100 protein-coding genes (1 of these 100 running past the window's edge) are annotated in these 115,343 nt (G+C 54.9%); 25 read left to right on the forward strand and 75 right to left on the reverse strand.

All coding sequences use genetic code 11. The features are described 5' to 3' along the window. Window positions 1–452: ATP-dependent Clp protease proteolytic subunit (locus tag AB8B75_RS07095; protein WP_405360979.1), on the reverse strand; the 452-nt coding region annotated here is incomplete at its 3' end. A 151-nt stretch (window positions 453–603) separates the two neighbouring features. On the opposite strand from AB8B75_RS07095, the gene AB8B75_RS07100 reads away from it, so the two are divergent. Both AB8B75_RS07100 and AB8B75_RS07105 read left to right on the forward strand, forming a co-directional pair. Next, window positions 604–1,806 carry an FAD-binding domain-containing protein gene (locus AB8B75_RS07100; protein ID WP_405360981.1) on the forward strand — a complete coding sequence of 401 codons (1,203 nt, stop codon included), beginning with the start codon at window positions 604–606 and terminating at the stop codon, window positions 1,804–1,806. Window positions 1,807–1,963: 157 nt separating this feature from the next. Beyond that, window positions 1,964–3,991 carry a PhoX family protein gene (locus tag AB8B75_RS07105; RefSeq protein ID WP_405360983.1) on the forward strand — a complete coding sequence of 676 codons (2,028 nt, stop codon included), beginning with the start codon at window positions 1,964–1,966 and terminating at the stop codon, window positions 3,989–3,991. Window positions 3,992–4,306: 315 nt separating this feature from the next. On the opposite strand, the gene AB8B75_RS07110 is transcribed toward AB8B75_RS07105, so the two are convergent. Together AB8B75_RS07110 and AB8B75_RS07115 are read right to left on the reverse strand one after the other, a co-directional pair. Further along, window positions 4,307–5,365, reverse strand: a complete 1,059-nt coding sequence (locus tag AB8B75_RS07110) for an ABC transporter ATP-binding protein (protein ID WP_405360985.1) — start codon at window positions 5,363–5,365, stop codon at window positions 4,307–4,309. A gap of 4 nt (window positions 5,366–5,369) precedes the next feature. Continuing rightward, on the reverse strand, window positions 5,370–6,176 hold the full coding sequence (locus AB8B75_RS07115) for an IclR family transcriptional regulator (RefSeq protein WP_405360987.1): 807 nt from the start codon (window positions 6,174–6,176) through the stop codon (window positions 5,370–5,372). 236 nt (window positions 6,177–6,412) lie between these two features. Between AB8B75_RS07115 and AB8B75_RS07120 the strand changes: the two genes are divergently transcribed. The 10 genes from AB8B75_RS07120 to AB8B75_RS07165 all read left to right on the forward strand — a co-directional run bounded on the left by AB8B75_RS07120 (window position 6,413) and on the right by AB8B75_RS07165 (window position 17,132). Next, complete coding sequence (locus AB8B75_RS07120) at window positions 6,413–7,669, forward strand: ABC transporter substrate-binding protein (protein ID WP_405360989.1); 1,257 nt, start codon at window positions 6,413–6,415, stop codon at window positions 7,667–7,669. A gap of 126 nt (window positions 7,670–7,795) precedes the next feature. Continuing rightward, window positions 7,796–8,722 (forward strand): carbohydrate ABC transporter permease, encoded by a 927-nt coding sequence (locus AB8B75_RS07125; RefSeq protein ID WP_405360990.1) that lies wholly within the window; start codon window positions 7,796–7,798, stop codon window positions 8,720–8,722. Next, window positions 8,719–9,072: an MmcQ/YjbR family DNA-binding protein gene (locus AB8B75_RS07130; RefSeq protein ID WP_405360991.1), complete on the forward strand. Its 354-nt coding sequence runs from the start codon at window positions 8,719–8,721 to the stop codon at window positions 9,070–9,072. Before AB8B75_RS07125 ends, AB8B75_RS07130 begins: the two co-directional genes overlap by 4 nt. A 1-nt stretch (window position 9,073) precedes the next feature. After that, the gene (locus tag AB8B75_RS07135; protein WP_405360993.1) at window positions 9,074–9,922 is read left to right on the forward strand and encodes a carbohydrate ABC transporter permease; all 849 of its coding nucleotides are present in this window, start codon (window positions 9,074–9,076) and stop codon (window positions 9,920–9,922) included. After that, on the forward strand, window positions 9,919–12,003 hold the full coding sequence (locus AB8B75_RS07140) for an alpha-galactosidase (RefSeq protein WP_405360995.1): 2,085 nt from the start codon (window positions 9,919–9,921) through the stop codon (window positions 12,001–12,003). Before AB8B75_RS07135 ends, AB8B75_RS07140 begins: the two co-directional genes overlap by 4 nt. A gap of 94 nt (window positions 12,004–12,097) precedes the next feature. Continuing rightward, on the forward strand, window positions 12,098–12,868 hold the full coding sequence (locus AB8B75_RS07145) for an SDR family NAD(P)-dependent oxidoreductase (RefSeq protein WP_405360997.1): 771 nt from the start codon (window positions 12,098–12,100) through the stop codon (window positions 12,866–12,868). Between the two features lie 4 nt (window positions 12,869–12,872). Next, window positions 12,873–13,778, forward strand: coding sequence for a 2-dehydro-3-deoxygalactonokinase (locus tag AB8B75_RS07150; RefSeq protein WP_405360999.1), 906 nt, complete (start codon window positions 12,873–12,875; stop codon window positions 13,776–13,778). Then, window positions 13,775–14,380, forward strand: a complete 606-nt coding sequence (locus tag AB8B75_RS07155) for a 2-dehydro-3-deoxy-6-phosphogalactonate aldolase (protein WP_405361001.1) — start codon at window positions 13,775–13,777, stop codon at window positions 14,378–14,380. Before AB8B75_RS07150 ends, AB8B75_RS07155 begins: the two co-directional genes overlap by 4 nt. Continuing rightward, window positions 14,377–15,237, forward strand: coding sequence for an SMP-30/gluconolactonase/LRE family protein (locus AB8B75_RS07160; protein WP_405361003.1), 861 nt, complete (start codon window positions 14,377–14,379; stop codon window positions 15,235–15,237). The genes AB8B75_RS07155 and AB8B75_RS07160 overlap by 4 nt, the downstream gene beginning before the upstream one ends. Continuing rightward, a complete protein-coding gene (locus tag AB8B75_RS07165) occupies window positions 15,234–17,132 on the forward strand; it encodes a beta-galactosidase (RefSeq protein WP_405361005.1) in 1,899 nt (632 codons plus the stop codon). Before AB8B75_RS07160 ends, AB8B75_RS07165 begins: the two co-directional genes overlap by 4 nt. Here the strand turns inward: AB8B75_RS07165 and AB8B75_RS07170 are convergent. The 6 genes from AB8B75_RS07170 to AB8B75_RS07195 form a co-directional block, all read right to left on the reverse strand. Further along, window positions 17,129–18,064 carry a glucokinase gene (locus AB8B75_RS07170; RefSeq protein WP_405361006.1) on the reverse strand — a complete coding sequence of 312 codons (936 nt, stop codon included), beginning with the start codon at window positions 18,062–18,064 and terminating at the stop codon, window positions 17,129–17,131. The genes AB8B75_RS07165 and AB8B75_RS07170 overlap by 4 nt on opposite strands. A gap of 12 nt (window positions 18,065–18,076) precedes the next feature. Then, on the reverse strand, window positions 18,077–19,381 hold the full coding sequence (gene xylA / locus AB8B75_RS07175) for a xylose isomerase (RefSeq protein ID WP_405361008.1): 1,305 nt from the start codon (window positions 19,379–19,381) through the stop codon (window positions 18,077–18,079). Beyond that, the gene (xylB, locus tag AB8B75_RS07180) at window positions 19,378–20,817 is read right to left on the reverse strand and encodes a xylulokinase (RefSeq protein ID WP_405361009.1); all 1,440 of its coding nucleotides are present in this window, start codon (window positions 20,815–20,817) and stop codon (window positions 19,378–19,380) included. Before xylB ends, xylA begins: the two co-directional genes overlap by 4 nt. A gap of 3 nt (window positions 20,818–20,820) precedes the next feature. Beyond that, on the reverse strand, window positions 20,821–21,585 hold the full coding sequence (locus AB8B75_RS07185) for an ATP-binding cassette domain-containing protein (RefSeq protein WP_405361011.1): 765 nt from the start codon (window positions 21,583–21,585) through the stop codon (window positions 20,821–20,823). A gap of 11 nt (window positions 21,586–21,596) precedes the next feature. Next, window positions 21,597–22,919 (reverse strand): sugar ABC transporter permease, encoded by a 1,323-nt coding sequence (locus tag AB8B75_RS07190; RefSeq protein ID WP_405361012.1) that lies wholly within the window; start codon window positions 22,917–22,919, stop codon window positions 21,597–21,599. Between the two features lie 127 nt (window positions 22,920–23,046). Next, window positions 23,047–24,069: a substrate-binding domain-containing protein gene (locus AB8B75_RS07195; protein ID WP_405361014.1), complete on the reverse strand. Its 1,023-nt coding sequence runs from the start codon at window positions 24,067–24,069 to the stop codon at window positions 23,047–23,049. Between the two features lie 202 nt (window positions 24,070–24,271). Between AB8B75_RS07195 and AB8B75_RS07200 the strand changes: the two genes are divergently transcribed. Next, window positions 24,272–25,531 carry an ROK family protein gene (locus tag AB8B75_RS07200; protein WP_405361016.1) on the forward strand — a complete coding sequence of 420 codons (1,260 nt, stop codon included), beginning with the start codon at window positions 24,272–24,274 and terminating at the stop codon, window positions 25,529–25,531. Continuing rightward, complete coding sequence (locus AB8B75_RS07205) at window positions 25,528–27,000, forward strand: CRTAC1 family protein (RefSeq protein WP_405361017.1); 1,473 nt, start codon at window positions 25,528–25,530, stop codon at window positions 26,998–27,000. Before AB8B75_RS07200 ends, AB8B75_RS07205 begins: the two co-directional genes overlap by 4 nt. On the opposite strand, the gene AB8B75_RS07210 is transcribed toward AB8B75_RS07205, so the two are convergent. From AB8B75_RS07210 to AB8B75_RS07325, 24 genes are all read right to left on the reverse strand, one after another. Next, window positions 26,997–28,304, reverse strand: coding sequence for a cytochrome-c peroxidase (locus AB8B75_RS07210; protein ID WP_405361019.1), 1,308 nt, complete (start codon window positions 28,302–28,304; stop codon window positions 26,997–26,999). The two genes, AB8B75_RS07205 and AB8B75_RS07210, sit on opposite strands and share 4 nt — an antisense overlap. Before the next feature lie 489 nt (window positions 28,305–28,793). Beyond that, the gene (locus AB8B75_RS07215; protein WP_405361020.1) at window positions 28,794–30,425 is read right to left on the reverse strand and encodes an alpha-D-glucose phosphate-specific phosphoglucomutase; all 1,632 of its coding nucleotides are present in this window, start codon (window positions 30,423–30,425) and stop codon (window positions 28,794–28,796) included. 11 nt (window positions 30,426–30,436) lie between these two features. Next, window positions 30,437–32,446, reverse strand: a complete 2,010-nt coding sequence (malQ, locus tag AB8B75_RS07220) for a 4-alpha-glucanotransferase (RefSeq protein ID WP_405361021.1) — start codon at window positions 32,444–32,446, stop codon at window positions 30,437–30,439. Beyond that, the gene (gene glgX, locus AB8B75_RS07225; RefSeq protein ID WP_405361023.1) at window positions 32,443–34,536 is read right to left on the reverse strand and encodes a glycogen debranching protein GlgX; all 2,094 of its coding nucleotides are present in this window, start codon (window positions 34,534–34,536) and stop codon (window positions 32,443–32,445) included. The genes malQ and glgX overlap by 4 nt, the downstream gene beginning before the upstream one ends. An 11-nt stretch (window positions 34,537–34,547) precedes the next feature. Beyond that, the gene (gene glgA, locus AB8B75_RS07230; protein WP_405361024.1) at window positions 34,548–35,996 is read right to left on the reverse strand and encodes a glycogen synthase GlgA; all 1,449 of its coding nucleotides are present in this window, start codon (window positions 35,994–35,996) and stop codon (window positions 34,548–34,550) included. A 1-nt stretch (window position 35,997) separates the two neighbouring features. Next, a complete protein-coding gene (gene glgC / locus AB8B75_RS07235; RefSeq protein WP_405361026.1) occupies window positions 35,998–37,257 on the reverse strand; it encodes a glucose-1-phosphate adenylyltransferase in 1,260 nt (419 codons plus the stop codon). Between the two features lie 44 nt (window positions 37,258–37,301). Beyond that, window positions 37,302–39,497, reverse strand: coding sequence for a 1,4-alpha-glucan branching protein GlgB (glgB, locus tag AB8B75_RS07240; protein ID WP_405361027.1), 2,196 nt, complete (start codon window positions 39,495–39,497; stop codon window positions 37,302–37,304). Between the two features lie 14 nt (window positions 39,498–39,511). Then, window positions 39,512–41,935 (reverse strand): glycogen/starch/alpha-glucan phosphorylase, encoded by a 2,424-nt coding sequence (locus AB8B75_RS07245; protein WP_405361028.1) that lies wholly within the window; start codon window positions 41,933–41,935, stop codon window positions 39,512–39,514. Window positions 41,936–42,027: 92 nt separating this feature from the next. Further along, window positions 42,028–42,957 (reverse strand): carbohydrate kinase, encoded by a 930-nt coding sequence (locus tag AB8B75_RS07250; RefSeq protein ID WP_405361030.1) that lies wholly within the window; start codon window positions 42,955–42,957, stop codon window positions 42,028–42,030. Window positions 42,958–43,064: 107 nt separating this feature from the next. Further along, on the reverse strand, window positions 43,065–44,585 hold the full coding sequence (locus tag AB8B75_RS07255) for a mannitol dehydrogenase family protein (RefSeq protein ID WP_405361031.1): 1,521 nt from the start codon (window positions 44,583–44,585) through the stop codon (window positions 43,065–43,067). A 1-nt stretch (window position 44,586) separates the two neighbouring features. Next, window positions 44,587–45,360 (reverse strand): L-iditol 2-dehydrogenase, encoded by a 774-nt coding sequence (locus AB8B75_RS07260; RefSeq protein ID WP_405361033.1) that lies wholly within the window; start codon window positions 45,358–45,360, stop codon window positions 44,587–44,589. Then, window positions 45,357–46,355: an ABC transporter ATP-binding protein gene (locus AB8B75_RS07265; protein ID WP_405361034.1), complete on the reverse strand. Its 999-nt coding sequence runs from the start codon at window positions 46,353–46,355 to the stop codon at window positions 45,357–45,359. Before AB8B75_RS07265 ends, AB8B75_RS07260 begins: the two co-directional genes overlap by 4 nt. A gap of 12 nt (window positions 46,356–46,367) precedes the next feature. Further along, complete coding sequence (locus AB8B75_RS07270) at window positions 46,368–47,198, reverse strand: carbohydrate ABC transporter permease (RefSeq protein WP_405361035.1); 831 nt, start codon at window positions 47,196–47,198, stop codon at window positions 46,368–46,370. Between the two features lie 13 nt (window positions 47,199–47,211). After that, a complete protein-coding gene (locus AB8B75_RS07275) occupies window positions 47,212–48,078 on the reverse strand; it encodes a carbohydrate ABC transporter permease (RefSeq protein ID WP_405361037.1) in 867 nt (288 codons plus the stop codon). A 120-nt stretch (window positions 48,079–48,198) separates the two neighbouring features. Then, complete coding sequence (locus AB8B75_RS07280) at window positions 48,199–49,503, reverse strand: ABC transporter substrate-binding protein (RefSeq protein WP_405361039.1); 1,305 nt, start codon at window positions 49,501–49,503, stop codon at window positions 48,199–48,201. A 107-nt stretch (window positions 49,504–49,610) separates the two neighbouring features. After that, entirely contained in the window at window positions 49,611–50,567 is a 957-nt protein-coding gene (locus AB8B75_RS07285; RefSeq protein WP_405361041.1) for a sugar-binding transcriptional regulator, read from the reverse strand. Next, on the reverse strand, window positions 50,557–51,300 hold the full coding sequence (locus AB8B75_RS07290) for an HAD family hydrolase (RefSeq protein WP_405361043.1): 744 nt from the start codon (window positions 51,298–51,300) through the stop codon (window positions 50,557–50,559). The genes AB8B75_RS07285 and AB8B75_RS07290 overlap by 11 nt, the downstream gene beginning before the upstream one ends. Window positions 51,301–51,376: 76 nt before the next feature. Next, complete coding sequence (gene eda / locus AB8B75_RS07295) at window positions 51,377–52,018, reverse strand: bifunctional 4-hydroxy-2-oxoglutarate aldolase/2-dehydro-3-deoxy-phosphogluconate aldolase (protein ID WP_405361045.1); 642 nt, start codon at window positions 52,016–52,018, stop codon at window positions 51,377–51,379. 12 nt (window positions 52,019–52,030) lie between these two features. Then, a complete protein-coding gene (gene edd / locus AB8B75_RS07300) occupies window positions 52,031–53,836 on the reverse strand; it encodes a phosphogluconate dehydratase (RefSeq protein ID WP_405361046.1) in 1,806 nt (601 codons plus the stop codon). A gap of 52 nt (window positions 53,837–53,888) precedes the next feature. After that, window positions 53,889–54,896: a type I glyceraldehyde-3-phosphate dehydrogenase gene (gene gap, locus AB8B75_RS07305; protein WP_405361048.1), complete on the reverse strand. Its 1,008-nt coding sequence runs from the start codon at window positions 54,894–54,896 to the stop codon at window positions 53,889–53,891. A gap of 225 nt (window positions 54,897–55,121) precedes the next feature. Beyond that, complete coding sequence (locus AB8B75_RS07310) at window positions 55,122–55,766, reverse strand: nucleoside/nucleotide kinase family protein (RefSeq protein WP_405361050.1); 645 nt, start codon at window positions 55,764–55,766, stop codon at window positions 55,122–55,124. After that, window positions 55,763–56,539 carry an ATP-binding cassette domain-containing protein gene (locus AB8B75_RS07315; RefSeq protein WP_405361395.1) on the reverse strand — a complete coding sequence of 259 codons (777 nt, stop codon included), beginning with the start codon at window positions 56,537–56,539 and terminating at the stop codon, window positions 55,763–55,765. Before AB8B75_RS07315 ends, AB8B75_RS07310 begins: the two co-directional genes overlap by 4 nt. Then, the gene (locus AB8B75_RS07320; RefSeq protein ID WP_405361052.1) at window positions 56,539–57,612 is read right to left on the reverse strand and encodes an ABC transporter permease; all 1,074 of its coding nucleotides are present in this window, start codon (window positions 57,610–57,612) and stop codon (window positions 56,539–56,541) included. The genes AB8B75_RS07315 and AB8B75_RS07320 overlap by 1 nt, the downstream gene beginning before the upstream one ends. A gap of 123 nt (window positions 57,613–57,735) precedes the next feature. Continuing rightward, window positions 57,736–58,764, reverse strand: a complete 1,029-nt coding sequence (locus tag AB8B75_RS07325; protein ID WP_405361054.1) for a sugar ABC transporter substrate-binding protein — start codon at window positions 58,762–58,764, stop codon at window positions 57,736–57,738. Window positions 58,765–58,953: 189 nt separating this feature from the next. Here AB8B75_RS07325 and AB8B75_RS07330 point away from each other — a divergent pair, with 189 nt between their 5' ends. Beyond that, window positions 58,954–60,153 carry an ROK family protein gene (locus AB8B75_RS07330; RefSeq protein ID WP_405361396.1) on the forward strand — a complete coding sequence of 400 codons (1,200 nt, stop codon included), beginning with the start codon at window positions 58,954–58,956 and terminating at the stop codon, window positions 60,151–60,153. A 4-nt stretch (window positions 60,154–60,157) separates the two neighbouring features. On the opposite strand, the gene AB8B75_RS07335 is transcribed toward AB8B75_RS07330, so the two are convergent. From AB8B75_RS07335 to glpD, 10 genes are all read right to left on the reverse strand, one after another. Then, complete coding sequence (locus tag AB8B75_RS07335) at window positions 60,158–61,309, reverse strand: iron-containing alcohol dehydrogenase (protein WP_405361055.1); 1,152 nt, start codon at window positions 61,307–61,309, stop codon at window positions 60,158–60,160. Further along, window positions 61,306–62,793: a glycerol kinase GlpK gene (gene glpK, locus AB8B75_RS07340; protein WP_405361056.1), complete on the reverse strand. Its 1,488-nt coding sequence runs from the start codon at window positions 62,791–62,793 to the stop codon at window positions 61,306–61,308. The genes AB8B75_RS07335 and glpK overlap by 4 nt, the downstream gene beginning before the upstream one ends. 92 nt (window positions 62,794–62,885) lie before the next feature. After that, window positions 62,886–64,607 (reverse strand): ABC transporter substrate-binding protein, encoded by a 1,722-nt coding sequence (locus AB8B75_RS07345; RefSeq protein ID WP_405361058.1) that lies wholly within the window; start codon window positions 64,605–64,607, stop codon window positions 62,886–62,888. A 75-nt stretch (window positions 64,608–64,682) separates the two neighbouring features. Continuing rightward, window positions 64,683–64,955, reverse strand: a complete 273-nt coding sequence (locus tag AB8B75_RS07350) for a DUF2160 domain-containing protein (protein ID WP_405361059.1) — start codon at window positions 64,953–64,955, stop codon at window positions 64,683–64,685. Window positions 64,956–64,959: 4 nt separating this feature from the next. After that, complete coding sequence (locus AB8B75_RS07355) at window positions 64,960–65,214, reverse strand: hypothetical protein (protein ID WP_405361060.1); 255 nt, start codon at window positions 65,212–65,214, stop codon at window positions 64,960–64,962. After that, window positions 65,214–66,056, reverse strand: coding sequence for a carbohydrate ABC transporter permease (locus tag AB8B75_RS07360; protein WP_405361397.1), 843 nt, complete (start codon window positions 66,054–66,056; stop codon window positions 65,214–65,216). The genes AB8B75_RS07355 and AB8B75_RS07360 overlap by 1 nt, the downstream gene beginning before the upstream one ends. 38 nt (window positions 66,057–66,094) lie before the next feature. Then, window positions 66,095–66,967, reverse strand: a complete 873-nt coding sequence (locus AB8B75_RS07365; RefSeq protein ID WP_405361062.1) for a carbohydrate ABC transporter permease — start codon at window positions 66,965–66,967, stop codon at window positions 66,095–66,097. Next, window positions 66,967–68,052, reverse strand: a complete 1,086-nt coding sequence (locus AB8B75_RS07370) for an ABC transporter ATP-binding protein (RefSeq protein WP_405361064.1) — start codon at window positions 68,050–68,052, stop codon at window positions 66,967–66,969. Before AB8B75_RS07370 ends, AB8B75_RS07365 begins: the two co-directional genes overlap by 1 nt. Next, a complete protein-coding gene (locus AB8B75_RS07375) occupies window positions 68,052–69,140 on the reverse strand; it encodes an ABC transporter ATP-binding protein (RefSeq protein WP_405361066.1) in 1,089 nt (362 codons plus the stop codon). Before AB8B75_RS07375 ends, AB8B75_RS07370 begins: the two co-directional genes overlap by 1 nt. 15 nt (window positions 69,141–69,155) lie before the next feature. Next, window positions 69,156–70,760: a glycerol-3-phosphate dehydrogenase gene (gene glpD, locus AB8B75_RS07380; RefSeq protein ID WP_405361067.1), complete on the reverse strand. Its 1,605-nt coding sequence runs from the start codon at window positions 70,758–70,760 to the stop codon at window positions 69,156–69,158. A 297-nt stretch (window positions 70,761–71,057) separates the two neighbouring features. Between glpD and AB8B75_RS07385 the strand changes: the two genes are divergently transcribed. Then, complete coding sequence (locus tag AB8B75_RS07385; RefSeq protein WP_405361068.1) at window positions 71,058–71,819, forward strand: DeoR/GlpR family DNA-binding transcription regulator; 762 nt, start codon at window positions 71,058–71,060, stop codon at window positions 71,817–71,819. Window positions 71,820–71,831: 12 nt separating this feature from the next. Here AB8B75_RS07385 and AB8B75_RS07390 read toward each other — a convergent pair whose 3' ends face one another. The 19 genes from AB8B75_RS07390 to bhcA form a co-directional block, all read right to left on the reverse strand. Next, the gene (locus AB8B75_RS07390; RefSeq protein WP_405361069.1) at window positions 71,832–72,605 is read right to left on the reverse strand and encodes a creatininase family protein; all 774 of its coding nucleotides are present in this window, start codon (window positions 72,603–72,605) and stop codon (window positions 71,832–71,834) included. Between the two features lie 85 nt (window positions 72,606–72,690). Continuing rightward, window positions 72,691–73,320, reverse strand: coding sequence for an NAD(P)H-dependent oxidoreductase (locus AB8B75_RS07395; protein ID WP_405361071.1), 630 nt, complete (start codon window positions 73,318–73,320; stop codon window positions 72,691–72,693). Continuing rightward, window positions 73,321–73,902 (reverse strand): NAD(P)H-dependent oxidoreductase, encoded by a 582-nt coding sequence (locus tag AB8B75_RS07400; RefSeq protein WP_405361072.1) that lies wholly within the window; start codon window positions 73,900–73,902, stop codon window positions 73,321–73,323. After that, on the reverse strand, window positions 73,902–75,302 hold the full coding sequence (locus tag AB8B75_RS07405; RefSeq protein WP_405361073.1) for an FAD-binding oxidoreductase: 1,401 nt from the start codon (window positions 75,300–75,302) through the stop codon (window positions 73,902–73,904). Before AB8B75_RS07405 ends, AB8B75_RS07400 begins: the two co-directional genes overlap by 1 nt. Further along, on the reverse strand, window positions 75,299–76,564 hold the full coding sequence (locus tag AB8B75_RS07410) for a cytosine deaminase (protein ID WP_405361075.1): 1,266 nt from the start codon (window positions 76,562–76,564) through the stop codon (window positions 75,299–75,301). Before AB8B75_RS07410 ends, AB8B75_RS07405 begins: the two co-directional genes overlap by 4 nt. Further along, window positions 76,561–77,418 (reverse strand): ABC transporter permease, encoded by an 858-nt coding sequence (locus AB8B75_RS07415; protein WP_405361077.1) that lies wholly within the window; start codon window positions 77,416–77,418, stop codon window positions 76,561–76,563. The genes AB8B75_RS07410 and AB8B75_RS07415 overlap by 4 nt, the downstream gene beginning before the upstream one ends. Further along, on the reverse strand, window positions 77,415–78,200 hold the full coding sequence (locus AB8B75_RS07420; protein WP_405361079.1) for an ABC transporter ATP-binding protein: 786 nt from the start codon (window positions 78,198–78,200) through the stop codon (window positions 77,415–77,417). The genes AB8B75_RS07415 and AB8B75_RS07420 overlap by 4 nt, the downstream gene beginning before the upstream one ends. Window positions 78,201–78,253: 53 nt before the next feature. Then, window positions 78,254–79,255, reverse strand: coding sequence for an ABC transporter substrate-binding protein (locus AB8B75_RS07425; RefSeq protein WP_405361080.1), 1,002 nt, complete (start codon window positions 79,253–79,255; stop codon window positions 78,254–78,256). A gap of 198 nt (window positions 79,256–79,453) precedes the next feature. Continuing rightward, window positions 79,454–80,230 carry a hypothetical protein gene (locus tag AB8B75_RS07430; RefSeq protein ID WP_405361082.1) on the reverse strand — a complete coding sequence of 259 codons (777 nt, stop codon included), beginning with the start codon at window positions 80,228–80,230 and terminating at the stop codon, window positions 79,454–79,456. A gap of 478 nt (window positions 80,231–80,708) precedes the next feature. Next, on the reverse strand, window positions 80,709–81,641 hold the full coding sequence (locus tag AB8B75_RS07435; RefSeq protein WP_405361083.1) for a dynamin family protein: 933 nt from the start codon (window positions 81,639–81,641) through the stop codon (window positions 80,709–80,711). Next, on the reverse strand, window positions 81,638–83,710 hold the full coding sequence (locus tag AB8B75_RS07440) for a dynamin family protein (RefSeq protein ID WP_405361084.1): 2,073 nt from the start codon (window positions 83,708–83,710) through the stop codon (window positions 81,638–81,640). Before AB8B75_RS07440 ends, AB8B75_RS07435 begins: the two co-directional genes overlap by 4 nt. Window positions 83,711–83,886: 176 nt before the next feature. After that, window positions 83,887–85,002 carry a GTPase domain-containing protein gene (locus AB8B75_RS07445; RefSeq protein ID WP_405361085.1) on the reverse strand — a complete coding sequence of 372 codons (1,116 nt, stop codon included), beginning with the start codon at window positions 85,000–85,002 and terminating at the stop codon, window positions 83,887–83,889. Beyond that, window positions 84,992–85,825: a PP2C family protein-serine/threonine phosphatase gene (locus AB8B75_RS07450; RefSeq protein ID WP_405361086.1), complete on the reverse strand. Its 834-nt coding sequence runs from the start codon at window positions 85,823–85,825 to the stop codon at window positions 84,992–84,994. The genes AB8B75_RS07445 and AB8B75_RS07450 overlap by 11 nt, the downstream gene beginning before the upstream one ends. Next, window positions 85,809–87,005, reverse strand: a complete 1,197-nt coding sequence (locus tag AB8B75_RS07455; RefSeq protein WP_405361087.1) for an FHA domain-containing protein — start codon at window positions 87,003–87,005, stop codon at window positions 85,809–85,811. Before AB8B75_RS07455 ends, AB8B75_RS07450 begins: the two co-directional genes overlap by 17 nt. A gap of 88 nt (window positions 87,006–87,093) precedes the next feature. Continuing rightward, a complete protein-coding gene (locus AB8B75_RS07460) occupies window positions 87,094–88,758 on the reverse strand; it encodes a serine/threonine protein kinase (protein WP_405361088.1) in 1,665 nt (554 codons plus the stop codon). A gap of 247 nt (window positions 88,759–89,005) precedes the next feature. Continuing rightward, the gene (gene bhcD / locus AB8B75_RS07465; protein WP_405361089.1) at window positions 89,006–89,983 is read right to left on the reverse strand and encodes an iminosuccinate reductase BhcD; all 978 of its coding nucleotides are present in this window, start codon (window positions 89,981–89,983) and stop codon (window positions 89,006–89,008) included. An 81-nt stretch (window positions 89,984–90,064) separates the two neighbouring features. Continuing rightward, window positions 90,065–91,228, reverse strand: a complete 1,164-nt coding sequence (gene bhcC / locus AB8B75_RS07470; RefSeq protein ID WP_405361091.1) for a 3-hydroxy-D-aspartate aldolase BhcC — start codon at window positions 91,226–91,228, stop codon at window positions 90,065–90,067. Window positions 91,229–91,241: 13 nt separating this feature from the next. Then, the gene (gene bhcB / locus AB8B75_RS07475; protein WP_405361093.1) at window positions 91,242–92,213 is read right to left on the reverse strand and encodes a beta-hydroxyaspartate dehydratase BhcB; all 972 of its coding nucleotides are present in this window, start codon (window positions 92,211–92,213) and stop codon (window positions 91,242–91,244) included. Window positions 92,214–92,225: 12 nt separating this feature from the next. Then, window positions 92,226–93,416 carry an L-aspartate--glyoxylate aminotransferase BhcA gene (gene bhcA, locus AB8B75_RS07480; RefSeq protein WP_405361095.1) on the reverse strand — a complete coding sequence of 397 codons (1,191 nt, stop codon included), beginning with the start codon at window positions 93,414–93,416 and terminating at the stop codon, window positions 92,226–92,228. Window positions 93,417–93,616: 200 nt separating this feature from the next. Between bhcA and AB8B75_RS07485 the strand changes: the two genes are divergently transcribed. From AB8B75_RS07485 to AB8B75_RS07515, 7 genes are all read left to right on the forward strand, one after another. Then, window positions 93,617–94,495: an IclR family transcriptional regulator gene (locus tag AB8B75_RS07485; RefSeq protein WP_405361096.1), complete on the forward strand. Its 879-nt coding sequence runs from the start codon at window positions 93,617–93,619 to the stop codon at window positions 94,493–94,495. Window positions 94,496–94,795: 300 nt separating this feature from the next. Continuing rightward, the gene (locus AB8B75_RS07490) at window positions 94,796–95,890 is read left to right on the forward strand and encodes a TRAP transporter substrate-binding protein (RefSeq protein ID WP_405361097.1); all 1,095 of its coding nucleotides are present in this window, start codon (window positions 94,796–94,798) and stop codon (window positions 95,888–95,890) included. Between the two features lie 114 nt (window positions 95,891–96,004). Next, complete coding sequence (locus AB8B75_RS07495) at window positions 96,005–96,595, forward strand: TRAP transporter small permease subunit (RefSeq protein WP_405361098.1); 591 nt, start codon at window positions 96,005–96,007, stop codon at window positions 96,593–96,595. 30 nt (window positions 96,596–96,625) lie between these two features. Then, a complete protein-coding gene (locus AB8B75_RS07500; protein ID WP_405361100.1) occupies window positions 96,626–97,993 on the forward strand; it encodes a TRAP transporter large permease subunit in 1,368 nt (455 codons plus the stop codon). Next, window positions 97,990–99,330 carry an amidase gene (locus AB8B75_RS07505; RefSeq protein WP_405361102.1) on the forward strand — a complete coding sequence of 447 codons (1,341 nt, stop codon included), beginning with the start codon at window positions 97,990–97,992 and terminating at the stop codon, window positions 99,328–99,330. The genes AB8B75_RS07500 and AB8B75_RS07505 overlap by 4 nt, the downstream gene beginning before the upstream one ends. 16 nt (window positions 99,331–99,346) lie before the next feature. Next, complete coding sequence (locus tag AB8B75_RS07510; RefSeq protein ID WP_405361104.1) at window positions 99,347–99,541, forward strand: hypothetical protein; 195 nt, start codon at window positions 99,347–99,349, stop codon at window positions 99,539–99,541. A gap of 3 nt (window positions 99,542–99,544) precedes the next feature. Next, entirely contained in the window at window positions 99,545–100,504 is a 960-nt protein-coding gene (locus tag AB8B75_RS07515; protein ID WP_405361105.1) for a 2-hydroxyacid dehydrogenase, read from the forward strand. Between the two features lie 3 nt (window positions 100,505–100,507). Here the strand turns inward: AB8B75_RS07515 and AB8B75_RS07520 are convergent, their stop codons facing one another. The 4 genes from AB8B75_RS07520 to dctP form a co-directional block, all read right to left on the reverse strand. Beyond that, complete coding sequence (locus tag AB8B75_RS07520; RefSeq protein ID WP_405361107.1) at window positions 100,508–102,022, reverse strand: malonate--CoA ligase; 1,515 nt, start codon at window positions 102,020–102,022, stop codon at window positions 100,508–100,510. A gap of 214 nt (window positions 102,023–102,236) precedes the next feature. Next, window positions 102,237–103,553 (reverse strand): TRAP transporter large permease, encoded by a 1,317-nt coding sequence (locus tag AB8B75_RS07525; protein WP_405361109.1) that lies wholly within the window; start codon window positions 103,551–103,553, stop codon window positions 102,237–102,239. After that, window positions 103,553–104,101, reverse strand: a complete 549-nt coding sequence (locus tag AB8B75_RS07530) for a TRAP transporter small permease (RefSeq protein WP_405361111.1) — start codon at window positions 104,099–104,101, stop codon at window positions 103,553–103,555. The genes AB8B75_RS07525 and AB8B75_RS07530 overlap by 1 nt, the downstream gene beginning before the upstream one ends. Before the next feature lie 64 nt (window positions 104,102–104,165). Further along, window positions 104,166–105,152, reverse strand: a complete 987-nt coding sequence (gene dctP / locus AB8B75_RS07535) for a TRAP transporter substrate-binding protein DctP (RefSeq protein WP_405361113.1) — start codon at window positions 105,150–105,152, stop codon at window positions 104,166–104,168. 132 nt (window positions 105,153–105,284) lie between these two features. Between dctP and AB8B75_RS07540 the strand changes: the two genes are divergently transcribed. Beyond that, the gene (locus AB8B75_RS07540; RefSeq protein ID WP_405361115.1) at window positions 105,285–105,941 is read left to right on the forward strand and encodes a GntR family transcriptional regulator; all 657 of its coding nucleotides are present in this window, start codon (window positions 105,285–105,287) and stop codon (window positions 105,939–105,941) included. A 2-nt stretch (window positions 105,942–105,943) separates the two neighbouring features. Here the strand turns inward: AB8B75_RS07540 and AB8B75_RS07545 are convergent, their stop codons facing one another. From AB8B75_RS07545 to AB8B75_RS07580, 8 genes are all read right to left on the reverse strand, one after another. Then, complete coding sequence (locus AB8B75_RS07545; RefSeq protein ID WP_405361117.1) at window positions 105,944–106,069, reverse strand: hypothetical protein; 126 nt, start codon at window positions 106,067–106,069, stop codon at window positions 105,944–105,946. Then, complete coding sequence (locus AB8B75_RS07550; protein ID WP_405361119.1) at window positions 106,066–107,250, reverse strand: formate dehydrogenase subunit gamma; 1,185 nt, start codon at window positions 107,248–107,250, stop codon at window positions 106,066–106,068. Before AB8B75_RS07550 ends, AB8B75_RS07545 begins: the two co-directional genes overlap by 4 nt. A gap of 82 nt (window positions 107,251–107,332) precedes the next feature. Continuing rightward, window positions 107,333–107,929: a formate dehydrogenase FDH3 subunit beta gene (gene fdh3B, locus AB8B75_RS07555; protein ID WP_405361121.1), complete on the reverse strand. Its 597-nt coding sequence runs from the start codon at window positions 107,927–107,929 to the stop codon at window positions 107,333–107,335. 14 nt (window positions 107,930–107,943) lie between these two features. Next, window positions 107,944–110,841 carry a formate dehydrogenase subunit alpha gene (locus tag AB8B75_RS07560; protein WP_405361123.1) on the reverse strand — a complete coding sequence of 966 codons (2,898 nt, stop codon included), beginning with the start codon at window positions 110,839–110,841 and terminating at the stop codon, window positions 107,944–107,946. A 79-nt stretch (window positions 110,842–110,920) separates the two neighbouring features. Continuing rightward, window positions 110,921–111,112 (reverse strand): ubiquinol-cytochrome c reductase iron-sulfur subunit N-terminal domain-containing protein, encoded by a 192-nt coding sequence (locus AB8B75_RS07565; protein WP_405361125.1) that lies wholly within the window; start codon window positions 111,110–111,112, stop codon window positions 110,921–110,923. A gap of 53 nt (window positions 111,113–111,165) precedes the next feature. After that, window positions 111,166–111,774 carry a molecular chaperone gene (locus AB8B75_RS07570; RefSeq protein WP_405361127.1) on the reverse strand — a complete coding sequence of 203 codons (609 nt, stop codon included), beginning with the start codon at window positions 111,772–111,774 and terminating at the stop codon, window positions 111,166–111,168. After that, the gene (locus tag AB8B75_RS07575) at window positions 111,771–112,373 is read right to left on the reverse strand and encodes a DUF3306 domain-containing protein (protein WP_405361129.1); all 603 of its coding nucleotides are present in this window, start codon (window positions 112,371–112,373) and stop codon (window positions 111,771–111,773) included. Before AB8B75_RS07575 ends, AB8B75_RS07570 begins: the two co-directional genes overlap by 4 nt. Then, window positions 112,370–112,945 carry a DUF3305 domain-containing protein gene (locus AB8B75_RS07580; protein ID WP_405361131.1) on the reverse strand — a complete coding sequence of 192 codons (576 nt, stop codon included), beginning with the start codon at window positions 112,943–112,945 and terminating at the stop codon, window positions 112,370–112,372. The genes AB8B75_RS07575 and AB8B75_RS07580 overlap by 4 nt, the downstream gene beginning before the upstream one ends. 326 nt (window positions 112,946–113,271) lie before the next feature. On the opposite strand from AB8B75_RS07580, the gene AB8B75_RS07585 reads away from it, so the two are divergent. After that, entirely contained in the window at window positions 113,272–115,227 is a 1,956-nt protein-coding gene (locus AB8B75_RS07585; RefSeq protein WP_405361132.1) for a 4Fe-4S binding protein, read from the forward strand. Here AB8B75_RS07585 and AB8B75_RS07590 read toward each other — a convergent pair. Then, window positions 115,221–115,343: the final stretch of a c-type cytochrome gene (locus AB8B75_RS07590; RefSeq protein ID WP_405361133.1), read on the reverse strand. It continues 615 nt past the right edge of the window; only the last 123 of its 738 coding nucleotides appear in the window; the start codon falls outside the window, past its right edge — the gene reads right to left on this strand; the stop codon is at window positions 115,221–115,223. The genes AB8B75_RS07585 and AB8B75_RS07590 overlap by 7 nt on opposite strands.

Consider the following 115,343-nt stretch of genomic DNA (forward strand, 5'->3'; position numbering starts at 1 on the left):
GTTTCCTGCGCGTGGATCATGATGTCAGTGGCCTGACCCTGATACCCACCCGAAGGCTGGTGCACCATGACGCGCGAATTGGGCAGCGAAAACCGCATGCCTGCTTCTCCAGCAGCCAAAAGCAGAGATCCCATGGAAGCCGCCTGCCCGATGACCAATGTGGACACCTTGGGCTTGATGTACTGCATCGTATCGTAGATCGACAGGCCGGAGGTCACAACACCACCAGGCGAGTTGATGTACATCGAAATTTCCTTGGATGGGTTCTCCGCTTCAAGGTGCAGAAGCTGCGCCACGATCAGCTGTGACATGCCATCATGGACCGGCCCGGAGAGAAAGATGATCCGCTCTTTCAACAGCCGCGAAAAGATGTCGTATGCACGCTCGCCCCGGCTGGTTTGTTCCACAACCATGGGGACAAGATTCATATAGGTGTCGATGGGATCGTTCATGAGGGGTGCCTGTTCTTTAGTGTTCGCACAGACCATACTCTGCGAACCGTTACCTAAATCTTAGTATTGGCAAACGGGGGCTGCAAGGGGCACCGGTTCAATCTTAGGTAATCGTGTTGAACAAACAGCACTGCGCCTTAGGTGCCCTTGCATGAACGCATTGAAAACATTCCCACCCACCCGTACGGCGGCGCTGGAAAACCTGTCAAAATTCGTGCCAAAAGCCGGTCGTGACTACGCCAGCCGCCGCAATTACGATCTGGGTGCGCAGCGCCACACAGGTGTCTCCAACCTCTCACCCTATCTACGCTGCCGTTTGATCACGGAACAAGATGTGCTGCAGGCCGTCCTGGCCCGCCATTCACCGGCTGCATCTGAGAAATTTGTGCAGGAGGTTTTCTGGCGCACCTACTGGAAAGGCTGGCTCGAATTGCGCCCCACCGTCTGGGATCAATACTGCGCGGCGCTGCAAAGGGATTACGACGGTTTGCAAACGCAATCAGGGCTCCGCAAACAATGGGAAACCGCCTGCCGTGGAGACACAGGCATCGAATGCTTTGACCACTGGGCTCGGGAATTGACCGATACCGGGTATCTGCACAACCACGCCCGAATGTGGTTTGCCTCGATCTGGGTCTTCACATTGCACCTGCCCTGGACCTTGGGTGCAGACTTCTTCTTGCGCCATTTGCTGGATGGAGATCCGGCTTCCAACACTTTGAGCTGGCGGTGGGTAACCGGCCAGCAGACCATTGGCAAAACCTATCTGGCTCGCGCCAGCAACATCGCAAAATACACCGAAGGGCGGTTTGCGCCAGTGGGGCTGGCATCCCATGCAGCACCCCTGCCCGCAGAGCCTCTGCCCCAGCCCCGTGCCCTGCCCAACATGGCGGCGCCGAAAAGTGGGTCGAAGACAGGCCTGCTATTGCATACAGAGGACCTCAGCCCCGGTTTCCTTCTCAACCAGATCGCGCCCGCCCATACCGCGACCCTTGTGGTCCATAACGGGTTCAGCCCCCTCATACCGGCACCGCACCTGAACGCGTTTAGAGAAGCGGCCATGGCCGATACAACAACCCGGTGGCGCGACAGGCTGGGAGGGGAACCAACGCCAGTGTCCACCGTCGATGAGATCATCGCCTGGACCAAACAGCAAGACCTGCAACAGATCGTGACAGCCCATGCACCTGTGGGACCAATTGCCGCAATCTTGGAAAATCTAGATCGGGATCCGCGTGCGCCGACTTTGGTGCGGCTGAAACGCGCTTATGACAACCGGGCTTGGCCTTTGGCAACAAAGGGTTTTTTTCCGTTTCGGAAAAACATTCCCAAACTTGTTGCAGAGCTGGTTTGATTTCTCCTTGTCGTTGAAGTTACACTCGTCACGGGAAACCCAAAAAACAAGCCTGACCCGTCACGCAGCCGTTACACGGCGCGGGCATATGAGGCACAAAAAGGCGGCGCTTCATTGTGACCGCTCGTTTTAACCTAGCCACCAACAGAGGACGCAAATGGACCGCAAGGAAATAATCAACGACCCCAGCATCGGAAACAAAGCAGAGGCCTACGAGGCTTTTGACGATATTCCGACAAATTCCAACCTGAGCCGCACCATCGGTGATGTGATCAACCGGCGCTATGGCCGTCGCGACATGCTCAAGGGCTTCCTGGGTGTGACCGCAACAACCGCACTTTTCGGAACCTCTGCGATGATTGCGCCGAAACAGGCCGCCGCAAGTGCTGCGGGTCGCTACAACTTCAAAGAACTGACATGGGGCAATGACGAAGAGCACCACATTGCGGAAGGTTACAACGCCGATATCCTGCTGCGGTGGGGCGACCCGATCACGGCTGATGCGCCGGAGTTCGATGTGCAGAACCAGACCGCCGAAGCGCAGCTCAAGCAGTTTGGCTACAACAACGACTATGTGGGCTTCACGGCGCTGAACGACGCGGGCACCCGCGGTCTGCTGTGTGTGAACCACGAATACACCAACGAAGAGGTCATGTTCCCCGGTCTGGGCCGCCAAGACCGCGACGGCTTCAAGGGCATGACCAAGGAATTGGTCGACATCGAAATGGCCGCACATGGTGGAAGTGTGGTGGAAATCGCACAAGGCGACGACGGCAAATGGGCGTTGGTGCGCGACAGCCAATACAACCGTCGCATTACGCCGCATAGCACGGAAATGACCATTGACGGCCCCGCCGCCGGTCACGACCGGATGAAAACCAATGCGGATCCCGAGGGCATGACCGTGATCGGAACCGTCAACAACTGTGCTGGCGGCATGACGCCCTGGGGCACCTACCTGATGGCCGAAGAAAACTTCCACGGCTATTTCTGGACCGATGTGGTCGATGGAGAGGACAAGCCGGACGTTTCTGCCCAGTCCGAAGCCGCCAATATGAAGCGCTACGGCGTGCCGGGACGTTGGTACGCCTGGGGTCAGCATCACGATCGCTGGAACATCGACAAGGAACCCAACGAGCCGAACCGTTGGGGCTGGATCGTCGAGGTAGACCCGCGCAACCCTGACGCCGCACCGATCAAGCACACCGCTCTGGGCCGGTTCCGCCACGAGGGGGCGGAAACAACCGTCTCCTCCAGCGGTAAACTGGTGGTCTATTCCGGCGACGACAACCGCTTTGACTATCAGTACAAATACGTCTCCGGCGGCACGGTGACTGATGAAACCGGTGTGTTCGGCAGTTCGCTCTTCTCAGATGGCACGCTTTATGTGGCGCGCTTTGACGAGGATGGCACCGTCGCATGGATGCCGTTGGTGCACGGAGAAGGCCCGCTCACCGCAGAGAATGGTTTCAACAGCCAGGCGGACGTGATGATCGATACGCGCATTGCGGCGGACCTGCTGGGCGCTACGCCGATGGACCGTCCGGAAGACGCGCAGCCCGGGCCCAACGGCACCGCCTACATCATGCTGACCAACAACACCCGTCGGACAGCGGATCAGGTGAATGCGGCCAACCCGCGCCCCGAAAGCTCCTTTGGTCATATCATCGAGATCAAGGAAGACGGTGGGGACCACGCGGCTGACAAGGGCACCTGGTCCATTCTGGTCAAATGTGGCGACCCGACCATCGAAGAGGTCGGCGCTCAGTGGAACCCCGAAACTTCCGAAAACGGCTGGTTCGGCTCGCCCGACAACTGCGCGTTTGACGCGGATGGGCGGCTGTGGATTTCCACCGATCAGGGTTCGAGCTGGGGTAAAACTGGCAAATCGGACGGGCTCTATGGCTTGGAGACCGATGGCGATCTGCGCGGTACGTCCAAGCTCTTCTTCCGCTGCCCAGTTGGCGGAGAGTTATGCGGTCCTTACTTCCACGATAACGGCGAAACGCTGTTCCTCGCGGTTCAGCACCCCGGCACGGATGGCACAAAGGACTTCAAGGGCTTCGAGCGCGACTCGACCTTCGAGGATCCGGCGACCCGTTGGCCGGACTTTGATGACGCTATGCCGCCGCGCCCCTCTGTGGTCGTGGTCACGAAACAAGGTGGTGGAAAAATCGCCATCTAGCGCCTTTTCTTAAAGTCATTGAAAAACGTCGGGCCCCGTTTCCCCAGCGGGGCCCTGTTTTTTGCCATTTACAGATCGCGTGCATCAAGTTCGCTCAAAACGCGGGGACGCGCCTCTCAGCCCTGACAAAAAGTCAAATTCTTCCGGCCAGACAAGCGTTGAACAGCTAAACTTCGAAGGCCGCTTCGTGTCTTCATGGCGGTAGAAAACATAGACGGATCGCATCACAATCCGCCACCTGTTTGCCGCAACAGAATCGCATCCGTTGCGACGCGCCTGGGGGTGTTTTCCAATCCTCCTTGGCACGTCACCCCATCAGCGAATGCGCAATCCGCTGTCGTGGGCGAAAACCATCGCGCGTCTAGGTTCAAAGCTTATGTCTACGGTGTCTCCCGCCACCGCACGCTCATCACCACGCTCTTCGGCAATGATGCGCTCGCCCGTTCTGGCAACGAGATGCAGATAGGAAACCCCACCAAGCGCCTCCGAAAGATCGGCGTTTAAATCTCCCTTGTTGATGTGAACCTCGATGTGCTCGGGGCGCACACCCAGAGTGATCTTTGTCCCAACGGCAGGCAAATCGGCGTCCAACGCCACACTGCGCCCCAACGCCGGCACATCCACGCCACCGTCGCTGACCACGCCATCGAGAAAATTCATCGCCGGCGACCCGATAAATCCCGCAACAAATTTGTTGTCCGGGTTACGATAAAGCTCCAGAGGTGCGCCCACCTGCTCAATCCGCCCAGCCCGCAAAACAACGATTTTGTCCGCCAGCGTCATCGCTTCGACCTGATCATGGGTCACATAGACCATGGTTGCGCCGATATCCTTGTGCAGACGGGCAATCTCCACCCGCATCTCCACCCGCAATTCCGCGTCCAGATTGGACAGCGGTTCGTCAAACAGGAACACCTCCGGCCCGCGCACAATGGCCCGCCCAATGGCCACCCGCTGGCGCTGCCCACCCGAAAGCGCTTTGGGCTTGCGCTCCAAATATTCGTCAAGCTTCAGAATATCCGACGCGCCTTTGACCTTCTGCTGAATCTCCGCCTTGGGCACGCCGTTCATCTTGAGGCCAAAGCCCATGTTTTCCTCAACCGTCATATGCGGATAAAGCGCATAAGTTTGGAACACCATCGCAACCCCGCGCTCTGACGGGTCCATCTTTGTGACATCGCGCGAGCCAATGTGGATTTGACCGTCACTGGTCTCCTCCAATCCCGCGATCATGCGCAACAGCGTGGATTTGCCGCAGCCCGAGGGCCCCACAAAGACACAAAACTCACCGTCCTCAACCTGAAGATCTACCCCATGGATCACTTGCACATCACCATAGCGTTTGATGGCATTGTTCAGCGTTACACCTGTCATTGTTTTAAGTCCCTGTGTTTTGAAGGTCTGTGTTTTGTTGATTGCTATCCGGAAAGCGCCAGGCCTGGGCCTCGACGGCAATGGCGTCGGCGGTCCGAGCCAGTCGCGGGGCCCAGGTTTCCAGTTGCTCCAGGCTGGCGGTCTTGAGCGAACCGGTGATCGACATCGCGCCCAGAACACGTCCTCGGTCCGTCAAAATAGGCTGCGCGACACAAATGATGTCTGGTTCATGTTCTTCGCGGTCAAAGGCATACCCGCGGTGACGGATCGCCTCCAGTTCTGCACGAAGCGCTTCCGGCGTCGTGTAAGTATGTTCCGTAAACTGATGAAACGACTGCTGCGCGATCACGCGCGCCAGTTCTTCCGGCCGCAAAAACGCCAGCATGGCCTTGCCGACGCCGGTGCAATAGGCTGGTCCAACCTTTCCGGCATCGCTATACATTTCAATCGGTTGTGCTGCGTTCCTCTTGTCAACATAGAGCACCTGCGCGTTGTCGAGTTGCGCCAGATGCACGGTATGACCGGTTTCAGAACTCAGCTGATCGAGAAAGGGCCGCGCAATCGGTGCCAACGAACTCTGGGTCCAGGCCGCATGGGCCAAACGCACCAGACGGACACCCAAACTATAGGTCTGACGCTCCGGCTCATAGGCCAACATGCCCTGATTCGTCAGCGTCTGCAGAAACCGATAAAGCGTCGCCTTTGGGAACTCACTGGCTTCAAGCAGGGTGCCAAAGCGCACAGGACGGCCGTAGGCCGCGACCTGATCCAGGACATCCAAGGCTTTCCCAACGGTTCCGTCACCGGACATTTTTCTTGACCTCCCGTTTTACGTACGACCCTCACCCTTCGGATAAATTCTTAAACATCAGTTATTTAAGATCTTACCCGGCTCCCCGAGCGGCGCCTGTGTTCTGCAGTTTCCCGAAGAACACTGTTGACAGAGTAAGCAGATTGCAGTGTAGTTTTCAATATATAAAACTCGGTTTCAAATAATGGAACCAAATGACAGTCGAATATCTGGACACGCACCTTAGGGAGGACACCATGCGTTTCACCACCACCTCAATGCTCATGGCATTGGCAGGATCAACCATGCTTGCCGGCGCTGCTGCGGCGGATTTGTCAGGCGATCTGAAGATTTTCCTCGATACATCTAACCCCGCACCCCGCGCGACCATGGAAAAGATGATCGGCGATTTTGCAGCGCTGCATCCAGATCTGAATGTCGAAACAACGGTGATCGACCGCGAAGCCTATAAAACGCAGATCCGCAACTTCCTGACTGCGGACTCGCCTGATGTTGCCACATGGTACGCCGCCAACCGGATGACACCCTACGTATCCGCAGGGTTGTTCGAAGACGTGTCCGACCTCTGGGCGGAGCCTGAAATTGCCGAAAACCTCGCCTCCACCAAAGGCGCGATGACGATTGATGGCAAACAGTGGGGCGTTCCCTACACCTACTACCAATGGGGCATCTACTACCGCAAGGACATCTACGAAGAACTGGGCCTGAACGAACCGGCAAACTTTGAAGAGATGAAATCCAACTGTCAGGTGATCATCGATTCGGGACGCAAATGCTACACCATCGGCACCAAGAACTATTGGACTGCGGGCGGCTGGTTCGACTATCTGAACATGCGGACCCACGGGTTTGATTTCCACATGGAACTGGCCAGCGGTACCGTGAAATGGACAGACGACCGGGTGCGCGAAACTTTTGCCAACTGGCGTGCCTTGCTCGACATGGGTGCCTTTGTCGACAACCACCAGTCCTACAGCTGGCAGGAATCGCTGCCCGCCATTGTTTCGGGAGAAGCGGCGGCCATTCTAAAGGGCAACTTTGCAGTGGCACCACTGCGCGAAGCCGGTCTGGATGACAGCAAGCTGGACTTTTACCAGTTTCCAGCGATCACCGAAGGCGTGGCCATGGCCGAAGATGCGCCGACAGACACCTTCCACATTCCTGCCAATGCCTCCAACAAGGACAATGCCCGCGAATTCCTGCGGTTTGTTGTCTCGGCCAATGTTCAGACCGAAATCAACAATGGTTCGAACCTGGGGCAGCTTCCCGTTAACGCGGGTTCCGCAGTGGACGATGATAAATTCCTGAACGAAGGCTTCACCATGCTGTCTGAAAACAGCCCCGGCGGTGTGGCGCAGTTCTTTGACCGCGACTTCCCCGCTGAAATGGCCGCAGAAGCCATGCAGGGCCTGCAGGAATTCATGGTCTTCCCGGACAACCTGGACGACATTCTGAACCGCCTCGATAAGGTTCAGGAACGCGTCTACAAATAACCAAGTATCGGCCGGGCGGCTCCCAAACGCCCGGCCCTTTTCCGGCTCATTCGCGCGCGCGACCCGGTCTCGCGTTCGCATGCGCCGCCGCACTCAGGCCCCTGCACCGACCGAGGAGAAGCTTCGATGACAGCTATGGACCCCGACACCACAACCGAGCGCCCCGCGCGCAGTTGGTACAAACGCAACGAAATCGCCGTCACGCCCTGGCTTTTTCTTGCGCCAGCGATCCTCTTCTTTCTCTTTTACGTGCTCTGGCCAATCTATCAGAGCTTCGTGGTCTCGTTCTACGCTTGGGACGGTCTGGGCGAAGCCACTTACGTCGGTATGTCCAATTACGTAGAACTGATGGACGACAGCGCTTTTGAAGTATCGCTGTGGAACAATCTGAAATGGCTGCTTTTTTACCTGCTGGCGATCCCCGGTGGGCTCTTCATTGCCCTTTTCCTCAACCAGACCGTAACCGGCATTCGTATTTACAAATCCCTGTTCTTCTTCCCTTTCGTGCTCAGCCAGGTGGTGGTTGGTCTGGTGTTTTCCTGGTTCTATCTGCCCAACGAGGGGCTCTTGAACAACATCCTGGGCTTTTTCGGTGTCGACGCGATCAACGTGCTGGGAGATCCGACATTGGCGACCTACGGCATCATCGCTGCCGGTCTCTGGCCACAGACTGCCTATTGCATGATCCTCTACCTCACCGGCCTCAACGCGGTGGACCCCGAACAGATCGAAGCCGGGCGTCTCGATAACGCCAAAGGCTGGAAGATGCTCTGGTACATCATCATCCCGCAACTCAAACCCGCCACTTTCATCGCCTTCGTGGTGACCATCATCGGCGCTTTGCGGTCCTTTGACCTGATCTCGATTATGACCAACGGTGGCCCATTTGGGCAAACCCGCGTGCTGTCATTCTACATGTTCGAAAAGGCGCTGTCGGAATATGGGTTCCGCATGGGGTATGGCGCGGCCATCGCCGTGGTGCTTTTCCTGATCATGCTGGTCTTCATCACCTACTTCCTGTGGTCCATGTGGTCCGAGGAGCGCAGACGATGAGCCTTCGCAAACGGGTTGAAGCGGTATGCGCAACGTTGCCGGGGTCGGAAAAATCCGACCCTTGGGGGGGTGGGCATGACGCCTGGAAAGTCGGTGGCAAAATGTATGCCTGCATTGGTGCCAAACTGCCCGGTGTCTCTGTGAAAACCGCTGACATCGAAACCGCTGCCCTGTTGATCGACGCCGGTGTGGGCATTAAAGCCCCCTATTTTCACCGAAGTTGGATCAACCTACCCGAACAAACCGATGACAGTGAACTACGCCACCGGCTTGTCACATCCTATGACATCGTTCGCGCCGGTCTGACGAAAAAGGCACAAGCCGCATTGCCCGCCCGAGAGGAGGCCTGAAATGTTCCCTACTCCGATTGAAAAAACCCCGCGCTCCTGGCAGTTGACCTACCAGTCTCTGCTGCCACTGGCGCTGGTCATGTGGCTCTTGCCGCTGATCGCCGTGGCCGTGTTCTCGATCAAACCGGCGGTGGACTTTACTCAGGGCAACTACTGGGGCATGCCGTCCTCGTTTGAGCTCTTCAACAATTACGGGCAGGTGTTTTTCAACTCCGATATGCCACGTTACATGATGAATTCGGTGTTGATCACGGTGCCCACCGTGATCGGGGCCGTGACCCTCTCCTGCCTCGCGGGCTTCGCGCTGGGCATCTATAAATTCAAAGCCAACATCTGGGTTTTCTTTATGTTCGTGGCGGGTAACTTCGTGCCCTTCCAGATCCTGATGGTGCCTGTGCGCGACCTTACGCTCGACATGGGGCTCTATAATACCAAAACCGGATTGGTCCTCTTTCACGTGGCCTTCCAGACAGGGTTTTGCACGCTTTTCATGCGCAACTTCATCCGCGCATTGCCCTACGAACTGATCGAAGCCGCCCGCGTCGAAGGCATCGCCGAGTGGAAGATCTTCTGGTACGTGGTCATCCCCCTGATGAAACCAGCAATCGCTGCGCTGTCGGTGCTGATCTTCACTTTCATCTGGAACGATTACTTCTGGGCGGTGGTGCTGACGCAGGGCCCTGAAAGCCAACCCGTGACCGCCGGTATCACCAGCTTCAACGCGCAGTTCCGCGCCGCGTATCACCTGATGAGTGCAGGCAGCATCGTCGCCGCCCTGCCCCCGGTATTGATGTTCTTCCTGATGCAGAAACACTTCATCGCAGGGCTGACCCTCGGGGCCGTAAAGTGATCCAATGCTGGCGGCTGGACGACGCACGCCAGACACTGGCGCTCGCCTCACAAGGCGGGCGCTGCCCACAAGTAATCTACTGGGGCCCGCCCCTGCCCGAGTACGAGGACCTCGCGCAGGTCGCAGACACCGCTGCACTGGATGTCACCGGTGGCATGCTGGATCAAAACCCGGATCTGTCACTCTGTCCTGAAGCCGCGCGCAGTTTTCCCGGCCAACCGGGCATGGTCGTGCGGGATCAGGACGGCACCCCACTCTTGCCCAAATTCAAACTGCAATCGGTCGACACCCACGACTGTGGTCTCGCCGTCACCTGTTATGACAAAGACAACCGGCTGACGTATGTCGCTCGGTTCGAGCTGGACCCAGAAACCCATGTGATCGCGATGACATCGCAGCTCAACGCCGACCGCCCCTTACACTTGCATTGGCTGGCGGCACCCGTGCTGCCCGCGCCGCAACACTCGGACGAAATGATCGATCTGGCTGGACGTTGGTGCGGAGAATTCCAGCTCAATCGCACCGCGTGGTCTCCTGGCATCCGGTACCGTGAAAACCGCACCGGCCGCACCGGGCACGAGCATTTTCCGGGCCTGTTGGTCCCTTGCCATGGCGCCACCAATGCCAGCGGCGAAGCCTTCGCCTTTCACTACGGCTGGTCCGGCGGGCACCGGATGATTGCCGAAGAGCTGCCTGATGGCCGTCGTCAGATCCAGTTCGGCCACGCCGCCCGCATGGAAACCGCCCCGGCCACCGAGTTCCGCACCGCCCCGCTCTATGCGGTCTATTCCTCGGATGGGTTGAACGGCTGTGCAGTGTCTTTCCAACGGCATCTGCGCGACCGGATCGTCACCTGGACCAAACCCGGACGCCCGCGCCCGGTGCACTACAACTGCTGGGAAGCGGTTTATTTCCAGCACGACATGCCGGTTCTGCAGGACATTGCCGCCCGCGCCGCCAAGCTGGGAGCGGAGCGCTTTGTGCTGGATGACGGCTGGTTCGGCCAGCGCGACGATGACACCTCTTCCCTGAGCGACTGGGAGGTCGATCCCCGCAAGTACCCGGATGGGCTGGCCCCGCTGATTGACTATGTGCATGGGCAAGGCATGAGTTTTGGCATCTGGTTTGAACCGGAAATGATCAACCCCAATTCCAACATTCATCGCGCCCATCCCGACTGGGCGCTGGGGGCCGAAGACCAGATCCTGGGGCGTCAGCAAAAAGCGTTGAATATGGCGCTGCCGGAGGTGCGCGCATTTCTCTATGAGCGGATCGCAGCCCTCTTGGCCACGCACCCCATCGACTACATCAAATGGGACCACAACCGGGTCTTGCCGATGCCCGATGCCGCCCAGACACGCGGGTCATATGCGCTGATTGACCAGTTGCGCGCCGATTTTCCGGACGTGGAGATCGAAAGCTGCGCCTCAGGTGGCGGACGCATCGATTTCGGCATTCTCAGCCGCACGCAACGGGTGTGGCTCTCTGACAGCAACGACGCGCTGGAACGGTTGAAGATGCAGCACAACGCAGCGCTCTTCATCCCCTCCGCCGTGACCGGCAGCCACGTCGGCCCGCGGCATTGTCATACTTCCGGGCGCCATCTCGACATCGAGTTTCGGGCCTGGGTTGCTGCGCAACGCCATATGGGGTTTGAGATGGACCCGCGCGAATTGACCGGTGATGAAGCCGCCGTGCTCGCCGATGTCACAGCCTGGTGGAAGGCTAACCGCGACTGGATGTATGCCGCTGACATCCTGCGGCTCGATGCCTCCGACCCTTCGGTAATTGCCGAACAACAGCAGGCCCGCGACGGCAGCCAGTTCGTGGTTTTTGTCGGCAAGTCCGGCACATCGCCGCAAATCGCGCCCCGCCCGTTGCGGCTGACCCGATTGGAACCCACTGCACGTTACGAAATTAGCCTGCGCAACCGCGCGTCTGCCATGGGGCTGTCGCGCGGGAAACTCGCGCTTAAAGACGGCACCGTGACCCTGACCGGTGCCACACTTATGAGCAACGGCCTGACCTTGCCATGGAGTTTCCCTGAAAGTATGTGGGTGCTGGAAGGAAGGCGGCTGTGAGCCGTTGCAGTCCCGCCCGCGACGCGCAGAAAAAGTCATACGTTTTGTGCACAGTTTGTGCACGGAAATCACATCCTATCTCAGAGGTACTCTGATGACCCAGAACGCAATTTTCCACGACCTCAAAGGGGCCTCCATTTACATAACAGGGGGCGGTTCCGGCATTGGCGCGGACCTCACCGACGGGTTTCTGGCCCAAGGTGCAAATGTGGCGTTCATCGGACGCTCGGATGCCAGCGCCTTTGTCGATGAGATGGCGGAAAAGCACGGTCGCGCGCCGGTGTTTTTCCAAGGTGACATCACCGATACCGAAGGTCTGCGCAAAACCATCACAGCCGCCGAAGAAGTGCATGGCCCGATCGATGCTCTGGTGTCAAATGCCGCCAATGACCGGCGCCACAACTGGTTGGAACTCACGCCCGAAGACTGGGATTTTCTGTTATCTGTCAATCTCAAAGCCTATTTCTTTGCCGCCCAAGCTGTGGCGCCCGGGATGATCAAAAGGGGCTCGGGAGCGATCATTAATTTCAGCTCCATCAGCTACATGATGGGCAATGCAGGCTACCCGGCCTATACTGCGGCTAATGGCGGCATCACTGCCATGACCCGCTCTTTGGCGCGCGAGCTTGGCCCTGACGGCATCCGCGTAAATGCTCTGGCGCCCGGCTGGGTTTTGACACCCAAACAACTGGACAAATGGGCGACACCAGAAGCTTTGGCAGCACATCTGGAGCGCCAATGTCTGAAAACCCACCTTGAACCGCAAGACGTTGTGGATGCGGTTTTGTTCCTTGCCTCAAAGACAAGCCGAATGATGACTGGACAATGCATGGTTGTTGATGGCGGAGTGGTAACAACGGGATGAAGGCATGAGCAAGGACAGCGCACCGGACTGGATCGCCGTGGATTGGGGTACAACCAATCTGCGTGTCTTTGCAATGCAAGGCGCAACCGTTTGCAAACGCGCGCAGTCAGAAGACGGTATGGGGCGGCTGGCCGCAGCGGAGTTCGAGCCCGCGCTGCGGTCGCTGGTCGGCGATTGGCTGAAGGACGGCAACCTCCCCGTTATCGCCTGCGGTATGGTCGGATCTCGCCAGGGCTGGGTCGAAGCCCCCTACCGTTCCGTGCCCTGCACACCGCTTGCCGAAGCCCTCACTGCCGCGCCCACAACCAATGGGTTAGATGTACGCGTCGTTTCTGGTCTGTCCCAATCCTCACCGGCCGATGTGATGCGCGGCGAGGAAACCCAGATCGCAGGGTTCTTGCAACTTAATCCCGGTTGGGACGGCGTCTTGTGCCTGCCAGGCACCCATACCAAATGGGTTTTGCTAAGTGCCGGCGAAGTGATCAGTTTCCAAACTTTCATGTCTGGCGAACTCTTTGCCCTGATCAGCGAAAAATCCGTTTTACGTCATAGTGTTGCGGAGGACGGTTGGGACAGCGCTGCTTTTGAGACTGCGATCAACGATGCGATGTCCCACCCGGAACGGCTGGCCGCGCGATTGTTTGGTCTGCGGGCAAATAACCTGTTGCATCAAACCACGGCACCCATCACCCGTGCGACGCTCTCCGGCCTTTTGATCGGGTCTGAGCTTGCCGCCGCCCGCGCCTACTGGCTGGGCCAGAAAATTGCGATATTGGGCACCGGAAAACAGGCCCGCGCCTATCAATCCGCTCTGCGCCCGCAAGGTGTCGAGGCCATGCTGGTGGATACGGAACGCGCAACCCTCGCGGGTTTGACCGCTGCTTACAGAAACACAAAGGCTCTCACATGACATTGCCCCTGATCGCCATTTTGCGCGGCATCACGCCTCCTGAAGCCACCGCAGTGGCCCAGACCCTTCTGGACGCGGGCATCACTCGGATCGAAGTTCCGATGAATTCCCCAGACCCTTTGACGAGCATTGCCAACCTGGTGCAGGCGTTTGGCGATCGCGCACTCATTGGCGCAGGCACGGTTTTGAGCGTCGCCGAAGTTGATGCGGTCGCGAAAGCGGGGGGCCAACTGATTGTGTCGCCCAATTGCGATGTGGAAGTCATCAAGGCAACCAAACTTCATGGCATGCAAAGCTGGCCCGGGATCTTCACGCCGACGGAAGCGTTTGCCGCTTTAAAGGCTGGCGCAGATGGGCTGAAACTTTTTCCAGGTGCCATGGCGGGCACAGCCGGATTGGCGGCGATGCGCCCTATCTTGCCCAAAGGCACGCTTGTGTTTGCGGTCGGCGGCGCGGGACCTGAAAACTTCGACGATTGGATCGCGGCAAGTGCGGACGGGTTTGGTTTGGGTTCCGCCATTTACAAACCGAACATGACGCCCGCAGATGTCGCAACCCGCGCGCAGAGGATTGTCGAGGCCTACAAACAGGCCACCGCGTGACACCTTCGGTCTATGACGCCCGGCGATGCCAGCTCGGCGAAGGGCCACTTTGGCATCCATTGCGCAAACAACTGTTCTGGTTTGATATTTTGGGCAAAAAACTACTGAGCCAAACGAAGAAGGGGGCTGTGGAATGGGAGTTTGACGCACCTGTCTCTGCAGCCGGCTGGTTGGATTTTGAGACATTGCTCATCGCCTCATCAACGGGTCTGTGGCAGTTCGACCTAGCGGATGGCAGCAAGTCACTGTTGGCATCTCTCGAACAAACAAATGCAATGACACGCTCCAACGATGGTCGCGCTGATCCCTGGGGCGGGTTCTGGATCGGAACCATGGGGATTGACGCACAGCCCGGCGCCGGCGCTGTTTACCGATACCATCAAGGGCAATTGCGAAAGCTCTTTGGCCAGATCACAATCTCCAACGCCATCTGCTTTGCGCCCAACCGGCAGTTTGCTTATTTCACGGATACCGCCGAGGCAAAACTGATGCAGGTGCCGTTGGATCGGGCGGGTTGGCCCGCCGGAAATACCACGGTTTTAATCGACTTCCGTCCTGACAACATGAACCCCGACGGTGCAATTGTTGATGCCCAAAGCGCACTGTGGATCGCGCTTTGGGGAGCTGGTCGGGTCGCCTCATACTCAGCTGACGGCGTTTTCCAGCACAGCATTGAAGTGCCCGCAGCCCATACCACCTGCCCAGCTTTTGGAGGCGAAGAGATGACAACTCTTTTTGTGACCAGTGCGATGCAAGGCATCGATTCCAAAGAAATTCAAGAAAACACCAGTCATGGTCAGACTTTTGCGATCGCCAACGCAGGTGAAGGGCGCGCCGAGCCAAAGGTGATCTTGTGAAACGCGCATTAGGTGTTTGCTACTACCCCGAACACTGGCCTGAAGACATGTGGGCGCGCGATGCTGCCCGTATGGTCGAGAACGGCCTCTCCTGGGTCCGGATTGGCGAGTTCGCTTGGAGCCGGATGGAACCCACACCCGGCAATTTCACCTTTGAATGGCTCGACCGCGCGATCGAAACACTCAGCAAAGCGGGCCTCAAGATCATCCTAGGGACACCAACCTGCACGCCCCCTCGATGGATGCTGGACAGGTTTCCAGATATGCTGTCACTGGACGCTCAAGGGCATCCGCGCAAATTTGGATCGCGGCGGCACTATTGCTTTAGCCATGCGGGCTACCGCGCAGCCAGCGGCGACATCGCACAGATTCTGGGTGACCGCTACGGGCATGATCCACGTATCCTCGCTTGGCAAATCGACAATGAATACGGGTGTCACGACACGATAATCTCCTACTCGGAAGCGGCGCGGGATGCATTTCGCCTTTGGCTGGCCGAGCGGTATCAAACCATAGATGCGCTCAACATTGCCTGGGGCAACGTGTTCTGGTCCATGGAGTATCGAAGTTTCGACGAAATCGACCTGCCCAACCTGACTGTCACGCAATCCAATCCGAGCCACGAAATGGCCTTTCGGCGTTTCAGCTCAGATCAAGTGGTGCGCTACCACGAGGTACAGGTCGCAGCCCTACGCGCCCGTACTGATGCGCCTTTGATCCACAACTATATGGGTCGGGTACTGGATTTTGATCACTTCGACGTCGGGGCCTCCATAGATATCGCAAGTTGGGACAGCTATCCCATTGGCTTTCTGTCTGATCGGCTGGAAAGCAGCGAAACCTACAAAACCCGCTATCTCCAGCAGGGAGATCCGGACATGCAGGCCTTCCACCACGATCTATACCGTGCGGTAGGCAAAGAAGGACGATGGTGGGTGATGGAGCAGCAACCCGGCCCGGTGAATTGGGCGCCACACAATCCCGCGCCGCTGCCGGGGATGATACGCCTGTGGAGTTGGGAAGCCTTTGCCCATGGAGCAGAAGTGGTGAGCTACTTTCGCTGGCGTCAGGCCCCGTTTGCACAAGAACAAATGCACGCCGGATTGCGCCGACCCGATGATAGCGCAGCCCCCGGTCTGGCGGAGGCCGCACAGGTGGCGCGCGAGATCGCTGAAATGCCCGAAATTGCCGCCAAGAAATCCGATGTGGCCTTGATATTCGATTACCCTTCCGAATGGGCTTGGGCCACCTTGCCTCAAGGAAAAGGCTTCAGCTATTTTCGTTTGATGCTGGATGCTTACCGGGCCTTGCGAAAGCGCGGTTTGTCGATCGACATTGTGCCCTCGACAGTGTCGGATCTGTCGGAATACAAACTGGTGTTGGCGCCGGGATTGGCTCATTTCCCGGACGGACTTATGCGTGCTCTGGGAAACACCGTTTCGTTGATCGGCCCGCGTGCCAATGCAGTTTCAGCGGAGCTGTCTATCCCCATGCCTATGGGCCCGAATATTCCCGGTATTGATGTCACCGTCGTGTCTGTTGAAAGCCTTCCCGCTTCGGTGGTTCGCCCCGTCAAAGGCGGTGGCGCGGTCCAGCACTGGGTTGAAACACTCGAAGGACAGGCGGACACACTATTTGAAAGCGAAGCCGGGGCTCCCATTTTAAAAACCACGGGCAATCAGCACTATTTGGGCGCTTGGCCCGACGCAGATTTATGGGACCGCATTATCGTCAATCTAAGCAAAAGAGCGCAGTTTCCCACGCGAAAATTACCCGAAGGTTTGCGCTTGCGACACACAGAAACACATCTTTTCGCGTTCAATTACAGCACAGAAACCGTGGACCTTGACGGGAAATCCATACCGCCTACTGGCGTCACGTGGTGGCCAAACTAAGATGGCGACCTGGCATAGGCCAAGCAACCCAAAAGGGCGGCTTCATCTTGAGTAATCACGGATATGGCCACCGGCGGCAGGGTTGATTTAACAGTTGGCTGTGCGCTGACGGTTTCTATGAAAATCGCGCGCGCGGGGCTGTCCAACAGTGCTCGAACAACAGAACCGGCCAAAAAGATACCGCCCGACGGCATGTAAAGCAGTCGCAAATCCTGCACGTATTCCCCTAACATGCGCGCAAATATCGCGCGGCTGGCAATGGCATTTACATCACCAGAACAGGCTTCTTCCAGAACGACGCGCGCATCGACAGCGGCACAGCCGGTTGCTTCGCTGTGGAGGCGGGACAATCCGGGCCCGGACAGCACATCTTCTACGCATCTGACCCAATCGGCAGACCGGCCGAGGAACTTCTCCAGAGGGTCTTTCATACGACTGGGCAAGCTGACCAAACCTGCCTCAGCCAACAGACATGACACACCTGCTGCATGAGACAAGACCGGGCTTACATTAAAGCCAGTGCCTATGCCTATGACCAGACGCTGCATCTGCGCCGCTGACCCTGTTTCGGCTTGGACGACAGGTCGTAGACCGCCTTCGTCCAGACTATCAAGAGCGTAGCCCAAAGCCGCAAGATCATTCATGAGGTTGACGCCTTGCAGTCCATGGTCCGACGCCAGCCGCCGCGCGTCAAATTGCCAGTCCCGGTTTGTCAGCCGCGCCGTCACGCCATCACCGGGTCCAGCAACCGCAACGGTCAGCGCTTCGATCTTGGCAACCTTGACATCCGCCAAGTAAGCAATGAGAGCGGCATCAAAACTGGCATAACCATCGTTTTGAAACCGACGTGTCAGGGATGCGTCTATGGTGCCGCGTCTGGCGCAAGCAAACCGAACGTTTGTTCCACCAACATCTGCCAGAATTTGTGCCATCGTTGCATGCCCTTAAACAAATCGGCTTACGTAGTTTTCCAAGATTTCCTGTTGGCCCGACCGGGGTTGTGGATCTATTCCGCCCGACGCAACACGCGCCTCAATGACTTCAAGCGTATCAGAGGTTAGCAAGCTTTTCGCGGCAACCTCATCCCAGCCTGCATAACGTGCCGCCCTGGCTTCTTCCAAACCGCCATCTTCCATCATTGTCGCCGCCGCTTTGAGACCACGCGCGCAGATGTCCATGGCGCCCACATGCGCTGCGATCAGATCTAACGGATCAAGACTTTGCCTGCGCAGCTTCGCATCGAAATTAGTACCACCCGTGGTGAAACCGCCGGCCTTGAGCACCTCATAATAGGCCAGTGCAGCCTCGGGAACATTGTTTGGGAACTGATCTGTATCCCACCCGGATTGGTAATCATTTCGGTTCATGTCGATGGAGCCAAAAATGCCCAATGCCGAGGCTGTTGCCAACTCGTGTTCAAAGCTATGCCCCGCTAGGATAGCATGTCCTTGCTCAATGTTCATCTGCACTTCGCCTTCAAGACCAAACTCCTTGAGGAACCCGTAAACAGTGCAAACATCATAGTCGTACTGATGTTTTGTTGGTTCCTGTGGTTTGGGCTCGATCAGAATGGCTCCCTTGAAGCCAATTTTGTGCTTATAGTCGACGACCATCTGCAAAAACCGACCGGCCTGTACGCGTTCGCGCGCAAGGTCAGTATTCAACAGAGTCTCATAGCCTTCGCGCCCCCCCCAAAGCACGTAGTTTTCCCCGCCCAGCTTATGGGTGGCATCGATACAGTTTTTAACCGTCGCGGCCGACCAGGCGAAAACTTCAGGATCGGGATTGGTGGCGGCACCTGACATAAAGCGCCGGTGCGAAAAGAGATTGGCCGTGCCCCAAAGCAGCGCAGGCCCACCAGCCTCCATTTTACCGCCCAGATAGTCGATGATCTCTTCAAAGTTGCGCTTACTGGCGGCAAAACTATCACCTTCAGGTCGGATATCCGCGTCGTGCCAGCAATAGAAGGGCTGTCCGAGAATTTCGAACATCTCGAACGCAACATCCGCTTTGAGCCGCGCCAGATCCATAGTATCGCCGAACCAAGGACGCTCGAAGGTTTGTCCGCCGAAAGGATCCATGCCCGGCCATGCAAAACTGTGCCACCAGGCAACAGCAAACCGCAAATGGTCTTCCATCCGTTTACCGGCGACAATTTCATCCGCGTTGTAGTGACGATAGGCCAACTGATCCGCAGGCGCGTTCGGGTTATAGGTAACGGGTGAAATACCCGCGAAAAAGTCGGTCATAGAGTCTCCTTGAGGGCGCGATAGGCAGCACGGTACTGCGCGTGACCGGCGCGGAACGCCTCACTCAGTACTGGATTTGGGAATATCGTGTGATCTGTATCAGGGGCTACGGCCAATTCTGGCCCTGCATCGTTTGCGGCCATTTGGGCCAGGCGCGCGGCCCCGAATGCGCCGCCAAAATCGCCAGCTTTAGGCACATCAATTGGCATGTCCAAAAGGGTAGCCAGAATGTTCAACCAGTAGTCCGACAGGCTACCGCCACCGACCGCAACCAGGCTATTGATCTGTGTCCCTGTGCCGCGCAGCGCATCGTAACAGTCCTTAAAAGCGAAACTGACCCCTTCGAGAACCGCGCGCGTACCTGCTGTCTGATCGGTTGCATGACCCAGGCCCAAGAACGCACCGCGCGCTGCGGCGTCATTGTGCGGCGTGCGTTCGCCACCCAAATATGGCAGAAACAGCGTTTCGGATGGGGCTGCCAGTGCACCAAGATTTTGTGTGAGCGATTTTGCATCAGAGCCCACCAGGTTTGCAAACCAGTTGAGCGCATCTGTGCATGCCAGAATGACGCCCATCTGATGCCAGGTGTTTGGCAACGCATGACAGAAGGTGTGCACGGCACTTGGCGCGTCAGGTTGATAGGCGGGCGAGGCTGCAAACAGTACGCCGGAGGTGCCTAGTGATATAAACGCCTGCCCCGGTTTGACCACGCCCATACCCACGGCAGCGGCGGCATTGTCTCCCGCACCGCCCGCCACGATCACCCCCTTCGGCAACCCCCACCGCGCGGCCAGGGTGTCACGCAATACACCAGATACCTGTGAGCCTTCCACGAGCCTGGGCATATGTTCCCGGGTTAGGGCAGACGCCTCCAAAAGCGCGTCAGACCAATCGCGTCTGCCGGTATCAAGCCAACTGGTGCCAGCCGCATCGGACATCTCCGAGACAGCTTCGCCGATCAGCCATAGGCGCAGGTAGTCTTTGGGTAACAAGACCTTGCGCATTTTTTGCCAGACTTCGGGTTCGTTTTCACGCACCCAGGCTACTTTGGGCGCGGTAAAGCCTGGAAACACGATGTTACCTGATATGTCGCGCCATTTCGGATCGTCATCCAAGCTGGCCGCCTGCCGGTGACTGCGGGTGTCATTCCAAAGCATACAAGGGCGCAGAACATCTCCTGCTGCATCCAGTAGCGTCGCCCCATGCATCTGGCCGCTCAGGCCAATAGCACGCAAGCCCTTCAAGTCATGCTGCCCGGCCAACTCAGACATCACCGCCTCCGCAGCAGCAAGCCAATCCGCCGGATTCTGCTCTGACCAACCGGATTGAGGCCGTGTCACGCTCAGAGGCGCTGTTGCCTCTGCGCATAAAGTTTGATTGTCGTCGATCAGCACCGCCTTAAGCCCGGAAGTGCCAAGATCTAACCCAAGATACATGGTCTAGGCCGCCTGATCCGGTTTCTTACCCATGATAATCATGCTCAGAATGTCATCCTCGGTTACGTCCTCGACACGTTCTGTGCCGATCATTTTGCCGTTTTTCATAACCGATACACGATCACAAAGATCCAGCATTTCGCGCGTGTCATGCGAGATAAGGAAAATGCCGAGACCCTGTTTCTTCAACTCCTGAATCAACTCGGCGACCATTTGCGTTTCGTGCACGCCAAGGGCGGCCGTTGGTTCATCCATGATCAGGATTTTGGCATTGAAATAGACCGCGCGGGCAATCGCCACGGATTGACGTTGCCCCCCCGACAAGGCGCTCACCGGCTCCTTGAGTTTTTTGAAATTGGGATTGAGGCGCGCCATGATTTTGGCGGTCTCATTCTCCATCTTTGCGTCATCCACGAAACCCATACCGGTCACCAATTCGCGACCAAGAAACAGATTGGAAGCTGCGTCCAGATTGTCGGCCAAAGCCAGTGTCTGGTAAATCGTTTCGATATTGTAGTCCCGCGCGTCTCGCGGGCTGGCGATCTCGGCTTTCTCACCATTGATCCAGATCTCTCCACCGTCTTTTTGGTATGCGCCTGCGAGGATTTTGATCAACGTGGATTTACCGGCGCCATTGTGGCCCAGCAGGCCCACGACCTCACCTGGATATAGGTCAAGGCTGACATGGTCGACGGCGCGAATACCACCAAAGGAAATTGAGATGTCCTTGAGTTGAACAAGCGGGGTGTCTGTACGTTGGGTTGTCATGATCGTTCCCCTTACTTGGATTTGGCACGGTAAAGAATGTCAAGGAAGACCGCCAGAACAAGGACCGAGCCCACCACAATCTGTTGCATTGCGGCGTCGAAGCCGATGAGTACCATGCCGGTTTGAAGCGATTGCATGACAAGCGCGCCAAGAATGGCGCCATAGATTGTCCCCACCCCACCTGCGAGAGATGTTCCGCCGATGACAGCGGCAGCAATTACGTAAAGCTCATCCAATGTCCCCAAGGCATTTGTCGCGGAGCCAAGTCGAGCGGAGGCCACAACGGCGGAAAGCCCTGCCAATGCACCCATCAAGGCAAAAATTTTCACCGTCATCCAGCGCGTGTTGATACCTGCCAGCTCCGCCGCCTCGGGGTTACCACCGATGGCGTAGACATAGCGTCCGAAGCGCGAGCGCGACATCAGGATCGTCATGAAAATCGCAACCGCCACAAGTATGAGAACCGGAATGGCAAATCCGTGCGATATGAAGAGACCTTCAGGAGGGATTTCGACATTATTGGCCTCGGCATAACGCCGCACAATGCCGCGTGGCCAGGGGTAGGCATTGACCAGCAGAACGGATCCAATCACGGCACCACAGCCGACAACAGCGATAAAACTCTCGGCCCAGATCGGACGCTGTTGGATATGAAAGACGCGACGCTTGCGGCGTCCCATCACGATCAGCCCAAGAACGGCGGCGCATCCCAGTATGCCGACTAACCAACTGCCCGCGGAGCCAATAGCGCCGTAAGGTCCGCCGCCGAGAAGAGCGAAGGTAGGATCCACAGGTGAAATCGTTTCGCCGCGCGCAACAAGAAAAGCAGCACCGCGCCAAACCAGCAGACCACCCAGCGTTACGATGAAGGCAGGGATCTTGCCATAAGCGATCAACGCGCCATGAAAAGCGCCAATGAATGTGCCGCAGGAGATGCCTACAAGAATTGCGATGATCCAGATCAGCGGATGGCCAAGCCCTAGGTACTGCGGCAGAATATTAACCTGGACGACGCCCATGACGATCGCGCAAAACCCTAAAACCGATCCAACCGACAAATCGATATGTCGCGTGATGATCACAAGCACCATGCCGGTTGCCATGATCCCAATTGAGGCTGTCTGAACAGATAAGTTCCACAGATTGCGAGGCGTCAGAAAGAAGCCGCCGCCACGGAACATCTGGCCGTAAAGGTGAAAGCCCACCCAAATTAATGCCAGAGCGCCCAGCATGCCCAAAAGGCGAGTGTCCAGTTCGGTATCCCGGAAAAAGCGGGCGATGACGCCTTCTTTTTCGGGCTCCGCGCCAGAGTTTTGCGATGTTTGATCTGTCATGTGTCAGCGCCTCAAGCAGAATATGCGTCTCCGTTCTGCGCAGTCGAGCGCAGGGAAAAGCAGATGGGCATTTTAGAAAATGAGAGCACCGGGCGCGGTTACCTGCGCCCGGCAAATTCAGCTCAAATCAGCAACCAGCGACGCCAGCTTGTGCACCGGCACAGGCTTTTTCTTGCGAAATATGGCCAGCATCAATTGCTTGGCTTAGGTTACCGGCCGTGATTGGTGTTGGTGTGAGGAAAATTGCATTCATTTCAACGCCATTTTCGCCACCAGACCACTTAACCGCATCCTTGACGTCTGCCAAAGCTGTGCCGTTCGCCAGATCCATTGCGATGTTAGCTGCCGCTGCCCCCAAAGCACGGGAGTTTTTCCAAACCGATACAGTCTGTTCGCCACGTGCTACGCGATTCAGAGCCGCATGATCGCCGTCTTGACCGCCAACGGGAATGCTCAGTCCTTGCGCTGCAAGGGCTGCAATTGCGCCGCCTGCCATACCATCGTTCTGGGACAAGACCGCGTCAATTTTGTTGTCATTTGCGGTCAGAATCTGCTCCATGTTTTTCTGAGCATTGTCCGGTTTCCAACCATCGGTGAAGGCTTCACCAACAATATTAATTTCGCCTGACTCAACTTTGTCGCCGATGACTTCCATCATGCCTTCCAACAGGAAACCGGCGTTCGGGTCACCTTTGTCACCTTTGATGATGGCAAAGTTACCGCTGGGCTGAGCCGCAACAACGGTCTCCGCGATGATCCGCCCTACGCCTTTGTTGTCGAATGTCAGGTAAAAAGCGCGTTCATCTTCGATCAGACGGTCATAACCGACCACCGGAATGCCCTCTGCATCTGCTTTATCCACAGCAGGACCAACCGCGTCTTTGTCCACGGACAGGATGATCAGCGCATCAGCGCCCTGCGCAATCAGCGCTTCAACGTCTGTGAGCTGTTTTGCGGCTGACGCTTGCGCGTCGGCGGACATATATGTGGCGCCTGCAGCGTTCAAAGCCGCCTTGATCGCCGCTTCATCTGTTTTCCAGCGCTCTTCCTGGAAATTGGACCAGCTAACGCCGATTTTCAGGTCTTGCGCATAGGCTGTGGTGCAAAGGGCGGCCGATACGGCAACACCCAGAATAGTGATCTTCTTCATTATATCCTCCCAATGGGACAGTTCGATTAACTGTTGATGCCGTTTTTTGTATTGGCATGCTTAAAAGGATTGACTGTTTTAATTCAGCTGTCAAAATAAATTTATGCGCAGTAAGCTAAAAAATCGGGCGAACTCCGAAATTATCAAAGAAATATCAGATTTTTCTGATTTATTTCTCCTGTTATTTTCGGCGAGTAAATAAATGAATATCGAGATTCCTCAACCTGATCACTCCGATTCATCCCTTGGGTGCGGACCGATTCGCCCTGAACCCGACGCATCCGGCGCAAGTCTGCGGCACCGCGTTTTCGAGTCCGTGCGTTCCGCTGGACAGATTTCGCGCATTGATCTGGCCAAGCAGCTGCGAGTCAGTCCTGCATCAATTACGGCGCTCGTGGGTGAGTTGCTGGATCTGGGGTTGCTCCGTGAAAGCCAGGATACCACACGCGCCTCTGCAAGGGGTCGTCCTCCCGTCGCTCTCTCCGTTCAACCTGATGCTGGGTATGTCGTCGGGATCAAGCTTGCCCGCTCACAGCACACAGCCCTTCTCGTCGACGCGGCGGGTCGCCCTTTGGCTCAGGCCAGCCTCCCATGTGCGCACCGTCGGCGGTCGTTGGCACAGATACTCGACGAAACCGGAGAAGTTCTGGACGCGCTTCTGAAGGAAGCAGATCTCGCGCGTGCGGACATCGCCTGCATTGGATTGGGAATGCCGGGCATGATTGATCACGCGACTGGCCAGATGGTTTGGTCGCCGTTGCTGATCGAACGAGACCTCCCTCTACGCACTTTGGCGGAAGATGCGTTTGGCGTTCCAGTGGCCGTCGACAACGACGCCAATCTTGTCACCCTTGCCGAGCTTTGGTTTGGAAAAGGACGTGCTATGGCGGATTTTGCGGTGGTCACAATTGAACAGGGCGTGGGGATGGGTTTGGTGATCAACCACCGGCTCTACCGCGGTGCAGGATCCCTCGGGATGGAACTGGGTCATACCAAGGTACAAATGGATGGCGCGCTTTGCCAATGTGGACAGCGCGGATGTCTGGAAGCATACATCGCGGATTATGCACTGGTACGCGAAGCTTCTACGGCGCTGGATCCTACAGACTATGCCAATTCGGCCCCTGACGTGATGTTGCAACAGCTTTATGAACAGGCAAAAGCAGGCAATGAGGCCGCGCGCGTTATTTTTCGAAGAGCCGGGCGGTTTCTTGCGCTTGGATTGGCCAACGTTGTCAATCTTTTCGATCCTCCGCTAATCATTCTGGCCGGGGAACGCATGCAATATGACTATCTTTATGCCGACGATGTTCTGCGTGAAATGCACAGCCTTTCGCTGAACCGAGACGCCACGCCACAACAGGTTGAGACCCACGCCTGGGGCGATCTGATGTGGGCGCATGGCGCGGCGGCACTGGCGCTTTCCGACATCGCGGATGCAATGGCCGAGCAACAAGGATGAGAGTGCTTGCTTTGTGTCTGATGGCGCGAACCGCCAGCGCTGATGTTGTGTTCGAAAACTTGTCGGCCAATCTGCCGGAACACCAATATACGGGTGGATGGGAGCATTTTGTGGGCGGTGGCGTGGCAGTATTTGATTGCAACGGCGACACTTTACCCGACCTCGTAGCGGCTGGCGGTGACACGCCGGCAGCTCTTTTCATTAATCGCGGCAATATGCAGTTTGCCAGCGGTCCCCTGCCTGTCTTGACTGACACAACCGGAGCGTATCCTTTGGACGTGGATGCAGATGGACACCTTGATCTCATGGTGCTGCGGGTGGGCGAAAATCAATTGTTGCAAGGCGACGGGAACTGTGGCTTCGCACCTGCGAATGACACCTGGGGTTATGAGCCGCAGGATAAATGGTCCACTTCCTTTTCTGCCACATGGCAAGCTGGGCAACTGGTCATGGCTGTTGGCAATTACGTTGACCGGGCCGACCCTGAGGGCCCTTTCGAGGCTTGTGATGACAACGCGCTCTACTACTGGAAGGAAGAGAAATTTGACGGGACGCCCCTCGCTCCGGGGTTCTGCGCCCTATCGATGCTCTTTGCCCGGGATGCCAGCGGTCAAACACGCCTGCGTGTCTCAAACGACCGTCACTACTATGTGCGTGACGGGTCCGAGCAGATGTATGACCTGAAACTAGGGCGATTTCTGACACCCGACGATGGTTGGGAACGGGTCAGGCTTTGGGGCATGGGGATTGCTAGTCGTGACATCACGGGCGATGGGCGCGCCGAGGTCATGCTGACCTCCATGGGCGACCAGCTTATGCAGATCGCAGGCTCCGACGGGCTCTACACCCGCGCGCCCTTTAGCTTGGGCACGTATGCGCAGCGCCCACACCTCGGAGATGAGGGGCGGCCATCTACCGGCTGGCATGCCGAATTTGGCGATTTAAACAATGACGCGCGGCCCGATCTGTTCATCGCGAAAGGAAACGTGGATCAAATGCCCGGGCTTGCGATGGAAGACCCTAATTCCCTTCTGATTCAGCAACCGGATGGCACCTTTGCCGAGCTCTCAGTTGAAGCTGGCGTTGCAACCATGGATCGTTCCCGTGGCGCTTCGCTGGTGGATCTGGATGCCGACGGTCTGTTGGATTTGGTGGTGATGAACCGTCGCGCGCCGATGGAACTCTACCGTAATGCTACCTCCGCTACAGGGCACTGGCTGGTCGTGGACCTGTCCATGACAGGCGACAATTCACATGCTGTGGGTGCTCTGATCGAACTAACAGCCGGTGGCGTCACTCAAACACAGGAAATCACCGTAGGCGGCGGTCATGCAGGTGGTCAGGCCGGACCCTTGCACTTTGGTCTCGGCGAAGCCCTCGTCGCCGACTTGAAAGTGACTTGGCCCGACGGACAGGTTGCGCACTACAAGAACATCTCGGCGGATCAGCGATTGGATCTGACGCCCTAACGATCTATGGCAAGCCCGCTCGGCACCGCTTCCGGTACACCCAACCTGCCTTTGAGCGCAATCGGGTCACTGAGTTGACCCAGAAATTCCACCAAGGCCGCAATATCTTCGCCCCTCAACGACACAGGTTTCACTCTGATAGAGGCTTGCAAAGCGGCTTGCTCGGCAGGATCGTTCAAATGCCGCCAATCATCGGCATCGGGCAGATCCGGCAGAGTTACGGTTGCAGGATCGAACCGATCCAAAGCCTTTGACGGCGCCGCGTGATCCAGAATAAAGCGTGCCAGATCGTCGTGGCTACCCGTGTGCCCATAAGGACTGGTATGAGCCACATTCCGCAACGACGGCGTTCTGAAAGCATAGGCGTCTTCCTCCCGTCCAGTGACCCGCATCCGCCCCAAATCGCGTACGTGGGTTTCGAAGCGCGCGGCTTTGCCCGGCCCGAACTGCGGAACGCCCATGCTGTGAAATGCGTGATCCGTCTGAAACTTGCCCGCATGGCAACTGCTGCATCCGGCTTCACCATAAAACAGGTTCATCCCCTGCACAGCAAGACCGGGCAATTCGGTTGCCCCTCGCAAATAGGCGTCAAAGGGACTTGTGTCAGAACGCCACTCAAAGGCGACAAAAGCCGCAATCGCATCAGAGATATCGGTGAAGGTCAGCGCCTGCGCATCGGGGAAGGCTGCCGCGATCAGCCGTGCATAACCCGGTGTCTCTGACACCCTAGCGCTCAACCTAGCCCACGCTCCATCCGGCCCTGTGATGCGCCCTTGGCGCACTGCCTGCGACACATCGTTCTCGCTGTAGTGACCGGCCATCTCATCGGCGCTGAGCACTGGGAACATCGTCTGTGCGGACAGCAAATTGGCAAACCCCTGGGTCATTTCCGCGCCCATTGGCGTACGCAATCCGCCCGGTTTTTTGGGATCCACTTCGATGCGGCCATCGTTGAACATGCGTGTAAACTCATGGGCGCCAAGATTGAATAGTGCGGGTGCGTTTCGCGGAATGCGCTGTTCTGGGGTATTGTCAACGCTGGCACGCCTTTCTGGGCCCAAGCCGATCCCGCCTTCGCCAAGAGACAGTGCCACACCATCTGCAGTCGCAAATTTTGGGTGATGGCAGGTGGCGCAGGAAATATTGCGGTTTCCAGACAAGATCGGGTCGTAGAACAACATCTGGCCCAACTGGACCTCTGACATGCTCAGTTGCATATAGTCGGCATCGGTAATCGGTGGCGGCACGTCAGCCCAGGCTGAGACACCAATGCAGGTCACAAAAAAGAATCCAAATATGCGCATCACTGGTGTCCGAACCACTTCACTTGTTTCCAGTACGAAGAGAACGCCAGACCGCGCGCCCATTTCGTCTGTTTCGGATGAGCCATAACCTCCAAACCATCTCCCCCCAGGATTACTTAGCATCTCGACAAACTATCTTTGAACATCAATGTCAGTGCCCTAAAAGCAGGGCAAGACCTCCGCTACGTCCTGGTGCATTCTTTCAATCTCGGGTTGCGGGGTTGTCCCGAGCGTCGCACTGTTCATACCAAGAAAACAAATATGGAAATGGGTCAACAAGGCACCGATCGATTTCGCAACCCGAGCCTGGAAACGACACCTACCAATTAGTTGCGGAGCAGTATGCAATAATTTCCCCGAACAATCCCGGCACGAACCCCAATCTGCTCGCAATGCAACAATTTGGCCCAATTCCAGGGTCTTTGAGAAAAATTCATTGCAGGAACGCATTTCGCGCCCTGCGTCAAGCCCGCACGACACAAGCGGTTTTCAAGTTTTTACGTCTGGTTCAATGCGCCCGATCAAAGCCTGCATGTTCGTGATCTCGATGACGGCACTGCGCACCTTTTCAAGCGCAAAATCGACATCAAGCCCGTGATCAGCATCCGTTGGCGCGTAATGTTCCAGATACACGCGCAGCGTTGCCCCTTCGGTACCTGTACCGGACAAGCGCAACACCGCCCTTGCGCTGCCTTCAAAACCAATGCGCAGACCCTGATTGTGACTGACTGACCCGTCCACTGGATCGTGGTAAGTAAACTCATCCGCGGAAGTGACTTCAAGCCCAGCCACCGAGGTGCCCACCAAGTCTTTCAGCTTGCTGCGTAGCGTTTTCACAAGGGCATTGGCCTTTTCGACTGGCACCGCTTCGTAATCGTGACGGGAGTAGTAATTGCGCCCGTAAGTGGCCCAGTGATCCGCCATAACCTCAGCGACGGATTGCTGTCTTTCCGCCAAAATGTTCAACCACAAAAGCACCGCCCAGAGACCATCTTTTTCGCGAACGTGGTCTGAGCCGGTCCCGGCGCTCTCCTCGCCACAAAGCGTCACTTTTCCAGCATCAAGCAGATTACCAAAGAACTTCCACCCCGTAGGCGTCTCAAAACACGCCAACCCAAGACGCTCCGCGACTCTATCGCTGGCTGCGCTGGTCGGCATGGATCGCGCGACACCTACCAACCCGTCCTTGTAGCCCGGCGCAAGATGCGCATTAGCGGCCAAAACGGCGAGACTGTCGGACGGTGTCACGTAAGCGCCCCGCCCCACAATCATGTTCCGGTCGCCATCGCCATCGGAAGCCGCACCAAAATCGGGTGACGCATCAGACATCATTTCATCCATTAGGACATTGGCCCAAACCGGGTTTGGATCAGGATGACCCCCGCCGAAATCCTCACTTGGGACGGCGTTTATGACAGTGCCCTTGGGTGCCCCCAATGCCCCCTCGAGAATAGCGCGCGCATAAGGCCCCGTAACAGCATGCATGGCATCAAAACGCATCGAAAATCCTGATGCAAACAGTGCGCGGATCTTGGCAAAGTTGAAAAGGGTCTCCATCAGCGCCTGATACTCGACAACTGGATCCACAATTTCGATTTGCATATCACCAATGCGCGATGATCCAATAGCAGAAAGATCAACGTCCGTTGTCTCGGCAATTCGATATTCGGTAATGGCCCGTGTCTCGTCAAACATTGCCTGAGTGATACCTTCCGGTGCAGGGCCTCCGTTGCATACGTTGTATTTGATCCCGAAATCTGCATCGATCCCACCGGGATTGTGGCTTGCCGACAGCACAAAGCCGCCATCTGTGTTCCTCTGGCGGATCAAGTTCGATACAGCAGGTGTGGACAGTAACCCAGCCTGTCCCACAATGACACTTGACGCGCCATTGGCCGCGGCCATTTTCAGCATGATCTGAATGGCCTCACGATTGAAGTATCGCCCGTCACCACCAATGACGAAGGTTTTCCCTGACGCACCTCCGATAGCATTTAGCGTCGATTGTACAAAGCATTCCAAATATCCAGGTTCCATGAAAACTCGGGTCTTTTTTCGCAACCCCGACGTCCCGGGTTTCTGGCCTTCAAATGGGCCTTTTGAAATGGATTGAATGATCATGAGATGTCCTTTCAAATGGTCTTTGCCGGAATGCTGCGCCCTGACGATGCCATCGCTTTGGCCGTATGTCGCAATCCGCGATGATGCGCCAAGTCAGGGATCGAAATCGGTGTTTTGCGACGCCAGTTTGGGTGTTCGTCAATGGTACCTGGCAAGTTTTGCGCGTCGCGCACGCCAATCACATCATCCAATTGCACTGCCACTAATGCCGTTGGACCTTCTGCGAGATTACCATGGACTCTGGCGGCTAAATCTTGCGAGCTGAGTGCGTTCAGTTCGGGCACCGAGACGCCCATTAAATTGGCGATTGCACTCTGTCGCCGTGTCTTTTCATCAGCCTGCGCCGCGGTGTCGATCCACCCCAACCGGTGCCACCAATCAATGTCATCCGCCTCCCAGAATCCGGTGATTGTCGGAGTGTCATGTGTCCCGAAACACGCCAAGGTCTGCGGTCGCAAATCTTCAGTTTTGCGAAACTGGTCGTTTTCGGTTTTTTCGTACTGCACGACGGTGTATCCGTAGAAACCTCTGGATGCCATTTTTTCCCGGAAACCATCAGGAACCAACCCAAGGTCTTCTCCAACAATCACAGTGCCCGCAAGATGCGCTTCAAGTGAAATAAGCGCCAAAAGAGACTGGAAAGGCTGGCGTATATACCCGCCTGCCGCGCCGTTTTCTGGAATCCAATAGCTGCGGTTTAGCCCCAAGGCATGGTCTATCCGCAAAACCCCGCAACTGCGCATAGCTTGCCGCAAAATCTGACGCAGCGGCTGGTACTTTTGTGCTGCCAGTTTCCCCGGTGCGTAGGCCGCCAATTGCCAATTCTGACCCGCCGGACTGAGGTGATCCGGCGGAGCGCCGAGCGATACACCTCGCGCCAAACAATCCGCTGCACCCCATGCTTCCGCGCCATCGAGACGCGCACCCACGGCGAGATCCAAGTAAAGACCCAAGCCCATACCGCTGTTTTTACAGCGTTTATGAGCGTCTTCGAGTTGGCATGCAGCCAACCATTGCAACCAAACATGAAACGACGAGTCTGCATCTGACGCGTTCGTGCGCGCTGAATTCGGTGTCTGAAAGCCATGCTCCCATTTGCGCCAATCGGCGCCCATGGTTTCACTCAATGTCTCGAACAGCGCGAAATCGGCCAGAGCCTGTCCGCCAGCCCGAGTAAACTCCGCCAAAGCGGTGCGCGTTTCCGGTGACGCCTGTGTTTGGAATTCCTCAAAAGCCGCACGCAACATAGCTCGCTGCCGCTGACCGAAAGCAAAATAGTCAATAAAGCTGGTGTTTGTTGTTTGCTCCCGATTATGTACTGCACAATGCGGAATGTGGTCCAAACTGATATGATTACTGTTTAGAAATCCGCGGTGCGAAGGTGAATACGGGCTGAAAGTTTCTTCCGCCGCCCATCCTAAGACGTGAACAGGATTTATTCCGACAAATCCCGCGCCCGTCGCACCTAGAACCTCGCCAAGATTTGACAGGTCTTCAAAATTTCCCACCCCGAGATTGTGCTGGGAAGTCAAACCATAAAGCGCAGCCACAACACCCCATGTGCGGTCCGTTCCCGCAACATCTCGTAAAGATGGCGTCTGCAGCGGTGCGGCAATCAGTGTAGCGTGTTGCGTATCGATCCCGGATTGAATGAGCAGATCATGAACCCCGAGTGGCAGAGCGGGCAAACGAATGTCCCCTTCGCTTCGCCCCTCTGCGAAAACGATCCCTTTTTCTTCAAGAACCACCTGCCAAACTACTGATCGATCACAGGCGACGGTTTGGGGCTGGTCAGCTAGAATCACAACGTCTCGGAGCAAAATGCGTTCGGCTTCCTGTGCCTGCAACTCGGCCAATGTTTCCCGCAATTCACCGTCGGTTTCGATGCTCAACCCGGTTGCCCGGATCAGCGCGCGTTGGGTTTCCGGGTCGGTTTGTCGTGTGGCACCACCCAAGTCCGTAAATTCAGGAATAACACCACATATCCCAGCGATCTCTGCAAGAACCTTATCCGAGTTCATCGGCTTTGCTCAGGCAGCAAGGCCAATGCCACCACCGAAGGGCCTTCGACGGAAATCGTAGCCGTGCGTATTGGTGTCCGTTCGAGGGCGTCATTGGACGTGTCCATGCAAACCGACCAGTAGTAGTTTGGCGGCGCGGTCGGTATGCGAACATCGGCGGAAGTTTGAGCACGGTTGAAAATGGCGAAGATCGCATCATCGTCTTCTGCGCTCAAAGGCGCCTCAGCAGACGCGCGCACCATCATGCAAAGGCTGGACAAACCAGGATCACGCCAATTCAGTGGATGACCTTTGAAGTCAACCCATTCCACATCTGGTAAGCCATCGGCCGCCCTTCGCGCTGCATGTAGAAACCGCGATTGTCGCAGAACGCGATGAGATTTGCGCAAGCCAGACAGGGTCGCCACAAATTCCGTCATTTCAGGATCTGCACTTGCCCACTCTAACCAAGAAATCTCGTTGTCCTGGCAATAGGCATTGTTGTTTCCATTTTGCGTGTTGCCGATCTCATCGCCCGCCAACAACATCGGAGTGCCTTGTGACAGAAACAATGTCGCCAGCATGTTGCGCTGCCGACGTTTGCGCATGGATCTAATAGCCGGGTCCGATGATGGGCCCTCGACACCGCAATTGTCGGAATGGTTTGTGTTGTGACCATCTTGGTTGTTTTCACCGTTGGCCTCGTTGTGCCGATGCGCATATTGGGTGATGTCAGCCAGTGTGAACCCGTCATGCGCCGCCAGAAAATTGACAGACGACCATGCACGCCGCCCGCCCCGATCAAATTCACCTGCAGACCCCAGTAAACGTGCGCCCAATTCCTGAGCGCTATGGGCATCGCCTTTCCAGAAGCGACGTACCGTGTCCCGGTAAGCATCGTTCCATTCTCCAAATTTCGGAGGGAATTGACCCAATCTGTAACCACCCGGACCAATGTCCCAGGGTTCCGCTATCATCTTCACTCCTGCCAGCACCGGATCTTGCCGCAGCGCGTCCAGGAAACCGCCGTGCATGTCAAAACCATGATCTTCTCTGGCAAGTGTGGTCGCGAGATCAAATCGAAACCCGTCGATGCCCATGCATTCAACCCAAAACCGAAGCGAATCCATTACCATTCGCAGCACATAGGGGTTTGCGACATTCACGGTATTGCCCGTGCCCGTGTCATTGACGTAGTAGCGCGGCTGGCCGCTGAGCAAACGGTAATAAGAAGCGTTGTCCAACCCGCGAAAACACAGGGTGGGGCCGCGATGGTCGCCTTCCGCAGTATGGTTGTAGACCACGTCAAGAACAACCTCAATGTCCGCCTCATGAAAGCGACGCACCATCTCGCGAAAACCAGCAATACCTTCAAGTCCAAAATAACGCGGCTCAGGCGCAAAAAAGCTGATTGTGTTGTAACCCCAATAGTTTGACAGTTTTTTCTCCAGCAAAAAACCATCGTTCATAAAGCCATGTATAGGCAACAGCTCAATGGCCGTGACACCGATTTTCTGCAGGTGGTCGATGACCGCATTCGAAGCCAGGCCTTCATAGGTGCCACGCACATTTTCGGCAATGCCAGGGTGCATTTGAGTGAGCCCTTTAACATGCGCCTCATAGATCAACGTATCTTCCCAAGAGTGACCCAAACGATCCGTGATCGCTTCAAACATTTGTGGATCAGAGACAACGGACTTGGGAACAAAGCGGCCAGAATCTCGGCTGTCAAAGGACAAATCCTGTGCACTTGAATTTGCGTCATATCCCAGCAGAATCGGATCATTGATCCAACGCCCGCGCCATTCTCGGGTGTAGGGATCCAACAACAGTTTGTTGGCATTGAACCGATGACCGTGCTCGGGGGCATAGGCTCCGTGTGCACGATAGCCATAGAGCGTGCCGACTGGCAGACCCGCAACATAACCGTGCCAGATCTCTCCTGTTCGTTCCGGCAGTGTCAGCCGCGCCATTTCATGCGCGCCATCAGGTGAATAGAGACACAACTCCATCTTGGTTGCGTTTGCGGAAAACACCGCAAAATTCACGCCCTCACCGTCGAAAATAGCACCTAATCGATGTGGTATTCCGGAAGAAATGTCATATCCCATGCGGAACAATCCTAAGCCGAATGCGTGCCGGTCAGGCTGGTATAGATATCTTTATAGGCTTGTGCCGAGACATCCCACCCCACCGGATGCCGCATCGCGCGCCGGATCATGCCGGCCCAGACAGACGGTTGTTCATAGAGATCGCAGGTTCTCAGGATCGCCTGCTCCAATGCATCTATGGTCACCGGCGCAAACTGCACGCCGGTTGCGCATTTGGTCATCAAAGCTGCCTCGTTTGCATCGATGACCGTGTCCGCCAATCCGCCGGTTCGGGCAACAACAGGTAAAGTGCCGTAGCGCAAACCATATAGCTGGGTTAGTCCGCAAGGTTCGAACCTTGACGGGATCAGAATGGCATCACAACCACCCTGCATTAGGTGCGAGAGTGGTTCGTCGTAACCGATAATCACACCAACAGATCCAGGGTGCGCCTGTGCCGCAGCAACGAAACCGTTTTCTAAAGCCTTATCACCGTTGCCCAACACGGCCAGCTTGGCGCCCCGTGCTGCCATAACAGGAAGCGCCTCCAAAACCAGATCGAGTCCCTTTTGCGTCGTCAATCGGCTGATAATGCAAAAAACAGGCCCATCCGTATCGTTTTCCAGGCCAAAACGCCGCAGAACTTCCGCCCGGTTTTGCGCTTTTTGCTTAAGACGACGCGCCGAATAAGGAGCCACCAGCAGATCGTCTTCCTCCGGACTCCAGACATCCAGATCAATCCCATTTAGAATGCCGCATAAATCAGAGGAACGCGCCTGCAAAAGTCCTTCTAGACCCATGCCAAATTCCGGCAACATAAGTTCGCGCGCATAGGTTGGACTGACGGTTGTGATTTTGTCGCAAAATGCAATTCCCGCCTTCAAAAACCCGATCTGTCCAAAGAACTCCATACCCTCAGGGGTATAGGACTCCGACGACAAGCCCAACTCCGTCATCAATGTCGGGTCAAACAAGCCTTGAAACGCAATATTGTGAATGGTGAGCACGGATGGCGGGGTGCGTTCCCCGCGTTGTCGCAAGTAAACTGGCACCAGCCCCGCTTGCCAGTCGTGTGCATGCACGACATCTGGGCGCCACCCCTGCACTCCCTGCACGGCAATCTCGGCTGCAACAAAAGACAGCGCGGAGAAACGCTGTGCGTTGTCAGACCAATCTTCCCCATCAGGCCCAATATATATGTTTCCAGGTCGATCAAACAGATGTGGAGCGTCTAACAAAAGCAATTCAATACCATCAGACTGACACGCGACGACGCGGGCGGCCCCGCCTTGTAATGTCTCACTTTGCCACACCGTTTCGCCCTTTGATGCTAGATCTTTCAGGGCGGGATAAACCGGCAAAAGAACACGCGCCGTAACGTCCAGAGCAGCAAGCGCTTTCGGGACCGCGCCGATCACGTCAGCCAACCCGCCTGTTTTTACAAAAGGCGCGCATTCAGATGCAACAAAGAGAATTTTCACGTCAGCTGTCCAATGCGTCAATCATCTGCTGTGTTATAAGGCAAACACCATTGTCCGAGCGACGGAACCGTTTTGCATCCGCCGCCGGGTCTTCGCCCACAACCAGTCCTTGCGGAATGACGACACCCCTGTCAATCACTACATTTGTTAATCTGGCTTTGCGATTAATCTCGACATAAGGCAGAGCCACAACACCATTCAATTGCGAAAAAGAATGCGTTTTGACTCCAGTAAACAACAAACACCGATCCAATCGTGATCCTGAGATGATGCACCCGCCAGAGACCATTGAGGAAACGGCATGCCCTCGGCGGCCCTCCTCATTGTGGATGAATTTCGCCGGGGCTGTTAGTTCAGAATAGGTCCAAATCGGCCATTCATTGTCATAAAGATCTAATTCAGGTTTGAAATCAGTCAGATCGATGTTTGCCTGCCAGAACGCATCAATGGTGCCCACATCGCGCCAATATGCCTTTTCTTCCAAACCCGAGCGCACACAAGATCTGCTGAACGGATGCGCCACAGCCTTGCCTTCACGCACGACCCGCGGGATGACGTCGCCGCCAAAGTCATGGTTGTAGTCGGGGTCCTCCGCGCATTCATCCAGTAACTTGAACAAGTACTCAGTTGCAAACACGTAGATGCCCATGCTGGCCAAGGCATGGTCAGGATGACCCGGCATGGCGGGTGGATCACTGGGTTTTTCAACGAACTCAAGAATACGGTCTTCTGTATCTACCTTCATCACGCCAAAACCCCGCGCTTCCATCCGAGGCACTTCAATGCATCCAACCGTGACATCTGCGCCGCTCTTGACATGGTGCCGGATCATCTGCGCGTAATCCTGTTTATAGATGTGGTCACCTGCCAGAATGATCATGTATTTCGGGCCATAGCCTTCAATGATGTCTCGGTTTTGGGCAACGGCGTCTGCCGTTCCCTTGTACCAGTTTTCATTTCCCATTTGCTGAGACGCTGGCAGTATATCCAGCGACTCATTGCGTTCGGCACGAAAGAAGCTCCACCCGCGTTGCAAGTGTCGGACCAGCGAATGGGCTTTGTATTGCGTTGCCACACCAATGCGTCGGATGCCGGAATTCACCGCATTAGAAAGAGGAAAGTCGATGATCCTACTTTTGCCACCAAAATACATGGCCGGTTTGGCCCGCCTGTCTGACAGTTCATAAAGCCTGCTCCCGCGGCCACCGGCCAGAACAAACGCCATTGTTTGCTGCGCAAGTCTTTGTGTTTCTCGATCCATTGGTCTTCCTCCCCCCAAAAGGATAAGTTTTTCGAACAGGTGCTTTAACGCTCCAATTCAAAAAACAAAGTTGTCAAAGGCGGAACAGTGACTTTGATCGATTGCGCCCGGCCGGACGCCGCAACCTGTTCACTGTGAACACCTCCCAAGTTTCCCTGACCGTCGCCTCCATAGAACTCGGAGTTCGTATTGAGACGCTCGACCCAATGGCCGTCCTCCGGCACACCAATGCGACGGTTTTCGCGTGCCACAGGCGTAAAATTCGATACCACGAGCATAGGCGGCGCTTTCGCATCACCGCGGCGCACCCAAGCAAAAACGGACTCGTCGGCATTATTCTCTTCGATCCATTCAAATCCGTCGCGCCTGGTATCCAGAGCATATAACGCAGAATGGCTGCAGTAGAGTTTGTTAAGATCGCGGACCAGTGCTTGCATACCCACATGCGGAGGTAAGTCGAGCAAATGCCAATCGAGACTACTGTCATGGTTCCATTCGACACCTTGTGCGAATTCGCAGCCCATGAACAACAGCTTCTTTCCCGGATGCCCCCACATAAAACCATAGTAGGCGCGCAGGTTGGCGAACTTCTCGGCACCCTGGCCCGGCATTTTGTCCAGCAGCGATTTCTTTCCATGTACCACTTCATCGTGGCTTAGCGGCAATATGAAGTTTTCCGAGAAAGCGTAGTGCAGTCCGAAAGTCATTTTGGAATGATGGAATTTCCGGTGCACCGGATCCTCGGCCATGTAGCTGAGTGTGTCATTCATCCAACCCATGTTCCATTTGAACCCGAAACCCAAGCCACCAGCATCTGCCGGCGCGCTCACCCCTGGAAAAGCAGTAGATTCTTCAGCGACGGTCATAATGCCGTCCACTTCGCCATAGGTGGTCGTATTCATGTTTTGCAAAAACGCAATGGCTTCGAGATTTTCGCGACCACCGTCCTTGTTGGGAATCCATTCTCCCGCTTTGCGACTGTAGTCCCGATAGAGCATGGAGGCCACGGCATCGACACGCAACCCATCCAAATGGTGTTCCTGCAGCCAATAAAGTGCGTTTGCGATCAGATAGTTAGAAACCTCCGCACGCCCATAGTTAAACACCATTGTGTTCCAATCAGGGTGGAAGCCTTCCTTTGGATCAGCGTGCTCATACAGGGCCGTACCATCAAATTTAGCCAATCCGTGCGCGTCTTCGGGAAAATGCCCAGGCACCCAGTCCAGGATCACCCCAATTCCGGCGTCGTGAGCGGCCTCTACGAAAGCGCGAAACTCTTCCGGCGTACCGTGCCGGATTGTTGGCGCAAATAGCCCAACCGGTTGATACCCCCATGAGCCGTCAAACGGAAACTCCGATATTGGCATCAGCTCGATGTGGGTAAAGCCCATGTCTTTGACGTAGCTGACCAATTGGGTGGCGTGCTCATGGTAACTCAACGGTCGATTGTTCTCTTCCGGCACGCGCCGCCAAGACCCCAGATGGACCTCATAGATCGAGATAGGTTGATCAAACCGCTGGACCGCTGCGCGTCTGGACAACCAAGCGGTGTCTTTCCAGTCATATCCCGCCAGTTTGCGCACCACGGATCCCGTGCGCGGCGGATGCTCGGCACCAAACCCAACGGGATCGGCTTTTTGCGGCAAAAGTTGCCGGTCTGCGCCCAGAACTTCGAATTTGTAGACTTCCCCCTCGCTGATTGCGGGCACGAAGATCTCCCACACACCTGTTTGCCCACGCCTGCGCAACAAATGCCGCCTACCATCCCAAGCGTTGAAATCCCCAACGACCGAAACGCGTGCAGCATTGGGTGCCCAAACCGCGAAATGCGTGCCTGCGACATCCTCATGCTCCATCACATGTGCACCCAGGACGTGCCACAGCTGGCGGTGTGTTCCTTCGCCCAACAAGTATTCGTCCCACGCTCCCATAACCGGGCCAAACCGGTAAGGATCATCGTGGATCCAATGGTGTGCATCTTGCGTCACACTCAGATGGTAGGCAAAACGTTTCTTGCGTCGACCTGCTGTTCCTTCGAACAGCCCAGTCGTGTCCGACACCGGCGTGAGTGAGGTGATCTTTCGCCCGGTTTTCGCATCCAACACGTCAATGTTCTGCGCGTCGGGCACAAAGGCGCGCACGACTAGCTTTCCGTCTTCTTCGTGCAATCCCAATACGGAAAACGGGTCTCCGTGACAGCCAGCGACGATATCTTGTGCGTCCTGCGGTGCTAGTGCCACGCGAGGTCTCCTTTCTAAGCCACGTCTTGACGTGCGCTTCTTGACGCAACCAGACTTGGGGTTTTCCAGATATCACGTGCATATCCGCTAATGGTACGGTCGGAAGAGAACCAACCCACACGCGCCGTATTCAGTGCCGCCATTCGCGTCCACGCATTTTTATCAGCAAAGGCTTTGTCAACCACGCGTTGGGTGTCAAAATAACTGTCGAAGTCACAGGTCACCAAGAAATAATCATGGTTCATCAAGCCCTGCACCAAGCCTTGGTAACGCTGCTTTTCGCCAGGAGAAAAAATCCCGCTTTCAATTTGACCAAGAACCTTCATCAGACGTGGGCTGGCTTGAACGGCGCGTCTTGCATATTCTGGTACGGCACGCCGCGCCGTGACTTCTGCAGCCGTTAGACCGAAAAGAAAAAAGTTGTCCGCGCCCACGCATTCTCGAATCTCGACATTTGCGCCATCCAATGTGCCGATTGTCGGCGCGCCATTGAGAGCAAATTTCATGTTGCCAGTGCCAGAGGCTTCTTTGCCAGCGGTCGAAATCTGTTCCGACAAATCCGTCGCCGGGATCAGAATCTCGGCCATCGAAACGTTGTAGTTTTCGGGGTAGACGATCTGCAGATAGTCCTTGGTAATCGGATCGGCATTGATCACTTTGGCTGCATCGTTAATCAGGTGAATGATTTCTTTAGCCACGACATACCCCGGCGCCGCTTTTCCTCCAAAGATTTTGACCCGTGGTGTCCAGTCGGCATTTGGATTTTCTCGGATATCGTTCCAAAGAGCGACGGTTTCCAGAAGGTTCATCAGCTGACGCTTGTATTCATGGATGCGTTTGATCTGGACGTCGAACATGGCGTCCGGGTTCAAGACAACCCCGTCTCGGGTATGCAGCCAACTGCAAAGGCGCGCCTTGTTGGCATCTTTTGCTTTCTGGAACTCTTCAATGAATGCCGCATCGCCTACGTGCACGCTCAGTCCGTCGAGCTGTTGCAAGTCGTCCGGCCAACTGGTTCCAATCGTGTCGTTGATCAGGTTTCGAAGCGGTGGGTTGCATGAGTACAGCCAGCGGCGCGGTGTAATTCCGTTGGTCTGGTTGATGATCCGACCCGGATAGTCGCGATGCAAATCGGCAAAAACGGTTTCTTTGACCAATTCGGAGTGCAGTGCGGAAACACCGTTTACATGATGCGCCATGACAAAGGCGAGCTCGCCCATTTTCACTTCGCCATGCTCCAATATTCGGATCGCACTGTCTGTCGCAGCAAGATGCGCAGCTTCGATCAGCTGTATGATACGATGGTGACGCGGCAACACCCGGATGAAGAGGTCTTCAGGCCAGCGTTCCAGTGCCTCAGGCAAAAGTGTGTGGTTGGTATAGGCCAGACAGCCGCGGGCCGTCTTTATTGCCTGATTCACTTCGAAACCATGCTCGTCCATCAAGAGACGGACAAGCTCAGGCCCGGCAATCGCCGGATGTGTGTCGTTCAGCTGAATCGCAACGTGATCTGGCAGGTCACGCAGTTCGCCGCCCTCGCTTAGAAAGCGACGCAAAAGATCCTGAAGCGATGCAGAGGTAAAGAAATACTCCTGTTTGAGCCGCAACTCCTTGCCGACATCTGTCGTATCATCAGGATAAAGCACGCGGCTGATGGTCCTTGCTAGTGCCTCTGGTGCGCTCGCGCCCATGTAGTCGCCCCGATTGAAACTATCGAGATCAAACGCCGCTGTCGGTTTTGCCGCCCACAACCGCAGCGTATTCGCCCACCGCCCCTGCCATCCCACAACCGGAGTGTCATAGGCCGAGGCCATAACCGTTTCAGCCGCGCGCCATTTGGTTTGACCGTCTTTCTCTAGAACCTCGCCGCCAAAATGAATTGCGTAGCTCACCTCGGGGCGTTCAAATTCCCATGCATGGCGCTGCGCCAGCCAAGTTTCGGCTGTCTCCATCTGTGCGCCGTCTTCGAAATGCTGCTCAAAAAGCCCATGTTCGTAGCGGATGCCATAGCCATACGCCGGTATGCCCAAAGTCGAGAGTGAATCCATGAAACAAGCGGCCAACCGGCCCAATCCACCGTTGCCCAAAGCAGCATCCGGCTCATTGGCAACAACAGATGCATAGTCTTGACCCAACCCTTGCAGACTTTGTTCTGCAACCTCTTCGAGCCCAAGGTTGACCGCAACGTCCTCAATAAGGCGGCCGATCAGGAATTCCATAGAAAGGTAATAAACCCGCTTGCCGCGCGCCTCATAGGTTTTGCGCGTGCTTTCAAACCAAGGGTCCACAACACGATCGCGCAACGCCAAAGACAAGGACATGCGCCAATCATACAGAGCGGCATGGCTTTCATCTTTGCCAAGCGAATGTTTGAGGTGCCGCAAAATATCGGCGGTGAACTCTTGAACTGAAACTGGAGGGACACTGGATGGGGACATGTGATCTCTTTGCTGTGGAGTGATGCTTACGGGGGATAGCGCCTTGGACCTTCTCGAGTCCTAGCAGTTTTTCTTGTTTGGCATAAACCTGTTTATGGCAGCTCGTGCGCCCAGGGTGGATTGGCACCAGCACGTGATACGGTCACTGCTGCTACAGCAGCGCCATGGCGCAACGCGTCATCCATTGCGGCTGTGTCAATTTGCTTCAGTTCTTTTTTGCTCAGCAGGTTCTTTTCAGCAAGTTTTGCAATCACACCTGCATTAAATGTATCACCGGCACCCACAGTATCGACGATAGGTACCCTTTGCGCGGGCACTGCGATCTTCTCCCCATTGGCAAAGAACGCGTTTGCGCCCTCTGCTCCTCGCGTCACAATCACGATTTGCGGTCCCTGCGCACAAAGTACTTGAGCTTTTTCTTCCAGATTTTCCGGACCCGGCTTGATCCAATCCAGATCCTCGTCGGACACTTTGACGATATTTGCAACGGCAAGCATTTTTTCCAATCGGGCGCGATATGGTTTTTCGGCTCGTATAAAAGCGGCACGAACGTTGGGGTCCATAAAAATGAGATTGTCGGTCGCTTCGCGCACAGCAAGGGCGGCATAAAAATCGGCGCAAGGTTCGCTGATCAAGCTGATCCCGCCAAAATAGAGGGCTGTGGTTTTCTTCGGAATGTCAGGTAATTGCTCCGGTGTAAGACTACAGCCAGCCGTGTTTTCATCGTAAAACGTATATCGCGCCTGACCTTCGTTCAGCTCGACAAACGCCAGCGTAGTTGGCAAGTCCGAGCGGATCGCCAAGCTGCTGTCAACACGGCTTTCAACCAATGACTGCTCCAGTTGATGGCCAAAAAGGTCGCGGGACAGACCCGTTAGAAATGCAGTATCGATCCCAAGCCGTCCCAACGCAATGGCTGTGTTAAACACGGCTCCGCCTGCATGGGGCACAAACCCCTTTTTTCCGTGATCGGAAACCGCTGGGATCATGTCTATGAGCGCTTCACCGCAACATAAAATCATCGTCGGGCTCCTTGTAAGACCGTAAGTTTCCCGTATCGCGCCACGGTTGAGTTATTGTTAACAACGCGCCTAAGTCAAATACCATTTTTCGATGGCCGCAAGGCAAATCAACCAGCACCCCCCGACCGCGCAGGCGTAGTGGTCGAGAAAGCATCCCCGGAAAGATATCGGCCCAGCGTGGCTTCTACACCGACACTCTGAAGTGACGCCAGACAGGAAGCGAAGACGACGCAAAACCTATCATTTGTCGCTAGAGTTCCGTAGATCGTATCTTGCCGCAGCCATACCGTCGGGTCCGATTGCGCCGCCAATGCCACAGGGTGCAATGCAGACCAATTCGGGTCATTCGCCGAAATCTCCGCGCCGTCGTCTGTTCTGCCCCCGCAATAACGGCACCACAAAGCGGATGCCAGCGCAAGACCAACAGGATTATGACCTTGCTCCACGTTGTCTCTTACGGATGGTATAGTGAACTTTGGTTGCCGGTTCGATCCATCGTGACATAGCCTGGTAATCTGATCAGCAACGCCCGGGTTCTCAAAGCGACGGCAAATCATGTCCATATACTGCATAGGAGTAAACCCGGTGACATCCGGAACCAGATGCAACACGTCGTCGGCAAGAACCTTGCGTAAAAACCCCAGTATCACCGGAGTTTTGATTGCGTCATGAACGAACTCGATGCCCATCAATGCGGCTGGATAGGCGAGGATAGCATGCCCACCGTTCAAGATACGGATTTTCATCCGCTCATAATCATGAATATCGTCAGTAAAGGTGACACCCACTTCTTCCAATGCAGGCCGGCCATTAACGAAGTTGTCTTCCAGCACCCATTGCCGGAAAGGTTCGCAAAAAACCGGAAAGTTATCGGCAATTCCGAAGTGTTCTGCCAGCGTTGCGCGCTCGCGTTCTCCTGTGGCGGGCGTAATCCTGTCGACCATGCCATTGGGAAAGCTCACGTGATCACCAATCCATGCTGCCAGATCAGCATCGATGGCATGCGCGATCCCCATAACAGCAGTCTTGGTCGCATCACCATTCCCCGGCAGGTTGTCACAAGACATGACTGTGAAGGGTGCGATACCAAGCGATTTGCGCGCACTCAATGCAGAAACGATACCTCCGAACACCGTATGCGCCGACCCGGGTGTTGCAATATCTGCAGCCACCGGCGGGTGAAGGAGATCAAATGCGCCTGTTGCGCTGTCGACAAAATAGCCGCCTTCCGTGACCGTCAACGAAACGATCCGCGTCTCCGGGTCCGTCATTTGCGCCAAAACCGCCGCATTGGTAGCCGGATCCACCGGCAGGAATTGGGTCATACAGCCAACAACACTGGCAGATAACGCATCCCCATCCATCTCGACCACTGAGTAGAGCCAATCTTGCTCCGAAAGCTCTTCGCGCATTCGCGCGTCCGGCGCACGCACGCCAGCTCCACAAATGCCCCAAGCAGGATCGCTTCCCAGATTGTGTAAAGCGTCCAGGTAGATCGCCTGATGGGCTCGGTGAAAATTACCGACACCCACATGCAAAATCCCAGGGCGCAACGCCGAACGATCATACGATGGGCGATTGATTTCCGAGGACAAGCGCGGAAGTGATGCTTCGCTCAATTTGATCATATCAACTCATCCAATTCCCACCATCCACATTGTAGGTCTGTGCCACGATGTAGTCGGCCTCGGCAGTCGCCAGGAAGATCGCCATACCCGTCAAGTCGTCTGCCGTCCCCATGCGCCCGTAAGGAACCTCGGTGCCGACCTGGCGCTTTTTTTCGCCCTTGGGGCGTTTTTCGTATTTTGCAAAACGCGCATCGACCTCGTCCCAATGCGCGCCATCCACCACCCCGGGGGCGATAGCATTTACATTGATCCCGTGTGGGATCAGGCTCAGACCGGCCGATTGCGTTAAACTGATAACTGCCGCTTTGGTGGCGCAATAAGCGGTGACTGCGGCCTCACCACGTCGCCCGGCCTGGCTGGCCATATTGATGATCTTGCCCCCATTGCCTTGTGCGATCATCTGCCGAGCAGCCGCCTGCATCATGAAAAGGCATCCCGAAACATTGATCGCAAACAAACGATCATAGCTGTCTCTGGTCACATCCGTTATCGGCGCGAGATCAAAAACAGCGGCATTGTTGATGAGGATATCCAAACCGCCCAATTCTGCCTGGATCTCCGCCAAACAGGCGTCGATAGATGCTTGCCGCGCGACATCAAGCTCCAGCGCGGTGGCGTTTTGACCCAGCTCCTGCGCGGCCGCTTCCGCCGATTTGACGTCAAGGTCTGCCAACACCACCCGTGCACCTTCACGCACATAGGCTTGGGCAAATGCCAAACCTATGCCACGTGCCGCACCTGTGATGAGAGCCGTTTTACCCGTCAGTCGGTTCAAAGTGTCAAACCCTGAGCGTCAAAACGATGCACGCGTTCTTCTTGCGGGGTCATATAGATTTTTTCGCCGTAGTTCACCTTGAGGTCGCCACTGGCGCGCACATTGATCATACTACCGTCTGCAAGTTTGACGTGCAGAAATGTATCTGATCCCAGGTGCTCTGTTACGCCAACCGTGCCTTCCCACTCGCCACTGTCGGAGGACACCTGAACATGTTCAGGTCGGATGCCGATACTGTCCGCGTTGCGCTTTGATGCAGACCCGCCAGTTATGAAGTTCATTTTCGGGCTGCCTATGAAACCCGCCACGAACTTGTTGATCGGGTGCTCATAGAGTTCCAATGGGCTGCCCACCTGCTCAATATAACCATCGTGCAAAACCACGATTTTATCGGCCATGGTCATTGCTTCGACCTGATCGTGGGTCACATAAATCATCGTGGTCGACAGCGACTTATGCAAATCGCAGATCTCCAGACGCATGTTCACCCGCAAGGCAGCATCGAGGTTCGACAAAGGCTCATCAAACAAGAACGCCGATGGCTCCCGCACAATCGCGCGGCCAATGGCTACCCGTTGTCGTTGGCCACCAGAAAGCTGCCCGGGGCGGCGATCCAGGTAGTCCGTCAAATTCAGGACCTTGGCCGCAGCGTCGATCCGCTTGTTCGCCTCGCCCGGATCCATTCCTGCCATTTTCAGCGGGAACATGATGTTCTTGCGCACGGACATATGCGGGTACAGTGCGTAGGATTGAAAAACCATCGCCAGCCCGCGTTTTGCCGGAGAGGCATTTGTGGCATCTGTGCCATCAATGTCGATCGCCCCGCCGCTGAGATCCTCGAGACCAGCAATCAGGCGCAACAGGGTAGATTTACCGCAGCCCGACGGACCAACAAAGACAACAAACTCGCCGTCGTTTATTTGCAAATCCAAGGGTGGAATGACCTCCACATCGCCGAAGCTTTTGGAGACTTGATTGAGTGTAATGCTTCCCATGGTCGTATTCCTTTACTTCACCGCGCCGAACGTCAGGCCGCGAACGAGTTGCTTCTGGCTGAACCAGCCCATGATGAGAATTGGTGCGATGGCCATCGTTGAGGCCGCCGAGAGTTTCGCGTAAAACAAGCCTTCCGGGCTGGAATAGCTCGCGATGAACGCCGTCAACGGAGCCGCTTTTGCCGCCGTCAGATTGAGCGTCCAGAAAGCTTCATTCCAGGCCAGAATGAAATTCAACAACAAGGTCGAGGCGATACCCGGAATTGCCATTGGCGTCAGAACATAGAGGATTTCATCCTTCAGGGATGCCCCGTCCATCCGCGCTGCTTCGAGGATCTCACCAGGAATTTCGCGGAAGTAGGTATATAGCATCCAGATGATGATAGGCAGGTTGATCAGCATCAAGACGATGGTCAGACCAATGCGCGTATCGAGAAGGCCCATTTTGATGAATATCAGGTAGATCGGATAAAGAACCCCGACCGCTGGCAGCATCTTGGTGGACAACATCCACAGAAGAATGTCCTTGGTCCGCTTGGAGGGCACAAAAGCCATGGACCAGGCGGCAGGTACCGCGACGATCAGGCCCAGAATGGTCGACCCTCCGGCAATGAACACCGAATTCCACAGGAAACGCATGTAGTTGGAGCGTTCCTGCACCACCGAGTAATTCTCCAGCGTCCAATCGAAGAACAGGAAAACCGGAGGATTACTGATGGCCTGGGCTTCGGTTTTGAAACTGGTCAAGATCGTCCACAAAATGGGGAAGAAGATGGTCAGACCGATTGCCCATGCAATTGCAGTATTCAGAGCCTTACGATTGTTAGTGACAGCACGTGCCATGATTATTTGCTCCTCACGCGTCCAGGTTTTTGCCAACGATGCGCATCAGGAAGATGGCAACGATATTGGCAAGAATGATGGCATACACACCGCCCGCAGACCCTAATCCCACGTTTTGGCTTTCCAACACGCGTTGGAAAATCAGATAGGAGAGTGTCTTGGTGCCAAATGCGCCGCCGGTGGTGACGAAAATCTCTGCAAAGATGGACAACAGGAAAATCGTCTGGATCAGCACGACAATGGTGATTGCACGCGCCAGGTGCGGCAAGATGAGATACCAAAAGCGGCTCATAAAGGGCGCACCGTCCATCTCAGCTGCTTCCAGTTGCTCTCTGTCAAGAGATTGAACCGCCGTGAGAAGGATCAACGTCGCGAAGGGCAGCCATTGCCAACTGACAATCATCACAATGGATTGCATCGAGGCCTGGCTGAGCCATTCGACCGGTACTGCGCCAAAGAACTTCCAGATATAGGCGAAAAGCCCGTTGACCGGATCCATAAACATGTTTTTCCACACCAGAGCGGAAACAGTCGGCATGACAAAGAAGGGTGCAATGACGAGGATCCTGACAACGCCTTGGCCCCACATTGGCTGATCCAGCAGTAAAGCCAAAATAATGCCAAGGACAATCGTGATCACGAGAACGCCGCCCACAATAATCAAAGTCGCCTGCACACTGGGCCAGAAAGCGCTGGAGCCGATAAACCGCGTATAGTTTTCAAAGCCAGCCCATCCCAGATCGCCGCCACGCAGGGGCAAGTATTTACGGAATGAGAACCAAAGAGTCATCGTCAGCGGTACTAACATCCAACCCAAAAGAAGGATCACAGCGGGCGCCATCATTATTCTTGCTGCTGATCGGGATTGTTGAGTCGCCATAACACATCTCCTCTGTTGACGGCCGCATGAGCCATCCAGAATTAGTCAATCGAAGGGAACGAGTGGTGCGCGTCCAGTGGGCGGGCGAGCCGCCCACTGGTAGTAGGATAGAGCCTAGGCTTATCGGTAACCGGCCGCTTCCATGGCATCGTTGGTCAGCGCTTGCGCCTTGGCAAGAGCTTCTTCCACGGTTTGCTGACCGGCATAAACTGCCGAGAACTCTTGGCTTACTTCTGTTGCAATTCCGGCAAATTCTGGAATGGCAACAAACTGAATACCGACATATGGTACCGGCTTCACAGTCGGGTTTGTCGGATCAGCTGCGTTGATGGAATCCAGCGTGGTTTGTGCGAAAGGCACAGCCTGATAATCTGGATTCTCATAAAGAGACGTCCGCGCACCCGGAGGTACGTTGGCCCAACCCTCTTTCGCTGCTACCAGCTCGATGTAGTCTTTGGAGGTCGCCCATTCGATAAACTGCTTGGCTGCCTCTTCTTTCTGGGTACCACCTGGAATGGCGAGTGCCCAAGCCCAAAGCCAGTTGGCCCGCTTACCAAGTCCGGTATCGGGGGCCAAAGCAAATCCGACTTTGTCTGCCACAGTTGAATCGTCTGGACTGGTAACAAAAGACGCTGCAACAGTGGCGTCAATCCACATGCCGCACTTGCCCTGTTGGAATAGCGACAGGTTTTCATTGAAACCATTCGTTGCATAGCCGGGAGGTCCGAACTCAGACATCAAATCTACGTAGAAGTTCAGTGCATTGGCCCATTCAGGCTGATCAAACTGCGCATTCCAGTCTTCGTCAAACCAACGGGCACCGAATGAATTAGCTGTTACAGTGATGAAGGCGCCGCCCTCACCCCAACCGGCTTTACCACGCAGGCAAACACCGTTGATCTCGTTGTCTCGGTCGGTCATTGCCGCGGCAGCTTCGCGTATGAAATCCCAGGTCGGGGCGTCCGGCATTTCCAGTCCGGCCTTTTCCATCAGGTCAGTGCGATACATGACCATCGAGCTTTCGCCATAGAAAGGCGCCGCATAAAGCGTTCCGTCGTGCGAAAGACCGCTGCGCATTGCGGGCAGGATGTCGTCGACATCATATTCTTCGGAAAGGCCATCAAGAGGGATAAGCCAACCGTTGGCGCCCCAGATTGGCGCTTCATACATACCGATTGTGGTAATATCGAACGAACCGCCTTTGGTGGAAATATCCGTGGTCACCCGTTGACGCAGTACGTTTTCTTCTAATGTCACCCATTCGACTTCATGGCCGGTTTTGGCCGTAAAGTCATCCGTATACCCCTGCATACGGATCATGTCGCCATTGTTAACCGTTGCAATTGTAATTGTTTCGGCCGTAGCTGCCGTTGACAACGCAGCAATAGCGCAGGCGCCCATAAGGCGACTTACTTTATAGTTCATGAGTTCCTCCCAAAACATATACATGAGCTTTTGCTCATTATGACGACAATTATTCATCCCATGACGGGTTCGAGTCAACGATTTTCTGCGATTCAACCAAGAATAGTTCAATTTTGCGCTAGCAAATGACGTGCTGAGACTTCGTCCGTTATCAATCCTGAAAAAAGCCGGCCAGTCAGGGCGGCAGATAGCGCCTTGTACTTACTGGGCCCCGCCGCAATACAAACCACCGGCGATCCCGAAGCATCAACACGCACACCATTGATCAGCGCGTTTGAACCACCGTCAAAATATCGCCCCTTCTCATCAAAAGCCCATCCGACAATTTCACCGACTGCGCCTCTATCAAGTAGCGAATCAATGCCTGACTGATCAATGAACCCATCGATTATGATTGGAGCGGTATGCGAAATATCACCGATACCAACAAAGGCAATGTCGCTTTCTCTGGCCAGCTTTAGAGCAGTTTGCACATGTCGCAAACCAAGATGGAAATCCCGATCCTCCTTGCTTTCCGCATTGAGAGGTAAAGCCAAGGGATAGTGACGCGCGCCCACTCGATCCGCAAGCCGCATGATAACCTGATAGATGGTTGCCGACCCATCGCTGGCTGCATTTCCGATCAGGGAAACCAGTTTGTGGTTCGGACATTCAAGCGTTGGCATTTCGTCCACTACTTTGCGAAGAGTTCGCCCAGTTCCAAGCGCCACCACCAGCTCTTTATTGTTGCGCAGAACGCGCTCGATCTCTTTGGCAGCCACAGGCGCAACTGATTTGACTGGATCGACCCCTTCGGGCAACGACGGAGCTACGCGCGCAAGCGTCAGACCAAACCGCTCCTTCAAATCGCGCTCGAGTTCCAGGCAGGCGGCGATCGGGTGGTTGAGACGTACGCCAATCAATCCGTCCGCCGACGCACGCGCAACCAATCGCTGCGCGCGTTGACGCGATATACCCAACTCGCGCGCGATATGGTCTTGGGTCATTCCGGCCAGATAATACATCCAGCCCGCACGTGCCGCCAGATCAATGGCGGATTCCTCGGTGCCTGACTTAGCTGCCATGAGTCTCTCCGTCAGCGCGATTTCCAATACTGGGTACCTGCGCGATTAATTCTTCAAACGTACCGACAGTGAAATGAGGCCCTTGCGGAAACCCTTTAATCTCGATGCCAAACTTGGTCATCTTGCGCATATGCGACGCGCCTGTAAACCAGACGGTGCACATTTGCGCAGATAAGGCTGCCTGAAGACCGACGCTACTGTCTTCTACAACAAGGCATTTGTCAGGGTGCACGCCCATCTTGTCAGCGACATGCAGAAAGAGATCGGGTGCAGGTTTGCCATGTGCCACTTCAGACGCCGTGAAAACACGGTCCGCAAAACGCGCGCTGACACCAGTCAGATGAAGCGACCGGGAGACACGGATCGGGCTGCTGGAAGTGGCAATACAAAACGGGATCACCAAGTGATCGAGCAACGTTTCCAGCCCATCGACCAAGCGTAAATCAGTTTCGAACTTGTCGAAGAGTCTTTGACGGTAATCGCTTTCAAACTGCGGCGGCAGGCGCACACCAAACAACTCAAACACGCTACCTGCGACTGTTGGGAAACTACGGCCCAAAAAATGCTCCCGTACGAACGCAACGTCGATTTGAATCTCCCACCCCTTCAGGAGATCAATCAATGTAAGCGCGCTGATTACCTCACTGTCGATGACCACCCCATCGCAATCCAGAATAAGAAGTTCGGGTTCAAATTCTGTATCCTTGTAAGTGAATGTGCCGTCTTGGCGCACGCTTTGTCCCTCCGATGAGGTTAGGAACATCGCCAGTTGCGCGCGGTATATCAACCACAAAAGCCCAAACTGCGGGTCAGGCTTTCAAAGTGCTGGCCTCTTTGGCCAGTGTTTCGATCGCCGCCCAATCGCCTGATTGGACCATGGCGTTCGGTGCAACCCAACTGCCACCAGCACAAATCACATTGGGCAGTGACAAGTAGCTTTCAGCATTCGCCGGGCTCACGCCGCCCGTAGGACAGAAGGCAATTTGCGGCAGGGGTGCACCAATTGCTTTTAGCGCTGCTGCGCCGCCAGAAGCCTCCGCAGGGAAGAATTTCAATACATCGTAACCGCGCTCAAACAACCGCATGGCCTCTGACGCTGTGGCTGCACCCGCCAGCAAAGGCAGATCCTCGGCTTCGCAAGCCGCCAACAAGGCATCAGTCGCACCGGGTGAGACACCAAACTTAGCGCCTGCAGCCTTTGCATTTTTCACATCTTGCACAGTTACCAATGTGCCTGCCCCGACGACGCCCCCGGGGACCTGCGCCATCTGCGCAATCACGTCCAGAGCCATTGGCGTGCGCAGGGTAACCTCAAGAGCTGGTAATCCACCTGCCACCAAAGCTTCTGCAAGCGGTTTGGCGTGGTCGACATCGTTGACAACCAGAACCGGGACAATCGGGGCCAATCCACAAATCTCGCGTGCTTGTTTGCTGGCGTCTTGCGGTGTCATCCAGTTTCCTTCCTAAAATAGCACGCTTGCGCCGGTATCGGCCGTGCCGACAGAGCGGCGGAATTGCGCGAACAGCTCGCGCCCAATCCCAAATTCATTTGCGCCCAAATTAATGCGTACAGGTTCGCGCGCCAGCACACCGTCTGTCAGGATGTTCAAATCTCCGGTCACTGCATCCACGCGCAATATGTCACCGTCGCGTAATTTGGAAATCGCGCCGCCGTCGAGGGCTTCTGGGCTGACATGGATCGCGGCGGGAACAGAGCCTGAGGCACCCGACATGCGCCCATCGGTGACCAGCGCCACGTTTATGCCCTTTGCTTGCAGGTTTTTCAGCAAAGGCGTGAGACTGTGAAGCTCCGGCATACCATTGGCTTTCGGCCCCTGAAAGCGCACGACGACGACCGTATCTTCAACAATCTCGCCCGCCTTGCACGCCACCTTGACCTCTTCCTGATCATTGAAAATACGCACCGGCGCTTCAACGATCTGATGTTCTGGTTTCACAGCCGAAACCTTCATAACAGCGTTGCCTAATGATCCATTGAGACGCTTGAGACCGCCTGTCGATTGAAACGGGTCTGCAGCGGGGCGCACGATTTTCTGGTTTAAACTCTCTGCGGTGCCGGCTTCCCAAACGACTTTTCCGTCGCGCAATTTGGGTTCCTGTGTGTATGTTTCAAGGCCGCCGCCGCCTACCGTTTTTGTATCAGGATGCAAAAGCCCCGCGCCCAGAAGTTCATGGATCAGAAAACCAAGCCCGCCAGCAGCGTGGAAATGGTTCACATCCGCGAGACCGTTTGGATAAACCCGCGCCAGCAATGGCGTGACTTCCGACAGGTCGGAAAAATCCTGCCAGTCGAGGATGATCCCACCGGCCCGTGCCATGGCCACGAGATGGATCAACAAATTGGTCGAACCGCCGGTCGCGTTCAATCCGATGATGCCGTTCACATAAGCTTTCTCATCGAGCACATCGCATACAGGCAGGTAGTTTTCACCCAGATCAGACAGTGACAACGCGCGCTGCGCGCCTGCTTTAGTCAGGGCGTCGCGCAGCCCTGTGTTCGGTGTCACAAAACTGGAGCCCGGCATATGCATGCCCATAAACTCCATGAGCATCTGATTTGTATTGGCCGTGCCATAAAACGTACAGGTACCCGGCCCGTGATAAGCGGCCATTTCCGCCTTCATCAAGGCATCTCGCCCCACTTCGCCCGCGGCAAACTTCTGGCGCACCTGGCCCTTTTCATCATTGGACAAGCCGGTCGTCATGGGCCCGGCTGGCAGAAAAACCGTCGGAACATGCCCAAATGTCTGTGCGGCGATGATCAGTCCCGGCACGATCTTGTCGCATACGCCCAAGTAGACCGCGGCGTCGAAAGTGTTGTGGCTCATGGCAATGCCGGTCGCCATGGCAATCAGATCGCGCGAAAAAAGGCTCAGCTCCATGCCAGGCTCACCTTGGGTGACACCATCACACATTGCCGGTACGCCCCCCGCAACCTGCGCGGTAGCACCGACTTCTCGCGCCGCCTGGCGGATCAAGTCGGGAAATCGTTCAAACGGCTGATGCGCTGAGAGCATGTCATTGTAGGTGGTGATGATGCCGAGGTTGCCCGCGCTTTCGTTCACCAGAGCCGATTGATCCTGTCCAGCACCCGCATAGGCATGGGCTTGACCACTGCAGCTGAGATGCCCGCGCGCCGGTCCTTTGGAGCGAGCAGCCGCCATCCGGTTGAGATAGTCGCTGCGTGGCCCTTCACTGCGCGCAATGATGCGGTCTGTCACGCGGGCAATCGTGTCATTCAACGTCATTTGCTTATCCTCAAAACCGATTTGCCCAGACCAAGGTCCAAGCTTTTAGAAGTCAGGTTTTCGACAGTTCTGCCAATCTGCGACCCGTATCGATCATACGGTTGGCAAACCCCCATTCGTTGTCATACCAGCTGACAACACGCACCAGCCCATCTTGCGTGACGCTCGTTTGTGGTGCGGCAAAGCTCGATGAATGCGGGTCATGATTGTAGTCGATGGATACAGTTGGGTCAGTCTCATATGACAGAATACCTTTCAACTCACCCTCTGCTGCTTCTTTGATCGCATCATTAATACCGTCTTTTGTCGCAGGTTTTTCCGGCATGAAGGCCAGATCTACCAAGGAAACGTTTGGCGTCGGCACCCGCACGGCAGACCCTTCAAGTCGCCCTTCAAGATGCGGCAAAACCAGAGAAATTGCCTTGGCAGCGCCGGTAGATGTCGGCACCATTGAAAGCGCCGCAGCCCGTCCACGATAGAGGTCCTTGTGCGGCGCGTCATGCGACGGTTGATCCCCGGTATAGGCATGGATCGTGGTCATGTAACCGGTCTTGATCCCGAACGCCTTGTCCAGAACATAGGCAACCGGAGCCAGACAGTTGGTGGTGCAGGAGGCGTTGGAAATGACGATGTCGTCCTTGGTCATATCCTTGTGGTTCACACCGAATACTACCGTCCTGTCGGCACCAGCACCCGGCGCCGAAATCAAAACTCGGCGCGACCCGTTTTCGAGGTGTTGGGCGGCTTTCTCTCGCGCGGTGAAAAGCCCGGTGCACTCCATCGCAACATCCACACCCTCCCAAGGCAATTCGGCCGGGTTTCGGATTGCCGTCACTTGAATGCTATGGCCGTTGACCACCAGCGCATCACCCTTGACTGCAACGTCTGCTTTGAAGCGACCATGCACGCTGTCATATTTCAAAAGATGCGCGAGAGTTTCGGGAGACGACAAGTCGTTGATTGCGATGACCTCGACATCCGAGATCTGGTTTTCAACCAATGCGCGCAACACACCGCGCCCGATGCGACCAAAACCGTTAATTGCGACTGCGTGAGACATCTTCTTCCTCCAGAATGCATTCTGCTGCGCGCCCAAGAGCGCAAAAAGGGACTTGTTAGCGCTAACGATCATATTCCACCAGAAATATCAATGGCAGAATTTACCGTGGCTCCAAGATTTTTTACCGACGTACTAAGGCACAATAGAAAGGAGCGCCAAGGCTATCATACAGGTAGAGCGACACAACAACAGGATTATGATTGTTCCTGCGCCATCATTTCCGCTTCAGTTGAGGCCGTCCGTGTTTTCAAAAGCCACATCACAAGGCAGGCTCTCAGCGATGCAGCGACGGGCGTTTGCAAGATCGTTGCCTTCTGCACGCGCCATGGCGTCTTTTGGCGCAAGGCCTTCGGCCAACCAACGGTCCACGAGCCTTTGACGAAGAACGGTTTCGGGAACCGTGAGGTTCACCTTCAAATCCCAAAGATTTGACAGGTTGCGCCAGTCAGGAGCGTCCAGCAAAAGGTAGTTGCCTTCCACGATAACAGTGTCGCATTCCGTGTCCAGTACACCCGCACCCGCGATGGCAATATCACGGGATCTGTCAAACACCGGGTAGTAGACTGGTGTCTCGGCACCCAAAGCCGCCACAAGCCGCCCAAACCCTTGTGAATCAAAGGTTTCGGGCGCCCCTTTGCGGTCCAGCAAACCCATCTCGCGTAGCAATCGATTGTCCAGATGAAATCCATCCATGGGCACAACCTGAGTGCTCGTGCCACAGTCGCTCAGCCACTGCGCAAGTCGATCAGCCAATGTGGATTTGCCGCTGCCCGGAGCCCCTGCCAGAGCGACGACGCACCTTTTGGATTTCCTTGGCGTTGCTAGAACGCGCTCGCATAACGCAGAGAATGAGGTCGATTGCTTGCTCAAGCTGCAATCGCTTCGGTGGGAGGTTCCTTTGCGCCGGTCATGAAGGCCACTGCGTCGGACATTGTATAGTCCTTTGGATCAATCACGCAGAGGCGTTTGCCCAGCCTATGTACGTGAATCCGGTCAGCCACTTCAAAGACATGTGGCATATTGTGACTGATCAGTATAATCGGAATGCCACGCGATTTCACATCCAGGATCAATTCCAGCACCCTGCGTGATTCCTTGACACCAAGGGCCGCGGTCGGTTCATCCAGAATAATAACCTTCGATCCAAACGCCGCGGCGCGCGCCACGGCCACGCCTTGACGTTGACCTCCCGACAAGGTTTCCACCGCCTGATTGATGTTCTGGATCGTCATGAGACCAAGCTCAGTCAGCTTGTCCCGCGCCAGACGTTCCATTTCGGCTCGGTCCAATTGCCGTAGCCATTTCCCCCGAAATCCCGGTTTGCGAATTTCGCGACCCATGAACATGTTATCGGCGATCGACAAAGCGGGCGACATGGCAAGCGTCTGGTAAACCGTCTCGATGCCCTCATTGCGTGCATCAATGGGCGAGGTGAAATTGACTTTTCGCCCTTCGAGCCAAACCTCACCTTCATCCGGGATCACTGCGCCTGAGACCGCTTTAATGAGCGATGACTTTCCCGCGCCATTGTCCCCAATGACAGCCAGGATCTCACCGGGCATCAAATCAAAATCACAACGATCAAGTGCCGTGACTTTGCCATAGCGTTTGACCAGATTGCGTCCTTTAAGAATGGGTTCCATCAGACCGATACCTTTCTGATCCATTGATCCACGCCTACCGCTGCGATGATCAAAACGCCGATAAGCAGATACGTCCATTGTGCGTCAGCACCCATGAGCCGCAAACCCAGCGTGAAAACACCAACTATTAGCGCGCCAAAAAGTGTGCCCATGATTGATCCTCGCCCGCCGAAAAGGGAAATGCCACCGATCACCACCGCTGTGATGCTTTCGATATTGGCAAGTTGGCCGGAGGTGGGTGAAACCGATCCGATCCGCCCCACCAACGCCCACCCCGCGAAGGCACAAATCAGACCAGCTAGCATATATACTGAGATCAGCGTGCGTTTGACATCAACCCCAGACAGCTCGGCCGCCTCCGGGTCGTCGCCTACTGCGTAGACGTGCCGCCCCCAAGCTGTCTGCTTGAGCGCATATGCCAGCACAAAAACGAGCAAGAGCATGAAGACAACACCAAAGGTCAGACGCGCAGCACCCAGTTGGATTGTGTTTCCGAAGAATTGCAACAAAGGAGCCTGTGCCTCGATATCCTGAGACCGAATGGTTTCATTCGCGGAGTAGAGAAAGTTTGTGGCCAGAACGATCTGCCACATACCCAGCGTGACAATGAAGGGCGGCAGCTTGACGCGTGCCACGAGCCAGCCGTTTATGAAACCAAGCAAGGTGCCGCAGAGCAAGCCGCAAGCAACTGATATTTCCACCGGGATGCCATATCGGAAGGTGAATTGCCCCATAACCACAGAAGACATCACCATGATGGCGCCCACACTGAGATCAATACCAGCTGTTAGGATCACCAAACTCTGAGCCGCTGCCACGATGCCCACGATCTGAACCTGTTGCAAGATCAGCGTCAGCGCAAAGGGCGAGAAAAATTTTGTACCCAGCAAAAGCCCGAAAATCACGATAGATGCGACCAGAACGATCAGCGGGACAAGCGAGGGATTGACATGAAGCAAGTGCTGGATCGTACCAACAATGCCGCGGTGTGAATCTTCGAATTCGGCAACCGCTTCTGGACTGCGGTTCAGATCGCTCTCAAAATCTTGCGTTTTTCCGGGTACCTCAGACACGTTTTCCCCTCCCCTTCAACGGGTATTCGCCCATTCAATTGTTTTGCTAGCTTGTCAGACCGGAACAAAACCGCAGCGGTCAAATGCGACGCGCGTTCAAACGCGCGCCGCCGAACATGAGGTTTATCCCCAGCAGAGGTCTTTTCCTTCCGATACGGAGATGGATTCCACACCGTCAGCAGGAGCATCCGTGACAAGGGCAACGCCTGTATCAAAAAACTCTTTGCCGGGTGACGGCTCAGGTTTTACGCCGTTATCCGCCCAGTTCTTAATGGCCTCAACGCCCAATGCCGCCATTAACAAGGGGTATTGCTGCGATGTCGCACCAATCACACCATCTGCCACATTTTGCACACCGGGGCAGCCACCGTCGACTGAAACGATCAAAACGTCGTTTTCGCGCCCAATCGCTTTCAGCGCTTCGTACGCGCCAGCGGCGGCAGGTTCATTAATGGTGTGGACCACATTGATGGTAGGATCCTTGGCAAGCAGGTTCTCCATCGCGCGGCGCCCGCCCTCTTCGTTACCGTCCGTAACATCGCTACCCACAATACGGGCGTCATCCTCATCACCGATCACATTCGGATCTGCCAAGTCTATCCCAAATCCATCGAGAAAACCTTGATTTCGCAAAACATCGACCGTTGGTTGGCTAACATTAAGGTCGAGCGTAGCAATTTTCGCGCTTGCCGCAGCATCGCCGAGTTGCGCGCGTGCCCATTCCCCGATCAAAACTCCGGCTTTGTAGTTGTCCGTGGCAAAGGTTGCATCAGCAGCATCGATTGGCTCCAATGGCGTGTCGAGCGCAATAACCAACAGGCCTGCATCGCGCGCTTGCGTCACAGCAGACACGATCGAAGATGTATCAGAAGCCGTGATCAAAATGCCCTTGGCGCCATCCAGAATACAAGTTTCGATTGCTTGGACCTGCGTTTCATGATCACCATCAACCTTGCCTGCAAATGACTTGAGCGTCATGCCAAGCTCGGCCGCTTTGGCTTCCGCACCTTCCTTCATTTTTACAAAGAACGGATTGGTGTCCGTTTTAGTGATCAGGCAAGCAGAGACGCCGTGGCCATCCGCGAGGGCGATGCTACTAGTTGCGCCCAAAGCGCTGAGACCCAGAATCGTACTGGCGAGCAGATTTTTCATGATTTCCTCCCAAGGAACATTCAGTTTCTTTTCTAAGGCACTTTCGATGCGCCTTCCCCTGCCGAAATTTCCCCTGCAGGTGTTGGCAAAGACACATCATTTCGGATCACCTGTCAATAAATAAATAAACTTGATTTATTAATTAGGTTGATTGATATTTGCCGAAGTAAATTGAGCATGGACGACCTTATGGATGGTAACAAGGTCAAAGGTTTGAGCAGTGGCGTAAATCAACGCGGGGTTCGTGATTATAACGAACGCCTGTTGCTTTCCATGTTTATGCGACACGGCCCTGTTCCAGGGAGTAATCTGGCTCGGATGGCTGGCCTTTCGCCGCAAACTGTGTCGGTAATTCTAAGAAAATTAGAAAAGGACGGCCTTCTTGTCCGCGGTGCTCCGCAACGTGGCAAGGTTGGAAAACCATCCATTCCGATGGATTTGTCACCCGAAGGCGTTTTTGCTTTTGGCCTGAAAATCGGACGTCGCAGTGCTGAATTGCTGCTCCTTAACTTCAAGGGTCACGTCCTCAAACAACTATATCTTTCCTACCCCTATCCAACGCCTGGAACTGTGTTTGCGTTTCTTGCAGATGGGATAGATCAATTGATGGAAGAGATGAGCGCGGCACAACAGTCGCGCATTTGCGGAATTGGGATCGCATCACCTTTTGAATTGTGGAAATGGCACGATCTGTCCGGGTCAGCGAGCGAAGACTTTAGCTCATGGAAGGACACGGAATTTACAGCAGAGGTGGCCAAATTTAGCACCTTGCCAGTTTTCGCCTGCAATGATGCGACGGCAGCCTGTCGTGCCGAACATCTTTATGGGCTGGGCAAGGAATATCGGGACTACGCCTATTTCTATATCGGGTCTTTTATCGGGGGTGGAGTTGTTCTGAATCACACAGTTTTCGAAGGCAATCAAGGCAATGCCGGGGCGCTGGGTGCCCTGCGCAGTACCGGTCCTTTGGGGGAAAGCCGGCAACTGATCGACGTGGCTTCCTTGCATCTTCTCGAAGGTCGCCTTGTGGAAGGCGGTCTCGATCCCAAGCAGTTGTGGCAATTGCCACAAGATTGGGACGCTTTGACTCGCTTTGTCGACCCTTGGATTGGCCAAACCGCTCAGGAACTGGCCAAAGCCGCCCTTTCCATTTGCTCGGTTATCGATTTTGAAGCCATCTTGATCGATGGTGCCTTTCCGGATGCGGTGCGCACCGAACTGGTGGAACGCGTGCGTCGCTACCTGAATACACAGGACACAAGGGGCTTGCTTCCGCCGCGGATAGAAGAAGGCGCAATTGGTTTTAACGCACGGGCCATTGGTGCGGCAAGCGGGCCCATTTTTTCGCAGTTCTTCCTGAACACCAATGCCGGATTGTCGTCAGTCTGAGGTTTTACAAGGCCAGTTGCATGGCCGCCACCAACGCTTTTGTGCTGAGAACGCAAGGATTGGCCTTCATTGATGATGCCCCGGCGGCCTCCTCAGCGATCTCTTCCAGGCTGATGTCGTTGGAAATCCACGCTAGCAGTCGGGGAACATGCCATTGATCCAAAGTACGGGGCAATACTTTAAAAACCTGATCGGTTTGGAGCCTCAATCCCTGCCCCAACCAAGAAGCCACGTCATCCAACCTTTCAATGTTTTGCCCATTTGCCTTTAGAGCTGTTTTGTTAGCTTCAAGGATCGGTCCCATCAGGCGACCGCATATCAAACCATGTGGCGCACAAAGGCGACCGCCCAGAACGCCGGCGAGCCCGTGCACCGCGCCCAGCCCTGAATTGGCAAGCGCAAGACCGCTCGAAAGGCTGACATAAGCCATGTCATCGCGCGCCTGCCTGTCTTCTCCAAGTGCCAATTGCCCCAGCGCTTTGGCTCCAAGCGGAATTGCTGCGCGACACAGTGCATCTGTCAACAGGTTTGCACGACACGAGATGTAGGGTTCGATCACTTGCGTCAACGCGTCCAAACCTGACAACAATGTTTGCTCCCGCGGCAATCCATCCGTCAGCGCCGGATCGACAACGGCAAGATTGGCCACCATACGGGCGTCACGCAGACTGACCTTGCGTCCGGCCGTCGGTACCGCAATGACGGTATTTTTTGTTATCTCAGCGCCCGTGCCCGATGTGGTTGGGGCCGCAATGAAGGGCAAAGGACTACTTTCGAGAGGCAGCGCCAACCCGACACCTTCCAGATGATCAAAAAGCGTGCCAGACGCGGGCAACATCGCCGCAACTACTTTACCAAGATCAATTGTGGCGCCACCGCCCACGGCGACCACAACATCTACATCTGCCGCGCGGCCTGTTTCTAGTGCAGCTTCGACATCTGCAACGGTAGGTTCACCGACGCTAAAGATGGATGTTACCCCACCGCCGTTCTCGCGCAGGTCATTCTCCAGCGTGTCTACCCAAGGAACCGAGCGCCCACGCACAAGCAAAACTTTGCTCCCGAACGCGAGGGTGCTTGCCGCAATCTGATCACGGGTGCCGCGGCCAAAAGCGATGCGCCCCGGAGCAGCAAATTCAAAGGATTGCAGGTTCAAAACCGCAAGGTCGCATCGACCGCGCGCTTCCAGGCTGCATATTTCGCGCTGCGGTCGCCCGCGTCCATTTGCGGCGAAAACTGCCGCTCCAAAGCCCAGCCTTTGGCAAAGTCTGCTTGATCGGGATAAATGCCAGCGCGCTGCCCTGCGAGCCACGCGGCACCCAGTGCCGTTGTTTCCAGAACTTGAGGGCGGTCCACAGGCGCGTCGATGACATCGGAGAGAAACTGCATTGCCCAATCTGAAGCAGACATGCCCCCATCAACGCGCAATGTGGCTCTTGCGCCACTGCCTTGCCAATCCGCTTGCATCGCCTCCAGCAAATCTCGCGTCTGATACCCGACGCTTTCCAAGGCTGCCTTGGCGTATTCTTCCGGTCCCGAATTCCGGGTCAACCCAAACACAGCGCCCCGGCATTCTGCATTCCAATATGGTGCGCCCAGCCCAACAAAGGCAGGTACAAGCACGACGTTCTGATTGGGATCCGCCTGTTCTGCCAAGGGCTGCGTCTCCGCAGCGTCGCGAATGATCTTGAGACCGTCACGCAGCCATTGCACCACGGCACCTGCCACAAATATCGACCCTTCCAGCGCATATGTTGGCTTACCGTCCAGTTGATAGGCGATGGTCGTCAGCAAACGGTTGTGAGAGGCCACCGCTGTTTCGCCTGTGTTCAACAAGGCAAAACAGCCCGTCCCGTAGGTAGACTTCAACATGCCCGGTTCAAAACATGCCTGCCCGATCGTCGCCGCCTGCTGATCGCCCGCGACGCCCAAAATAGGGATCGGTCGACCAAACAGATCCGGGCGCGTGGTGCCGAAATCTGCCGCGCAATCCTTGCCCTCGGGCAACATCTGCAACGGAATGTCAAAGAGCTCACAGATCGATGTGCTCCAGCGTCCTTTGTGGATGTCGTACAGAGAGGTACGCGCAGCATTGGTGGCATCGGTCACATGCGCGGCGCCCCCTGTGAGCTTCCAGATCAGAAAGCTGTCTACCGTACCAAAGAGCAGTTCGCCGTTCTTGGCCCGCGCACGCGACCCTTCCACATGATCCAATATCCATTTGAGTTTAGTGCCAGAGAAATAGGGGTCTGCCAGCAAACCTGTTTTGGCGGTGATCATCTTGTCATGACCCGCATCACGCAACTTGCGGCAATAATCTGCAGTGCGGCGATCCTGCCAGACGATGGCGTTGTAAATGGGTTCCCCTGTTGCCTTGTCCCAGACAACCACGGTTTCGCGCTGATTGGTGATGCCAATGGCCGCGATATCATCCGGTCCCAAACCCGCCTTTTCGATGGCCGCACGGCATGTCCCTGCCGTCGTTGACCACAAGTCCCCCGGATCATGCTCGACCCAGCCGCTGTCAGGGAAACGCTGCGGGAGCTCTTCTTGTGCGCTGGATCTGATTTTCATCTCTCCGTCAAATACGATTGCGCGTGATGACGTGGTTCCTTGATCAATCGCAAGGATATGGGTCATGATTTCCCCCGGATGTTGTTTCATTCTTTGGAGCAATTCTGCCCACGAAAAAGCCGGGGCGCAAGCAAGCGCCCCGGCTCAATGTCAAAGACTTACTGCCAGGACTTGATCAGCTCGTCGTAGCTAACTGTCATTGGCTCTTCGTCTTCGTTCTCCAGTTTCGGATAGGGCGCGCCCGGCTGGCTAAACCAGTGCTCCGCGTCCATTTCCTCGTTCAGAACCGGGCCAAGATCGCCTTGGACACCAGCACGCTCGAGGCGCTCAAGCACTTTCTCCTGATCTGCGCACAGAGCATCCAGTGCTTCCTGAGGGGTTTTCGCACCGGACATGGCGTCGCCGATGTTCTGCCACCACAACTGTGCCAGTTTAGGATAGTCTGGAACGTTTGTGCCCGTTGGTGACCACGCAACCCGTGCAGGGGAACGGTAAAATTCCACCAAGCCACCCAGTTTGTCCGCACGATCGGTGAAATGATCACTGTCGATTGTGGACTCGCGGATGAACGTCAGGCCTACGTCGGACTTCTTGAGGTCAACAGTTTTGGATACCACGAACTGCGCGTAGAGCCACGCAGCTTTGGCACGATCAACAGGTGTGGATTCCATAAGCGTCCAGCTGCCCGCGTCCTGGTAGCCGATCTTCTGGCCTTCTTTCCAGTATACGCCGTGTGGGCTGGGTGCCATGCGCCATTTGGGGGTGCCATCTTCGTTCATCACTGGCAGATCAGGTACCACGGTTGCTGCTGTAAAGGCCGTGTACCAGAACATTTGCTGGGCAACGTTGCCTTGTGCCGGGATGGGACCCGCTTCGCCAAAAGTCATACCCGCAGCGGCAGGTGGCGAATACTTCTGCAGCCATTCGATGGCCTTCGTCACCGCGTAGACAGCCGCTGGCGAATTGGTCGCTCCGCCGCGTGCTACACAGGAACCTGTTGGCTGCGAGTTTTCGTTCACACGAATGCCCCACTCGTCAACAGGCAGACCGTTCGGCTCACCGACGTCGCCCATGCCTGCCATGGACATCCACGCGTCAGTATAGCGCCAACCCAGGGACGGGTCTTTCTTCCCGTAGTCCATGTTGCCAAAGACTTCGCCTTCCACGCCGAGACGCGACAAGTCACGACCGGTGAAGAATTCCGCGATATCCTCGTAGGCAGTCCAATTCACCGGAACACCCAGATCATAGCCGTATTTCTCTTTGAAATCAGCCTTGTTCTGTTCGTCGTTGAACCAATCATAGCGGAACCAATAGAGGTTCGCGAACTGCTGCGTCGGAAGCTGGTACAGCTTGCCATCAGGTCCGGTAGTGAAGGATGTGCCGATGAAATCATCGACGTCCAGAGTTGACAGGGTCACATCCGCGCCCTCTCCAGCCATCCAGTCGGTCAGGTTGCGCACCTGCTGGTAGCGCCAATGGGTACCAATCAGGTCGCTGTCGTTCACATAGGCGTCATAGATGTTTTCGCCCGATTGCATCTGCGTTTGCAGTTTCTCTACAACATCGCCTTCGCCGATCAGGTCATGTGTGACCTTGATGCCGGTGATGGCGGTGAAGGCAGGTGCCAGAACCTGGCTTTCGTATTCATGGGTTGTGATCGTCTCTGAGACAACCTTGATCTCCATGCCCTCAAAGGGCGCCGCTGCGTCGACGAAAAACTGCATCTCCGCTTCTTGTGCAGCACGGTCGAGCACGGAAAGACCGGCGATCTCGTTATCGAGAAACGCATTCGCCGCCTCCATGTCGGCCCAGGCCGGCAGCGCCATGCACGCAACCATTGCGCCCACGGCTGTGGTTGATTTTAGTGAAAAGTTCATGTGAGTCCTCCCAAGACATTATTGAACTGTTTTGATCTGGTGGCCCGGAAACCCCCGGGCAACCAACCTTCCCGTCTACACCCAGCGGAAGACCGCAAAGGCGTAAGCAAGGCACGCCAACAGCGCATAGGGCTGTGGTGCGACCTCAAGACCCAGCCAGATCAAATTGATAAAGGCCGAGCCCAACAGCGTGATGAACAAACGATCACCGCGCGTTGTTTCGATGCGGAGAATACCCACACGGGGCGTCTCCGGGTACTTGATGGCGAGTATCGTGAAAATGATCAACAAAGATGCGATCACGCCAAAGAATAGTGCTGTCGGTATGGTCCATGCCATCCATGCCATGATTTTATGTCCCCTCGTCTTTGCTGTCGTATGCCATAAACCTTTTTAGGATCTCGAGCAGATCTGTGTATTCCTTGAAGCGAAGCTCCCAGGTCGATCCATTCGACATGCTAAATGAAATCTGGTTCTTGGGCATCACGGTGTTGGCCCAGCAGACCTGTGCGAAGTTGATGTAGTCGGGCGGATGAGCGTCCTGTCGACCCCCATGTGAGATAAACACAGCGGAGCATTTGCTCGAGAATATCTGGAATACACCCATCACACCCTCCCCAGGGCAAAACCCTTAGCGATGTAGTTGCGCACGAAATAGATCACCAGCGCGCCGGGTACGATGGTCAGCACTCCTGCCGCCGCCAGTACGCCCCAATCAATGCCCGCCGCCCCTTGGGTCCGTGTCATGATCGCGGCAATGGGTTTGGCATCCACGGTGGTCAGTGTGCGGCTCAGCAGCAGTTCCACCCATGAGAACATGAAGCAGAAGAAGGCAGCAACTCCAATGCCTGACGCGATCAAGGGTGTAAAAATGCGGATGAAGAAACGCGGGAACGAATAGCCGTCAAGGTATGCTGTCTCATCGATCTCCTTGGGAACGCCGCGCATAAAACCTTCGAGAATCCAAACCGCCAGCGGGACGTTGAAAAGACAATGCGCCAAAGCCACCGCAATGTGCGTGTCAAAAAGGCCCACCGAAGAATACAGCTGGAAGAACGGCAGAGCAAAAACGGCTGGTGGCGCCATGCGGTTGGTGAGCAACCAGAAGAACAGGTGCTTGTCGCCCATGAATGAATACCGGCTGAAGGCATAAGCGGCGGGCAACGCCACGGTCAGGCTGATTACGGTGTTCATGACAACGTAGATCAACGAATTGACGTAACCGATGTACCAGCTCTCGTCCGTCAGAATCTTTGTGTAGTTCGCAAGTGTCAGATCCCGAGGCCAAAGTGAAAAAGCCCCCAGTATCTCAGTATTCGTCTTCAGGCTCATGTTGATCAGCCAGTAGATCGGCAAAAGCAAGAACAGTAAATAAAGGCCCATTACGACGGCTGAACCGTTGATTTTAGGCATTTTGCGCCGCGATGTCTTTGCAGCATCGACGACCATGTGAGCGGGGTTCGACGCTTGCATGCTGGTATCGGTCATTATACACCATCCCTTTTGTCAAGGTTGGTCATCACTGTATAAAAGACCCAAGAGATCAGAAGGATAACCAAGAAGTACATGATCGAGAAAGCGGCGGCAGGACCAAGATCAAACTGGCCCAACGCCATTTTCACAAGGTCGATCGACAAGAAGGTCGTGGCGTTTCCTGGTCCACCGCCAGTCACAACAAAGGGCTCGGTGTAGATCATGAAACTGTCCATGAAGCGCAACAGAATTGCAATCATCAGAACCCCCGCCATCTTGGGCAGTTCGATGTAGCGAAACACGGCCCACCGGCTGGCCTGATCGATTTTTGCCGCTTGGTAATAAGCGTCCGGAATCGATTGCAATCCGGCGTAGGCCAAAAGCGCCACCAGTGACGTCCAGTGCCAGACATCCATCACAATGACCGTCACCCAGGCCGCCACGATGTCCTGTGTATAGTTGTAGGAAATACCCAACTTATCAAGCGTGTATCCCAAAAGGCCAATGTCGACGCGTCCGAAGATTTGCCAGATTGTGCCGACCACATTCCATGGGATCAGCAATGGCAGGGACATCAAAACCAGACAGAAGGACGCCCAAAACCCGCTTTTGGGCATGTGCAAGGCCACATAAATGCCCAAGGGAACTTCAATGGCCAGAATGATCCCGGAGAACGTCAACTGGCGCCAAAGGGCATTCCACATCCGCTCTTCTTCCAGCATATCCTTGAACCAGCCAATGCCGTTCCAGAAAAACTGGTTGTTCCCAAAAGTGTCTTGAACCGAGTAGTTCACCACCGTCATCAACGGAATCACAGCCGAAAACGCGACCAGCAAAAGCACTGGCAAGACCAAAAACCATGCCTTTTGATTGACTGTCTTGTTCATCAGGCGGCCTCCCCCTCAGGTGTGATCCGCCAGTCGTTGGCGTAGACGTTGATCCCGTCAGGATCAAAAGTAATATGTTGCAAACCATCGGAAATTACGTCGCCTTCGCCGGCGATGGCGCTGATTTCGCGACCTTCGACGTCCAGCCGAACGATTTTGTGACGGCCGACATCTTCTACGCGCTTTACGAGCGCGGGCACGCCTGAGCCTGAAGCGTTGAGCTTGACAAACTCTGGCCGCACACCGACCTGCAGCCTGCCTTGCGTCGGCGCATATCCTGAACCCAATGGCACTGAAGCGCCTGCGATTTGAGCCACCGCGCCATCAATCTGGGCCTCAAAGAGGTTCATGCCCGGTGAGCCGATAAAATACCCAACAAAGGTATGGGCAGGGCGTTCGAACAATTCCTGCGGCGTTCCAATCTGCACAACACGCCCGTCGTACATCACGACAACTTTGTCTGCGAATGTCAGCGCTTCGGTTTGGTCATGGGTCACATAAATCATCGTGTGGCCAAATTCATGATGCAGAGATTTCAGCTGCGTGCGCAGTTCCCATTTCATATGCGGGTCAATCACGGTGAGCGGTTCGTCGAAAAGGAGCGCATTGACATCTTCGCGCACCATGCCGCGCCCCAGTGAAATCTTCTGCTTGGCGTCAGCCGTGAGACCACGGGCCTTGCGGTTCAGCTCTTCTTCCATGCCGATCATTTTTGCGATCTGGTTCACACGCGATGCAACATAGGTCGGGTCAGCCCCACGGTTACGCAACGGAAACGCCAGGTTATCCCGAACCGTCATAGTGTCATAGACCACCGGAAACTGGAACACCTGTGCAATGTTGCGCTCAGTAGTGGGCGCGTGCGTCACGTCCTGGTCATTGAACAGAATGCGGCCCTGACTGGGATGCAGCAGACCTGAAATGATGTTGAGCAATGTGGATTTGCCGCAGCCCGACGCGCCCAACAAGGCATAAGCCTCGCCATCGACCCAATCATGGTTGAGCTCCTTGAGAGCAAAATCATCTTCGGACGAAGGTTTGGGCAAATAGGAATGGGCCAGGTTATCAAGCGTGATCTTCGCCATTATGCCGCCTCCGCGTAGGGTGCTGTGGCCACAAGGTTGCCGTCATCGTCAAAGATATAAACGTGGGCCGGATCCAGAAATACGTCCAAGTCTTGACCGGGCTCCAGAGTCTGAACGCCGTGTACAAGACCCACCCACCTTTCGCCATGATGCTCAAGATGCACAAAAGTTTCAGACCCGGTAATTTCCGTCACGGTCAGTTTCGTCGAAAAGACCATACTTCCTGCCACATGCGGCGATAATTCCAGATGGTTTGGTCTGAACCCCGCAGTGTAAGGCCCGTCAGCAAGATTTTCGGCTCCTGCCGGTGTAGACATCGCTTGCCCATCGCCAAAAGACAGCGCGCCATCTTTCTTGATGATTTTGAGAAAATTCATCGGTGGATCAGAAAACACACGCGCCGTCGTTGCATTGATTGGCTTACGATAAACCGCAGGGGTCAGACCAAATTGCGTGACTCTCCCCTCCCACAGTGTCGCCGTATTGCCGCCCAACAACAGTGCCTCTTCCGGCTCTGTTGTCGCGTAGACGAATATAGATCCAGATTCCTCAAATATCTTTGGGATTTCTGCGCGCAATTCCTCGCGCAGTTTATAGTCCAGATTGGCGAGAGGCTCATCCAAGAGGACCAAACCTGCGTTTTTTACCAAAGCTCGGGCCAAGGCACATCTTTGCTGTTGGCCACCCGACAGTTCGAGTGGTTTGCGGTCCAGCATTGGTGTCAATTTCATCAAGTCTGCCGTTTCCCGCACGCGCTTATCGATCTCAGCGCGGGATTGACCCAACAGCCGCATCGGCGAGGCAATGTTGTCGAATACCGACATCGACGGATAATTGATGAACTGCTGGTAGACCATTGCAACTTTGCGGTCCTGCACCCGCATTCCGGTCACGTCTTCACCATTCCAGATCACGCGGCCGGTCGCTGGAACATCCAGTCCAGCCATCAGCCGCATCAGCGATGTCTTGCCCGATAGCGTCGACCCCAGAAGGACGTTCATTGTGCCCTTTTGAAGCTCTATCTCTGTTGGATAGATGTGGGTTTCCCCGCCAACAGTTTTAGACACACCTTCCAAAATCAAGGTCATGCCTGTCCCCCATTTTTACTCCGCTGCCTTACTGGTTTGTCCATTAGGATCAGACCGCAGGAAAACCTCCAATGCAGCAATTTCTTTTTCCGTTAGTCGCAACCCGAGTTTGTTGCGCCGCCAAACGATGTCCTCTGCGGAGCGCGCATATTCATGTTTCTCCAACCAACGCACTTCGCGTTCAGTCAGTGTTGCACCAAAGCCCTCTCCCAGATCAGCCTCTTCCTTCGCATCCGCCAATACATCCCATGCTTCAGTACCATAGGCACGCACGAGCCTCTTGCTCCAGAAATCCGACAAGAACGGATAGTCGTCGCGCAGGCGCGCAACCAACGCATCAAAACCATCAACGGCAAAATCACCGCCTGGCAAAGCGACACCCGCCGTCCAGTGCCCCGAAGTCCCGGGAAAAAACGGCACGATCTTGTCCATCGCATCTTCCGCGAGCTTGCGGTAGGTTGTTATCTTGCCACCAAAAACGTTCAAAATCGGGGCGCCCCCTGTGCTGTCCACGTTCAAGGTGTAGTCGCGCGTGGCAGCCGTTGCGCTACTGGCACCGTCATCATAGAGCGGGCGAACACCGGAATAGGTCCAGACAACATCAGATGATCCAATGTCCTCTTTGAGGTACTGGTTGATGAAATCAATCAGATATGACTGCTCTTCAGACGTGCATTCGGGCTTTACACCCGGCTCGCTATGCTCTGCATCCGTCGTACCGATCAATGTGAAGTCCGTTTCATAGGGGATGGCAAAAATAATGCGGCCGTCCGTTCCTTGAAAAAAATAACATTTTTCGTGGTCATAGAGCTTTTTGGTGACGATATGACTGCCGCGTACCAAACGCACGCCTTCGGTGGAATTGATACGTACTTTTTGCTGGATAATATCCCCGACCCAAGGCCCACCTGCGTTCACCAACATGCGAGCATTCAAGGTCGTGGTCTGGGCGTTTTCAACGTCTTCCAGCGTCACTTCCCAATGATCGTCAATCCTTGTCGCGCTGACAACTTTGGTGCGCACCATGATGTCAGCCCCGCGCGCCGCGGCATCACGCGCATTCAACACCACCAGACGCGAGTCCTCGATCCAGCAATCGGAGTACTCGAACGCTTTCTTAAAACGGTCATCGATGGGCGCGCCTTCCGGACTTCCGCGCAATGCCAGTGTCTTGGTTGCCGGTAGGATTTTGCGCCCCCCAAGGTTGTCGTAGAGCATTAGGCCAAAGCGGATCAGCCACGCTGGGCGTCGCCCTTTCATCCATGGCATGACCGTGTTGAGGATCCGTGACGTTGGCGTGGCACCCTCAAACCGCATGTCCTTGTGGTAAGGCAGAACGAACCGCATGGGCCAGCTGATGTGCGGCATCGCCTTAAGCAAAACCTCACGCTCCGCTAGCGCATGACGCACCAAGTTGATCTCGAAGTACTCAAGGTACCGTAGACCGCCATGGAACAGTTTCGTCGACGCTGAAGAGGTTGCGGAGGCGAGATCATTCATCTCAGCCAGAGCCACGCTCATGCCACGACCAGCCGCGTCGCGCGCGATACCACATCCGTTGATGCCGCCACCAATGACGAAGAGATCGTAGGTATGTTCTGAAGTATGCGTTTCCGACACTAGACCCCCCAATCTTGGTGTGCGTTATACGAGGCAAGCAGTAACGCGTAGCGTATCAACGTTCAAGCGTTATTTTTCGTTTATGTTCGTTTTTGCTCGAAAACCATCGCACCCCTGACATCCGGGTATTGATGGGTTTTCCGAGAAGCGATTGGAGTCTTTGCGTTTTTCGCCATTTGCGTGTCATCCAAGTAGCATGATGTTATGGGCGGTTACTCCTTACCTAGAGCAACTTTCCTTACAAATATGGTGGAAACTCAATGCCGTTTCGGGTATCCCGCTCTCGGGAGACCCTACATGTCACAAACATTTCGCCACCCTGACATTCTGAAAATTGCGCAACGCGAAGGCAAAGTAACGGTCGAAGGATTGGCTGATCACTTTGGAGTAACGCTGCAAACAATACGCCGCGACCTTACAGAATTGGCCGAAACGAACAAACTCGAACGTGTTCATGGAGGCGCAATTTTACCCTCCGGCACTACCAACATTGAATACGATGAGCGGCGAAACCTGAACCAGGCATCCAAACTGGCCATGGCTCGCGCCTGCGCACAACAGATCCCACAAAGCTGCTCCATTTTCATGAACATCGGGACCAGCACCGAGGCCGTCGCACGCGAGCTACTGCAGCACCGTGATTTGATGGTCGTTACCAACAACATGAACATTGCCAACATTCTTGTAGACAATCCGGAATGTCAGGTCGTGGTTACTGGCGGGGCCTTGCGCCGCTCGGACAGCGGCTTGGTCGGAAAGATCACAATCGACACCATCAAACAGTTCAAATTTGACATCGCTGTGATCGGATGCTCCGCGCTGGATGAAGACGGAGACCTTCTGGATTTTGACATTCAGGAAGTCGGTGTCAGCCAGTCGATCATCGCGCAGTCGCGCAAGTGTTTCCTTGTGGCAGACCATTCAAAATTTAGCCGTGCTGCACCTGCACGTATTGCTTCTATGCAAGACTTGTCCGTCGTATTTACAGATAAAGATTTGCCAGACCCGCTGCGAGACCGTTGCCTGTCTTGGGGCACAAACGTTGTAGTCACCAACTAGCCGGTCGCGCGCCTATCCGATCGGCAAAGCCATATTTTCCATTTTCCGCAACAGATCCACAAACCCCGCAACTTGATGTTTTGCCGTTGCCGCCCCCTTTTCAGCGGTCGCCAAATGCGCTTCTCCAACAGTGCCCGACGGATTGAGATCGCTAGCGATCCAGCCATAAGAAACAGGGCCGATTGGCGAAATCGCCGTGTGCTCCGCTGTGGATCGATAGTCTTTGGCTTGCCCCATATCTACGGTTGCTGGTCGGAAATGTAACATCAACGAAGTTTCGACATCGCCGCCATGGATGCCAAATTGGTCTTCCTGTTGAGAATACAGTCCCTCCGGCCTACCAAAGGACCCCCATTGGCATTTGACCGCCAGCATGGCCGCTTGCACCCGCAGTTCGCGAGACAGGATTGACACCAAATCGAGGTTGCCCCCATGGGAATTTACGATTGCGATCTTTCGGATGCCTGCGCGCGCCACGGATAGACCGATCTCCGTCCAGACGGCCAAGGCTGTGGCCGCCGAAAGAGTGAGCGTGCCCGCGGCCCACAAGTGCTCGTTGGATTTGCCCACAGCTTGCAGAGGCAGGATGCGAAGGTCCATGTCGTCGGGCGCTTGTCGGCGCAGCTCTTCCAACATCCCCTGCCCGATCAATGTGTCTGTTCCAACGGGCAAATGCGGTCCGTGCTGCTCAATCGCAGCAGTGGGCAAGATCGCAATTGTTTTCATTGGATCGATGTCAGCAAAATCTGGGGCTCGAAAATCGGCCCAATCGTGGGGCGTGCTCATCGCGCGAAATCCAACATAGAAAACGCAACACTTTCGATGTCCAAACCCATACAATGACCCTGATTTGGGCGTATCGCCGGGCACGTCATGCGTTGGCCTCCTTGCTCTGTAGACGCGGCGTTCCCACAAATTTCTCCATCTTCCGTCCGACCCGCGCCAGATGGGCGCGCCGCGATGCCTCAGTAGAACTATCCATCAAATAGTGAGCGGCATAAACTGTCTTGCACCTTTTCGCACAGATCGCCCTGATCCCGCGCAAAATGATGCGCTTGCCCGGCGCGCCGATCAACTGCGTCAACCCCCAACTGGCTCCACAAGTGGTAAAAACACCCAGTCGCGTAATGTGGGTCAAACCGGGGCGGATGTTGTCGTTTTCCCCGTCGGGCATTAAAAACGCGACTTCCGGCAGCAAAACGCGGTCCATCCATCCCTTGAGCATCGCCGGCATCCCGTACCACCACGTTGGATAGACAAAAATTAGCGTGTCACACCACAAAACATCACTTGTTGCCTCAAGCACGGGCGCTCGGTTTTGCAGGGCATCTTCATAGTGATCGAGCTCAATCGCCGTTAGTACAGGTGCAAAACCTAATTGATAAAGGTCATGTACACGCACTTCGGCGCTAACATCCTGCAGTTTCTGCAAGACCTGATCGCGGACGGCAGCAGTGAAGCTTGTTTTCTTCGGATGGCAATAAACCACAAGCGCGCGCATTCAAAATGCCTCCATCTCGGCGCGCACCCGCAAAAGAAATTTGGTGCGCTGCTCCTGCGTCACTCTGTTCATGTCATAGAGAGCCAAGTAACGCATTTTATCTGGTCGACACACATGCCACACGGCACGGGTGACCGATTTCCGCGGTGGGTCGCCCACCATCAGCGCACGCATTCGGGTGCCACCATATGTCGTCACAGCTGCCAGTTTGCGAATGTTGCGCAGGTTCGGAACCACTTTCCCCTCTTCAAGTTTAAAGGAAATTCCGGGCAAAAACACCCTGTCCAGAAACCCTTTGAGAATGGCAGGATACCCGAAATTCCATACCGGAAAAACCATGACCATAGCGTCCGCAGCCCTCAAGCGCGCGACATAATCCGCAACGGGTTCCGTATTTGTGGCTTCGTCGTGATAGCCGCGCCGTTCCTCTGCCGTCAGAACCGGTGAGAAGCCTTCCACATTCAGGTCACAATCATCGACCTGCCAACCGCGCGATGTCAGGCTCTCTACCACGCCGTTATGCAGGGCCGCTGAAAAACTCTCGGCACAAGGATGCGCGAAGAGAACCATTGCTCGCGCCATTACTCGGCTGCGCGCAATTTGGGATAGCTGTACATTTGCTCAAACGACCAGTTCGGATCGTCCCAGGCAATCATTTTTCCCGGGTTGAGCAAACCTTTTGGATCGGCTTCACGTTTGAAAGTCAATTGTCGGTCATCCACCGTTTGCCGCCCGCCTTCTTCAAGAGTGTAGCGGTGCGGATTGAATACCATGGCCCCTGCGTCCTCGTGAATTTTCACGATCTCATCGAGACGTTCTTCAGACGTGAACTTGACCAGGCTGAGCCCGGCAAACATCACTTTGCCGTTTTCCTTGAGAATCTCCAGATGTTGCAAGACTTCCGGGCTGAGTGCATCACGCATCTTTTTGATCAGCTCGAGGTGTTGTGGAAATCCATAACGGACCTGCAAGTAGGTAATAGATGGGTCAACCTTCAATGCCCGCAGGGTCGTATGATTCCATCCGTATTCAAATACTATGCCCGGCCCCCGCTCCCAATCAGAGGCATCGCTGCGATAAATCAATTGCACGGTGGGGCGGCGGCCTAGGAAAGTCATGAACCCGTCCATCGAATGCGGCGCGACCATCAAACCGATGAGATTGGTTTCCCGGCCGACATGAGGGGCGACACGTTGAAAAAAATCCTTGGCAATAGGCGCTTCAAAGACGGTGGCCAATTTGATCAGGATACCATCCTCATTGGCCAGCGCTTCCGCAAACCGCGCTGCCTCCATGAAGTCATCTGTGGCAACAAACATCTCGACCCATTCATAGGCCGGGGCGAGTGGCATCTCGACCTCGGTGATGATCCCGTTGGTACCATAGGCATGGCTGACGCGCGCAAGATCCTCTCCCTGGAACTCCAAAACGCGCGGTTCTTCCTCCATGGTCACAACGCGCAGGCGTATGATATTGCCCAGATCTCGCAGGGACCCCCATGTGCAAGAACCCACGCCACCGGACCCACCGGCGATAAAACCGCCGATCGTGGCCGTGGCCCATGTGGAAGAAAACATACGGATTTCCTGCCCGGAGTGCGCCTTGCAGGCCGCATCAAGATCTTTGAGCAAACACCCCGGTTCCACAATGACACGGCCGGGTAGAATCTCCCGCACTGCTGCCATGTGGCGCAAATGCATAACGCATCCACCTGCTAGCGGCATCGCCTGGCCATAGTTGCCTGTCCCCGCACCCCGTGTAGTTACGGGCACGTCATGGCGATAGCATGCTTTCAAAACCTCGATGACCTCGGCCTCGTTACGCGGGCTGACAACGAAATCGGCAACGACATCATCCAGCCGCGCCTTGAGCACCGGGGAGTACCAAAAGAAATCGCGGCTTTTCGATTTGACCGCAGCGGCGTTTTCTTCGAGATCCAGATGTGACAGGGCAGCTTTTGCAGCGGCGATATTCGGGGTCATGACATCCTCATAAATGGGTCAAGTTCAGCGTAATCCGGCAGTGTTCTGTCAATCTGAACGCCCGCCCGCAGCACCATGCGGTCCGCCTGCGGGCGCGCAAAGAGTTCGGTCCAACTGCGCGCGCGACATATCACCAGATCGGCCGGTGCGCCCGGCGCAATGCTCGGGGCGTCGAACCCGCAGGCCTTTGCCGGATTTGTAACAAAGGCATGCGACCAATCCAGCGCTGCATGATCCAGATGGCTGATACGTGTGGCTTCGCGCATCACCTCGATCATATCAAGATCACCGTAGGCATAGAACGGATCACGCGTGTTATCCGAGGCAAAGGAGACATTGATACCACGCGCCTTCATTTCATGCACCAGAGTGACGCCGCGCCCGCGCGGCGTGCCGGCCTGCCTGTCTTGCAGGTAAAGATTGCACATCGGCAGTGACACGACATTGAGGCCCGCTCGTGCCACCAGATCCATTGTATCCTCGGCACGCGCTGGGTCTTGTGTGGAAAGTGAGCAGAGATGTCCGACCGTTACAGGCGCATCAAACCCCATTTCCAAAACCGCCAACGCAACGACGCGCAGGGTCTCCGAAGATGGGTCCAGTGTTTCGTCAACATGGAAATCCGCCGACAGTCCGCGAGCCCGCGCCATTTCAAAAAATACTCTGACCCGGTCTTCAATATCGGGTACAGGATAAGCGACCATGCCCAGAACGCCATCCGCTTCGGCCACCAAATCGGCGGTATGTGCAAAGGCACCATCGGCCGAGACATGATCGCATCCCACAAGGCAGGCGGCTTGCAAATCAATCCGGCCCTTCCATTCTGTGCGCAGCTCTTTGAACACGGGCCACGAGATGTCGTCCTGGGGCGGAATACTGTCGAGATGTGTGCGAAGAGCCCGCGTTCCATGCGCATAGGAACAGCGCATCGCAAAATCCATACGAGCGGCCACATCTTCTGCCGTCCAATGGGCTTGCCTATCCGCGCCCACAGTGGCGAGCGCCCCCTCAAAACTGCCATCCGGATTGGCGGCACGGGGCCAGATATGGCCCTTGTCCAAATGCGTGTGCATGTCGACAAAAGCCGGGAATACCATTGCGCCCTTCATGTCAACCAACTGCCCCGGCTGGTTGGAGATTTCACCGTCTCGGATATGCAAGGTGATGGCAGACAGATCACCATCGCCGCCCAGGAAACAATCGGGCACCGTGAGGTTTTGCAAGGTCAAGGGGCCACTCGGCAATGTCGTAAAACCCATCATCTGTCCCGCTTCAAGGCACTTTCATGCCACTTGCGCAGCAACATGTGGCTCAGGAAACTCAAACCGGCGAAAATAATCACACCGGTGACCGCAATGAGGATCAGGGCTGCGAACATGCGCGGAATATTCAACCTGTAGCCTGCTTCCAGTATTCGGAATGCCAGCCCTGACTTCAACCCTCCCGTGCCCGCTACATATTCGGCAACCACGGCGCCAATGAGTGACAACCCACCCGCGATGCGCAACCCGCCTAAAAAATAAGGCAGCGCAGATGGCAGCTGCAAGAAACGTAGTGTTTGCCAACGCGAGGCACCATAAATCCGGAACAGGTCGCGCAGATTGTGATCCGCCGAGTTGAGCCCAAGTGTTGTATTACTTAGCACAGGGAAAAATGCCACCAGCCAAGCACATAAAAGCAGGCCCGCAATACGGCTGTCGACATAGATGAAAATCAGCGGCGCGATTGCTACAATCGGCGTGACCTGCAAGATGACTGCATAGGGGTAGAAACTCATTTCGACCAAACGCGATTGAGTGAACAACACCGCCAAACCAACACCACCAATGACAGCTACCGCCAAAGCCATCAGGGTAATCTGCACCGTGACCAGCAAGGCCTCAAACAATATAGCCCAGTCTTTGATAAGCGTCTCAAACACAAGGCCGGGACCGGGCAGAATATAGTGCGGAATTTCGTTCCACACTACGATACGGTCCCAGGTTACGAGCATCGCAACCAACACAACAAGCGGCAGAACCCATTTGCCAAATTTTTCGAATCTACGGCGTCGCTGACGCATGGTTTCATCCGCGTCGACAGCCGCCAAGGGAGGCGTGGGATCTGCCAGGCTCATGCAGCCTCTCCCATAGCCTGATGCAGCGCATCCGTCGCACGACGGGTATACGCCGCGTATTCTGCAGATGTTCGAAAATGGGCATCCCGGGGATAGGGTGCGTCGACCTCTAGTTCTGAAATCACGCGACCCGGCCGGGCAGCCATTACTACGATACGGTCTGACAAAAAGACAGATTCGAACACCGAGTGGGTCACAAATACCACCGTGCACCCGATCGCCGCTTTCAATTTCAGCAAATCATTGTTCAACTTGAACCGGGTAATTTCATCCAATGCCGCAAAGGGCTCATCCATCAAAATAAGCCTCGGTCGCGTCACCATGGCTCGCGCAATAGAGACCCGCATCTTCATCCCGCCCGACAATTCCCGCGGGTAACTATCGTGAAAGTTCTCCAATCCCACAAGTTTGAGCGCTTCGTGCACATCGTCCTTGACGGTACCATACGGTTTGCCCCGCAGACGAAAAGGCAACCAGACGTTCTGCGCAACCGTGGCCCACGGCATCAAAGTGGGTTCCTGAAACACAACACCCAGATCGCCCGTATCATGGCCACCTGACCACTTGATCCGGCCGGCAGTCGGGCTGAGAAGATCAGCAATGAGGCGCAGTGCTGTGGACTTCCCGCAACCCGATGGCCCCAACAACGATATGAAATCTCCCTCGCACACCTGCAACGACATGCCTTCCAAAGCCACTATGTTGCCATTGAACGTTTTATCGACCTGCGCCATTCGCAGTAATTCAGGTCGCGATCCTAGTGGCTTTGGTGTTTGCGTCATCTTCCCCTCTTAAGCCACATGCGCAAGAGCGCTGTCGTCGTGTTGATGATCGATCAGGGTTTGATGTCCTTGCCTACAGACTTGTTCGTAAATTCAAGCGTGTAGGCCGCTTTCCAATCCAGACCCTCGTCCAGCACGCCCGAGGCAACCATTTTTTCGTAAAAGTCTCCGATGACCTCGTCGGTCATCGATCCAATTCCGGTTTCCAAGGCGGTCCCACTGTCTACTATGCCCTGTTCCAACATCATCTTCTTGGCAAATTCGATCTTGTCCTGAGACATGTCCGGATTCGCAGCCAGTATCATCTCATCTGCTCCAGAACTGTCGCCATAAAGATAGTTGTACCATCCGGTCAATGAGCCGTCCACGAAACAGGACACTTTCTCGGGATCACTTTCAATCGTCCCGGCCATGGTTTCAATGGTGGTTGCATAAGACGAGTATCCCGCATCGGCGATCAAGAAAACATTAGGTTCAAACCCTGCCTCTTTCAAAACCGCATAGGGTTCCGAACTGAGATAGCCTTGCATGCCCTTTTCTTTGTCCGCAATGAAGGGCGCCGGGTTGAACGTGTAGGGCAAACGCTGTTCGACGGTGAACCCATGCTCGGCGATCATCCACTGGTAATAGGACGTGAACCCGTTGTCGCCGATCAAAAGAGTCAGATCTTTCAGGTCTTCCCAGCTTTCAGCTTCGCCGGGATGAGCAAGTATAACTTGTGGGTGTTTCTGGAAAATCGCCGCCACGGAAACCACAGGAATGCCTTCTTTGACTGCGTTGAAGGCCTGCAACATATCTCCGCCCATGTGGAAATCGATCTTGCCTGCCAGCATCAGCGCGCGGTTGTTCACTTGCGGACCACCGGAAATAATCTCCACATCCAGGCCGCATTCGGCGTAGGTGCCGTCCGCAACGGATTGGTAAAAGCCTCCGTGTTCTGCCTGAGCCAGCCAGTTTGTTCCGAAAACGACGGGTGTCAGGTGACCGTCTGCGTAGCTGGCGGAAGCACAGAAACTCAAGGCACAAACGAGATGGGGAATTTTTGAATTAGTCATGACAACCTCCGATTTGTCTTTGGCGCAAACCGTCCGAAGCGGGCTGCGAGAAGGAAACCCCGCCGCCACCGAAAAGCCAGCACACTCCAATATTCGCCTAATTGTTAGGCGCTTTCCACGGAATTGTTGGAAATTTCACCAATTTGCGTCTACAATTTCAAAACACGACGCACGTCAAAGATGCAAACGTAGGTTTTGTTAGTTGGCTGGTCGGGTCACATCGACCCAACAAGCAACGCAAGTTTCAATATCTTTGGCCGCAAAGGCAATCCAGACGCGATCTCCGGACCGATTGGACACCAGGATCGACGGGTCTTTCGGTGTAGGCCCCGACCATATGGTACAATTTCCCCGAAAGTCCGTTTCCGACCAGGATTTATTCATGGAACAAAGTTCGAAGCCGAGGTCTTGTTGACCAATGATTTCATCCGTTCCACAACCTCGGTCAATGTAGATGGCGAGCGCAAATTTCTTACTTGCCTCAATGGCTTCTTCAAATGGATTCACACAACCCGTACCGTCAACAGAATGATCAAGTTGCGCTTTAATGTCATCCAATGAAACGCCAAAACTGTCCTCGCCCGGATTCTTCTCAACGAAACGCGCCTGCACGCCGATTTCGGTGACACCAACACAGAAATCTAACAACACTTGAGCAATCGACGCAGCGTCACGGCCAGACAACTCGCCACTGCTGCTATTCGAAGCAGCGAAGTCTTTGTCATTTTCTAATGAAAGACGCAAAAGCCTGCGTTCTGCGGCATACAAAACGATACGCTTTTCGTCACCCGCAGAGATGTGCAAGGCGCGCGGCAACACGGTTCTGTCTATTTCTTGCAAAACAGTGTTCAGCGCCCCGTTCGGCTCTGAGACGACGATTTTCCGGTTGCCGTCATGCGCCGATGTTGGAGCGGATTGCAATTCCTTCAATAAACTGCGCAAACGGTCGGTTTCTTGAACATTGTGGTCTGACATTTACCGCGCCCCTCGCGCAATCTGAACCAACAGATCTGCGCCGTCTGCGATTATCTTACGAAGAGGTATTTCCAGATCGCATTCCACGCAAAGGGCTTCATTCATTGCGAGGGGTAATCTGATGAAACATTTAAGTCTTTCCGAGTCAAAAGTCACCGCATGCTGCGCTAACGGCTCCGTGCAAGCGGGTTTGTGAGAGCGACAATCAAAAGGACTTTTGGCGAAGCAATGAATTGCCGCCCGGCATAAATCATCGAGGTTTTCCTGAGCGGTTGGCCGTGTGGCACTGTGAGCAAGCACCGTTCCAGTATCTAAATCGGCGAAGATCACAACGAAACTACCCTCGAAACCACTACGAAATCGGTGGAGGAGATCAGGTATGGTCATTTCACCCGCAGCCATTGAATCCGCACTTGCACTTCGCCCTTTCAAGATGCGTAAGGCATAGCGTCAGATCATGTTGTTTGGGTTAATACATTCAGGAGAATTTTGGGCTTAGGCTCAACGTTTCAACGGCTTCTGTAAAATCATCGGTCCGAGCTCTCACAGTTTTTGCCACAGGTCGACGCGGCACAACGCGACCGTTGTCAGCATCCTGCTTACAGACTTCAAGGTCGCCCGTTGGACCAGTTTCTTCAGGTTTCGAAATGCATTCCAGCTCGAAAGGTTCGGTCGTTTCGCCTTTGGCGATGCCATGAGTCAAATCAGCGACAATATCGAGGAAATCAGTAACAAATGCTTCGGCTCCGCTACATTCCCACTGATCCGGATCATCCGCCGCATCGCGCGCAAGCGTCAAAGACATTAGGCAACACTTTGCAAACACATTTTCGGTTTCTGCGGTTACACGTTTCAGGACCTTGCTGCGATCTTTCTCTGAAATTAGCATGTCCGCACGGGTCAGCAACAAGATCGATTTCTCTTGTATATGCGCTGGAACGGTTTCCCAGACTGCCGCCTCGCTTTGTCGCCAGGCTTGAGTGGCCGGAGTGCACCAAATCACCGCATCGGCAAAAGGCAAAATGCGCGCCCAGACGTCCGCTGGCATATTCGGGTCAGAAATCCCGGGCATATCAATGATATCGCACATCTGAAGTATTTGTTCCTGCCTCTGGATGCGAATGAAAGCAGTGTTTTCCGAAGAGATCTTCTGCGGTTTTTCGAGATCGCATTCCGAGTCATTACCTTCCAAATCGATGATCGCAGCGGTACCAGTCCCATAACTGATCCAGACCGGCGGCAATTGCGTGGCAATGACCTGCATAGGCAGCGGGTCGGAACCTATCATGAGATTGGCAAGTGTGCTCTTTCCGGCGCTGAACTCGCCCATCAACGCAATCCGCGGTCGTGTTCGGTCGCCAATTTGGTCATAAAACGCCAACTTCTTATGGGACGATCTTTCAGATGTCATAACACGTACTCGTTCAGTGTTTTCAATGTGTTGTCCAATAAGACCAGCTGATCAGAATGCTCGGGGCCATCAGAGAGCCGCTGCTGCGTAACGGAATCTGCCGATTGATCAAAGGTCGCAAAGACAGAGCTTTGGTCGTGTATAAAAGCCTCAAACGCTTCCAATGCGACCTCCTTGACCGATCGCGCCAATTCGCAGCGCATTTCATCAATCAAAGGATTGGTCTCCGCCTTAATAAGCTCACGAAACTTTACTGTATGGGCCTTGTAACCCCGCTTTTGCAGCCACCACCGCTTCCACCAGTTACCATTCAGATCGAGCGCAATCGTCCTGCCCAATGTCACCGGAGCTGGCATCGGCGGTGCGGAGGGCAATGCCGTGTTTATTTGCTCATGCGTCACGCCAAATGCTCGTGTATTCAATTCAGCGTAGTCATCCGCAGTCTGTTTTATCGCCGCATCAAAAGACGACCTGAGCTTTCGTGCGAACACCTTGTGAGAAGACCTAAGAAGCGTGCGAAGCCCAGCCGGATCATATTGCCAGGGCGTTCCATCCCCATTTTCTTCCAAATGAACGATTAACGTCGCAGTCGCACGATCCAGAAAATTCTCCTGCACCCTGCCTAATCGATCGGAAAACTCTTCCAGGATTGTACCGAACAAATCGGTCAACTCGGTCTTCCGAGAGATGGCTATTTCCGAAACACGGACGCGCGCTGCAGCAATTTCGAGCTTGTCAATCGGATTGACACAGCCTTGACGGTCGCTCATCTGATACGTCGCTGAAATCGCACTGGCTAAATTCGAACCACTTTTGCCTATACGATCAAACGTAGCCGCAGCAACGCCTTGAGCAATGCGATTGGAAAGCGCCAATTGCAAAGCTGGCACACCCGATGAAGCCCATGCACGTTTGACCGGATCATCCAATTCTTGCTGGGACAACACGTTATTCAAATCAGATGCGTCGGACCATTCTAAAAGCGCCTTTGCGCTCGGCTTAGGCAAATCTGACAATCTGCCGTCCAACGCATATCCTGCCCAAAGTGCACTTCCGAAAATCACCTGCGCATCCTGCGGTCCTTTGTGTAAAGCCAGCGTTTCCGCAATGCTCCTTGCGATCTGAGGAATCTGGACCGAAGGTTCGGCCAACTCGTCGATCCGGTTCACGAAAATAACGATGTCGCGCGATTTTACATTTGAAATCAAACGGATCAACGCCAGGTCTGTGGATGCCAAGGCCTGGTGGGCTGACAACACCACGACGCAAAGACGGCTATCACGGATTGATCGAATGGTGATCTGTTCGCGCATCATGAAGGTATCGTTAACGCCGGGTGTATCACGTACACAGAGCGGTAGGGGCAACGCCGGACGCACCATGCTCAAATCGGCAGATTTGGTAATGTCCGCGAAGCGACCCTGCTCGTTCGAAGTGTCAGCATCGTCAGCGTCGTGTTCGTCGCCCAAACAAACATAACGTTCGATCAGTTGCTTATCAAAATAGCCGTAATCACGCTGTTGTCCCAGAAGTACTTCGAACTTTTGACCCAGGCGTTTCAATGACTTTTCGCGCATTTCCGCAGCTTGGGCTATGATTTTTTCCAGTTCATCATCGGCCCCTGCGCGGCTGGCCATTTCACCAATGCGCCCGCCGCCGGTTACCAAACGGTCCCATTCGTCTGGGTCAAAAAACCGAAATGATGCGCTCTCCTTGAAACCAGAGTCCGGAGGCGAAAGGTGCAATGATGTCACGACCGAGGTCCAGGGGTTTACGTCTGCCGGTAACAGATCAGGTCGTCCGATCAGTGCATTCACGAGCGATGTCTTGCCAGATTTGATTTGCCCGATCATGGTCACACTTGGCTCAAATGCATCGAGTTGCCGCACCAGGCGATCCACCCGTTTTACGGTTCTTTCATTTCCCAGTGGTTGTAGAGATTCAAGTGCGGCGCGCAGGCTGTCTCGGGCGGCAGCAACATCGGCCAATGGCGCAAGCCCCATGCTCAATAGCTGACCGTGTATCGCTTCCTTGAATTCACCTGGTACAACTGCGTTCAGAGCGTTCATGACGCTAATTCTCCACCTTTGCACAGATCAAGTGCATAAGATTTTAAGGTCAGATTTTGGGAAACCAACGTCATGAATTCCTTCCGTTGTTTGGAAATGCGCATGCCTAGAATGCCGGTTAATTGTGCTTTGATTGTGGCCAGGCGCTGATGCCACCAAGAATAGTCACTAGAGTTTTAACCAAGAACCCGGCATTCCAAGTCTTGCTTCAGCTGTAAGATCACGGCAGCAGCATCTGCGGCAGACTTCAAATTGCCTTCAAGGCCCATTAAGACAACCTTATCACTGGCCTCCGACAGATCATCCCGCCAAGCATCAAATGACGGTTCATTTGCTAGTGCCTCGTCAGCTACGGCCACGAGACCCTCCGCGATTGCACCACAACACGCAAGGACAGCCTCGGCGTCGTGAACTAGTACTCCATCAGACAAAGCTGTTGCCTCTGGCAACCGGGACTTGAGTAATTCCAAAGCTTGTTCGTAAGCGGGAGCCGACGCGCTCTGTTTTGGGTTTTGTGCTTTGGAACCATCGTTAGAGGACGACGGCTGAGCGCGATGGCGTTCCAGAAACAAAAGCGTGCTGTCCAGATCGGCGCGCTGACCAGATGCAGCAATGTTGGACAGTGCTTGCGCAAGAGCTTTGACACCACTTTTTGCCAGTTCGGTCTCATGGATCACGCCTTTTGTTTTCAAAACCTCACATGTTTGGAAAGTCGACGTCGGGAAAAAGCTGTGAAATTCTTCTGCAGCAATGGCTTGCAACGCGTTGATGTGGAGTGATAAATCGCCGGTTTCACCATGCTGATCCGCCTTGGTCAGCACCAGAAGACTGTGATCCTTGAGGTGCTCAGAGGCTTCCTGCCAAATGGCCAACTCAACGGCCGAAAACTCTTGGGTGCACCATACCACGACATCCGCCTGATCCATGGCCTCGCGAAGATTTGCTTCCCAATCTGCGCTGTTTCCGCCGTTCACATCCGTCAGAGTAATGGTTTCGAGCAGAGGATGAGCAATAGCTGTGTGGCGGCATGTATCCGTTTCGGCGCAGGCAGCCGCGTGCTTGTAGCTGCGATGCAGCTCGTTTCCTTCGTTCGGTAAAAACTGATTCAAGAGGACACTACACAACTGTGACTTTCCAACGCCCCGTGGGCCCAAAACAATCACGCGTACGCCAGTTTGCAGTCTCTTCAAAAGCCGATTGGCCTGCTGCTTGGCAGCTGCGGTCAATGAACAGGTTGCGATGACCTGCTGCAAGTCCGTCATCACACTTTCGCGGGTAGAATTATCCAACACGGCGGATATTCTCGGCGTTGGCGCTGGCATTGCTGCATTTTGCCTCTCGCAGTTTCACGACTGAAAATGAAACGTTGTCCAGATCCGGATCATTCAGACCATGTATTCGCTCCAGCAAATGATCTGCGATTTCGGCACTTGGAGCGTCTCGTCTACTCGTCAACACCCGCGCAATTTCACTCTCTTCTAAGAACTGAAGACCATCGCTGGCGATGATCAGAGTATCACCTGGACGCAACTCCATAGGATCTCTTGGACTGTCAATCTTTGGTATGTCTTCGCCAAAAAGAACGGAGGTGAGCGTGTTGCGATCCGGATGCTTCAAAGCTTCGCACTCATCTAGCAACCCTGACTTGACCATGAAATCGATTTGCGGCGCCATCGAGTGATCTTCGTTGAGTTGAGACAAGCGACCATTGCGAAAAAGATACAAAGGCGAGTCCCCAATCGAAATCCAATGGAGTTCTGTGCCAATGATCACCATTGCCACCAAAGTGGCCCCCATTCCCTTAGTTTCAGGGTGGATACTTACATAATCGCGCAGGCAGGCGTTTGCAACCATGGCGGCGTCATATAGATTTGCGCTCACCGTTGTTTTGAAAGCCTCGACATTGCCGCGCTGAAACATCAACTCGCTGAAAACCTCAGTGACGACAATTTTGCTGGCCACATCCCCTGCCGCGTGTCCCCCCATACCATCAGCAAGCACCGCGACACCCACCTCAGAGCCGCGGGAAAAGTCGGCAATCACCGCATCTTCCTGATAGCTCCGCTGGCCCTTGCTCAGCGCCGATGCCGCGTCAAAATCAAACGGCGGGCGCATCGCCGCCCCCTGTCATGTCCCATTGGAAGTCGGTGCCGCACAAGGCCACAAAGCGCAACGTGGTCTCACCAATCCGAAGCAGGTCGGCATGGTGCAACTCCTCCGTGCTCAATACCGGGCGCGCATTGCGCCGAATAATGTTCGATTTTCCGCCATGGCCAATGTAGAATTTGTTTTCCTCATCGTCATAAGCAATGGCCGCGTGGTTACAGCGAGATATGCTGTTGTCACCGAAATCCAGTTTAATGACCTGATCATCGCCGCGACCAATCATCGAAGCACCGCGGAAGATGGTAAATGAATGACCGGCACCAGGACCCTCAACAACAATAAGCCATCCGACGGGAAATTTTCCGTTTTGCGGTTTTGCCGTTGCGTTCTGCGCATTGCCAATTGGGTCAATGGTGCTTGGCTCAGACGGATTGAACCCAAGCATGCGGGTTTTGACACGTCCGGCACGACGGCCGGCTCGACCCGCGACAGGGTCCGGTACACTGGACAATACACTCGGCTCAGACAAGTCCACTGGCGCGGAGGCCTCTGCACGGGCTTCGTTCTTCCCGCCGCCATTCAGTTCCTGAAGTTGTTTTTGGGCAAAGGCAACGAGTGCGGGATTGCTGTCCTGCACAGGTGCCTCCTCTCTTGAAGTTGGCTCTACAGCTGAGTCTTTGGAAACTGTTTCGTCTGCGAAGATGTTTCGGATTTCTGCTGCGCTTTCCTCTGTTTCGTCAAGATCAGCAGTCGGTTCCAGTTGAACCTCGCCAGCCTTGTTGCGCAAGTTTGGTGCGGGTTCCGGCACATTGGTCTGTGCCAGAACGGCAGCGATGTTCGCAGCGTCATCGTCCTTATCAAGATCCTCTGACAAATTGTCTGACGCGACCAACGAATCATGCTCGGTTGTTTCTGGCTTTTTGATTGGCTGTTCTGCTTTTGAATGCGCCTGCAAATGATCCTTATCCTTTTTAATGAACCCCAGTTGGCCCATCAAATCACTGTTGGCGTCCAATTCATTGCCTGCGGCCAATCGTTCTGCTTCTTCGGCCACGACAAATGGATCCAAAGGCAACACTCGATGATCCGAGGTTTCCATAAAAGCCGCGCGCAATGCCTCGTCGTCCAGCCCGTTGTCGCTCGTGGCTGGTGTTGATTGATTTTGAAAAACCTTCCGGAAGAGTGTCATATCGTGCCTTTCCAATATCGCCTGCTGTGTAGTGGCCCAAAGAACCCGGGGCCCTTGTGAGATCGATGGCTTCGAAAAATCACGAAGCTCAGCCTCCCGTGGTGTAAATTTTGTTGGTCGTCCAATATCCGTAATTTTCGCCCATAGAGATCAGTTGCTCCACAGTGACCCCGCGAACGTTTTCGAACTCCAATGCAGCCTGACCCAACATGAAGTAGGCAACCAGAATGACGGGCAGTGTTGCCACCCGGCGCCAGTTGGTGTGTCGCTTTTCTGAACGCTCCGAGGCCATAAGCAGGTCGAAGTCCCGCTGTGAAATCACATCCGGCAAGGTTTTTCGTTTACTGTTCGTCCTCTGATCAGATCCGGCAACTGGTGTCGGTCTTGGTGTCGATATCTCTTCTTTGAATATGCGACTCTTCGTGGTTACAACTGCCGCCGGTGTCACGACGACTCTGGATGTGGTGTCAGAGGTCGAACCGCACACCGAGCGCGGGCAGGAGACGTCGAGGGACTCTGCGTCACTTGTTTGAGCTCTTTTTGAGTTCATATCTGAAGAGTCCATTAATGTTTCGGACAGCGCGGGCTGCGCGTCGCAACTTGCTGCGTCATCTTTATAGAGATCGCTCAAAAACGCCGCGTCATATTTGGGATCGACAGGTTTTTCATCGGTTTGCAGCGTTGGTTCTTCAACCTCAATCGGCATTAATGCAGGCGCATTCTTTCCCGATTGCGCATGGTCAACCTCATCCTGCATCGACTGCAACAGATTGCTGATTTTCAAGTCGATCGTCTGATCATCAAGCACCTGCTCGCGTGCCCTTTCCGTCCGTTTGCCGGGATCAATCATCAGGATCCACTCGTCGGCGGACTGGATGCGATCCGCAGGCACGATGTTCATTGCTTTGTCGATAGCGGCCAGAAAATCATCATCATATTCCGGAAATCGTCCGCGTAGCGGTCTGAACAAGTCGGGTTCATTAGACGCAAGCGCGGCAAGGCGCGCCTGGCTGTTGGGCGGCGCTTCACCAGAAATCAGGTGGGTCAGAGATGCCGCCAAAGCATAGAGATCGCTGCAAGGATATTGCTGGCTGCCCGCAACGTAGAATTCCTGTGGAGAGTAGCCGTCTTTGACGACCAATACGGCAGACAAGACCCGACTTTTCCGACTGGCCTCTTCGCGGGCCGCGCCGAAATCGATCAAGACCGGTCGTCCCGAGGTGGCGACCAAAATATTGTCAGGCGAGATATCGCGATGCAGCAAATCTTGACCATGAACATGCGCGATCGCATCCAGCAATGACAGCGTAAAACTACTAATCTGCGCCGGTGTCATCTCAGGCGATCCGCTTTCGATCACTTCCAGCAGGTCTTTGCCATCAATAAGGTCCAGCGCCATATACGCGGTTTCATTATATTCAAAAACCTGGTGCACGCCGACAACGCTCGGGTGGTTCAAGCGGGAAAGAGCGTGGGCTTCGCGGATGAACAAGGCAACTGTGGAGCGAAAGTCGTTGAGGTAGTTGCGCGTTCTTGCGCGAACCGTTTTGTTGACACGGCTGCAGAAAGCCTCGGGAAAGCACTCCTTGATGACCACCATTCTGTTAAGACTGTCCTTGGCCAGATAAGTAATCCCAAAGCCGCCGCTACTCAGGTAACGCACAATCTCATATTGACCGCTCAGCAGTTTGCTGCCCGGAGCGAGCGCCTCGCTATTGGTTTCATCAGAGAATGTTGCGTCTTGAATGTTCATCGCACTTTCGTTTTTCCGCTTTTCGCCAGCCGCTTTTCCTGTCTGAAACGACAGTTGTCGGCGCAGGACCATACAATGGAGAAAGTCGAAAAGCTGTGTCCAAAACATGGCCAGCCCGCGGAAGACCCGTGCAAAAAAGCAAGAAGTTTACAGAATTTTAAGGGCGGGTCCCACAGTTCTGAGCACAAAAAAGCCCACCTGCAAAAGCTGCAGGCGGGCGTTTGGCTTGACGCGATGGCAGCTAGGTTTAAAGCGCAACCCGAGTGGCTTTACCCTGTTTCACAGCCTGATCCGCAGCGACTGCAGCGACTGCCAGATCCTGCAAACCGACGCCTGTGCCGTCAAAAAGCGTGATTTCCTCCGCAGTACTGCGCCCTGGATGATCTCCGTTGATGACTGCGCCGATAGGGGTAATTTTTTCTTCGGAAATCAGCCTGGACGCAACCGCATGCTGCGCCTCTCCGATTGTGACGGATTGCGCGATCTCATCAGCAAAAACGGCTGCATCAACGAGAATAGCGGGGTCGATCTCTTGTTTTCCCTTGGTATCGGTACCCATGCAGGCGATATGGGTGCCCGGTTTGATCCAGCCCTTCATGATCAAGGGTTCAAAAGCAGAAGTGATCGTGATGATCACGTCCGCCTGCGCACCCAACTCTTCCTGCGTGACGGCCTCGAAATCCAAGCCAATCTCTTTTGCTACCTCGCCGAGTTTTGGCAGCATTTCCGGATGGGGGTTCCAGGCGACCACTTTCTCGAAGTCTCGCTGTTGCGCCGCAGCGCGCAGTTGGAAAGTGGATTGATGCCCCGCACCGACCATACCTAGCACCTTGGAATCCTTGCGCGACAAATGGGCGATAGAGACCGATGAGGATGCAGCCGTGCGAACTGCGGTCAGGTAGTTGCCACCAACCAGCGCCTGCAACATGCCCGTGTCGGGATCGAACAAAAAAATCGTGGACTGGTGGTTGGTCAACCCCTTGTCCATGTTGCCCGGCCAATATCCACCCGATTTAACCCCTAGCGTTTTGCCAGCTTTGTCAAATCCGGATTTGAAACCATATAGGGCGTCCGCGTAGCCGATGGCTTCGCGAATAACCGGGAAATTGTAGGCATCCCCTTTCGCCATGGCAGCAAAAACCGCCTCGACCGCATCAAAAGCGTCTTCGCTATTCACTACTTCTGCGCAGACATCTTCGCCCACAATCAACAATCCTTCGGACATTTAGGATTTCCCGTTTTTTAGTTCCAAAAACAAACGCGCCCAGAACCCCGGGCGCGCGCGTGAATTCATGGCTTCGTCGGCTCAATAGGCTTTGCCACGTGCCGATACGGGCCAAAGCGTTTCAACCTTTCCGCCGCGGACGCCAACGTACCAATCATGCACATTGCAGGTGGGATCACAGTGGCCCGGTACGAGTTTTAACTTGTCGTTGACCTTCAACGCGCCTTCCGGGTCGGACACCACACCGTGTTCGTCGGAACACTTGACGTACGCCACATCTGTGCGGCCAAAAATGACCGGTAAACCGGAATCAACGGATTGCGCTTTCAGGCCTGCGTCCACGATCGCCTTGTCGGCCTTTGCGTGGCTCATCACAGATGTCAGAATGAACAGGGCGTTTTCCCATTCCCCCTCATCAATGCGATTGCCATTTTCGTCCAGGATACGGCCATAGTCCGCGTCCATGAACGCATAGGATCCGCATTGCAGCTCATTGAAAACGCCTGAGTTGCCTTCGAAATAGTACGACCCGGTGCCGCCACCCCCGACGATGTCGCACTCAAGACCAACAGATTTCAGAGCATCCACCGCATCTTTTACCTGTGCAACGGCAATTTCGATCTTGGCTTTTCGGTCCGCATAGCTATCCAAGTGTTGCATCGCGCCTTGATAGGCCTGCAAACCTGCGAATTTCAAACCAGGAGCGGCATCGATTGCCTTCGCAATCTCCACTACCGCTGGAGTTGTCGTGACGCCACATCGGCCCGCGCCGCAATCGATCTCTACCAGACACTCGATTTGCGTCCCATGGAGCGTCGCTGCGTCGGACAGGTCAGTGACATTTTCGACATCATCCACGCAACAGATTGTGCGCGCTCCCAGTTTGGGCATACGAGCCAAACGGTCAATTTTTTCAGGCTGGCGTACTTGATTGGAGACCAGAACGTCTCGAATGCCTCCCCGCGCGAAGACCTCCGCCTCGGACACTTTCTGACAGCATACGCCGCAGCTGCCGCCCAGTTTTTCCTGCAGTAGGGCAACATCGACGGATTTATGCATCTTACCATGAACACGATGACGCATGCCGTGCGCCTTTGCCCAATCGCCCATCTTCTTGATGTTGCGTTCCAAGGCGTCCAGATCCAGCACCAGGCTGGGAGTCTGGATTTGCGCCTCGTCCATGCCAATGGCCGCCGGGATGTCGAAACCCACTTCAAAGTCGTCAAAGTTCACTTGTTTGTTCATTTTGCGTCCTCCCTTAGCCCGCAATCCAGGGCAATTTGTTCATGTCTACGTTGCCGCCGGTGATAATCACGCCCACACGCTTACCCCGGAATACCTCCGGGTTACGCAGAATCGTCGCCATCGGCACAGCACAGCTTGGTTCAATTACGATCTTCATCCGTTCCCAGGTCAATTTCATGGCATCGATGATTTCCTTTTCGGATGCTGTCAGCACATCGGTCACGAAGTTTGAAACGAAGTGCCAAGTGTTCTCCTTCAAAGGCACTTTGAGCCCATCGGCAATGGTGACCGGCGCATCATCCGCAATGATGTGACCGGCCCGAAAAGAGCGCGCCGCATCGTCCGCCTGATCCGGCTCAGCCGCATAAATCACTATCTTGGGCGCGAGATTCGACAGAGTCAGGCAAGTCCCGGAAATCATACCCCCTCCACCAATGGGGGCAATGACGGCATCCAGTTCATCCACCTGATCCAGCAGTTCCAACGAGCATGTCGCCTGCCCCGCAATCACCCGCGGGTCGTTGTAAGGATGCACAAACTCCGCACCTGTCTCTGCTTGTACCTCTGCAAAAATGGCTTCGCGGCTTGTTGTCGAGGGCGCGCATTCGGTAATGATTCCGCCATATCCACGCACCGCCGCCTTTTTGGCTTCAGGCGCAGTACTGGGCATGACAACGTGGCACGGGATACCCCGACGTCCAGCCGCGTAGCTTAAAGACAGTGCATGATTGCCCGAAGAATGGGTTGCGACACCCTTTTGCGCCATCTCATCCGACAGACCAAACACGGCATTTGATGCTCCACGCACTTTAAAAGCCCCGGCTTTTTGAAAGTTCTCGCACTTAAAGAACAACTCAGCTCCCGTCAGATCATTGAAAAAGCTGGAAGTCAGTACCGGGGTTTGATGGATATAGGGCTTAATGCGATCGTGTGCCGCGCGTACATGCGCGATGGTCAGATCGAGCCCAGTCAATGTGTCCAGCATGCGGTGATCTCCTTAAGCAGCGGTCAGAATCAGTGAGGCGCGATGCTTGCGCAAGTGGTCCTGTGCTGCGGCAACGCCGCTTCCCAACTCGATGGGATAGTCGAGATCGGCCATGGCCATTTCCATTGTAGCCAAACCGGACAGAACCATCACGTCTGTCAGGCTGCCCAGGTGACCAATGCGAAACGCCTTGCCGTTCATTTCCCCAAGTCCTATGCCAAATGACACGCCGTAGGCATTGAAAGCCTGATCGGTAAGGGCATTGCTGTCGAACCCTTCAGGCACATAGATCGCGCTGACCGTGTCTGAGTACAGCTCCGGGCCTTGCGCAACCAGCTCAAGACCCCAGGCCTGAACAGCGCGCCGCACGCCTTCAGCAAGGCGGAAGTGGCGCGCATATACATTTTGCAAACCCTCCTCAAATAGCATTTTCAAACTTTCGCGCATGCCGTAAATTAGCTGCAAAGGTGGCGTGTAGGGAAAGCTACCCTCCGCATTTGCCCCCAGCATGTCGCGAAAATCGAAAAATGTTCTATGCAGCTTCGCGTTTTGCATTGCGTCCAGGGCCTTCGGGCTGACGCCTAAAATGGCCATGCCAGTGGCTAACATGAACCCCTTTTGCGAGCCAGACACCGCTATATCGACGCCCCAATCATCCATCTTGAATTCCATAGACGCCAATGAACTTACACAATCCACAAATAACATCGCCGGATGGCTGGCCGCGTTCATTGCGTCCCGCACCCTGCCAATATCGGATTTCACTCCGGTCGCCGTTTCGTTGTGTGTCACCAGCACCGCTTTGATTTTGTGATCGGTGTCTGCCGTGAGAGCGGCTTCAAATTTATCGGCCGGCGCGCCTGACCCCCAAGCGCATTCGATAATCTGAACGTCAAGTTCGTGACGTTGGCAGAGATCGATCCAACGGTGGCTGAACATTCCGTAGCGCGCCACCAGCACCTTGTCTCCCGGGCTCAAGGTATTGCATATGGCAGCTTCCCATCCACCTGTGCCGCTTGCAGGAAAAGTGATAATCTGCCCGTCGACAGTTCCAAAAACAGTCTTGGTCTGCTCAAGGACCGGGGTCAGCGTCTCAACAAAATCCGGGGCGCGATGGTCACGCGTCTGGACATTCATAGCCGCCCGCAACCGATCGGGTATGTTGGTCGGCCCGGGAATAAAAAGTGGGTTTTGATCTGACATGCTAACTTCTCCTCGCTCTAACTACAATTAAAGCATCCTGTTCAGATTTCAACTTTCTTGAAAATTATTTTCATTTTCTGATTTAATTCTTTAATATAATGTTTTTATTGTATTTTCCTTTTTTCAATAGTTTTTTATTTTTATAATTGAAAAGATTTCTCATTCATGCAATTAGTGGGCGAAAGCAAAACGGGTTGGTAATGTCCATTGTAAAACGTCAGCGCGGACGTCCAAAGTCACAGTTTCGAGAAAGCTCTGCAGGCACTTTGCAGTCGCTTGATCGCGCGCTTGGCATTCTGACTGCCGTATCGCGCGCTGACCGCGCGAAGCTCACCGACCTATCACTTTCTATCGGCGTGCCTACCGCGACGACCCATCGCATCCTGACGACACTACAAAAACACGGATTCGTCGCGTTCGACGATGAGCATCAGGATTGGGTCATTGGAATTGAAGCCTATAGAACCGGCATCTCATTCATGAACCGCACGGGTCTAAATGCAATAAGTCGTCCGGTTATGCGACAGCTGATGGAGCAGACCGGAGAAACAGCAAATCTTGCTATTCCAGACGGAGCAGAAGTCGTTTTCGTGGAGCAGGTAGAGACGCAGAACCCGATCCGGGCTTTCTTTGCGCGCGGAACGCGCACATCAATGCATGCCTCTGGCACCGGGAAGGCAATCCTTTCAGCGCTCCCGCCCGAACGCGTCCGCAAGCTCCTCTTGGGGGCAGGGTTGACCAGTTTCACAGAGAAAACATTGGTCACGCCAGACGCGCTTTTTGCAGACCTGGAACAGACTGACATCAGAGGCTGGTCTTTCGATCAAGAAGAACGCCATGCTGGCATGTCTTGTATCGGCGCGGTGATTTATGACGAACATGCCGATCCGGTCGCGGGGGTGTCCATTTCCGGACCCAGTTCACGATTTGAGGCCCAACGGGTGCCAACACTTGGCGCAACTGTCGCCAAGGCAGCGCACGAGATTACCAGCCTGATCGGAGGGTGCATGCCTTGTCGCAAAACCACCGATTCAATACAGACAGAGGTGCCGAATTCAACAGGTGCACAAGCCACTTAAACAACGCAGGAGGGTACGTGCCGAAAGCGGGCACAGAAAAACAACAGGAAAACCGGTCACTTCACTTGTGAGTTGAACTAACGATTTGTTTTTCTGACTGATTTTGCTTGCCAGCACACTTTCACACGTTACTTTACGACGTGGAAAATTGGAGATTGGTTGCGCTCAATGGACTAAGGAGGGTCCTGATGGCACGCGCTGGTTATGCGCTCAACCAAATTTTCCGTAGTTTTGAAGGTTGGGTATATTACGTGCCCACATTACAGTCGGGCACTTAACGCCCATTCCTAGGGAGGAAACATGACAGACAATCTTAATCGTAGAAAATTCCTGCGCGGCTCTGCTGTCGCCGGTGCAGCTGCTCTTGCCACACCGGCCATTGCGGATGGCCATGGCGTCACATTGAAAATGCAAGCTGCCTGGGGCGGCGGTATTTTTCTTGAGAATGCACAGTCCTTTGCTGCGCGCGTTAACGAGATGAGCGGTGGCTCCCTGACAATCGAGGTGTTGTCTGTGGATGCGGTTGTCAAAACCAGCCAAATGCAGGATGCGGTGCACCGCGGCGTTCTGGATGCAGCACACTATGTTCCCGCTTATTGGTACGGTAAATCCAAAGCCGCATCGCTCTTTGGTACCGGCCCATGCTTTGGATGGTCGAGCCAGGAAGTCTTGGGCTGGGTCTACGCGGGCGGTGGCCAAGAGCTTTTTGACGAACTGATGGACAATTTGCGCCTCAATGTTGTGTCCTTCTTCAACTCGCCCATGCCAGCACAACCTCTGGGTTGGTTCAACGAGCAGATCACCGATGCATCCCAAATGAGCGGCTTGAAATACCGTACCGTTGGTTTGGCGGCTGACGTCCTTCTTGAAATGGGCATGTCCGTGGTTCAATTGCCCGGTGGTGAAATCCAGCCAGCGATGAAATCAGGTCTGATTGATGCAGCTGAATTCAACAATCCTACGTCCGACCGCGACTTCGGGATGCAGGATGTCTCCAAGCACTATCACCTGGCGTCGTTCCACCAGAGCCAAGAGTTCTTCGAGGTCACCATCAATAAGGACAAGTTCAACGCCCTGTCCGATGATCATAAGGCGATCATCAAGAACGCGTCGATGGCCGAAAACTCGGGCTTCTACTGGGGTAACACCAAGCGCTATTCTGATGACCTGTTGAAACTGCAAGAAACAGACGGTGTGAACGTATACCGCACACCGGACTCGGTGATGGCTGCACAGCTCGAAGCCTGGGACAAGGTTGCCGACCGTATTGCCGGTGACGATCCGTTCTTTGCGAAAGTCATGGAGTCCCAGAAGGCTTATGCCAAGGACGTCATGAACTATCTCAACCTGAACCAGCCTGACTACAAGCTGGCTTATAACCACTACTTCGGTTGAGTTAGGTCTCAGTAAAAGCGAGTACGGGCGCCCACGCGGAGTGCCCGGCCTCTAATGCGCTGACCGGGCATCCCGACACCCGCCCGCTCAACTCTGACAGGGAAACCAAGAACAATGAAATTCGTTCACGCCATCGAAGGATTGAGCCTTTGGGTCGGCAGAGCATTCGGCTGGTGTATTTTGATTCTGACACTCTCTGTGTCTTATGAGGTCTTTGTGCGCTACGTACTCAATGCCCCAACGGTTTGGGCCTTTGACATGATGATCCAGATGTATGGTGCGCTATTTTTGATGTGCGGCGCTTACGCACTGGCACAGGATACGCATGTGCGTGCCGATGTTGTCTATCGCCTCTTCCCCGTCAAAGTGCAGGCCGGTCTCGATTTCCTGCTGTATTTCCTTTTCTTTTTTCCCGGTATCATGGCCTTGGTCTGGTTCGGGTACGAGATCGCCTCGGACAGCTGGCGCTACAAAGAAGTCAGTTTCAACAGCCCGGCGAGTATCCAGATCTATTTCTTCAAATCACTGATTCCGGTTGCGGGAGTATTGTTGATGATCCAGGGCATTGCAGAACTGGTGCGTTGCGTGATGGCGCTGCGAACCGGTGTCTGGCCAGAACGGCTGGCGGATGTGAAAGAAACCGAAGATTTGCTCTCGGAGGCAGATGTCGCAAGCATCCAAGCCATTCATCCCGGCAAAAAATAACCAAGCGCAGCAGGCAGAAAGACACGAAAAATGACAAACCCCGAAGTCGCCCTCTTGATGCTGGGCCTGTTTATCGTGCTGGTTTTGCTCGGTTTTCCGATTGCCTTTACCCTTTTGGCAATGGGCGTGGCCTTTGGCTATTATGCTTACCACCAAGGCCATCCGATCGAGACCTTCAGCGATATCTTCAACAACAATATCTTCTATCTGCTGAACCAGAATACCTACTCGGTGATGGAAAACCCGACCCTTGTCGCCATTCCTCTGTTCCTCTTCATGGGGTATGTGGTCGAGCGCGCCAATATCGTCGATAAACTCTTTTTCTCTCTCTATCAGGCGGCGCGTAACCTGCCGGGTTCTCTGGCGATCGCGGCCTTGTTGACTTGCGCAGTGTTCTCGACGGCGTCCGGGATCGTGGGAGCGGTCGTCACCTTGATGGGGTTGTTGGCTTTCCCGGCCATGGCCAATGCAAACTACAACAAAAGCTTCGCGGCAGGCGTGATTTGCGCGGGCGGGACGCTCGGTATCCTGATACCGCCATCGATCATGCTGATCGTTTACTCGGCTATTGCTGACCTGTCGCCCTTGCGTCTGTACGCGGCGGCAGTGTTTCCGGGACTGCTATTGGCTGGGCTCTACATTGTCTACGTGATCGTGAGGGTTTATTTCAATCCGGCTCTGGCGCCGAAACCTACATCTGATGATGTCCCGCCGCCGCGCGAAATTTACTGGAACCTGCTGGTTAGTTTCGTTCCTCTGACGGTGTTAATCGCGCTTGTTCTCGGATCCATTTTGGGCGGCCTTGCCACCCCTGCCGAAGCTGCTGCAATGGGTGCGCTTGGCGGCATGGTTCTGGCTGTGCTCTACCGTTCCATGACTTGGACCAAACTGAAGGAAAGCGTGTTTCTGACGGCCAAGGCCACCGCCATGGTCTGCTGGCTCTTCGTTGGATCCTGGACCTTCGCTTCGGTGTTTTCCTATCTCGGCGGTCATGACATCATCGCCGACTGGGTAGGAGGGATGGACCTCGAACCATGGGAATTCCTTGTCCTCGCTCAGATCATCATCTTTCTGCTGGGCTGGCCGCTGGAATGGTCAGAGATCCTAATCATCTTTGTGCCGATCTTTCTGCCCCTTCTGGAAGTCTTTGGCGTCAATCCATATTTCTTTGCGATGTTGGTGGCACTTAATCTTCAAACCTCGTTTCTGACGCCACCTATGGCCATGTCAGCCTACTATCTCAAAGGGGTGTTGAAAAAACAGATCGAGTTGATGGAGATTTTCCGAGGAATTATGCCCTATTTGGGCATCGTGATTTTCACGATGGTTTTAATGTACCAATTCCCCGGCATTGCCCTGTGGTTCCCAGACTATCTTTTCGGCACATACGTCCCTTGAAGATCAAGCCACATACACTCACAGCTACGGAGGCGGGGCAATTCATCGCCTCCGGACAGCTTAAATCAGTGCAACTGGTGCAATCCTGCCTCGATCAAATCACGAAAACAGAAGGAGCCATTCACGCCTGGGCGTATCTGGATCCGGAAGCTGCCTTGTCACAAGCGGCCACTTGCGACGCGCTACGACAAAAAGGGCTTGCGACCGGACCCCTGCACGGGATTCCGGTTGCCCTGAAAGACATCATTGACACGCGTGACATGCCAACGGAACGCGGCACGCCCATTTTCAAGGGTCGCCAAAGCGAAGACGACGCCCGGATCGTGGAATACCTGCGCGAAGCGGGCGCGGTGATCATGGGCAAGACCGTGACCACCGAGCTAGCCTTCGTGCACGCCAATGAAACCCGAAACCCGCATAATCCCGAACGCTCCCCGGGAGGCTCTTCCAGCGGGTCGGCTGCTGCGGTTGCCGCAGAGCACGTCCCGCTGGCGATTGGCACACAGACCAATGGCTCGGTGATCCGACCCGCCTCGTTCTGCGGCACCTTCGGGTTCAAACCTACGCGCGGGACATTACCGCGCACCGGTGTTTTGCAGACGTCTCAATCTCTTGACCAGATTGGCAGCTTTGCGCGAAGCTTGGAGGACACGGCGCTCCTGGCGGATGCTATCGCCGGATATGATCAACGCGATCCGGAAAGCTATTCGCATGCGCGCCCGGCCATGGCCAAAGGCTCCAAGCAGGATGCGCCGCTTGATCCCGATTTTGCCTGGTTCAACCTGCCCTTCTACGACCGTCTCTCCGAAGCCACGAGCGAAGGGTTCGAAGGTGTGATGGAGATCATGGGTGACCGTGTGACACGCATGGACCCGGCAAATCAACTGTCTAACCTGGTTGCTGTTCAGGCCCGTATTCATGAATACGAAATCGCACTACATCTGGCGGAGGTCTTCGACGGTCACTGGGATCAAATCAGCGAGACGCTCAAACCCATCATCACCCGTGCGCGAAAAATCAGTGCCGCTGAATATCAAGACGCGCTCGCCGTCAAAGCTTCCGCTGAGGCATTTTTCGACGATTTCTTTATTGAATTCGATGCCATCATCGCACCCGCGGCCGCTGGCGAAGCACCTGAGTTTGGAAATGGGACAGGCGATCCGATTTTTTGTACACTTTGGACACTGGCCGGCCTGCCTTGCGTCACCCTGCCCCTTTTGGTTGGAGAAACCGGCTTGCCGATTGGCGTTCAATTGATCGGGCCTGCAAAAAAAGACGACCGCTTGCTGCGCACCGCGCGTTGGCTGCAAAACCACATCGCGGCCGCCGCCGCCTGAGAAAGAGGACATCACGATGTCATACACAGTCAAATTGATTATGGGCCTGATAGGCACCGCTCTCTTGGTGACGTTCATAGGCGGGCTGTCCAAGAGCATATCATCCGGGTTTGCCGGGTTTTGGGGTGGATTTCCCTTCATGGTCATCGCGATCATCGTCTGCGGCATGGCGATCTATGACTACTGGGATGAATGTGTCCGAAAGAAGTAAACCATGACGAAACCCCGCCTCTGGATTACCCGCCGCCTATCAGATGCCACCCTTGAGCGCGCGGCGCGCGACTATGATGTCGTGATCAACCACGAAGACACACCTGGCAGCGCGGATGAATTGGTGACCGCCAGCGCCGAATTTGACGCGATCATCCCCTGCCACTCCGAACACTTCACCGCGGAAGTGGCTGCCAAATTAGATCCGCGACTGAGGATCATCGCCAATCATTCCGTCGGTGTGGATCATTGCGACTTGCCGTCGCTGAAAGAGCGCGGGATTGTGGTTACCAACACACCCGATGTATTATCCGATGCTACAGCGGAATTGGCCATGCTGTTGATGCTGGGCGCAGCACGGCACGCGGTTGCAGGGGACCGTATTGTGCGCAGTGGGCAATGGGATTTCTGGTCGCCTTCATTCATGGTTGGCAAACAGGTCACCGGTGCACGACTTGGTATTGTCGGTATGGGGCGTGTAGGTCAGGCTTTTGCGACCAAGGCGCGCGGCTTTGACATGGAAATCCACTATTTCAACCGGTCTGAACTGCCCGAGGTACAGGCGAAAGGTGCCATTTATCACAGCACGGTCGAAAGCCTGTTGGAAGTCGCTGATTTCCTGTCTCTCCACTGCCCCGCCACGCCAGTAACAACCAATTTAATGAACGCAGAACGCTTAGCCTTGCTGCCAAAGGGGGCCGTGATGGTAAACTCGGCACGCGGCGCATTGGTGGACGAAAGCGCCCTGCTCCACGCTTTGAAACAAGGCGATCTTGCTGCTGCTGGACTGGATTGTTTTCAGATCGAGCCTGGCGGTAATCCAGAGTTTGCGGCGCATGACAACATATTCATGCTGCCCCATATCGGATCTGCCACCACCCGCACGCGCGATGCCATGGGGTTCCGCGCGCTGGACAACCTCGATGCGTTCTTTGCTGGCGAAACGCCAAAAGATCAATTGTGATCGTCAATCGGTGAAAAGCGTCCGGTAATCGGCACGCAAGACATTCTTTTGCACCTTGCCCATCGTGTTTCGTGGCAATTCCGGTAGAACCACCAGCTTGCGAGGGTGTTTGAACCGAGCCAGATGGTCACGCGCTGCCGTCTCAATCGTGTTCAAATCCACGTGCTGATCTTTTTCGATAACCAGAAACCCCACAACCGTTTCACCGAAATCCGGGTGGGGCACACCTACTACAGCGCTCTCCAGAACCCCGGGTTGATCATCCAGAAAGGTTTCAATTTCTTTGGGGTAAATGTTGTAGCCGCCCGAGATGATCAGGTCTTTGATGCGGCCCACAATCTGGACATAGCCTTGTTCATCGATCAAGCCCAAATCACCGGTGATGAAAAAACCGTCTTCTCGCAGTTCGTCGCGCGTTTTTTCGGGCATTTGCCAATACCCCTTGAAAACATTGGGACCACGGACTTCGATTTGACCAATCTCTCCGTCTGGCAGGGTCTCCCCTGTCTCGGCGTCTGTGATTTTCAGTTCTACATCGGGTAGCGGGAACCCGACCGTACCAGGCTTGCGCTCACCTTCATATGGGTTGGACGTGCTCATATTTGTCTCGGTCATGCCGTAGCGTTCCAGAATACGGTGACCCGTGCGGGCCTCGAACTGTGCATGCGTTTCTGCCAGCAAAGGCGCGCTTCCAGAGATAAACAGACGCACATGAGAAACCAGCGCGCTATCAAAGCGCGGGTCGTGCAATAGCCTGGTATAGAAAGTCGGCACACCCATCATTGTCGTCGCTTTGGGCAAGTGCTCAATTGTCTGATCGACGTCAAATTTCGGCATGAAAATCATCGGACAACCAGCTAGAAGCGACACATTTGTCGCCACAAATAGCCCATGTGTGTGGAAAATGGGAAGCGCATGAAAAAGCACATCCTCTTTTGAAAATTGCCAGATCTCCACAAGAGTCTGCGCATTGGACAGCAGGTTCGTCTGTGTCAGCATTGCTCCCTTGGAACGACCGGTCGTGCCAGAGGTATAGAGAAAAGCGGCAAGGTCATCCGCCGCACGCGCAACGGTTTCGAATTGATCTGACACCGCATCGGCACGGTCCTGCAAGCTTCCCGACCCAGAGGCACTCAGCGTTTCCAATGCGGCGCCTGCAGACCTGGCAATGGTCGCGCACGCTGCCTCTGTGCTCGGATCGCAAATGAGCAGGCGCGCGCCACTGTCTTCCACGAAATAGCCAAGTTCGGGTGCAGTATAGCCGGTGTTCAACGGCAAAAATATCAATCCGCTTTGGACCGCCGCTGCGTAGACAGCCAGCGAATGTGGTGATTTTTCCGCCTGTATTGCCAGTCGGTCACCCGGTTTCAATCCGATGTCGGAGAATACGTTGGCGTAACGGGCCACCAATTTCAAAAAACTGCCGTGCCCGAGAACCGACCCATCAGGCAAGTGCAAAAAAACGGTATCCTTGCCGCAGTGGCATTCAAAAAGCGTGTCGAAAAGCGGATTGATCATAGAGTTGCCTTCAGTGCGTTTTTTCGACCAGCTTGCGTTTAGAGACTGCGTTGATTTTGATGTCACCAAACATTTGCCACACTTCTTGTGAGCTTACCAAGGGCATGTTGCTGATGCTCAGAACATGCGTCGAAAGGTGCCACAGTCTCATCCGGCTTCACCGCGTCAAGACGCGTAAATGCAGGCCCTGCCAATTGTCTCACCGCCTGAATGCTCAAAACGCAGGTCCCATTACGGCGTCAGGTAGCCAGGTTGCCAAGCCTGGAAAGAGGCACAGCAAAATGATCGCAATCACCATGCAGGCAACAAAGGGCAAAGATCCCATCAGAATTGTTTTGAGCGAGATATCCGGTGCGATGCCATTGATCACGTAGAGGTTCAAACCCACCGGCGGGCTTATCAGGCCGATCTCCATGTTGATGGTCAACACGACCGCAAACCAGATCGGATCGAAACCCGCCGTGGTGATGATCGGCAACAGGATCGGGGCTGCCATCAGGATCACGGCGACGGGTGGCAGGAAGAAGCCTGCGATCAGCAGAAAGACGTTGACTGTGCCCATGAGAACCCAACGGTTCACGTCAAGCGTTCCAATCCACTCCGCGATGGATTGGGTTATGAAAAGGCTCGACAACATGTAGGAGAAAACTCCGGCAGCGGCGATGATGAAGAGGATCATCACGCTTTCCTTGGTACTGTCTCGCAGCACAGCCCATAGCGCTGCGGGATGCCACAGCCTGTAGATGATCATCGCGATGAGCAGGCACAACAGGGCACCCACCGCAGCAGTCTCCGATGGCGTGGCGATCCCGCCGTACATTGCATAAAGCACACCGATGATGATGCCGATGAATGGCAAGACACGTGGCAGGATTTCAAACTTTTCGCGCCAGGAATAGCTGCGCGCGCTCAAAAGCCCTGCATCGCCCGACTTCCATGTGGAATAGAGCGACCAAGCCATGAAGAGCGTCACTAACAGCAAACCGGGAATGACGCCTGCGAGAAACAACCGACCGATCGAGGTTTCTGTGGCGATGCCGTAGACGATCATTGTGACGGAAGGTGGGATCAGAATGCCCAAAGTCCCACCCGCCGCAATAGAGCCCGCGGCGACTCCGTCCGGATACCCACGCTTGCGCATTTCGGGAATACCCATTTTGCCAATTGCGGCGCATGTGGCCGGGCTGGAGCCGGACATCGCAGCAAAGAGCGCGCAAGCGCCCAGATTGGAGATGACCAGACCGCCAGGTACCCGTGTCAGCCATCTTTCCAAGGCTTCGTAGAGGTCGGCACCCGCCCTTGTCGAGGCAATCGACGAGCCCATGATGATGAACATCGGGATCGAGAGCAGCGCGAAGTTGTCGAGCTTGCCAAAGAGGATTTCGGGCATCAACTCAAGACTGCGCATGCCGTCAAAGATGATCAGGAAGCCAGCAGAGACGATCAAAAGGCCAATGGCCACCGACACGCCCGAAAACAGCACAATGATCGTGGCGACAGCCACCAAGGCGCCTAAGGACAATGGATCCATCAGTTGTTCTCCAGACCGAACGGCGTCTCAGCCCCGGTCAAAACGCCCACAAGGTCCGCAATGAGCTGGAGCATCAACAGTCCGAAACCGACGGGCAGCGCCAGGTAAGGAATCCACAACCGGACGCCCCAAACCGTGTCGGATTTCCATCCGCGCTCCCAAGCGAAATGCCAATAGTCAAACCCGTACCACAACATAACCGCAATTATCGCGATGGACAGCGACAGGGTGAGCACCGCCATCGCCCGCCGCGCCTTTGCGGGCATAGCAAGGGGGATCAGATCCACATTGACGTGCCCTCGCAAGCGCTGCACATAGGCGAGCCCCACCAGAGTGGCGCCGATGACCAGATAGACCACCATTTCTGTTTGCCAGACAGTTGAGCCATTCAGCACGAACCGCACGAATATCATCTGGCATGTGATCGCCACTGCAGTCACGATCATCGCGGCCGAGCACCAACCGGCAACCGTCGACAATGCCGCCACGGCGCGTAGAAACGGATGATCTCCGACTTGTGTATTGGCGGCGGATTTTTGACCGGCCATGAAGGTATCCTACGCGCAAATAGCTTGGACAAAACGGGCGGTGACAGTCACCGCCCGTGTCAGGTCATTCGACGGCCAAAGCCATGTCCAGCAACGCTTGCCCGTCAGGAACCTCATCGACAAAGGCCTTGAAGGATGTCTCCGTCGCAATTGCCTGCCACGCAGCGAAGTCCTCCGCCGTCATTTCCGCAATTTCGACCCCCGCGTCCTTGAAGACTTTGACAGAAGCGGCGTCCTGCTTTTTGGCCTCATCCAGATAAAAGGCTTCGGCTTTTGCAGAAGCTTCGCGTAACGCAGATTGTTGCGCTTCGGACAAACCTTCGAAAGTCGACTTATTCATCAATACCGGCTGGTACATGAACCAGAGCGCCACGTCGGATGCAGGGGTATAGCAAGCCACCTGCTCGTAGATGCGATAAGACACAAAAGACGAAGATGACGTGTTAGCCGCGGTCAAAACGCCTGTCTGCATGGCGTTGTAGATCTCCGAAGACGCCATCGACGCAATGGAAGCGCCTGCTCCGGCAAGCATCTGCTCGAATGCTTTCCCGGCAGCGCGGGTCTGCTGACCCACCACATCTTCGGGTTTCGTGATGCATTTGTCTTTGCCGACGAAACCGCCTGCCAAATACCCGTGTACCAGCACGATCACATCATCATCGGCCATTTTCGCTTCCAACGCATCCATGAACGGGCTGTCGCTCAATCGCGCCGCATGGTCGTGATTTTTGACCAGACCGGGCATCAGAGTGAGGTTGTAGGCAGGCTGTTGTCCTCCAGCGTAGCTGAGCGGCAAGACTGTCATGTCCAACTGACCACGGCTTAAGGGTTTGTATTGCTCGCGCGGTTTAAAGAGGGATTTTGACCCGAAGATCTTGATTTCAAGATCCACGTCAGCCGCTGCAACTTCGTCAGCGATAATCTGCGCCACCTGGTGGCGCACGTCCTTGTTAGACCATTGATGCGAAAGACGCAGCTCTGTTGACTGAGCTGAGCCAGCGACGGTCGCAAAGGCTGCTACGAATGCAGCAGAAAGCAGTTTGAATTTCATGATATCCTCCCAGATCGCTGGTTTTTTGTGACCAGCTCGATTACGAGCATTCAGTGCCTCACATTCAGAGTCAACGGTTTTGTATGTAATAATGTCATTGTTGCGTGCAAAAGGAATGCCTATGTTATGCTCATGGAAACAAGACACGCCGACAGGATTGCCGACGCTTTGGAAGAGCTGGTTTTTACCGGCCAGTTCAACGATGGCGACCGACTTGATGAGATCAGGTTGTCAAAGCAGTTTGGCGTATCGCGCACCCCGATCCGCGAAGCGTTGCAACGACTTGTAGCCTCCGGCATCGCCGAGCAACTTCCGAGGCGCGGTGTGTTTGTAAGACAGCCCGGTCCAATTGAGTTGATGGAAATGTTCGAGACCATGTCCGAGATCGAAGGTGTTTGCGGACGCTTGGCGGCGTTGCGGATCTCGGACCAAGCGCTGCACGATCTGGACAGTGCAAATGTTCTGTGTCGTGCAGCCGTAACGTCCAATGATACCGATGCCTACTACCTGGAAAACGAGCGCTTTCATCACACCATCTATGCTCAATCCGGCAATAGCTACCTGGCCGGTCAAGCCGTGCGTCTGCATCGAAGGCTCAAACCGTTCCGGCGTCTTCAGTTACGCCTGCGCGGTCGTATGGCGCAATCCATGCAGGAACACGAAGACATCGTTTTTGCTTTGCGCGCCGGCGATCAAACCCAAGCAGAAAAAGCGCTGCGCGATCACGTTGGTATTCAAGGTGAAAAGTTCCGTCATCTCATGAACGAACTCAGAACCGCCGCACAGTAGCGTTAGTCGAGCCGGACGGCTGCTCCGGATCCTTGGTCAGCGGCCGAAAACCCGGCCTCTTTAAGGGCGAAACTTGCGCTGATCGAAATGACGATCATGGCGAGACATGCCAGAGCTATTTCTTTCATGTGGAGCTTGCCTTGGATTTTGCTTCTTCAACTTCTGCAGTCCAGATGCTGTGGTGTTCCCGCGCCCATTGCAATTCCACCTCGCCTTTGCCCATGGCGTCATAGGCACCCTCCATACCCACAGAACCGATGTAGATATGTGCAATCACAATCGCCATAAGAACAAAACTGACGATGGCGTGCCAAAGTTGCGCATATTGCATTTCTTCATGTGGCGTGAGGGCCGTATTCAGCTCTCCTAAACCGACCAGCTGCGGCAGGCCGACTGCATTGAGTTTTTCAAAAGTCGCAGCGAACATGGGAAGCTCGAAGGGAAAGAGCAAAGACAGTCCAGATGCGGCGATAGACCCGCCGAGCACGATAACCGACCAAAAGATCAGTTTTTGGCCAGCGTTGAACTTTTTCGCAGGCGGATGACCACCGCCAAAAATACCGCCGCCTGTGAGTATCCAGTTGATATCCGTACGGTCCGGCAGATTGTGGACCACCCAGAAAACGAAGACCAGAACCAGCGCCAGAATGAAAGCCCAGGAAACATTGTTATGCACCCACTTGGACGCTACCGCGACAATGGCAAATGCCTCGTGACCAAAGAGCGGAATGAACAGCTTGCGCCCGGCCAGTGTGATTAAACCGGTGATGCCTAACAGAATAAAGGACCCGGCCAAAAGCCAATGGGCGAACCTTTCCGCAGACTTGAAGCGCAGAATGGTGCGGCCTGTCTTTTCGCCATCGATCCTGATCTTACCTCGGATCAGGTAAAAAAGCGCCAATAGCACAATCATGCCGCCAAGTAACCACGACCCGTAAGTCAGCAGAGGACCTTCACGAAAGATCAGCCAACGCATGCCACCATCCTGGATCAGCACATCTGCCGCTGGACCGCGCACTTGCGTGGTAATCGCCGCAGAATTGAACCGATAGGCTCGCCAGAGGTCGGGATCCGAAGCCCCCCCGAGCGTACCAAGTTGGTCCGTGGTTGGCTTAGCTTTTGCCGGATTACCGGTTACGTCACTGCGGAAACTGTTGTCCAGCTTCAGTCCTTCTTGACGTTTCATGATATCTTCGAGCGTTTGCGCCCCGCCAGTCGCGCTACGGTCCGCCGGCGCAGCTTCTTCTTGCGCATGAACCGGCAGCGAAAGGACCAAAGTGAACACCAAAAGACATAGAATACGGAGCATGGGCATTTCCAACCTGGCTGAGACGTTCAGGGCGGCCCGATTGAGCCGCCCCGGAGTTAAAATCTTGTCAAAGAGCAGCGTATCAACCGCCCTTTTGATCGTAGGCAGTCCCCCACCCCCAGGCACCAGATCCGAAGCCACGTGCCACAACGCGCTCACGATAGATGTTTGCGACAATGTCACCATCGCCAGCCAGCAGTGCCTTTGTCGCGCACATCTCCGCGCAGATCGGCAACTTGCCTTCTGCAATGCGGTTGCGACCGTATTTAGCGAATTCGGCAGTGGAGTTGTTTTCTTCGGGGCCACCGGCACAGAAGGTACATTTGTCCATCTTGCCACGCGATCCGAAATTGCCCGCTTGAGGGAATTGCGGAGCGCCGAAGGGACAAGCGTAGAAACAGTATCCGCAACCAATACAGAGGTCCTTGGAGTGCAGAACGACACCCTCTTCATTCTGATAGAAGCAATCCACCGGACACACGGCCATACACGGCGCGTCGGAACAGTGCATGCATGCCACGGAAATCGACCGTTCCCCGGGTGAGCCATCATTTATGGTGACGACCTTCCGGCGGTTGATGCCCCATGGCACTTCGTGTTCATTTTTCCAGGCTGTTACGCAGGCGTTGCATTCGATGCAGCGTTCGGCGTCGACGAGAAATTTTGCTCTAGCGGCCATTGTTCATACTCCCCTTATGCTGCCCAGATTTTGCAAAGAGTGGCTTTTGTCTCTTGCATCTGCGTTACGCTGTCATAGCCATAGGTCTGTGCTGTGTTGGTACTTTCACCCAACACATATGGGTCGGCGCCTGCGGGGTATTTATCCCTCAAATCAACACCTTCCATGTGCCCGCCAAAGTGGAACGGCATGAAGGCCACACCGCTTTCAACCCGCTCGGTAACCATGGCCATCACCTTGACCTTGCCCCCTTCCGGACCTTCGACCCAAACCTGTTCGCCATCCCGAATACCAAGGTTGTTGGCATCGCGGGTGTTCACTTCGACAAACATATCTTGCTGCAACTCAGCGAGCCATGGATTCGAGCGTGTCTCATCACCCCCGCCTTCATATTCGACAAGACGGCCAGAGGTCAGCACCATCGGATATTCCTCCGAAAAATCCTGATCCTGAATCGACTTGTACATCGTCGGCAGACGCCAGAACTTCTTGTCCTCATAGGTCGGGTAGTCGGCCACGAGGTCACGACGGTTGGTGTAAAGCGGCTCGCGGTGTATCGGCACCGGATCTGGGAATGTCCAGACAACCGCGCGGGCTTTGGCGTTGCCGAAAGGCGAACAGCCATGTTTGATCGCGACCCGTTGGATCCCGCCGGAAAGATCAGTTTTCCAGTTGGTCTTTGGCCCTGCGACAGCATCGATCGCTGCGCGTTCATCTGCTGTCAGATCGCCGTCCCATCCCAAGTCCATGAGCATTTGCATGGTAAATTCAGGGTATCCGTCCTGAATTTCAGCACCCGGGTTTGAAACACCTTCCGCCAGCAGATTATCCCCATCCCTTTCGACGCCAAAGCGGGCTCGGAAAGACAGGCCGCCCTCCGCGACTGGAACCGACATATCGTATAGATTTGGCGTGCCGGGGTGATTCATCTCAGGCGTGCCCCAGCTTGGCCAAGGCAGGCCGTAGAAGTCACCATCTGCTGGTCCACCGACCGCCCTCAGAGACGTGCGGTCAAAGGTATGCTGGTTGGCCATGTGCAACTTTAGGCGCTCAGGCGATTGACCGGTGTACCCGATTGTCCACATACCGCGGTTGAACTCTCGCGTGATGTCTTCAATAACAGGCTCTTCGCCATCCATGGCGATGTTGCGGAACAGTTTGTCGTGAAAGTCAAACTTCTTGGCAAACATCGAAATGATTGTGTGGTCAGGCAGCGATTCAAAAAGCGGCTCAACCACCTTGTCCCGCCACTGCAAAGACCGGTTCGACGCGGTCACGGACCCACGTGTTTCGAACTGAGTACAAGCTGGCAAAAGATACACGCCATCCTGCCGGTCCTGCAACACGGCGGTGACCGTTGGATACGGGTCCACCACGACCAACATGTCCAATTTCTCCATCGCCGTCTTCATTTCTTTCTGACGGGTCTGAGAGTTTGGTGCGTGGCCCCAAAGCACCATAGCGCGGGTATTGTCGGGCTGGTCGATGTTCTCCTTGTCTTCCAGAACGCCATCAATCCAGCGAGACACCGGGATACCGGTTTCGTTCATCATCATGCGATCGGTACCGTCTTTGCCAGCGCCCTCCATGACAGAGAAACGGCCTTGCAACCATTCCAGGTCTTCTTCCCAGACCCGCGCCCAATGAGCCCAAGACCCAGGTTTCAGGCCATAGTAACCCGGCAGCGTATTCGCCAGGACGCCAAGGTCCGTTGCGCCTTGCACGTTGTCGTGACCGCGGAAGATGTTGGTACCGCCGCCTGCCGTACCCATATTGCCAAGAGCCAGCTGCAGGACACAATACGCACGCGTATTGTTATTGCCGTTTGTGTGCTGCGTGCCACCCATGCACCAGATAACCGTGCCGGGGCGATTATTGGCCAATGTCCGTGCCACCCGCTTGAGCTGGCTGCCCGGCGCACCGGTCACCCGCTCAACTTCTTCCGGAGTCCACTTTGCAACCTCGGCTTTGATCTGATCCATACCCCAGACACGGGTACGGATGAACTCTTTGTCTTCCCACTCGTTCTCGAAAATGTGGTAGAGGATGCCCCACACCAGTGCCACGTCCGTACCAGGCCGGAACCGTACATATTCATCAGCATGTGCTGCTGTGCGCGTGAACCGAGGATCACACACAATGAAAGGCGCGTTGTTTTGCTCTTTCGCTTTGAGCATGTGCAGTAGCGACACAGGATGCGCTTCGGCAGGGTTGCCGCCAATCAAGAACATCGCTTTGGAATTGTGGATGTCATTGTAGCTGTTGGTCATGGCGCCGTAGCCCCATGTGTTTGCCACACCGGCCACTGTTGTCGAGTGACAAATCCGCGCCTGGTGATCGACGTTGTTGGTTCCCCAATAAGCGGCGAACTTGCGGAAAAGATAGGCCTGTTCGTTGTTCGACTTCGCCGAGCCCAGCCAATAGACAGAATCCGGTCCGCTTTCTTCACGGATTTTCATCATGCCGTCGCCGATCTCGTTGATCGCCTGCTCCCAGGAGATGCGCACCCATTCGCCATTTTCTTTTTTCATGGGGTATTTCAAGCGACGTTCGCCATGCGCATGTTCGCGTACCGCGGCACCTTTGGCACAATGTGCACCGAGGTTGAACGGGCTGTCCCAGCCAGGTTCCTGCCCTACCCAGACACCATTTGATACTTCGGCTATGACGGTACACCCAACAGAACAGTGTGTGCACACCGATTTGATGGTTTCAACCGCCCCACTCACAGCTGCCGCAGCCGAGGCCTGCGTCACAGAGCCACCTGTCGCCGAGATTGCCGCCAACCCGCCGATGGCGAGCCCTGATCCACGCAAGAACGCGCGGCGATCTACTGATTTCGAACCGACGTTGGTCAGGATGTTTGTGCTTCCCGCCCGATGTGAGACCCGATTGGTCTTTTTCCTTAGCATGGTTTCCTCCCTTGCTGCCCCATTCAGGTGGCTAGGTTATATAGTGTCGCTCAGCTCAAGCACTGAAGCGCGTATGGCCTCAAAAGCGCGTGCTGTCGAAGTATGCCCGTGTGTGTGCGGTGTCTTGCATCGTCTCCGCCGTTGGATCTACAGGAGAGGCTTCAGCAGAACTTGTCCCCGCCGCAACCACTACAACCGCAGCTGGCGCAGCTGTGCTTGCCAGTTTCAGAAAATCCCGACGACTTGTGTCGCCTTCAGACGTCTTTGCCATGTCTACTTCTCCCTTTCATCTGTGTCGGGCGGCGTCCCGCCCCTTGTGGCAGATCAGTCTGCCGTCATTCTGAATGCTTCTTTCTCGATCGCCATAAATTCGCGCCCTACGGCTCCCACTGATGCATAGAGTACCGACGTCTTCGCGGCCTCCAGATCAGCATAGAAATGCGTGGCCCAGGGCGCGACATGATTGTTGAAGAACGTGCGCTGCTGATCCAGACTGACAGGCGCGCCGAAGCGACCAACGATCATACTGCCCATCATTTCCATCAGCGATGCCATACTGTCCTCTGGCTCGAATACGTTGTCTGCCCGGGTCATTTGCAATGAGACCATGTCCCTGCGCAGATTGGCCAGAGGTTTTTCGTTTAGGAACCCTGTCAGGTAGTAACTGGCATAGGGCAGCAATTCACCACGCCCGAGTCCAATAAAGAGAGCGTTGAACTCACGCTCTGCCGATTTGGGTTTTGTTGCCTTTGCCACTCGGGCCAGACCGTTTATTGCCTCACCGATCGGGCTTTGATCTCCAGCTAGGGCGCTTGTTTGCTCCAAGAGCACCTGGTCCGCTGGACGCGCCAACAACAAGCCCAGGTAGTTGTAGAGATCCGCGCGCAAGCGGTCTTCGGCGGAAACGTCAAGGGATTGCGCGGCTGCAGTCATGCCTGCGCCTCCTCAAACCGAAACCGCATCCTTTGCGGCGCGACAGCTATTTCAACCGCTTCGCCTGCTTCAACCAGTGGCTTTTCCAGCGGCGCACTTTCTGCAACTGATGGCTCGGTCATATCTTCTTCAACGGCTTCCCGATCTTCGACTTCTTGGTTTTCGGCCTCGTCAACCGCATGCTCTGCGGCATCTTGTTGGCGCGCTACTTCTTCAAGATGTGCCATCATGCCCTTGCCCACCTTATAGGCTGTTTTGATCGGTTCCGCCAGCAGCATCGCCGCGCGATAGTCGTCGTCGTATTCGTTTAGTCCATCAACGCATGCCAAAACCGGATTGCTGCGCCAGAGCTTGCGCAATGCCTTGTTTTTTAAATGTTCAGGTACTTCCTTGGCCAAAAACGCCGTGAAATCATCGCCCGCTTCCATCCCATCTGGATCGGGCAGACCCAATTCCTGCAAAATTTCTGCGTCGTCTTTGCTTGGCTGCGCTTCTGCGCGTTTAGCCGCGACGTCAGCCAAATCCACGCGGGCCTCCGCCTCTGCTTCGGCTTGCACTGCGGCTCGGCGGCGCGCCCAGAATGATTGCGGATTGGTCACTCGGCACCCTCCCGCGTCATTGTCGTCGGGGCCCGGTACACATCAGACGCTTGCGAAATGCGAGCATCACCGACACCATTGTCTTTGCGATCAATACGCAACTTGTCGCGACGGCGCTTTACGAATTCTTCCTCGACGTGATGCTCCGCAACAAATGCTGCCACCCACTCCAGAACAGATGTCGGCATCGACACGCGCTCAACTGTCTCTTCGCCACTGTCGCAGTAATCCTGCGCCTCGTAAGGCGAAGCCGTGACTTTCAGAATGTCCAAGGGCGCATCATCATCCGCGTCTTCCGCATCCCGCATGACAACATAGATAGAAGGCTGTTGCGATTGAAGCTCATGTACGTAGGCTTCGGTGTCCGACACATACAGTGTCAAATCAACTGTTGAGGCGTGGTATTCTGAGACATCACCATCCTGGCGCAAAAGTTTCCAGGATGCTTGTGGAGCGCCCGGCAGAACAGAGGTCGCAGTCCACACCCATTTGGCCCAAGCTGTAACACCAGGCGACTGGCGCAAAACCACACCAAGCTTCACACTTTGTGAATTCGGATAGACGACTCCCAAGGTTGCTCCCCAACACGCACTGACTGTTTGATTACCTTACCAAATCATCCTCAGTATCCTAGAAAAATGTGTGCCGTAGCATGCATAAACTCTCGCGATCCAACCACCGGCATGTCTTGCATTGCGCCAAGGGCATGAAAAACCACGGGTTTGTCGATATTGCATATTCCGTTGTACCATAAAAAAACTGACGCAAAGACCCGAAAATGCTGCGCCGTGACCGCATGCAGGGTCGAATCCAGTTTACGCGCCGCTAAATACCTGAATAGCTATGGTTCGGCGCAGGCCAGCTGGGGTGCTGGAGCGAAACGCGCTTTGGGGGAAAAATGAGTAAATCAATTATTCTGTGCGATTGCTTGGGCAGCCAGTCGATTGATGCCGAAACGCTTTCTAGAGCAACAGGTCTGGAGTGTTCAAAAATGTTCACCCACGCATGCGGCGCACAAATTGAGCAGACGGCTGCTCTTATGGCCGAAGGCGACGTGCTGATGGCCTGTCAACAGGAAGCGCGATTGTTTGAAGAATTGGCCCAGGAAATCGGCGCACCAATCCCCGGGTTTGTTGATCTGCGCGACCGTGCCGGATGGAGCGATGACGCCACCAAAGCCGCGCCAAAAATGGCCGCCCTAGCAGCTGAAGCTAAGATCGGACGCCCGGCTGAACGCACGTTGGATGTGGTGTCGAATGGTGCTTGCCTGATTATAGGGTCCAGTGATGCTGCCCTTCAAGCTGCGCAAGATCTTGCCTCCGCACTCGCCGTTACGCTGCTGGTAGCAGAGCCGCACGACGTTATCCCGGGGCAACCCTTCGAAACAGTGAGTGGAAGGCTCAACCGCGCAAAGGGCTCTTTGGGTCAATTCAGCCTGCGCATCGATCGGTTCCAACAGATCGTAGCCGGAGGTAGGGGTGCGGCAACTTGGACACCGGCAAGGGATGCTGCTCTGACGGAATGCGATGTCATTCTGGATCTCAGTGGCGACAGTCCCTTGTTCCCGGCACCGGAAAAACGCGATGGATATCTTCGTGCGGATCCCGGCAGTTCTACCGCAGTTGCAAAGGTTATGCTTGAAGCCTCGACCATGATCGGGACCTTTGAAAAGCCACTTTTCGTCCGGCTTGAAGAATCGTTGTGTGCGCACTCCAGAGCGGAACAGCCCGCTTGTTCCAAATGCCTCGACATTTGCCCTACAAGCGCGATCACATCTGCGGGCGAGCATGTGACCCTTGATCCCATGATCTGTGCAGGCTGTGGCGCTTGCGCCGCACTCTGCCCCTCCAGCGCCATTACCTATGACGCACCACCGGTTGCTGACGTATTTGCGCGCTTAAACACGCTGGCCGGCACGTATCGAAAAGCAGGCGGGGAAGCGCCACGCTTGCTGGTACACGACGACACATTCGGATCGGAGCTGATCTCCTTGTCCGCCCGGTTTGGCCGTGGTCTCCCTGCGGAGGTTATTCCCCTATCGGTTTCTGCACTTGCCGGTTTTGGGCATGCGGAAATGCTGGCAGCTTTGGCCTGCGGGTTTGGCCAAGTCTCGATTGTGCTGGCGCCGCGTACGGAACGCCCGGCGCTGGAAAGCGAGACAGCTCTGGCCTGTGCGATTGCCGGGAGAGAAGCCGTACACCTGATCGATGTGGATGATCCCGATGGCTTGAGTGACGCGCTTTATGAGCGCGGGGAATTGGAAATCGTCGGCACACCGATTTTGCCACTTGGAACGCGCCGGCAAGTCACGCGACTGGCGGCTCAGGCACTGCGGCCCGAAACGCCTGTTATCGATCTTCCCGACGCCGCGCCTTACGGCGCTGTTCTGGTGGATCAGGACGCCTGCACGCTGTGTCTGTCTTGTGTCTCGCTGTGTCCTGCTGGCGCCCTTGGCGACAACCCGGACAAGCCACAATTGCGTTTTGAAGAAAACGCATGCCTGCAATGTGGGTTGTGCGCCAACATCTGCCCGGAAGATGCCATAACTCTGGCGCCACAACTTAACCTCACTGATGCGGCACTAACCCAGAAAGTCATGCATGAAGAAGAGCCCTTTCCCTGCGTGGAATGCGGTGCTCTTTTTGGATCGAAGTCCACGGTCGAACGCATCATGGAAAAACTGGCTGGCAAACATGCGATGTTTTCAAACCCGCAAACCGCACGGATGATCCAGATGTGCGACAATTGCCGTATCCAGGCGCAATATCACTCTGAAAACAATCCGTTTGCGGGTAAGCCGCGGCCGCAAGTGCGCACAACCGATGACTATCTGAGCAAGCGCAAGGATCACTGAGTTTGCAAAGGAGCCCCAAGATCAGCAGGCGCTATGATGGCGACATATGCAAGGATGGCATCAAGGTCGGCTTGCGTCATTTCCATCGGTACGATGGGTGGCGGCAGACTTGGATC

Source organism: Roseobacter sp. (assembly GCF_045106495.1).
Taxonomy (GTDB): domain Bacteria; phylum Pseudomonadota; class Alphaproteobacteria; order Rhodobacterales; family Rhodobacteraceae; genus Roseobacter.

Bases quoted from the DNA above. Each gene is read 5' to 3' on its own strand.
- AB8B75_RS07100 (WP_405360981.1), top strand. From the start codon at position 604: ATGAACGCATTGAAAACATTCCCACCCACCCGTACGGCGGCGCTGGAA.
- AB8B75_RS07105 (WP_405360983.1), top strand. From the start codon at position 1,964: ATGGACCGCAAGGAAATAATCAACGACCCCAGCATCGGAAACAAAGCA.
- AB8B75_RS07110 (WP_405360985.1), bottom strand. From the start codon at position 5,365: ATGACAGGTGTAACGCTGAACAATGCCATCAAACGCTATGGTGATGTG.
- AB8B75_RS07115 (WP_405360987.1), bottom strand. From the start codon at position 6,176: ATGTCCGGTGACGGAACCGTTGGGAAAGCCTTGGATGTCCTGGATCAG.
- AB8B75_RS07120 (WP_405360989.1), top strand. From the start codon at position 6,413: ATGCGTTTCACCACCACCTCAATGCTCATGGCATTGGCAGGATCAACC.
- AB8B75_RS07125 (WP_405360990.1), top strand. From the start codon at position 7,796: ATGACAGCTATGGACCCCGACACCACAACCGAGCGCCCCGCGCGCAGT.
- AB8B75_RS07130 (WP_405360991.1), top strand. From the start codon at position 8,719: ATGAGCCTTCGCAAACGGGTTGAAGCGGTATGCGCAACGTTGCCGGGG.
- AB8B75_RS07135 (WP_405360993.1), top strand. From the start codon at position 9,074: ATGTTCCCTACTCCGATTGAAAAAACCCCGCGCTCCTGGCAGTTGACC.
- AB8B75_RS07145 (WP_405360997.1), top strand. From the start codon at position 12,098: ATGACCCAGAACGCAATTTTCCACGACCTCAAAGGGGCCTCCATTTAC.
- AB8B75_RS07150 (WP_405360999.1), top strand. From the start codon at position 12,873: ATGAGCAAGGACAGCGCACCGGACTGGATCGCCGTGGATTGGGGTACA.
- AB8B75_RS07155 (WP_405361001.1), top strand. From the start codon at position 13,775: ATGACATTGCCCCTGATCGCCATTTTGCGCGGCATCACGCCTCCTGAA.
- AB8B75_RS07170 (WP_405361006.1), bottom strand. From the start codon at position 18,064: ATGGCACAAATTCTGGCAGATGTTGGTGGAACAAACGTTCGGTTTGCT.
- xylA (WP_405361008.1), bottom strand. From the start codon at position 19,381: ATGACCGACTTTTTCGCGGGTATTTCACCCGTTACCTATAACCCGAAC.
- xylB (WP_405361009.1), bottom strand. From the start codon at position 20,817: ATGTATCTTGGGTTAGATCTTGGCACTTCCGGGCTTAAGGCGGTGCTG.
- AB8B75_RS07185 (WP_405361011.1), bottom strand. From the start codon at position 21,585: ATGACAACCCAACGTACAGACACCCCGCTTGTTCAACTCAAGGACATC.
- AB8B75_RS07190 (WP_405361012.1), bottom strand. From the start codon at position 22,919: ATGACAGATCAAACATCGCAAAACTCTGGCGCGGAGCCCGAAAAAGAA.
- AB8B75_RS07195 (WP_405361014.1), bottom strand. From the start codon at position 24,069: ATGAAGAAGATCACTATTCTGGGTGTTGCCGTATCGGCCGCCCTTTGC.
- AB8B75_RS07200 (WP_405361016.1), top strand. From the start codon at position 24,272: ATGAATATCGAGATTCCTCAACCTGATCACTCCGATTCATCCCTTGGG.
- AB8B75_RS07205 (WP_405361017.1), top strand. From the start codon at position 25,528: ATGAGAGTGCTTGCTTTGTGTCTGATGGCGCGAACCGCCAGCGCTGAT.
- AB8B75_RS07210 (WP_405361019.1), bottom strand. From the start codon at position 28,304: ATGCGCATATTTGGATTCTTTTTTGTGACCTGCATTGGTGTCTCAGCC.
- AB8B75_RS07215 (WP_405361020.1), bottom strand. From the start codon at position 30,425: ATGATCATTCAATCCATTTCAAAAGGCCCATTTGAAGGCCAGAAACCC.
- malQ (WP_405361021.1), bottom strand. From the start codon at position 32,446: ATGAACTCGGATAAGGTTCTTGCAGAGATCGCTGGGATATGTGGTGTT.
- glgX (WP_405361023.1), bottom strand. From the start codon at position 34,536: ATGGGATATGACATTTCTTCCGGAATACCACATCGATTAGGTGCTATT.
- glgC (WP_405361026.1), bottom strand. From the start codon at position 37,257: ATGGATCGAGAAACACAAAGACTTGCGCAGCAAACAATGGCGTTTGTT.
- AB8B75_RS07245 (WP_405361028.1), bottom strand. From the start codon at position 41,935: ATGTCCCCATCCAGTGTCCCTCCAGTTTCAGTTCAAGAGTTCACCGCC.
- AB8B75_RS07250 (WP_405361030.1), bottom strand. From the start codon at position 42,957: ATGATTTTATGTTGCGGTGAAGCGCTCATAGACATGATCCCAGCGGTT.
- AB8B75_RS07255 (WP_405361031.1), bottom strand. From the start codon at position 44,585: ATGATCAAATTGAGCGAAGCATCACTTCCGCGCTTGTCCTCGGAAATC.
- AB8B75_RS07265 (WP_405361034.1), bottom strand. From the start codon at position 46,355: ATGGGAAGCATTACACTCAATCAAGTCTCCAAAAGCTTCGGCGATGTG.
- AB8B75_RS07270 (WP_405361035.1), bottom strand. From the start codon at position 47,198: ATGGCACGTGCTGTCACTAACAATCGTAAGGCTCTGAATACTGCAATT.
- AB8B75_RS07275 (WP_405361037.1), bottom strand. From the start codon at position 48,078: ATGGCGACTCAACAATCCCGATCAGCAGCAAGAATAATGATGGCGCCC.
- AB8B75_RS07280 (WP_405361039.1), bottom strand. From the start codon at position 49,503: ATGAACTATAAAGTAAGTCGCCTTATGGGCGCCTGCGCTATTGCTGCG.
- AB8B75_RS07285 (WP_405361041.1), bottom strand. From the start codon at position 50,567: ATGGCAGCTAAGTCAGGCACCGAGGAATCCGCCATTGATCTGGCGGCA.
- eda (WP_405361045.1), bottom strand. From the start codon at position 52,018: ATGACACCGCAAGACGCCAGCAAACAAGCACGCGAGATTTGTGGATTG.
- edd (WP_405361046.1), bottom strand. From the start codon at position 53,836: ATGACGTTGAATGACACGATTGCCCGCGTGACAGACCGCATCATTGCG.
- gap (WP_405361048.1), bottom strand. From the start codon at position 54,896: ATGTCTCACGCAGTCGCAATTAACGGTTTTGGTCGCATCGGGCGCGGT.
- AB8B75_RS07315 (WP_405361395.1), bottom strand. From the start codon at position 56,539: ATGGAACCCATTCTTAAAGGACGCAATCTGGTCAAACGCTATGGCAAA.
- AB8B75_RS07325 (WP_405361054.1), bottom strand. From the start codon at position 58,764: ATGAAAAATCTGCTCGCCAGTACGATTCTGGGTCTCAGCGCTTTGGGC.
- AB8B75_RS07330 (WP_405361396.1), top strand. From the start codon at position 58,954: ATGGATGGTAACAAGGTCAAAGGTTTGAGCAGTGGCGTAAATCAACGC.
- glpK (WP_405361056.1), bottom strand. From the start codon at position 62,793: ATGACCCATATCCTTGCGATTGATCAAGGAACCACGTCATCACGCGCA.
- AB8B75_RS07345 (WP_405361058.1), bottom strand. From the start codon at position 64,607: ATGAACTTTTCACTAAAATCAACCACAGCCGTGGGCGCAATGGTTGCG.
- AB8B75_RS07350 (WP_405361059.1), bottom strand. From the start codon at position 64,955: ATGGCATGGATGGCATGGACCATACCGACAGCACTATTCTTTGGCGTG.
- AB8B75_RS07355 (WP_405361060.1), bottom strand. From the start codon at position 65,214: ATGGGTGTATTCCAGATATTCTCGAGCAAATGCTCCGCTGTGTTTATC.
- AB8B75_RS07360 (WP_405361397.1), bottom strand. From the start codon at position 66,056: ATGGTCGTCGATGCTGCAAAGACATCGCGGCGCAAAATGCCTAAAATC.
- AB8B75_RS07365 (WP_405361062.1), bottom strand. From the start codon at position 66,967: ATGAACAAGACAGTCAATCAAAAGGCATGGTTTTTGGTCTTGCCAGTG.
- AB8B75_RS07370 (WP_405361064.1), bottom strand. From the start codon at position 68,052: ATGGCGAAGATCACGCTTGATAACCTGGCCCATTCCTATTTGCCCAAA.
- AB8B75_RS07375 (WP_405361066.1), bottom strand. From the start codon at position 69,140: ATGACCTTGATTTTGGAAGGTGTGTCTAAAACTGTTGGCGGGGAAACC.
- AB8B75_RS07385 (WP_405361068.1), top strand. From the start codon at position 71,058: ATGTCACAAACATTTCGCCACCCTGACATTCTGAAAATTGCGCAACGC.
- AB8B75_RS07390 (WP_405361069.1), bottom strand. From the start codon at position 72,605: ATGAGCACGCCCCACGATTGGGCCGATTTTCGAGCCCCAGATTTTGCT.
- AB8B75_RS07395 (WP_405361071.1), bottom strand. From the start codon at position 73,320: ATGCGCGCGCTTGTGGTTTATTGCCATCCGAAGAAAACAAGCTTCACT.
- AB8B75_RS07400 (WP_405361072.1), bottom strand. From the start codon at position 73,902: ATGGCGCGAGCAATGGTTCTCTTCGCGCATCCTTGTGCCGAGAGTTTT.
- AB8B75_RS07405 (WP_405361073.1), bottom strand. From the start codon at position 75,302: ATGACCCCGAATATCGCCGCTGCAAAAGCTGCCCTGTCACATCTGGAT.
- AB8B75_RS07410 (WP_405361075.1), bottom strand. From the start codon at position 76,564: ATGATGGGTTTTACGACATTGCCGAGTGGCCCCTTGACCTTGCAAAAC.
- AB8B75_RS07415 (WP_405361077.1), bottom strand. From the start codon at position 77,418: ATGAGCCTGGCAGATCCCACGCCTCCCTTGGCGGCTGTCGACGCGGAT.
- AB8B75_RS07420 (WP_405361079.1), bottom strand. From the start codon at position 78,200: ATGACGCAAACACCAAAGCCACTAGGATCGCGACCTGAATTACTGCGA.
- AB8B75_RS07425 (WP_405361080.1), bottom strand. From the start codon at position 79,255: ATGACTAATTCAAAAATTCCCCATCTCGTTTGTGCCTTGAGTTTCTGT.
- AB8B75_RS07430 (WP_405361082.1), bottom strand. From the start codon at position 80,230: ATGTCAGACCACAATGTTCAAGAAACCGACCGTTTGCGCAGTTTATTG.
- AB8B75_RS07435 (WP_405361083.1), bottom strand. From the start codon at position 81,641: ATGACATCTGAAAGATCGTCCCATAAGAAGTTGGCGTTTTATGACCAA.
- AB8B75_RS07440 (WP_405361084.1), bottom strand. From the start codon at position 83,710: ATGAACGCTCTGAACGCAGTTGTACCAGGTGAATTCAAGGAAGCGATA.
- AB8B75_RS07450 (WP_405361086.1), bottom strand. From the start codon at position 85,825: ATGCGCCCGCCGTTTGATTTTGACGCGGCATCGGCGCTGAGCAAGGGC.
- AB8B75_RS07455 (WP_405361087.1), bottom strand. From the start codon at position 87,005: ATGACACTCTTCCGGAAGGTTTTTCAAAATCAATCAACACCAGCCACG.
- AB8B75_RS07460 (WP_405361088.1), bottom strand. From the start codon at position 88,758: ATGAACATTCAAGACGCAACATTCTCTGATGAAACCAATAGCGAGGCG.
- bhcD (WP_405361089.1), bottom strand. From the start codon at position 89,983: ATGTCCGAAGGATTGTTGATTGTGGGCGAAGATGTCTGCGCAGAAGTA.
- bhcC (WP_405361091.1), bottom strand. From the start codon at position 91,228: ATGAACAAACAAGTGAACTTTGACGACTTTGAAGTGGGTTTCGACATC.
- bhcB (WP_405361093.1), bottom strand. From the start codon at position 92,213: ATGCTGGACACATTGACTGGGCTCGATCTGACCATCGCGCATGTACGC.
- bhcA (WP_405361095.1), bottom strand. From the start codon at position 93,416: ATGTCAGATCAAAACCCACTTTTTATTCCCGGGCCGACCAACATACCC.
- AB8B75_RS07485 (WP_405361096.1), top strand. From the start codon at position 93,617: ATGTCCATTGTAAAACGTCAGCGCGGACGTCCAAAGTCACAGTTTCGA.
- AB8B75_RS07490 (WP_405361097.1), top strand. From the start codon at position 94,796: ATGACAGACAATCTTAATCGTAGAAAATTCCTGCGCGGCTCTGCTGTC.
- AB8B75_RS07495 (WP_405361098.1), top strand. From the start codon at position 96,005: ATGAAATTCGTTCACGCCATCGAAGGATTGAGCCTTTGGGTCGGCAGA.
- AB8B75_RS07500 (WP_405361100.1), top strand. From the start codon at position 96,626: ATGACAAACCCCGAAGTCGCCCTCTTGATGCTGGGCCTGTTTATCGTG.
- AB8B75_RS07510 (WP_405361104.1), top strand. From the start codon at position 99,347: ATGTCATACACAGTCAAATTGATTATGGGCCTGATAGGCACCGCTCTC.
- AB8B75_RS07515 (WP_405361105.1), top strand. From the start codon at position 99,545: ATGACGAAACCCCGCCTCTGGATTACCCGCCGCCTATCAGATGCCACC.
- AB8B75_RS07520 (WP_405361107.1), bottom strand. From the start codon at position 102,022: ATGATCAATCCGCTTTTCGACACGCTTTTTGAATGCCACTGCGGCAAG.
- AB8B75_RS07525 (WP_405361109.1), bottom strand. From the start codon at position 103,553: ATGGATCCATTGTCCTTAGGCGCCTTGGTGGCTGTCGCCACGATCATT.
- AB8B75_RS07530 (WP_405361111.1), bottom strand. From the start codon at position 104,101: ATGGCCGGTCAAAAATCCGCCGCCAATACACAAGTCGGAGATCATCCG.
- dctP (WP_405361113.1), bottom strand. From the start codon at position 105,152: ATGAAATTCAAACTGCTTTCTGCTGCATTCGTAGCAGCCTTTGCGACC.
- AB8B75_RS07540 (WP_405361115.1), top strand. From the start codon at position 105,285: ATGGAAACAAGACACGCCGACAGGATTGCCGACGCTTTGGAAGAGCTG.
- AB8B75_RS07545 (WP_405361117.1), bottom strand. From the start codon at position 106,069: ATGAAAGAAATAGCTCTGGCATGTCTCGCCATGATCGTCATTTCGATC.
- AB8B75_RS07550 (WP_405361119.1), bottom strand. From the start codon at position 107,250: ATGCTCCGTATTCTATGTCTTTTGGTGTTCACTTTGGTCCTTTCGCTG.
- fdh3B (WP_405361121.1), bottom strand. From the start codon at position 107,929: ATGGCCGCTAGAGCAAAATTTCTCGTCGACGCCGAACGCTGCATCGAA.
- AB8B75_RS07560 (WP_405361123.1), bottom strand. From the start codon at position 110,841: ATGCTAAGGAAAAAGACCAATCGGGTCTCACATCGGGCGGGAAGCACA.
- AB8B75_RS07565 (WP_405361125.1), bottom strand. From the start codon at position 111,112: ATGGCAAAGACGTCTGAAGGCGACACAAGTCGTCGGGATTTTCTGAAA.
- AB8B75_RS07570 (WP_405361127.1), bottom strand. From the start codon at position 111,774: ATGACTGCAGCCGCGCAATCCCTTGACGTTTCCGCCGAAGACCGCTTG.
- AB8B75_RS07585 (WP_405361132.1), top strand. From the start codon at position 113,272: ATGAGTAAATCAATTATTCTGTGCGATTGCTTGGGCAGCCAGTCGATT.